General features: G+C 50.4%; 122 protein-coding genes and 2 riboswitches (1 of these 124 cut by a window edge). Of the genes, 103 read left to right on the top strand and 19 right to left on the bottom strand.

Translation table 11 applies throughout. The features are described 5' to 3' along the window. Positions 1-86: the end of a PhzF family phenazine biosynthesis protein gene (locus ACTTK7_RS06040; protein WP_462866621.1), read on the top strand. Its footprint begins 784 nt before the window's first position; 86 of the gene's 870 nt are visible here — the last part of the coding sequence; the start codon falls outside the window, past its left edge; the stop codon is at positions 84-86. Positions 87-90: 4 nt separating this feature from the next. On the opposite strand, the gene ACTTK7_RS06035 is transcribed toward ACTTK7_RS06040, so the two are convergent. Next, the gene (locus ACTTK7_RS06035) at positions 91-666 is read right to left on the bottom strand and encodes a DUF4256 domain-containing protein (protein WP_462866619.1); all 576 of its coding nucleotides are present in this window, start codon (positions 664-666) and stop codon (positions 91-93) included. A 135-nt stretch (positions 667-801) separates the two neighbouring features. Here ACTTK7_RS06035 and ACTTK7_RS06030 point away from each other — a divergent pair, with 135 nt between their 5' ends. After that, positions 802-1560: an SDR family NAD(P)-dependent oxidoreductase gene (locus ACTTK7_RS06030; RefSeq protein ID WP_462866618.1), complete on the top strand. Its 759-nt coding sequence runs from the start codon at positions 802-804 to the stop codon at positions 1558-1560. Between the two features lie 74 nt (positions 1561-1634). Here ACTTK7_RS06030 and ACTTK7_RS06025 read toward each other — a convergent pair whose 3' ends face one another. After that, positions 1635-1766: a hypothetical protein gene (locus ACTTK7_RS06025; protein ID WP_462866616.1), complete on the bottom strand. Its 132-nt coding sequence runs from the start codon at positions 1764-1766 to the stop codon at positions 1635-1637. Between the two features lie 239 nt (positions 1767-2005). On the opposite strand from ACTTK7_RS06025, the gene ACTTK7_RS06020 reads away from it, so the two are divergent. Then, positions 2006-2719 carry a class I SAM-dependent methyltransferase gene (locus tag ACTTK7_RS06020; RefSeq protein WP_462866614.1) on the top strand — a complete coding sequence of 238 codons (714 nt, stop codon included), beginning with the start codon at positions 2006-2008 and terminating at the stop codon, positions 2717-2719. Here the strand turns inward: ACTTK7_RS06020 and ACTTK7_RS06015 are convergent. After that, entirely contained in the window at positions 2716-3483 is a 768-nt protein-coding gene (locus ACTTK7_RS06015; protein ID WP_462866613.1) for a helix-turn-helix domain-containing protein, read from the bottom strand. The two genes, ACTTK7_RS06020 and ACTTK7_RS06015, sit on opposite strands and share 4 nt — an antisense overlap. Positions 3484-3601: 118 nt before the next feature. Here ACTTK7_RS06015 and ACTTK7_RS06010 point away from each other — a divergent pair, with 118 nt between their 5' ends. The 4 genes from ACTTK7_RS06010 (at position 3602) to ACTTK7_RS05995 (ending at position 8074) form a co-directional block, all read left to right on the top strand. After that, positions 3602-5524: a right-handed parallel beta-helix repeat-containing protein gene (locus ACTTK7_RS06010; RefSeq protein ID WP_462866611.1), complete on the top strand. Its 1923-nt coding sequence runs from the start codon at positions 3602-3604 to the stop codon at positions 5522-5524. A 140-nt stretch (positions 5525-5664) separates the two neighbouring features. Next, a complete protein-coding gene (gene hisD / locus ACTTK7_RS06005; RefSeq protein ID WP_462866609.1) occupies positions 5665-6945 on the top strand; it encodes a histidinol dehydrogenase in 1281 nt (426 codons plus the stop codon). A 49-nt stretch (positions 6946-6994) separates the two neighbouring features. Then, positions 6995-7801 carry an SDR family NAD(P)-dependent oxidoreductase gene (locus ACTTK7_RS06000; RefSeq protein ID WP_462866608.1) on the top strand — a complete coding sequence of 269 codons (807 nt, stop codon included), beginning with the start codon at positions 6995-6997 and terminating at the stop codon, positions 7799-7801. 96 nt (positions 7802-7897) lie between these two features. Further along, on the top strand, positions 7898-8074 hold the full coding sequence (locus tag ACTTK7_RS05995) for a CsbD family protein (RefSeq protein ID WP_298786090.1): 177 nt from the start codon (positions 7898-7900) through the stop codon (positions 8072-8074). Positions 8075-8167: 93 nt separating this feature from the next. Here ACTTK7_RS05995 and ACTTK7_RS05990 read toward each other — a convergent pair whose 3' ends face one another. From ACTTK7_RS05990 to ACTTK7_RS05980, 3 genes are read right to left on the bottom strand one after another with little or no spacing between them, the layout of a single operon-like run. After that, a complete protein-coding gene (locus tag ACTTK7_RS05990) occupies positions 8168-9658 on the bottom strand; it encodes a phytoene desaturase family protein (RefSeq protein WP_462866605.1) in 1491 nt (496 codons plus the stop codon). Next, positions 9655-10761, bottom strand: a complete 1107-nt coding sequence (locus ACTTK7_RS05985) for a glycosyltransferase family 2 protein (protein WP_462866604.1) — start codon at positions 10759-10761, stop codon at positions 9655-9657. The genes ACTTK7_RS05990 and ACTTK7_RS05985 overlap by 4 nt, the downstream gene beginning before the upstream one ends. 14 nt (positions 10762-10775) lie before the next feature. Then, positions 10776-11486, bottom strand: coding sequence for a lysophospholipid acyltransferase family protein (locus ACTTK7_RS05980; RefSeq protein ID WP_462866603.1), 711 nt, complete (start codon positions 11484-11486; stop codon positions 10776-10778). A gap of 279 nt (positions 11487-11765) precedes the next feature. Here ACTTK7_RS05980 and ACTTK7_RS05975 point away from each other — a divergent pair, with 279 nt between their 5' ends. Then, entirely contained in the window at positions 11766-12266 is a 501-nt protein-coding gene (locus ACTTK7_RS05975) for a PTS sugar transporter subunit IIA (RefSeq protein ID WP_298786081.1), read from the top strand. Positions 12267-12316: 50 nt separating this feature from the next. Here ACTTK7_RS05975 and uppP read toward each other — a convergent pair whose 3' ends face one another. Then, complete coding sequence (uppP, locus tag ACTTK7_RS05970) at positions 12317-13147, bottom strand: undecaprenyl-diphosphatase UppP (protein ID WP_462866602.1); 831 nt, start codon at positions 13145-13147, stop codon at positions 12317-12319. A gap of 154 nt (positions 13148-13301) precedes the next feature. Here uppP and ACTTK7_RS05965 point away from each other — a divergent pair, with 154 nt between their 5' ends. From ACTTK7_RS05965 to ACTTK7_RS05900, 14 genes are all read left to right on the top strand, one after another. Further along, the gene (locus tag ACTTK7_RS05965) at positions 13302-13841 is read left to right on the top strand and encodes an NUDIX hydrolase (protein ID WP_462866601.1); all 540 of its coding nucleotides are present in this window, start codon (positions 13302-13304) and stop codon (positions 13839-13841) included. A 225-nt stretch (positions 13842-14066) separates the two neighbouring features. Next, on the top strand, positions 14067-14555 hold the full coding sequence (gene fur / locus ACTTK7_RS05960; RefSeq protein WP_462866599.1) for a ferric iron uptake transcriptional regulator: 489 nt from the start codon (positions 14067-14069) through the stop codon (positions 14553-14555). 155 nt (positions 14556-14710) lie between these two features. Beyond that, positions 14711-15598, top strand: coding sequence for a site-specific tyrosine recombinase XerD (xerD, locus tag ACTTK7_RS05955; RefSeq protein ID WP_462866597.1), 888 nt, complete (start codon positions 14711-14713; stop codon positions 15596-15598). Positions 15599-15617: 19 nt separating this feature from the next. Next, complete coding sequence (deoB, locus tag ACTTK7_RS05950; protein WP_462866596.1) at positions 15618-16811, top strand: phosphopentomutase; 1194 nt, start codon at positions 15618-15620, stop codon at positions 16809-16811. A 7-nt stretch (positions 16812-16818) separates the two neighbouring features. Beyond that, positions 16819-17646, top strand: coding sequence for a purine-nucleoside phosphorylase (locus tag ACTTK7_RS05945; protein ID WP_462866652.1), 828 nt, complete (start codon positions 16819-16821; stop codon positions 17644-17646). Further along, entirely contained in the window at positions 17647-18462 is an 816-nt protein-coding gene (locus ACTTK7_RS05940; RefSeq protein ID WP_462866594.1) for a purine-nucleoside phosphorylase, read from the top strand. Positions 18463-18491: 29 nt separating this feature from the next. Further along, positions 18492-19793 carry a pyrimidine-nucleoside phosphorylase gene (locus tag ACTTK7_RS05935; RefSeq protein WP_462866593.1) on the top strand — a complete coding sequence of 434 codons (1302 nt, stop codon included), beginning with the start codon at positions 18492-18494 and terminating at the stop codon, positions 19791-19793. Between the two features lie 93 nt (positions 19794-19886). Continuing rightward, the gene (gene lysA, locus ACTTK7_RS05930) at positions 19887-21212 is read left to right on the top strand and encodes a diaminopimelate decarboxylase (RefSeq protein ID WP_462866592.1); all 1326 of its coding nucleotides are present in this window, start codon (positions 19887-19889) and stop codon (positions 21210-21212) included. Between the two features lie 15 nt (positions 21213-21227). Beyond that, the gene (locus ACTTK7_RS05925) at positions 21228-21665 is read left to right on the top strand and encodes a peptidylprolyl isomerase (protein WP_022792317.1); all 438 of its coding nucleotides are present in this window, start codon (positions 21228-21230) and stop codon (positions 21663-21665) included. 74 nt (positions 21666-21739) lie between these two features. Next, positions 21740-21889, top strand: a riboswitch (FMN riboswitch). A 167-nt stretch (positions 21890-22056) separates the two neighbouring features. Continuing rightward, positions 22057-23139, top strand: a complete 1083-nt coding sequence (gene ribD, locus ACTTK7_RS05920; RefSeq protein WP_462866590.1) for a bifunctional diaminohydroxyphosphoribosylaminopyrimidine deaminase/5-amino-6-(5-phosphoribosylamino)uracil reductase RibD — start codon at positions 22057-22059, stop codon at positions 23137-23139. Between the two features lie 4 nt (positions 23140-23143). Beyond that, the gene (locus ACTTK7_RS05915; protein WP_462866588.1) at positions 23144-23743 is read left to right on the top strand and encodes a riboflavin synthase; all 600 of its coding nucleotides are present in this window, start codon (positions 23144-23146) and stop codon (positions 23741-23743) included. Positions 23744-23773: 30 nt separating this feature from the next. Continuing rightward, a complete protein-coding gene (locus ACTTK7_RS05910) occupies positions 23774-24982 on the top strand; it encodes a bifunctional 3,4-dihydroxy-2-butanone-4-phosphate synthase/GTP cyclohydrolase II (protein WP_322525185.1) in 1209 nt (402 codons plus the stop codon). A gap of 12 nt (positions 24983-24994) precedes the next feature. After that, positions 24995-25468 (top strand): 6,7-dimethyl-8-ribityllumazine synthase, encoded by a 474-nt coding sequence (ribH, locus tag ACTTK7_RS05905; protein ID WP_462866586.1) that lies wholly within the window; start codon positions 24995-24997, stop codon positions 25466-25468. A gap of 219 nt (positions 25469-25687) precedes the next feature. Beyond that, the gene (locus tag ACTTK7_RS05900) at positions 25688-26065 is read left to right on the top strand and encodes a GNAT family N-acetyltransferase (RefSeq protein ID WP_462866585.1); all 378 of its coding nucleotides are present in this window, start codon (positions 25688-25690) and stop codon (positions 26063-26065) included. A 56-nt stretch (positions 26066-26121) separates the two neighbouring features. On the opposite strand, the gene ACTTK7_RS05895 is transcribed toward ACTTK7_RS05900, so the two are convergent. After that, positions 26122-26652, bottom strand: a complete 531-nt coding sequence (locus tag ACTTK7_RS05895; RefSeq protein WP_462866584.1) for a DUF309 domain-containing protein — start codon at positions 26650-26652, stop codon at positions 26122-26124. A gap of 134 nt (positions 26653-26786) precedes the next feature. On the opposite strand from ACTTK7_RS05895, the gene ACTTK7_RS05890 reads away from it, so the two are divergent. Both ACTTK7_RS05890 and scpB read left to right on the top strand, forming a co-directional pair. Further along, entirely contained in the window at positions 26787-27527 is a 741-nt protein-coding gene (locus ACTTK7_RS05890) for a segregation/condensation protein A (RefSeq protein WP_462866582.1), read from the top strand. Further along, positions 27524-28096 carry an SMC-Scp complex subunit ScpB gene (gene scpB / locus ACTTK7_RS05885; RefSeq protein WP_462866581.1) on the top strand — a complete coding sequence of 191 codons (573 nt, stop codon included), beginning with the start codon at positions 27524-27526 and terminating at the stop codon, positions 28094-28096. The genes ACTTK7_RS05890 and scpB overlap by 4 nt, the downstream gene beginning before the upstream one ends. On the opposite strand, the gene ACTTK7_RS05880 is transcribed toward scpB, so the two are convergent. Further along, positions 28081-28608 carry a hypothetical protein gene (locus ACTTK7_RS05880; protein WP_462866580.1) on the bottom strand — a complete coding sequence of 176 codons (528 nt, stop codon included), beginning with the start codon at positions 28606-28608 and terminating at the stop codon, positions 28081-28083. The two genes, scpB and ACTTK7_RS05880, sit on opposite strands and share 16 nt — an antisense overlap. 83 nt (positions 28609-28691) lie before the next feature. Here ACTTK7_RS05880 and ACTTK7_RS05875 point away from each other — a divergent pair, with 83 nt between their 5' ends. The 9 genes from ACTTK7_RS05875 to ACTTK7_RS05835 all read left to right on the top strand — a co-directional run bounded on the left by ACTTK7_RS05875 (position 28692) and on the right by ACTTK7_RS05835 (position 37073). Next, a complete protein-coding gene (locus ACTTK7_RS05875) occupies positions 28692-29405 on the top strand; it encodes a pseudouridine synthase (RefSeq protein ID WP_322525178.1) in 714 nt (237 codons plus the stop codon). A gap of 92 nt (positions 29406-29497) precedes the next feature. Continuing rightward, positions 29498-30217, top strand: coding sequence for a response regulator transcription factor (locus ACTTK7_RS05870; RefSeq protein WP_022792306.1), 720 nt, complete (start codon positions 29498-29500; stop codon positions 30215-30217). Next, positions 30214-31959: an ATP-binding protein gene (locus ACTTK7_RS05865; RefSeq protein WP_462866578.1), complete on the top strand. Its 1746-nt coding sequence runs from the start codon at positions 30214-30216 to the stop codon at positions 31957-31959. Before ACTTK7_RS05870 ends, ACTTK7_RS05865 begins: the two co-directional genes overlap by 4 nt. 20 nt (positions 31960-31979) lie before the next feature. Then, positions 31980-32711, top strand: coding sequence for a class I SAM-dependent methyltransferase (locus tag ACTTK7_RS05860; protein ID WP_462866576.1), 732 nt, complete (start codon positions 31980-31982; stop codon positions 32709-32711). A 22-nt stretch (positions 32712-32733) separates the two neighbouring features. Next, a complete protein-coding gene (locus tag ACTTK7_RS05855) occupies positions 32734-33684 on the top strand; it encodes an ABC transporter substrate-binding protein (protein WP_462866574.1) in 951 nt (316 codons plus the stop codon). Further along, a complete protein-coding gene (locus ACTTK7_RS05850) occupies positions 33665-34711 on the top strand; it encodes a FecCD family ABC transporter permease (RefSeq protein WP_462866572.1) in 1047 nt (348 codons plus the stop codon). The genes ACTTK7_RS05855 and ACTTK7_RS05850 overlap by 20 nt, the downstream gene beginning before the upstream one ends. Beyond that, a complete protein-coding gene (locus tag ACTTK7_RS05845; protein ID WP_462866571.1) occupies positions 34711-36048 on the top strand; it encodes an ABC transporter ATP-binding protein in 1338 nt (445 codons plus the stop codon). The genes ACTTK7_RS05850 and ACTTK7_RS05845 overlap by 1 nt, the downstream gene beginning before the upstream one ends. 6 nt (positions 36049-36054) lie before the next feature. Continuing rightward, positions 36055-36642, top strand: coding sequence for a cob(I)yrinic acid a,c-diamide adenosyltransferase (locus ACTTK7_RS05840; RefSeq protein ID WP_462866569.1), 588 nt, complete (start codon positions 36055-36057; stop codon positions 36640-36642). Continuing rightward, positions 36639-37073 carry a hypothetical protein gene (locus tag ACTTK7_RS05835; RefSeq protein WP_462866568.1) on the top strand — a complete coding sequence of 145 codons (435 nt, stop codon included), beginning with the start codon at positions 36639-36641 and terminating at the stop codon, positions 37071-37073. The genes ACTTK7_RS05840 and ACTTK7_RS05835 overlap by 4 nt, the downstream gene beginning before the upstream one ends. A gap of 72 nt (positions 37074-37145) precedes the next feature. Here the strand turns inward: ACTTK7_RS05835 and serA are convergent, their stop codons facing one another. The 3 genes from serA to ACTTK7_RS05820 all read right to left on the bottom strand — a co-directional run bounded on the left by serA (position 37146) and on the right by ACTTK7_RS05820 (position 39881). Next, positions 37146-38762: a phosphoglycerate dehydrogenase gene (gene serA, locus ACTTK7_RS05830; protein ID WP_462866566.1), complete on the bottom strand. Its 1617-nt coding sequence runs from the start codon at positions 38760-38762 to the stop codon at positions 37146-37148. Between the two features lie 257 nt (positions 38763-39019). Beyond that, a complete protein-coding gene (locus ACTTK7_RS05825) occupies positions 39020-39511 on the bottom strand; it encodes an inorganic diphosphatase (protein WP_022792297.1) in 492 nt (163 codons plus the stop codon). Between the two features lie 121 nt (positions 39512-39632). Continuing rightward, positions 39633-39881 carry a ferredoxin gene (locus ACTTK7_RS05820; protein WP_462866564.1) on the bottom strand — a complete coding sequence of 83 codons (249 nt, stop codon included), beginning with the start codon at positions 39879-39881 and terminating at the stop codon, positions 39633-39635. A gap of 145 nt (positions 39882-40026) precedes the next feature. On the opposite strand from ACTTK7_RS05820, the gene ACTTK7_RS05815 reads away from it, so the two are divergent. The 5 genes from ACTTK7_RS05815 to ACTTK7_RS05795 all read left to right on the top strand — a co-directional run bounded on the left by ACTTK7_RS05815 (position 40027) and on the right by ACTTK7_RS05795 (position 44938). Continuing rightward, positions 40027-41109 carry a YpbB family protein gene (locus ACTTK7_RS05815; protein WP_462866562.1) on the top strand — a complete coding sequence of 361 codons (1083 nt, stop codon included), beginning with the start codon at positions 40027-40029 and terminating at the stop codon, positions 41107-41109. After that, positions 41081-42574, top strand: coding sequence for a RecQ family ATP-dependent DNA helicase (locus ACTTK7_RS05810; protein ID WP_462866560.1), 1494 nt, complete (start codon positions 41081-41083; stop codon positions 42572-42574). The genes ACTTK7_RS05815 and ACTTK7_RS05810 overlap by 29 nt, the downstream gene beginning before the upstream one ends. Beyond that, the gene (locus ACTTK7_RS05805; RefSeq protein WP_462866558.1) at positions 42567-42857 is read left to right on the top strand and encodes a hypothetical protein; all 291 of its coding nucleotides are present in this window, start codon (positions 42567-42569) and stop codon (positions 42855-42857) included. Before ACTTK7_RS05810 ends, ACTTK7_RS05805 begins: the two co-directional genes overlap by 8 nt. A 317-nt stretch (positions 42858-43174) precedes the next feature. Further along, the gene (locus tag ACTTK7_RS05800; RefSeq protein WP_462866557.1) at positions 43175-43939 is read left to right on the top strand and encodes a metallophosphoesterase; all 765 of its coding nucleotides are present in this window, start codon (positions 43175-43177) and stop codon (positions 43937-43939) included. 12 nt (positions 43940-43951) lie between these two features. Then, positions 43952-44938: a YpdA family putative bacillithiol disulfide reductase gene (locus ACTTK7_RS05795; RefSeq protein WP_462866555.1), complete on the top strand. Its 987-nt coding sequence runs from the start codon at positions 43952-43954 to the stop codon at positions 44936-44938. Positions 44939-44971: 33 nt separating this feature from the next. Here the strand turns inward: ACTTK7_RS05795 and ACTTK7_RS05790 are convergent, their stop codons facing one another. Beyond that, positions 44972-45946, bottom strand: coding sequence for an asparaginase (locus ACTTK7_RS05790; protein ID WP_462866553.1), 975 nt, complete (start codon positions 45944-45946; stop codon positions 44972-44974). 103 nt (positions 45947-46049) lie between these two features. Here ACTTK7_RS05790 and prsW point away from each other — a divergent pair, with 103 nt between their 5' ends. The 36 genes from prsW (at position 46050) to ACTTK7_RS05610 (ending at position 79103) form a co-directional block, all read left to right on the top strand. After that, positions 46050-46697: a glutamic-type intramembrane protease PrsW gene (gene prsW / locus ACTTK7_RS05785; RefSeq protein WP_462866551.1), complete on the top strand. Its 648-nt coding sequence runs from the start codon at positions 46050-46052 to the stop codon at positions 46695-46697. 23 nt (positions 46698-46720) lie between these two features. Beyond that, a complete protein-coding gene (locus ACTTK7_RS05780; protein ID WP_462866550.1) occupies positions 46721-46885 on the top strand; it encodes a hypothetical protein in 165 nt (54 codons plus the stop codon). A gap of 58 nt (positions 46886-46943) precedes the next feature. After that, a riboswitch (SAM riboswitch) is annotated at positions 46944-47052 on the top strand. 92 nt (positions 47053-47144) lie between these two features. Further along, positions 47145-48248, top strand: a complete 1104-nt coding sequence (locus ACTTK7_RS05775) for a methionine biosynthesis PLP-dependent protein (RefSeq protein ID WP_462866548.1) — start codon at positions 47145-47147, stop codon at positions 48246-48248. A 26-nt stretch (positions 48249-48274) separates the two neighbouring features. Beyond that, the gene (locus ACTTK7_RS05770) at positions 48275-50116 is read left to right on the top strand and encodes a bifunctional homocysteine S-methyltransferase/methylenetetrahydrofolate reductase (RefSeq protein WP_462866547.1); all 1842 of its coding nucleotides are present in this window, start codon (positions 48275-48277) and stop codon (positions 50114-50116) included. Between the two features lie 47 nt (positions 50117-50163). Next, complete coding sequence (locus ACTTK7_RS05765; protein WP_462866545.1) at positions 50164-50838, top strand: flagellar brake protein; 675 nt, start codon at positions 50164-50166, stop codon at positions 50836-50838. Positions 50839-50997: 159 nt separating this feature from the next. Beyond that, on the top strand, positions 50998-51684 hold the full coding sequence (gene cmk / locus ACTTK7_RS05760) for a (d)CMP kinase (protein ID WP_462866543.1): 687 nt from the start codon (positions 50998-51000) through the stop codon (positions 51682-51684). Then, on the top strand, positions 51674-52279 hold the full coding sequence (locus tag ACTTK7_RS05755; protein WP_462866541.1) for a lysophospholipid acyltransferase family protein: 606 nt from the start codon (positions 51674-51676) through the stop codon (positions 52277-52279). The genes cmk and ACTTK7_RS05755 overlap by 11 nt, the downstream gene beginning before the upstream one ends. A 63-nt stretch (positions 52280-52342) precedes the next feature. Continuing rightward, positions 52343-53497: a 30S ribosomal protein S1 gene (gene rpsA / locus ACTTK7_RS05750; RefSeq protein WP_091611240.1), complete on the top strand. Its 1155-nt coding sequence runs from the start codon at positions 52343-52345 to the stop codon at positions 53495-53497. A 12-nt stretch (positions 53498-53509) separates the two neighbouring features. Continuing rightward, positions 53510-54565 (top strand): type 2 isopentenyl-diphosphate Delta-isomerase, encoded by a 1056-nt coding sequence (fni, locus tag ACTTK7_RS05745; RefSeq protein WP_462866539.1) that lies wholly within the window; start codon positions 53510-53512, stop codon positions 54563-54565. A gap of 144 nt (positions 54566-54709) precedes the next feature. Continuing rightward, positions 54710-56023, top strand: a complete 1314-nt coding sequence (gene der, locus ACTTK7_RS05740; RefSeq protein WP_462866537.1) for a ribosome biogenesis GTPase Der — start codon at positions 54710-54712, stop codon at positions 56021-56023. Between the two features lie 33 nt (positions 56024-56056). Continuing rightward, entirely contained in the window at positions 56057-56713 is a 657-nt protein-coding gene (plsY, locus tag ACTTK7_RS05735) for a glycerol-3-phosphate 1-O-acyltransferase PlsY (protein ID WP_462866535.1), read from the top strand. Positions 56714-56727: 14 nt separating this feature from the next. Further along, positions 56728-57765, top strand: coding sequence for an NAD(P)H-dependent glycerol-3-phosphate dehydrogenase (locus tag ACTTK7_RS05730; RefSeq protein WP_462866533.1), 1038 nt, complete (start codon positions 56728-56730; stop codon positions 57763-57765). A gap of 114 nt (positions 57766-57879) precedes the next feature. Next, positions 57880-58446 (top strand): GTP cyclohydrolase I FolE, encoded by a 567-nt coding sequence (folE, locus tag ACTTK7_RS05725; RefSeq protein WP_322525149.1) that lies wholly within the window; start codon positions 57880-57882, stop codon positions 58444-58446. Between the two features lie 81 nt (positions 58447-58527). After that, entirely contained in the window at positions 58528-58755 is a 228-nt protein-coding gene (mtrB, locus tag ACTTK7_RS05720; RefSeq protein WP_091611224.1) for a trp RNA-binding attenuation protein MtrB, read from the top strand. A gap of 98 nt (positions 58756-58853) precedes the next feature. Beyond that, positions 58854-59612, top strand: a complete 759-nt coding sequence (locus ACTTK7_RS05715) for a heptaprenyl diphosphate synthase component 1 (RefSeq protein ID WP_462866531.1) — start codon at positions 58854-58856, stop codon at positions 59610-59612. Positions 59613-59627: 15 nt separating this feature from the next. Then, positions 59628-60332 (top strand): demethylmenaquinone methyltransferase, encoded by a 705-nt coding sequence (locus tag ACTTK7_RS05710; RefSeq protein WP_462866529.1) that lies wholly within the window; start codon positions 59628-59630, stop codon positions 60330-60332. Positions 60333-60362: 30 nt separating this feature from the next. Continuing rightward, positions 60363-61223: a UbiA-like polyprenyltransferase gene (locus ACTTK7_RS05705; RefSeq protein ID WP_462866528.1), complete on the top strand. Its 861-nt coding sequence runs from the start codon at positions 60363-60365 to the stop codon at positions 61221-61223. Between the two features lie 50 nt (positions 61224-61273). Continuing rightward, a complete protein-coding gene (locus ACTTK7_RS05700) occupies positions 61274-62134 on the top strand; it encodes a menaquinone biosynthesis protein (protein ID WP_462866527.1) in 861 nt (286 codons plus the stop codon). A gap of 11 nt (positions 62135-62145) precedes the next feature. Then, positions 62146-63117 carry a heptaprenyl diphosphate synthase component II gene (hepT, locus tag ACTTK7_RS05695; RefSeq protein ID WP_462866525.1) on the top strand — a complete coding sequence of 324 codons (972 nt, stop codon included), beginning with the start codon at positions 62146-62148 and terminating at the stop codon, positions 63115-63117. Between the two features lie 85 nt (positions 63118-63202). Continuing rightward, the gene (gene ndk / locus ACTTK7_RS05690; RefSeq protein ID WP_462866524.1) at positions 63203-63652 is read left to right on the top strand and encodes a nucleoside-diphosphate kinase; all 450 of its coding nucleotides are present in this window, start codon (positions 63203-63205) and stop codon (positions 63650-63652) included. Positions 63653-63721: 69 nt separating this feature from the next. Further along, complete coding sequence (locus ACTTK7_RS05685; protein ID WP_462866522.1) at positions 63722-63895, top strand: YqaE/Pmp3 family membrane protein; 174 nt, start codon at positions 63722-63724, stop codon at positions 63893-63895. A gap of 182 nt (positions 63896-64077) precedes the next feature. Further along, positions 64078-64893, top strand: a complete 816-nt coding sequence (locus ACTTK7_RS05680) for a CheR family methyltransferase (protein WP_462866521.1) — start codon at positions 64078-64080, stop codon at positions 64891-64893. Between the two features lie 113 nt (positions 64894-65006). Further along, a complete protein-coding gene (gene aroC / locus ACTTK7_RS05675) occupies positions 65007-66179 on the top strand; it encodes a chorismate synthase (protein WP_462866520.1) in 1173 nt (390 codons plus the stop codon). A gap of 3 nt (positions 66180-66182) precedes the next feature. Next, entirely contained in the window at positions 66183-67262 is a 1080-nt protein-coding gene (gene aroB / locus ACTTK7_RS05670) for a 3-dehydroquinate synthase (RefSeq protein ID WP_462866518.1), read from the top strand. A 4-nt stretch (positions 67263-67266) separates the two neighbouring features. Continuing rightward, positions 67267-67656, top strand: a complete 390-nt coding sequence (gene aroH / locus ACTTK7_RS05665) for a chorismate mutase (RefSeq protein ID WP_462866517.1) — start codon at positions 67267-67269, stop codon at positions 67654-67656. Positions 67657-67898: 242 nt separating this feature from the next. After that, positions 67899-69407 (top strand): anthranilate synthase component I, encoded by a 1509-nt coding sequence (gene trpE, locus ACTTK7_RS05660; protein WP_462866515.1) that lies wholly within the window; start codon positions 67899-67901, stop codon positions 69405-69407. After that, positions 69400-70425, top strand: coding sequence for an anthranilate phosphoribosyltransferase (gene trpD, locus ACTTK7_RS05655; protein ID WP_462866514.1), 1026 nt, complete (start codon positions 69400-69402; stop codon positions 70423-70425). The genes trpE and trpD overlap by 8 nt, the downstream gene beginning before the upstream one ends. Next, positions 70418-71200, top strand: coding sequence for an indole-3-glycerol phosphate synthase TrpC (gene trpC / locus ACTTK7_RS05650; protein ID WP_462866513.1), 783 nt, complete (start codon positions 70418-70420; stop codon positions 71198-71200). The genes trpD and trpC overlap by 8 nt, the downstream gene beginning before the upstream one ends. Beyond that, positions 71175-71840, top strand: a complete 666-nt coding sequence (locus tag ACTTK7_RS05645) for a phosphoribosylanthranilate isomerase (protein ID WP_462866512.1) — start codon at positions 71175-71177, stop codon at positions 71838-71840. The genes trpC and ACTTK7_RS05645 overlap by 26 nt, the downstream gene beginning before the upstream one ends. Further along, positions 71818-73020, top strand: a complete 1203-nt coding sequence (gene trpB / locus ACTTK7_RS05640) for a tryptophan synthase subunit beta (RefSeq protein ID WP_462866510.1) — start codon at positions 71818-71820, stop codon at positions 73018-73020. Before ACTTK7_RS05645 ends, trpB begins: the two co-directional genes overlap by 23 nt. After that, positions 73013-73837: a tryptophan synthase subunit alpha gene (gene trpA, locus ACTTK7_RS05635; protein WP_462866508.1), complete on the top strand. Its 825-nt coding sequence runs from the start codon at positions 73013-73015 to the stop codon at positions 73835-73837. Before trpB ends, trpA begins: the two co-directional genes overlap by 8 nt. A 35-nt stretch (positions 73838-73872) precedes the next feature. Further along, positions 73873-74973, top strand: coding sequence for a histidinol-phosphate transaminase (gene hisC / locus ACTTK7_RS05630; RefSeq protein ID WP_462866651.1), 1101 nt, complete (start codon positions 73873-73875; stop codon positions 74971-74973). An 81-nt stretch (positions 74974-75054) separates the two neighbouring features. Beyond that, positions 75055-76155: a prephenate dehydrogenase gene (locus ACTTK7_RS05625; protein WP_462866507.1), complete on the top strand. Its 1101-nt coding sequence runs from the start codon at positions 75055-75057 to the stop codon at positions 76153-76155. A gap of 285 nt (positions 76156-76440) precedes the next feature. Continuing rightward, a complete protein-coding gene (locus ACTTK7_RS05620) occupies positions 76441-77700 on the top strand; it encodes a tetratricopeptide repeat protein (protein WP_462866505.1) in 1260 nt (419 codons plus the stop codon). A 51-nt stretch (positions 77701-77751) separates the two neighbouring features. Beyond that, positions 77752-78354 (top strand): DUF1405 domain-containing protein, encoded by a 603-nt coding sequence (locus ACTTK7_RS05615; RefSeq protein WP_462866503.1) that lies wholly within the window; start codon positions 77752-77754, stop codon positions 78352-78354. Positions 78355-78425: 71 nt separating this feature from the next. Then, the gene (locus tag ACTTK7_RS05610; protein ID WP_322525130.1) at positions 78426-79103 is read left to right on the top strand and encodes a zinc metallopeptidase; all 678 of its coding nucleotides are present in this window, start codon (positions 78426-78428) and stop codon (positions 79101-79103) included. A gap of 77 nt (positions 79104-79180) precedes the next feature. Here the strand turns inward: ACTTK7_RS05610 and ACTTK7_RS05605 are convergent, their stop codons facing one another. Further along, on the bottom strand, positions 79181-80050 hold the full coding sequence (locus ACTTK7_RS05605) for a YitT family protein (RefSeq protein WP_462866502.1): 870 nt from the start codon (positions 80048-80050) through the stop codon (positions 79181-79183). Positions 80051-80177: 127 nt separating this feature from the next. Here ACTTK7_RS05605 and ACTTK7_RS05600 point away from each other — a divergent pair, with 127 nt between their 5' ends. The 17 genes from ACTTK7_RS05600 to ACTTK7_RS05520 all read left to right on the top strand — a co-directional run bounded on the left by ACTTK7_RS05600 (position 80178) and on the right by ACTTK7_RS05520 (position 98646). After that, positions 80178-80519 carry a nucleotide pyrophosphohydrolase gene (locus tag ACTTK7_RS05600; RefSeq protein WP_462866500.1) on the top strand — a complete coding sequence of 114 codons (342 nt, stop codon included), beginning with the start codon at positions 80178-80180 and terminating at the stop codon, positions 80517-80519. Then, the gene (dapB, locus tag ACTTK7_RS05595) at positions 80516-81319 is read left to right on the top strand and encodes a 4-hydroxy-tetrahydrodipicolinate reductase (protein WP_462866498.1); all 804 of its coding nucleotides are present in this window, start codon (positions 80516-80518) and stop codon (positions 81317-81319) included. Before ACTTK7_RS05600 ends, dapB begins: the two co-directional genes overlap by 4 nt. 12 nt (positions 81320-81331) lie before the next feature. After that, positions 81332-81739 (top strand): methylglyoxal synthase, encoded by a 408-nt coding sequence (gene mgsA, locus ACTTK7_RS05590; protein WP_462866497.1) that lies wholly within the window; start codon positions 81332-81334, stop codon positions 81737-81739. 1 nt (position 81740) lies between these two features. Further along, positions 81741-82451, top strand: a complete 711-nt coding sequence (bshB1, locus tag ACTTK7_RS05585; RefSeq protein WP_462866496.1) for a bacillithiol biosynthesis deacetylase BshB1 — start codon at positions 81741-81743, stop codon at positions 82449-82451. Between the two features lie 2 nt (positions 82452-82453). Further along, positions 82454-83581: an N-acetyl-alpha-D-glucosaminyl L-malate synthase BshA gene (gene bshA, locus ACTTK7_RS05580; RefSeq protein ID WP_462866494.1), complete on the top strand. Its 1128-nt coding sequence runs from the start codon at positions 82454-82456 to the stop codon at positions 83579-83581. After that, positions 83581-84738, top strand: coding sequence for a hypothetical protein (locus ACTTK7_RS05575; protein WP_462866492.1), 1158 nt, complete (start codon positions 83581-83583; stop codon positions 84736-84738). The genes bshA and ACTTK7_RS05575 overlap by 1 nt, the downstream gene beginning before the upstream one ends. After that, entirely contained in the window at positions 84731-85714 is a 984-nt protein-coding gene (locus ACTTK7_RS05570) for a biotin--[acetyl-CoA-carboxylase] ligase (RefSeq protein WP_462866491.1), read from the top strand. The genes ACTTK7_RS05575 and ACTTK7_RS05570 overlap by 8 nt, the downstream gene beginning before the upstream one ends. A 21-nt stretch (positions 85715-85735) precedes the next feature. Next, the gene (gene dinG, locus ACTTK7_RS05565) at positions 85736-88540 is read left to right on the top strand and encodes an ATP-dependent DNA helicase DinG (RefSeq protein ID WP_462866490.1); all 2805 of its coding nucleotides are present in this window, start codon (positions 85736-85738) and stop codon (positions 88538-88540) included. Between the two features lie 14 nt (positions 88541-88554). Further along, positions 88555-89862, top strand: a complete 1308-nt coding sequence (locus ACTTK7_RS05560) for an amidohydrolase (protein ID WP_462866488.1) — start codon at positions 88555-88557, stop codon at positions 89860-89862. Positions 89863-89883: 21 nt separating this feature from the next. Further along, positions 89884-90057: a YpmA family protein gene (locus tag ACTTK7_RS05555; protein ID WP_462866487.1), complete on the top strand. Its 174-nt coding sequence runs from the start codon at positions 89884-89886 to the stop codon at positions 90055-90057. A gap of 11 nt (positions 90058-90068) precedes the next feature. After that, positions 90069-90545 (top strand): PepSY domain-containing protein, encoded by a 477-nt coding sequence (locus tag ACTTK7_RS05550; protein WP_462866485.1) that lies wholly within the window; start codon positions 90069-90071, stop codon positions 90543-90545. A gap of 90 nt (positions 90546-90635) precedes the next feature. After that, the gene (locus ACTTK7_RS05545) at positions 90636-91805 is read left to right on the top strand and encodes a pyridoxal phosphate-dependent aminotransferase (protein WP_462866484.1); all 1170 of its coding nucleotides are present in this window, start codon (positions 90636-90638) and stop codon (positions 91803-91805) included. Between the two features lie 38 nt (positions 91806-91843). Next, on the top strand, positions 91844-93133 hold the full coding sequence (asnS, locus tag ACTTK7_RS05540) for an asparagine--tRNA ligase (protein ID WP_462866482.1): 1290 nt from the start codon (positions 91844-91846) through the stop codon (positions 93131-93133). A gap of 78 nt (positions 93134-93211) precedes the next feature. Next, the gene (locus ACTTK7_RS05535; protein ID WP_462866480.1) at positions 93212-93898 is read left to right on the top strand and encodes a DnaD domain-containing protein; all 687 of its coding nucleotides are present in this window, start codon (positions 93212-93214) and stop codon (positions 93896-93898) included. Positions 93899-93908: 10 nt separating this feature from the next. Beyond that, positions 93909-94571 carry an endonuclease III gene (gene nth / locus ACTTK7_RS05530; protein WP_462866478.1) on the top strand — a complete coding sequence of 221 codons (663 nt, stop codon included), beginning with the start codon at positions 93909-93911 and terminating at the stop codon, positions 94569-94571. Further along, on the top strand, positions 94565-95089 hold the full coding sequence (locus tag ACTTK7_RS05525; protein ID WP_462866477.1) for a YpoC family protein: 525 nt from the start codon (positions 94565-94567) through the stop codon (positions 95087-95089). Before nth ends, ACTTK7_RS05525 begins: the two co-directional genes overlap by 7 nt. A 14-nt stretch (positions 95090-95103) precedes the next feature. Continuing rightward, positions 95104-98646, top strand: a complete 3543-nt coding sequence (locus ACTTK7_RS05520; protein WP_462866475.1) for a dynamin family protein — start codon at positions 95104-95106, stop codon at positions 98644-98646. A 36-nt stretch (positions 98647-98682) separates the two neighbouring features. Here ACTTK7_RS05520 and ACTTK7_RS05515 read toward each other — a convergent pair whose 3' ends face one another. Together ACTTK7_RS05515 and recU are read right to left on the bottom strand one after the other, a co-directional pair. Continuing rightward, entirely contained in the window at positions 98683-101223 is a 2541-nt protein-coding gene (locus ACTTK7_RS05515) for a transglycosylase domain-containing protein (RefSeq protein ID WP_462866473.1), read from the bottom strand. Positions 101224-101309: 86 nt separating this feature from the next. Further along, complete coding sequence (gene recU / locus ACTTK7_RS05510) at positions 101310-101912, bottom strand: Holliday junction resolvase RecU (protein WP_462866472.1); 603 nt, start codon at positions 101910-101912, stop codon at positions 101310-101312. A gap of 146 nt (positions 101913-102058) precedes the next feature. Here recU and ACTTK7_RS05505 point away from each other — a divergent pair, with 146 nt between their 5' ends. Genes ACTTK7_RS05505 through ACTTK7_RS05495 form a run of 3 tightly spaced genes read left to right on the top strand, consistent with a single transcriptional unit; the run spans position 102059 to position 103597 of the window. Further along, entirely contained in the window at positions 102059-102325 is a 267-nt protein-coding gene (locus ACTTK7_RS05505) for a DUF370 domain-containing protein (protein ID WP_462866470.1), read from the top strand. Between the two features lie 54 nt (positions 102326-102379). Beyond that, complete coding sequence (locus ACTTK7_RS05500) at positions 102380-102739, top strand: DUF1798 family protein (protein WP_462866469.1); 360 nt, start codon at positions 102380-102382, stop codon at positions 102737-102739. 15 nt (positions 102740-102754) lie between these two features. Then, positions 102755-103597, top strand: coding sequence for a sulfurtransferase (locus tag ACTTK7_RS05495; RefSeq protein ID WP_462866467.1), 843 nt, complete (start codon positions 102755-102757; stop codon positions 103595-103597). Between the two features lie 52 nt (positions 103598-103649). Here ACTTK7_RS05495 and ACTTK7_RS05490 read toward each other — a convergent pair whose 3' ends face one another. Both ACTTK7_RS05490 and ACTTK7_RS05485 read right to left on the bottom strand, forming a co-directional pair. Next, positions 103650-105326 carry an ABC1 kinase family protein gene (locus tag ACTTK7_RS05490; protein ID WP_462866466.1) on the bottom strand — a complete coding sequence of 559 codons (1677 nt, stop codon included), beginning with the start codon at positions 105324-105326 and terminating at the stop codon, positions 103650-103652. A 32-nt stretch (positions 105327-105358) separates the two neighbouring features. After that, positions 105359-105667, bottom strand: coding sequence for a phasin family protein (locus tag ACTTK7_RS05485; protein ID WP_462866464.1), 309 nt, complete (start codon positions 105665-105667; stop codon positions 105359-105361). A 287-nt stretch (positions 105668-105954) separates the two neighbouring features. Between ACTTK7_RS05485 and ilvA the strand changes: the two genes are divergently transcribed. The 5 genes from ilvA (at position 105955) to ACTTK7_RS05460 (ending at position 109391) form a co-directional block, all read left to right on the top strand. Beyond that, the gene (ilvA, locus tag ACTTK7_RS05480; RefSeq protein ID WP_462866463.1) at positions 105955-107202 is read left to right on the top strand and encodes a threonine ammonia-lyase IlvA; all 1248 of its coding nucleotides are present in this window, start codon (positions 105955-105957) and stop codon (positions 107200-107202) included. A gap of 38 nt (positions 107203-107240) precedes the next feature. Then, positions 107241-107987 carry a DUF3891 family protein gene (locus ACTTK7_RS05475; protein ID WP_462866461.1) on the top strand — a complete coding sequence of 249 codons (747 nt, stop codon included), beginning with the start codon at positions 107241-107243 and terminating at the stop codon, positions 107985-107987. Positions 107988-108018: 31 nt separating this feature from the next. Beyond that, positions 108019-108543 (top strand): type 1 glutamine amidotransferase domain-containing protein, encoded by a 525-nt coding sequence (locus ACTTK7_RS05470; RefSeq protein WP_462866459.1) that lies wholly within the window; start codon positions 108019-108021, stop codon positions 108541-108543. 79 nt (positions 108544-108622) lie between these two features. After that, positions 108623-109012: a thioredoxin family protein gene (locus ACTTK7_RS05465; RefSeq protein ID WP_462866457.1), complete on the top strand. Its 390-nt coding sequence runs from the start codon at positions 108623-108625 to the stop codon at positions 109010-109012. Further along, positions 108966-109391 carry a TlpA family protein disulfide reductase gene (locus tag ACTTK7_RS05460; protein ID WP_462866456.1) on the top strand — a complete coding sequence of 142 codons (426 nt, stop codon included), beginning with the start codon at positions 108966-108968 and terminating at the stop codon, positions 109389-109391. The genes ACTTK7_RS05465 and ACTTK7_RS05460 overlap by 47 nt, the downstream gene beginning before the upstream one ends. A 47-nt stretch (positions 109392-109438) precedes the next feature. Here ACTTK7_RS05460 and ACTTK7_RS05455 read toward each other — a convergent pair whose 3' ends face one another. Then, entirely contained in the window at positions 109439-110164 is a 726-nt protein-coding gene (locus ACTTK7_RS05455; protein WP_462866454.1) for a metallophosphoesterase family protein, read from the bottom strand. Between the two features lie 166 nt (positions 110165-110330). On the opposite strand from ACTTK7_RS05455, the gene ACTTK7_RS05450 reads away from it, so the two are divergent. From ACTTK7_RS05450 to ACTTK7_RS05435, 4 genes are read left to right on the top strand one after another with little or no spacing between them, the layout of a single operon-like run. After that, on the top strand, positions 110331-111470 hold the full coding sequence (locus ACTTK7_RS05450; RefSeq protein WP_462866453.1) for a conserved virulence factor C family protein: 1140 nt from the start codon (positions 110331-110333) through the stop codon (positions 111468-111470). Positions 111471-111494: 24 nt separating this feature from the next. After that, entirely contained in the window at positions 111495-111704 is a 210-nt protein-coding gene (locus ACTTK7_RS05445; RefSeq protein WP_462866452.1) for a hypothetical protein, read from the top strand. Beyond that, positions 111701-112222 carry a PH domain-containing protein gene (locus ACTTK7_RS05440; protein ID WP_462866450.1) on the top strand — a complete coding sequence of 174 codons (522 nt, stop codon included), beginning with the start codon at positions 111701-111703 and terminating at the stop codon, positions 112220-112222. The genes ACTTK7_RS05445 and ACTTK7_RS05440 overlap by 4 nt, the downstream gene beginning before the upstream one ends. Then, a complete protein-coding gene (locus ACTTK7_RS05435; protein ID WP_462866449.1) occupies positions 112206-113702 on the top strand; it encodes a PH domain-containing protein in 1497 nt (498 codons plus the stop codon). The genes ACTTK7_RS05440 and ACTTK7_RS05435 overlap by 17 nt, the downstream gene beginning before the upstream one ends. Positions 113703-113770 lie beyond the last annotated feature (68 nt).

Below are 113770 nucleotides of genomic sequence, written 5' to 3'. Positions count from 1 at the left end.
CGAGCATGATTGAATCGGAAACGTTTGTACAAGATCATCAAATTGTAAACACCCGGATCAAAGGAAGCGCCGAAGAATTGAAATAGTGTTTTATACTTTCAGTATGCCCCGGAAGCCTCTCGCGGCGTAATAAGATTCGGCACCGTTATGGTAGACGAACGTGCGGCCGTACCGGTGGTCGCCAAACAAAGCGCCGCCCCGTTTTCTTATAGACACGGGCGTCTGAATCCAGCTTGACGTTTTCATATCAACTGTTTCCAGCTGCTGAAGAGTGTGGTACTGCTCTTCAGTTAAAAGGTCGATACCCATAGCCTGAGCCATGTCGACAGCAGTTGTTTCAGGCTTATGCTTCTTTCTTGAGTCCAGTGCTTCGCGGTCATAGCAGACGCTTCGGCGACCTTTAGGGCTTTCGGTCGAGCAGTCACAGAAAAAATATTTATTCTCTTCACGGCCATAGCCAATCACGTCCGGTTTTCCGCCGGTCGCTTCCATTTCGTTCAATGACCACAGTTTTTCGTCGTCTGGCTCAAGCTTTTCCAAGACAGAAGCCCATACTAACTCTTTATGGCGGTGCATGTGCTGTTCGAAACGGTCTTCGAGTGCTGCCAGAATAGATTTCTTTTGTTCGGGAGACAGCTTTTGAATAGAGCTATTCTTTTCATCCATTAAGAACCCCTCCTTAAGACTTTATGGATTTGTATAAATTATACCATCCCAAGGGGTATTGATTACCTGCCACGCATAATGGGTATTTATACGAGAGAAAACGGATGAGTCTGAATCATTGAAGGAGGAACTAGATTGGCACGCTTACAAAACAAAGTTGCAATTGTGACCGGGGCAGCCGGCGGGATTGGCCTCGGCACCGCCAGACTGTTTGCAGAAGAGGGGGCGAAGGTTATAGCAGCCGACGTTCAGATCGACCTGCTGCAGGAGGAAGTAAAGAAAATACAGGACGAGGGGGCAGACATTACTGCCTTCGAGCTGGATACCACCTCAGAGGAAAATTGGAAAAAGGCGGTTCAACAAGCGGTGGATACCTACGGGCAGGTGGATATTCTGGTAAATAATGCAGGCATCCACTATCCGAGCAAAATTCTCGAAACCTCCCTGGAGGAATGGAATCAAGTCATGAACGTGGATTCGACCGGGTACTTTCTCGGAATGCGCGAGGTAATTCCGGAAATGCAGAAGGTGGGTCAGGGATCGATAATTAATATAGCTTCGATGGCCGCCTTAACCGGGTCCGGAGCGGCTGGCGGCAATGGCACAGCCTACAGTGCAGCCAAAGGGGCGATACGTTCGATGACGAAGCACGTGGCTGCGCACTTTGCCGAAGAAAGCATTCGGGCAAACAGCATTCATCCCGGCCCGATCCGGACGCCAATCATGGGCGAGCGACAGAAAACCATTTCAGAGGATAATCAGGACGTTGTGCCTCTTCCGCCCCACCACGGGGAAGCGGTGGACATTGCCTACGCCGCCCTGTACTATGCTTCCGAAGAATCCCGGTTTGTAACCGGGGACGAGATGGTCGTTGACGGAGGATCGTTAGCGTAACCTCCACCCTCGTTTCGTTTATAAATAAAAAAGAAAATGCTCTGCGTGCTTAGACACGCAGAGCATTTTTGTCGTTATTCATCTTCGTTGTTTGGAATTTCTTCCGGCATGCCGTCGGACTCTTCGTCATCCCCGCAGGCTGCAAGAAAGCTTGAAGAGGTAACCATAAGAAGAGTAACCATGATAATTTTAAGCCGCTGTTTCATTAAAATTTACTCCTTTCCTCAACTCATAAGCACTTCTAAACTCCGAAAAATTTTGTTAATCATATTACCGATACCCTGTAAACGAATATATGTAACACTATTAACCTTCCTGAAAATCATGTTGTATGTGATTATCGCAAGTGCTCTTAGACGCAGAATCTAAAATATGTAAATAGCTTACCTTGGGGACAGACTTGTGCTACCGTGAGGGTAATCTTTTTTATTTGAGGTGAGCAGAGTTGAGTGGAGAGAAGAAAACGAAGCTTGAGTTGGATCGTATTATTTTTATCGGACGCACATTTGATGAATATCTGGATATGTTTGCACTTTCCAAAGCAAGGATTCAGGGAAGCCGCATTCTTGATTGCCTGGCCGGGGCCTGTTCGTTTACGGCCGTGGCAAACAGGCTGGGAGCAGAGGTAACAGCCTGTGATATTGCGTATGATCACCGTGGTGAAGATCTGAATCAAAAAGGCCTTCAGGATATTGAGCACGCGGCTGCACATATAACGAAAGCCAAAGATAATTATGAATGGAATTACATAAGCAGTATAGAGGATTTGAAAAACAGACGTACACAGGCGCTGCACGACTGTTCGGAAGATATGCGTAATTCAGGCGGGCGGTATGTTCCAGCGGTACTGCCGGTGCTTCCCTTTGAGGACGGCGCCTTCGACCTGATTTTGTCCGCCCATTTTCTGTTTATGTATGCCGACCACCTGAGCTATGAATTTCACATCGACACACTCACAGAATTACTGAGAGTAGCAAAAGAGGAAGTGCGCATTTTTCCGTTGGTGGATCTGAAGGGCGACCGGTACGAACACCTGGACACAGTGATTGAATATTTAGCAACGAAAGGTTATGTGGTGGAAGAGGTCTTTGTTTCGTATGAATTTCAACGGAAGGCGAATTCATTTCTCCGGATCACGAAATCCTCCACCGGTAATTAAGTCTGTTGGGATGAAAGCTCCCGAAATTTGCGGGGCGAATCGCGGACAAATGCCTGGAAGTTCCGGTTAAATGAGCGGAGGCTGCTGTAGCCGCAGTCTGCAGCAATTTCCCCAATCGGCTGCTGACTGCTTTTCAGTAAATAACAGGCACGCGATATCCGGTAATAGTTTAAGTACTCGGTAAATGTCATGCCTGCCATTTGAACAAACAGCTTGGACAGGTAGGGATAGTCATACTGCAAATGTTCAGCCACCGCTTTTAATGTACATTCGGCGGCGTAATTATTATCCACATACAAAAGTATTTGATGAAGTATTTTCGTTTTCGCTGAATATTGGACGGGCTTGAAATCGGTGTTTTCTTCTAAAGTACTGCATATGCCATACAAAAAGCTTTTCTGTCTGTAGACGGAACCCCGGGGCGGCAGCTGTACGTCCGGCGAAAGAGAGAACGCGTTATTTACAGGGATAAAGCCTTTATAATCCATAAAAAAACGGCCGATCAATTCAGGAGAAAAAATAATAATGGTAATAGCGGAATGCCCGACCGTGGTAAATTCATGCATCTGATTATTAAAAATAAAGGCCGCGTGATTTTGCTGCAGAAGATACTCTTTCTGATCAATGGTTACCCGCACCTGTCCTTCATGGACAATGATCAGTTCATAGGCACGGTGAAAGTGAAGCGGAAAGCTGAAATTAGTTAAGGTAATACTTTGAAATGATTCCTGTTCTTCGACTCCGTGAGGCTCAAAAAAGACCAAAGCCGTATCCCCCTTTCAGAAACACTAATATTGTCTTATATTATACTATTTTTTGAATAGAAGCATAAGCAGCTGCCCGCCTATAATAAAAATAGATTGATAGAAGGGGGAAAGCTTCATGGCATTTGAATATCACGTAGCAAAAAACGGATCTGACAAAAACGAAGGCACACTAGAAAATCCTTTTTTAACAATTAATAAAGCAGCTTCACTGGCCGCCGCGGGACACACCGTAGTGGTGCATGAAGGTGAATATAGAGAATGGGTGAAGCCGCGAAATGGAGGCCGTAGTGAGAACCGGAGAATTACATATACCGCTGCTCCCGGAGAAAAAGCAGTGATTAAAGGTTCGGAACAAATTGACTACTGGGAACAGGTGGAGGGAACGGTCTGGAAGGCAGTGGTTCCAAACACATTATTTGGCGACTACAACCCGTTTACTGAAAAAATATTCGGGGACTGGGTCGTCCATAACCCGGGCAGGCATCTGGGCGATGTATATTTAAACGGAATGTCTTTTTACGAAGCAGAAACCTTTACGGAAGTGCTGAATCCCGAAAAACAGACTGAGGTTTTGGACCACTGGACAAAAACGACTGTTCCTGTCCTTCACCCGGAGCAGACAACGTACCGTTGGTATGCGGAAGCAGACAGCAGCCACACAACAATTTTCGCCAATTTTCAAGAAGCTGATCCGAATAAAGAGCTGGTGGAAATAAACGTTCGGAAAGCCTGCTTTTACCCGGAATTGACGGGGCTCAACTATATCACGGTGCAGGGGTTTGAAATGGCCCAAGCAGCAACGCCGTGGACCCCTCCGACAGCGGATCAGCCGGGATTGATCGGCCCGAACTGGAGCAAGGGATGGGTTATTGAAAACAACGTGATTCACGATTCCAAATGCAGTGCGATCAGTATTGGAAAGGAAGCATCCACCGGGGACAACTACCGGACGAAAAGAAAGGACAAACCGGGCTATCAGTACCAGCTGGAATCTGTGTTTCTGGCCCGGCAGATTGGCTGGAGCAAGGAGCGCATCGGCTCTCACATTATCCGCGACAACACCATTTATGATTGCGGCCAGAACGCGGTGGTCGGTCATCTGGGCTGCGTGTTCAGCGAGATCTATCATAACCACATTTATAACATTGCGTTAAAGCGGGAGTTTTTTGGCCATGAGATTGCGGGGATTAAACTGCACGCAGCAATTGATGTCCAAATTCACAGCAACCGTATCCATGACTGCTCGCTTGGGGTGTGGCTCGACTGGCAGACCCAGGGTACAAGAGTAAGTAAAAACCTATTTTATAGGAACAGCCGCGATCTTTTTGTAGAAGTGAGCAGCGGGCCGTATGTGGTGGACCATAACATTTTAACAGCAGACTATGCCCTGGATAATCATGCGCAGGGCGGAGCTTACGTCAATAATCTGATTGCGGGCAAAATGGTGCACAAGAAGATGCTGGACCGGGCCACACCGTATCACGTGCCCCACAGCACGGAGGTATCAGGATTTGCGCCTGTGTACGGCGGGGATGACCGTTTTTATAATAACCTGTTTGTAGGAAAATCAGATTTGGCTGATGTGGGCACATCCCATTTTAACGGATACACGGGGTCACTTGAGGAGTATATCGAAAAGGTGGATCAGGTAGGTGGGGACCATGAAGCGTTCCACAGCATAGAGCAGCCGGTCTATATTAATCATAATGCTTACTTTAATGGAGCCGTTCCGTTTGAAGGAGAGCAGGAGGCATTAACTAAAAACGCTTTTGAGCCTCAGCTTATGATAATTGAAAAAGGGGATGAGGTGTACCTTTCCTGTGAACTGCCTGATGAATTTGAACAAATGCGCGGGGAGGTAAAGCATACAGGAAACCTGGAGCGCGCGCGTATCGTGGATGCGGATTTTGAAAACCCGGACGGAAGCGGGCTCCGGATAGACAATGACTTCCTAGGAAAGCAAAAAGCCAAAACGGACGTGCCGGGACCAATTGGGCAGCTGCAGGCTGGTAAAAGTGAAATAAAGGTGTGGGGTTAATTTTTAATGATACGGTGCCTGTTTATGGTAAACAGGTGCCGTATTTTTTATGAGGGGACGCCAGGTTATTTAATAAAGCGTTTACAAAATTGTTGGTTTGTTTTATGTTGAATACGTATTCAAAAAAAGGAGGATGCTTGATGGCCACTTATTTGAAACGAGGAAAAAGCGATCAGGAAAATCAGGAGGCGGATACAAAGGTTCAGCAGGCGGTGCAGGGGATCATTCATGACGTAGAGCAGCGGGGAGATAAAGCGGTCCGGGAGCTCTCGGAAAAATTCGACAAATGGTCGCCGGAAACGTTCCGACTGTCGCCGGAAACCATTCAGCAGGTGATCGATGAACTGCCGCAGCAGGTGATTGATGATATTACCTTTGCCCAGTCGCAAATTCAAAATTTTGCCCGGCATCAGCGGGAGTCCATCCGGGATATTGAAGTGGAAACGCGGCCCGGCGTGATTTTAGGACATAAAAATATCCCGGTGAACAGTGTGGGCTGCTTTGTTCCGGGCGGACGCTATCCAATGGTGGCTTCTTCCCACATGAGTATTGTCACAGCGAAGGTAGCCGGGGTCGAAAGAGTGATCGCCTGCACGCCTCCGACTAACGGGGAAATACCGGCAGCCACGGTGGCAGCCATGCATATGGCCGGAGCGGATGAAATCTATCTGCTGGGAGGAGTCCAGGCAATGACTGCGATGGCTGTCGGCACGGAGACAATTCAGCCGGTGGATATGATCGTCGGTCCAGGCAACGCTTTTGTAGCGGAAGCAAAGCGGCAGCTGTACGGCAGAGTGGGCATTGACTTATTTGCAGGCCCGACCGAAACGCTCGTGATTGCTGATGAAACAGCCGATGTCGAAATGGTAGCCACCGATATTCTCGGTCAGGCAGAGCACGGGCCCACATCCCCGGGGGCCCTCATTACAACGTCCCAATTGCTTGCCGAGTCTTTGGAGGAGGAAATTGCCCGTCAGTTAAAAACCCTCCCGACAGCGGAAGTCGCAGAGCAGGCGTGGCAGGATAATGGTTCTATCATCGTCGTGGAAAATGTGGAGGAAGCTGTTCAGGAGGCGGACAAGCTCGCCTATGAACACGTAGAAGTCCTCACCAGGGATCCGGATTACTTTCTGGAAAACATGACAAACTACGGAGCACTCTTTCTTGGGCCGGAAACGAATGTCGCCTACGGGGATAAAGTAATTGGAACCAACCATACACTCCCGACCAAGCAGGCGGCAAAATATACGGGCGGTTTATGGGTAGGCAAGTTTTTAAAAAACTGTACGTATCAGCGCGTGACAAAAAAAGCCAGTGTTGAAATAGGCAGATACGCCGAACGGCTGTGTGAGCTCGAAGGCTTCGAGGGACATAAGGCCCAGGCGTCACTACGTGTGCAAAGATACAGCACGACTGACTGAACACCGGCGCGATATTGAGCCGCTTATTATGTAAATAGTTGATAAAAGCTTGCCTGTTAATGTATACGTATTCATAAAAGGAGGGAAAGCCATCAGCCCTAATCTGTTTTCTTTAGAAGGAAAAACGATGGTCGTTACAGGCGCTAACAAAGGCATTGGAAAAGAAATAGCGGTCATGCTGGCTGAGGCCGGTGCCCGTGTGGCTCTGGTAGCCAGGGAGGAGCAGGCTTTACAGGAAACAGCCCGGATAATTCAGGAGAAAGGTCAACCGGCCGAGCCGTTCCCATTTGATTTAACTGAAATAAAACATTTGGATGAACTGTTTGAGGGCATTTATAAACGGTTCGGCCGGATCGACGTACTTCTGAACAATGCCGGGACGAATATCCCGGCTCCGGCGAAAGAAGTAACGGAGGAGCAGTGGGACCGCATCCATGACATTAATTTAAAAAGCGTCTTTTTTGCCTGTCAGGCAGCGGGCAGGTGGATGCGTAAAGCAGGACAGGGCAAAATCATCAATATGTCCTCCCAGATGGCTTTTGTGGGGTATTACAACCGCGCTGCCTACAGCTCGAGCAAGGGAGGCGTTACACAGTTGACAAAATCCCTGGCTATTGAGTGGGCTTCTGACGGCATCAACGTTAATGCTTTAGCTCCGACCTTTATTGAAACTCCAATGACAGAAAAAATGTTTGAGGATACAAAATTTAAAAAGGAAGTGCTTGCCAGAATTCCGCTTGGCAGGCTGGCCTGTCCCGAGGATCTGTTCGGAGCGGTCGCTTTTCTCAGCTCGGCTTCCTCCGATATGGTAACCGGACAGACGATCGTCGTCGATGGCGGCTGGACGGTCTGGTGAAAAACTGCAAATAATACACAAATCGAAACTCTGCCGTTTGACGACGGCTGCTGAAGGGAACTCCTGCTGTAGACAGACATCATGGAGGGATCACAGATGAGCAGTAAAAAGGGTTTTGGTGACAAACTAAAAGGAAACGCGAACAAGGTTAAGGGAGAAGCAAAAGACCGGATGGGAAGCGCGACAAACAATTCAAAAATGCAGCGTGAAGGAAAGAAAGATAAGCTTAAAGGCGTTGCCCAGGATAAAAAAGGCGATTTTAAAAATAAATAATCATCATCCTTCTAATGAAAACAGCCCCGCTCACGATAAAAGCGGGGCTGTTTGTATGTGCCGGTGATATGGAAAGGCAGAAGGCTGTTTCGGTCATCTATTTCCCCAGAAGTCGAGCAGAATGCCATTATCCTTAAGCAGGGCGGAGGCAGCCAGAACGCCGCTGGTGGTTACCATTGGCGAACCGCCGCCGGGGTGGGTGGAGCCGCCGGCAAAATAAACATTCTTCAAATCCTGGGAGCGGTTGAAGGGCCGCAGAAACGCATCCTTCCGACGGTTGGAGGCAAGACCGTAAATGGAGCCTTTGTATGCGCCAAATGTCTCTTCGAGATAAGACGGACCCAGTACTTGCTCTTCCACAATATGCGGACGCAGAAAAAGGTCAAATTCCTCCAGCTTGTCGTATACCAGGTTTTTGTAGGACTGTTTTTCTTCCTCTGTCATAGCGCCTCCGGGAAGTGCCGGGGCATTAATTAGAATAAACAGATTGTCGCCATCCGGGGACTGGCCGTGGTCGCTGTACGAAGAGTTGCTGATATAAACGGTCGGATCATCCGGAAACAATCCATGCTTAAGCTGTTCAAATTCTTCAGGATAATCCGCAGAAAAATACACCTGATGATGCTTCAACTGCGACAGGCGGGTGTTCAGCCCGGCCATGATTACAAACGCGGAAATCGATGGCTCAGGATTCTTTGGAACTGTTCGGTCTTGCTGAGCGGAGGCCGGGAAAAGCAGCGGATACTGGCTGAGAAGGTCACCGTTTAGTACCACGCTGTCCACCTCCAGAGAGCCCGAGGCCGCATAAACAGTTTGAGCATGTCCATTGTGTTTGGAGACGTGGTGCACAGGATCATTGAACGAAAAGGTGACACCAAGCTCTCTGGCCGTTTCATAAAACACATCGGCAATTTTCACATTTCCGCCCGGAGTATAGTATACGCCATCAGCAAGCTCAAGGTGGGCAATCAGCGCAAACGTTGCCGGGGTATCGTACGGAGAAGAACCGATATAGGTCGCATAACGGTCGAACGCCTGCTGTACATCCGGATGCTTAAAGAACCGGCGGTGGAAAGCATGCATGGTAGTAGCCGGACGCACTTTGCGAAGAGCAAGGGCAAGCCCCGGGGAAAGGTAATCCAACGGTGACTCAAAGGTGCGCTGCAGAAAATTTGCCGTGGCGAGCTTGTAAAGCCGCTTGACCTCCCGAAGGTAGTCATCGTACCGTGAGGCGTCTGCTTCCGAAAGGCGGGCAATAGCCCGTTTTGTTTCGGCGGCGTCTGAAGAAACCTCGAGCGTGCTGCCGTCAGGGAAATAATTACGGGTGTGCTCCGGCAGCTGCCTGAACGGAAGGAGATTTTCGGGCTCCCTGCCGGCAAAAGCAAGCACGCGGCGAAATATATCCGGCATCGTAATGGTGTTGGGTCCGTAATCAAATGCGTGGGTTCCAAGCTGGAACAGGCGGAGCTTTCCTCCAGCCCGTTCGTTTTTTTCATATACAGTAACATTCTGGCCGGTTTTGGCGAGCACGATGGCAGCGCTTAAGCCGCCGAGCCCGGCACCGATAACAGCAGTAGTGGTCATTGGTAGGTCCGCCCTTTCCAAGAGTAGCCTTTTTTCGTTTTATCCAAATAAATCGAGTACAGCAGCACAGCGATCATGACCCCCGAAGAAAGAGGCTGAACAAGTACCGTCCACCACGGGTGGGAAGCTTTTATGGTAATGCCGGTGCGAAGCACAGCTGTCAGCACATATGGAATGGCCAGCTGCCACTCGGCTAGAACAACGGCAGCGAGCAGAAGAAAGGCCGGCACGATAAAAAAAAGCGTATGCACAGCAATGACTGCCACAGCAATGACTGCTGAGCGGCCGATCCCCGGGAAAATATTTTTACTGAAGCCAAGCCACGCTTCCCTGCTCGACTTGTACATATAGCAGGTAACGGCCGAGCCCGGAGAAACAAGCAGTGTTTTTAAACCCTGTGATTTTATATTTTGGGCAAGCGCCATATCATCAACGAGTGCCTGTTTAACAGCGGCATGTCCACCTGCCTGGTCATAGGCCGGCCGGCTGAAAAATAAAAAAGCTCCGTGCGCTGCAGTAAAAGCCCTCCAGGTGGTGCGGTTGGCAACTGGAACAGGAAGATGGGCATACACGACAAAATGCTGCATATACACAAGCAGCCGGCCCCAGAAGCCCTCTGTTTTGAAATGAGGAAATCCGGTAACCAGGCCGGCGTCATGCTTCTGAAGAGCGCCCTCTGCCCATCGAAGGGCATCCGCGTGCACTCGTACGTCAGCATCAATAAAGCACAAATACTGTCCGGAAGCTTCCCGGGAAAGCTGATGACAGGCATGCACCTTGCCGTTCCAGCCTTCCGGAAGCGCAGTCCCTTCAATGTAACGTGCATTGGGCCAAGAGCGGACAGCAACCTGGAGGAGCATTTTTGTGCGGTCCGTGGAATGGTCATCGAGAAAGATGAATTCTGTTTTTAGATCGTCGGCCTGGCGGAGGCTCCGCACAAGCGCCGGCACGTTTCGTTCTTCATTGCGAAGCGGTACAAGCACGCTGATTAAGCCCGGGCGCTTTGGAAAAGAAAAAGAGGCGAGAGAAGGCAGAGTCCACACATTAATGAACGTAAATATCGTCCAGGCACTGAGGATACATACGAGAATCCATAGAAACATGGCGGGCGTCCTTTCTATTTTTTCTGCCGGAGGCCGGTCCACCAGCTGCTCATTGTCTGCGAACCTCTCAAAACAGTAGTGTAGTTGTCCAGGTGCTCGTACGCGATGTCTTCACGCATCTCGTCCCACTGATGCTGCAGATGGCGCTCAAGTGCATCCTGGGCTGCCGCTCTTGAAGCGAGGTTTTCCGGTGTCCGCGGGAGCGGTGGGCCAATATTGATAAAAATTTCAGGCTTTTGATGATGCAAAAATGTGTAGTGCATCGTAACCGGTACAAATGGAACGTCCACCCTGGGAAGAAGGTAGGAAATGCCGGGCTGAAGGGTGATCGGAAAATGATCGGCGTGGATTTCCGCCCCCTGCGGGAACAGCCAAACGTGATGGCCGTTTACGAGCTTCTCTTCTGTATAGCGGAGGGCATGGATAACGTCCCGGCGGCTGCTGCGGTCCACCGAATAGGCCCCGAGCCTGCGGAAGAAAGGAAATTCACGCAGTCCTTCTTCGTCCATCATGACGTAGCCGGGATGGCGGAACCAGTATTTATTTAAAAAGTAGATTAAAAGGCCGTCCCACCAGTTGCTGTGATTGACATAAAAAAGCGCAGCATCATCGGTGTAGATGCTGTTGTTGTGCATATGTACGGCAGAAAAATGCTTTTGGATCAAGCGCCGGTCATACAAATAAAACAACTTTTCAAAAAGCGGCTGCTTATTTTCCGTAATCATCTGCGCACCTCCTACGTTTGACTGTATGTATGGAAATCAGGTTTAAATTGCTGCAAAAAGAAGGTATATACAATTAGAATAGAGTCCTATTCCTTCTTCCTGCTCATTTAAAACGTATTGTACAAGCGTTCAAAAAAGAGCGTTTCGTCTGCATTATGTAGCTTGTAATGATAAAAATGTTCCGGAAGGTTTGTGCGCAGGCGTGAAGTTCGTTACACTTACTAAAGCATCCGCACAGCTTGAACGCAGTTGTGACTATATAAAAAGGAAGTGAATGATATGTTAAAAAAATTATTTGGAAAAGAGCAAAAGCCTGTAGACGTTACAATAAAATCACCAGTCAGCGGAGCATTCGTTGATATTACAGAAGTGCCGGATCCAACATTTTCAGAAAAAATGATGGGAGAAGGATTTGCGGTGGATCCATCGGAAGGAATTATTCTTTCCCCGGTCAAAGGGAAGGTAGAGCAAATCTTTCCCACGAAACACGCCATCGGTATTCGTTCCGAAGAAGGCCTGGATGTATTAATTCATATCGGTCTTGAAACGGTGTCTCTTGACGGAGAAGGCTTTACATGCAAAGTATCCGAGGGAGACAGCGTCGAAGAGGGGGAGCTGCTGATGGAATTTGATATGGATGTGATCAGTGAAAAAGCTGCCAGCAAAATCACACCGGTCGTATTCACGGAAGGCGATCAGGTGGAAAACATTCAGATGAACAGTGAGAACCGCCTGAAAGCGGGAGAAACGGTGGTAGCGACAGTCACTGTAAAAAAATAATGAAATACAAAATCCAGCCGGCCCCGGCTGGATTTTTATGTTATAAATCGTTATTCAACTACTGTACTTCCTGGATCGAGAAATAAAATAGTCACAAGCGCGAGTAGAAAGCAGTAGATCGCAAAGTAGGTGAGCTTTCCTTTATTCAGGAAGTTTATCAGCCAGACGATGCCAAGCCATGAAGTGATCAGTGAGGCAATGAATGCAGCAACAAGCGATACTGCCCCAATAGAAGCGAGGCTGCCATCTGTAATATCACCGAGGGCGAGCACTGTTGATCCTAAAATGACAGGGATCGACAGCAGAAATGAAAAACGGACCGACGTCTCCCGGTCCAGGCCGGAAAACAATGCGGCAATCAGCGTGCTTCCGGATCTTGAAATACCTGGAATGACAGCCACCGTCTGTGCGAGGCCAACAATGACCGCATCAAGCGTCGTCATTTCATTAACTGTACGGCTGCCAATGGTATAGGCCCGCTCGATAATGATGAGAAAAATGCCGGTAAGGGTGAGCGATATAGCGATCATCACCGGCGTTTTCAGGGCGCTGCCAAGCGAATCTTCAAGGAAGACACCAAGAATGCCGGTAATAACGGTGGCAAGTACTATGTACAAACAAAGGAAAAATTCAGGGCGGTCCTCCCGGCGCCGTTTGGCAATGTACCGGAAAAATACCTGAATCAGATGAAGAATGTCTTTGCGGAAATAAAACATGACGGCTACGATTGATCCCAGATGCAGGAAAATTTCAAATGAGAGTCCGGGGATCGAATGGCCGAGGAGAAATTCTGCAATGATGATATGGGCGGTACTTGAAATCGGCAGGAATTCTGCAATTCCCTGGACGATTCCCAGAAAAATAGCTTCAAAAATATTCATGGGTCCAACTCCTCCATCAGATTACTTGGATAGTGTAGCAAATCTGGTGATAATTAGGAAGAGTGAAAATAAGCAAATGACTATTCTCACAGACAGTAAAAGACTGGTAAACTAAAACGAATGAATCATATTCGATGCAGAAAGGACGTTGACGATGGATTTTACAGAAAAAACAACGACTAAGAAAACAATATTCGAAGGGAAAATCGTCGATTTATCAGTGCATGACGTAACGCTTCCGGACGGGCGGAGCAGCAAACGGGAAGTGATTAATCACAGCGGGGCGGTTGCGGTGGTAGCGGTCACGCCGGAAGAAAAAATAGTTATGGTGAAGCAGTACCGGAAGCCGCTAGAAAAGCCGCTGGTGGAAATACCGGCCGGAAAACTCGAGGGCACTGACAGTCCCGAACAAACAGCGGCCAGGGAATTAAAGGAAGAAACCGGATACACTGCAGGGCGCCTGCAGAAAATTGCTTCATTTTACACCTCCCCCGGATTTGCAGACGAAATTGTTCATCTGTATGAGGCGTTCGAACTGGAGGCCGGAGAACCGGAAACCGAAGAGGATGAATTTATTGAACTGATGGAAGTAAGTGTGAAGGAAGCAGATGAATTGATCCAGAGAGAAGAAATCCATGACGCTAAAACCATGTATGCGGTGCAGTATGTAAAAACCATTCTCGGTCAGCGGTAATTGAGATTGAATATCGTCATTTATCTGTCACATAGGGGATTCATTGATAATCAACGTCTGAATGACTGAAATTGCGGGACAAATAAGGCCTATATGCAAATTTCATGCCAATTTATTTATAATGATTTTAAACTGAGAATGGTTATCGGTTTTATATTGACAGGCTTATTTAAAATTATTATAATAAGCTTATTACCCTTGAAGGAATAAGGGAGGTAGCGATAATTGGAAAATCGGGTAGAACGTATTAAAAAACAGCTGCATGAACAGAGCTACAAGCTGACCCCGCAAAGGGAAGCGACCGTACAGGTGCTTTTGGAAAATGAAGAAGATCATTTAAGTGCAGAGGATGTGTACCTTCTGGTGAAGGAAAAAGCGCCGGAAATTGGTCTTGCCACCGTGTACAGAACACTGGAATTACTTAATGAACTTGAAGTTGTGGACAAAATCAACTTCGGTGACGGAGTTTCACGGTATGACCTTCGAAAAGAAGGAGCCAGCCACTCTCATCACCATCTCGTCTGCATTGAATGCGGAACGGTTGATGAAATTCAGGAGGACCTGCTTGCAGAGGTCGAAAAGATTGTAGAAAAAGACTATCAGTTTAAAGTAAAAGATCATCGTTTAACATTCCACGGTGTCTGCCACCGCTGTCAGGCGAAGGCAAAAAAGAACAAAGAAAGTGCGGAGGCTGCTTCGCTGCACACGAATTAACATATGTACGGGCATCGTCTTTTGACAAAAAGCGGTGCTTTTTTTATTGTACAGCATAATGAAAGCGGTATATTTACTGGCGCATTCGCCCTTCCCTACTAATAAGCGACTATGCTATTCTTAGAAGGGAAGATTGGGAAGCAGGAGGCGGTCGTATGACCACGGAGGTACTGGACTTTATACATTATTGCCAAGTTGAAAAAGGCCTCTCCAAAAACACGATTCAGTCGTATCAAAGAGACCTGGAACACTATAGAAGATTTATGCAGCTCCGGGAGAAGAAATCGTGGGCGGACACTGAGCGTGCGGACATTGTGGATTTTTTGTATGCCCAAAAAGAAGCCGGACGCTCTACAGCTACGCTGGCGCGTTTTTTGTCATCGGTCCGGGCGTTCCACCAGTTTCTTCTGCGTGAGCAGGTAGTGAAAAAGGATCCTGCGGAATTGATTGAAATTCCCAAAGGAGAAAAAAAGCTTCCGACCGTGCTGTCCACTCAGGAAGTGGAGCGGCTTTTGACGGCAGCCGGAGGAACGACGGCCTTTGCAAAACGGAATCAGGCGATGCTTGAATGCATGTACGCTACGGGTCTGCGTGTTACAGAGCTGTGTGAATTGAAAATTTCTGATGTGCATCTGCAGATGGGATTTATCCGCTGTATTGGCAAAGGAAACAAAGAGCGGATTGTGCCACTTGGGAAAGTGGCCTCTGAGGCGATTGATACGTACATACATCACGGGCGCAGTACCCTGATGAAAAACAAGCGACACGACCTGTTATTCGTTAATCATCACGGCAATCCGCTTTCGAGGCAGGGGTTTTGGAAAATATTAAAAGCAACAGCAGGCAAAGCAGGGATAGAAAAAGCATTAACACCGCACACCCTGAGGCATTCCTTCGCCACCCATCTGCTTGAAAACGGGGCAGATCTGCGGGCGGTCCAGGAGATGCTCGGACACGCCGATATTTCCACCACCCAGATTTACACCCATGTATCCAACCATAAATTAAAAGATGTATACCTGCAGGCTCATCCGAGAGCCTAGCAGAAAAGGAGAGAGCGTAATGGAAAACTACAAGTATCCACGCATTTTTTTAGTTGTTATGGATTCCGTCGGTATCGGCGAAGCTCCTGACGCTGAAGAATACGGGGACAAAGGGGCCGACACGCTCGGCCATATCGCCCAGCATATGAATGGAATCAAAATTCCGAACCTTGAACGGCTCGGTCTTGGAAACATCCGGGAAATCCCGGGCGTGGAAGCGTCAGCGTCGCCAGCAGCCTCGTACGGTTATATGGAAGAGATGTCACGAAGCAAAGATACGATGACCGGCCACTGGGAAATCATGGGCCTCTATATTGACGAGCCTTTCCGCACTTTTCCGGATGGCTTTCCGGATGAGCTTTTGCAGCAGCTCGAACAGGAAACAGGCCGGGGCGTTCTCGGAAACAAAGTAGCTTCAGGTACCGAGATCATTGAAGAGCTCGGCGAAGAGCACCAAAAAACCGGAAAGCTGATTGTCTACACCTCGGCGGATTCAGTGCTTCAAATCGCCGCCCATGAGGATGAGGTGCCGATTGAAGAACTGTATGATATCTGCGAAAAAGCGCGGGCGATGACGTATGAAGCACCGTATATGATTGGCCGTGTGATCGCACGTCCGTTCATCGGAGCTCCCGGAAACTATGAACGTACATCCAACCGCCACGATTATGCGCTCAAGCCGTTTGGCCGTACGGTCATGAATGACCTCGAAGATGCCGGCCTTGACAGCATTGCCATCGGAAAAATCAGCGATATATATGACGGCGAAGGGGTGACGGAGTCGATCCGTACCTCCTCCAACATGGATGGCATGGACCGTGTCACAGAAACGGCGCAGAAATCCTTTACGGGTCTCAGCTTTTTGAATCTGGTGGACTTTGACGCCAAGTTCGGCCACCGCCGTGATCCGCAGGGTTACGGAGAGGCGCTCGAGGAATTTGACGCCAGGCTTCCGGAGCTGCTGGAAGCGATGGAGGAGAATGACCTTCTGCTTATTACTGCCGATCACGGAAACGATCCCGTGCATCACGGCACTGACCACACCCGTGAAATCGTGCCGCTGCTTGCCTACAGCAAAAGCACCTGCTCTGCTCCACTGGGCACCCGGAAAACATTTGCCGATATCGGTGCCACGGTAGCGGATAATTTCCGTCTATCCATGCCGAAGTACGGCACAAGCTTTTTACAGCAATTAAAAAGGAAGGGTGAATAACTTGAGTATCCAGCAGCAAACCAAAGAAGCAGTTCAATACATTCAGTCCAACATCTCCGCTGTACCGACGACCGGGCTCGTGCTCGGGTCCGGTCTGGGGGTGCTGGCCGATGAGATTAAAAACCCAGTCGTTCTAAAATATGAAGACATCCCGGGCTTTCCCGTTTCCACGGTGGAGGGCCACGCGGGCCAGCTTGTATTCGGTGAGCTTGAGGGTATGCAGGTGGCAGCGATGCAGGGACGTTTTCATTACTATGAAGGCTACTCCCTCCAGGAAGTGACGTTTCCAATACGGGTAATGAATGCACTCGGAGTGAAGCGGCTTCTTGTTACCAACGCTGCTGGCGGCGTGAATCATGACTTTGAACCGGGTGATTTAATGATTATTGATGATCACATCAACTGGCTTGGCGCTAACCCGCTTATTGGGGAAAACGATGCAGAGCTTGGACCCCGGTTTCCGGATATGAGCTCAGCGTATTCGAAAGGGCTCGCCAAAATTGCTGACGAGGCGGCGCTGTCGCTGAATATTCGAATTCAGCGCGGCACTTACATGGCAAACACCGGCCCGGCCTATGAAACTCCAGCAGAGGTCCGCATGGCACGGGTGCTGGGAGCGGACGCCGTTGGTATGTCCACAGTACCGGAAGTAATTGTTGCCGTTCATGGAGGCATGGAAGTCCTTGGCATTTCCTGCATTTCAAACCTGGCAGCTGGAATGCTTGACCAGCCGTTAAGCCATGATGAAGTCATGGATACGACTTCAAAGGTCCAGGAGGACTTCTTGAAATTAATGAAAGAAACCCTTCGCCGGATCGCACAGGAGGATGCCTGAATGAATGCTGTAAAAATAGAGGAAGCAAAGGATTATATCCAGTCGAAATACAGTGCAGCGCCTGAGGTCGGCATGATTCTTGGCTCCGGACTCGGCGATCTGGCTGACGATATTGAAGCAGCCACTGTAATCCCGTATGAAGATATTCCACATTTCCCTGTCTCGACAGTGGAAGGCCATGCCGGGCGTCTTGTGCTCGGCGAGCTCGAAGGAAAAACAGTTGTAGCGATGCAGGGCCGCTTTCATTACTATGAAGGCTATTCGATGCAGGAGGTGACATTCCCGGTCCGGGTGATGAAAGCGCTCGGCGCCGAGTTTTTATTTGTCACCAATGCGTGCGGAGGAATGCAGTCGTCGTTTCGGCCGGGAGACTTAATGGTGATTGAAGATCACATAAACTTTACCGGCACCAACCCGCTGATCGGCCGGAACGACAGCGATCTCGGACCGCGTTTTCCGGATATGAGTCAGGCGTACGATCCAGTGCTCCGCGGTAAAGCGTTCCAGGCCGCTGAAACGCTTGAAATTGACTTGAAGCGCGGCGTCTACGGCGGCATCGGCGGTCCAAACTTTCTGAGCCGGGCAGAATTAATCCTGCTTCGGAACGTCGGCGCTGATGTAGTGGGCATGTCCACGGTGCCGGAGGTAATTGTGGCCCAGCATGCCGGGCTGCGCGTGCTCGGTGTTTCATGTATTACTGATATGGCTGTCGGCGAAGAAATCGTCAGCATATCCCACGAGGAAGTGATGGAAACGGCAGCCAAAACCAAACCGATTTTTATCTCTTTAATGAAAGAAATCGTCAAAAATACGTAATCAACAGCAATTTGTAAAGGGGCCATACTATGAGAATGGTGGATATTATTGCAAAAAAGCGCGATGGAAAAGAACTGAATGAAGAAGAAATCCGCTGGTTTGTGGAATCTTACAGCAGCGGCGAGATACCGGATTACCAGGCATCGGCATTTGCGATGGCGATTTACTTTCAGGATATGACCCAGAAGGAATCTGCCGCGCTCACCTACGCGATGGCAGAGTCCGGCGATCAGCTCGACCTGTCGGCAATCGAAGGGATCAAAGTGGACAAGCACTCCACCGGAGGCGTCGGCGACAAAACGACGCTGATCATCGGACCGATTGTAGCAGCATGTGGCGTTCCTGTAGCGAAAATGTCCGGGCGCGGACTCGGGCACACCGGAGGTACGATTGATAAGCTGGAGAGCTTCCGTGGGTTTGAAACAGAGATTCCAAAGGAAGAGTTCGTCAGTCTTGTCAATGAGCATAAAATTGCTGTCGCAGGCCAAAGCGGCAACCTCACCCCTGCAGACAAAAAGCTTTACGCGCTCCGGGACGTGACGGCAACCGTAAACTCCATTCCGCTGATTGCAAGCTCGGTGATGAGTAAAAAAATCGCAGCCGGCGCAGATGCGATCGTGCTTGATGTAAAGGCGGGCTCAGGCGCCTTTATGAAAGAAGTGGAGGAAGCCAAGCGTCTGGCGGAAGCGATGGTGGAAATCGGTCAGTCGCTCGATCGTAAAACGATGGCAATCATTTCCAATATGGATCAGCCGCTCGGCCGGACTGTCGGGAACGCGCTCGAAGTAAAAGAAGCAATTGAAACGCTTCAGGGCAACGGGCCGGAGGATCTGCACGAGCTGAGCGTCACGCTTTCCTCCTATATGCTTGTTGCAGGCGGCAAAGCTGATACGCTTGAGCAGGCGGAAAAAATGGTGCTTCAGGTGATTGAAAACGGGGACGCGCTTGAAAAAATGAAAGCATTTGTGAAAAATCAGCACGGTGACGCCTCCGCTGTGGATCACCCGGAGAGTCTTGCTGCTGCTGAGCACCGGGTAGAAGTGAAGGCGGAAGCCTCCGGCTACGTGCACGGTATTGAAGCCGAAGAAATCGGCGTCAGTGCAATGCTTCTCGGAGCCGGACGGGCCACCAAGGATGACGAGCTTGATTACAGTGTGGGGATCGAACTGACGAAAAAAATCGGTGACGCTGTACAAAAAGGCGATACAATTGCTGTCATGCACGTAAACGCCCAGGACAGCGCTGAGAGCGCCAGGAAAATTTCTGAAGCCTTTACGATTGCAGAAGCTGCGGTGGAAAAACCAGTCCTCATTTATGAAACCGTGCAGTAATTGCACGGTTTCTTTACTTGCATAAAGCTTTTGTCTTTTTCGGAAGCGTGCTAAAATAAACGAACGAGGAGGAGCAACGAAGGAGAGAATAATATGCAGCTTCATGGAACGCACCATATAAATGAACACGGCCACCTGGAGATTGGCGGGGTGGATACCGTTAACATAAAGCAGGAGTACGGAAGCCCGGTTTACGTCTACGACGTCGCTTTGATGCGGGAGCGTGCCCGGGGGTTTCAGCAGGCTTTTGAAGATAACGGGATGACGTATCAGGTGGCCTACGCGAGCAAAGCCTTCAGCTGCGTTGCAATGTCACAGCTGGCGAAGGAAATGGGGCTCAGTCTGGATGTGGTTTCCGGGGGTGAGCTGATGACGGCATCAAAAGCCGGTTTTCCGATGGAAAAGGTTCATTTTCACGGTAACAATAAAAGCGAAGCAGAAATCGCTCTTGCCATTGAGCTTGGCATCGGCTGTTTTGTGATTGATAATTTTCATGAGATTCAATTGATTGAGCAGCAGGCGGCCAGGCAGCAGACGCAGGTGGAAGCGTTGATCCGGACGACGCCGGGCATCGAGGCGCACACCCATGAATACATTTCCACCGGGCAGGAGGATTCAAAGTTTGGCTTTGACCTGACGTCCGGCCAGGCAGATCAGGCTATTTACCGTCTGCAGCAGAGTCCGTCCATCAACATTAAAGGCGTGCATTGTCATATCGGTTCGCAGATTTTTGAAACGAGCGGATTCACCATGGCTATCAAAAAACTGTTTGATCAGTTTGTGCACTGGCAGGAGCATCTGCAGTTCACGCCGGATGTGCTGAACTGCGGCGGCGGCTTTGGGATCCGCTATGTGGAAGGGGACGAGCCGCTCGCCCCGGAGCAGTACGTGCAGGATATGATTCAGTCGGTCAAACAGGAGGCGCTCCGGACCGGCATGGATGTACCGGAGATCTGGATTGAGCCTGGAAGGTCCATCAGCGGCGATGCCGGCACGACGTTATATGACGTAGGATCGAAAAAAGATATTCCCGGTGTCCGCCGGTACATTTCCGTGGATGGCGGAATGTCCGACAACATCCGCCCGGCATTGTATCAGGCAGAGTATGAAGGCATTCTTGCCAACCGGGGCCATGAAAAAGCCGATGATACGTTTTCGGTCGCCGGCAAGCTTTGTGAAAGCGGTGATATGCTGATTTGGAATCTGCCGCTTCCGGAAGTGAAAACCAATGATACGCTGGCGGTTTTCTGTACAGGAGCCTATGGGTACTCCATGGCCAACAATTACAACCGTCTCCCGCGCCCGCCGGTCGTTTTCGCCGAAGACGGGGAATCGCACCTGGTCGTTCGCGGGGAGACGTACGAGGACATTCTTCAGTATGACCTGTCCTATGAGCCGGCAAAGGCAAAAACAAAATAAAAGGGGTAGAGAGAGATGAAAAAAGGTAAAATCGCATTTGAAAACGGAGAAACAGTAACATTGGAATTTTTCCCGGAGGACGCACCGGGTACAGTGAAAAACTTTGAAAGCCTGGCAAATGACGGCTTCTATGACGGTCTTACGTTCCACCGCGTAATCCCGGGTTTTGTTGCCCAGGGTGGATGCCCGAATAACCGCGGAGACGGCGGCCCGGGGTACACGATCCCGTGTGAAACAGAAGGGAACCCGCGCACCCACGAAAGAGGCTATCTGTCGATGGCGCACGCCGGAAAAGACACCGGCGGCAGCCAGTTCTTTATTCTATTTGACCAGCAGCCGCACCTGAACGGCGTGCATACGGTATTTGGCCGTGTGACAGATAACATGGACCAGGTGGACCGTATTCAGGCGCAGGATGTTATGAAGGAAGTGCGGGTCTGGGACGAAGCATAAGCTGAATCTTTTGACGGATATATGAGAACGTAATAAAATGTATTTTAACTTCATACGGTACGTTGATTGCGATCAACATCCTTCGGGGTCGGGTGCAAGTCCCAACCGACGGTGATAAAGCGAATGCTTTTCAGTCCGTGACCCGGTAAGCGCTGCTGGCGTGGACGGTGGATTCAGTGCAACTCTGAAGCCGACAGTAACAGTCTGGATGGGAGAAGGAAAACCGTATTCGAAAAAATTCTGTTTTTCTGTCAGCAGGCGTAATGCCGCAGAAGAGAACTGGAATATTATTTTGGATACGTATGTATAAAAGCCCCCGAATGAACATTCGGGGGCTTTTTTTATTTCTGTAATCAATAGCAGCAAGTAAAAATAAAGGAGGTCCGGCCATATGGATCATACCTGGATGCACACAGCACTCGAACTGGCACGCTCGACGGAAGGGCAGACTTACCCGAATCCAATGGTCGGTGCCGTCGTCGTTAAAGATGGGAGAATCGTCGGGATGGGAGCGCATCTTCGCTCCGGGCAAGCACATGCAGAAGTCCATGCGCTCGCGATGGCAGGGGACGAAGCTGAAGGAGCATCGATTTACGTCACTCTTGAGCCCTGCAGTCATTACGGCCGTACTCCGCCATGTGCCAAACAGATTATTGAAGCAGGCATTGTAAAAGTAGTGGTGGCAGCGTCAGACCCGAATCCGCTTGTAGCAGGGAAAGGCATACAGATGATGGAAGAAGCAGGTCTTGAAGTGGTGACGGGAGTCAGGCAGGAAGAAGCGGCTTACTTAAACCGGAAATTTTTTCATTTTATTAAAACTGGCCAACCATACGTGACGGCTAAAACAGCTTCTTCCCTTGACGGAAAGACTGCTACGGCCACGGGCGAAAGCCAGTGGATTACCGGAAAAGAGGCCCGGGAGGATGTTCACCGGGAAAGGCGCCGGTGTGACGGCATATTAGTCGGAATCGGAACTGTGCTGAGCGATGATCCGTCCCTTACGGCCCGTGTTCCGGAAACGGGAGTGACGCCGGTACGGATCGTGCTGGACAGTGAACTCCGAATGCCGGAAAACAGCCGGATGCTGAAGGACTCCTCAGCTCCGGTCTACGTTTTGACGAACGGGCCGGCTGATGCTGAGAGGCAGCGCCGCCTGGAAGAAGCGGGAGCTGAAGTAATTCCAGTCGCCTCCGGCATGAAAAATATTTCCGCGGTGCTGGATGTGCTCGGTGAAAAGAAAATCGTTTCATTGTTTGTGGAGGGAGGGGCCGGTGTTCTCGGCTCCTTCCTGGAAGCCGAAGTGATTCAGGAATATTTAATGTATGTAGCGCCGATAGTGATTGGCGGAGAAAATGCACCCGGAGTCTATCAGGGAAATGGTATTTCGACGCTTCAGGAGGCCCGGGCGTTTTCATTGATAAAAGAAGAAACATTCGGGCAGGACCGAAAATATACAATGCAGGCCGGGGAGTGAAAGCATGTTTACAGGAATTGTAGAAGCGACAGGAACAGTATCAAAAATGACGCATCAGGAAAATTTAATTCAGCTTGAGCTTGAGAGTGATCTGGATACGGAAAGTATTCACATTGGCGACAGCATCGCGGTAAATGGCATCTGCCTCACGGCAACGGCTAAAAACGGCCGGTGCGTCTACGTAGACGTGATGGCTGAAACGCTCAAGCATACGAGTCTGAAATATATGGAAGAAGGCACACGCGTAAACCTTGAGCTTGCGATGCAGGCCGGAGGACGGTTTGGCGGGCACTTTGTCCAGGGACATGTAGATGCTACAGGAACCATTGCTTCCATTGAAGAGGAAGAAAATATGATTTACGTGCACGTACAGACGCCGAAGGAGCAGCTCCGCTACATGACCAATAAAGGCTCCGTCACGGTCGATGGCATCAGCCTGACAATTTTCGGAGTGGACGACGAAAAAGAAACCTTTACTCTTTCGATTATTCCGCATACGTGGCAGGTTACCAACCTGGCAGATAAACAGGCTGGTGATCTGGTCAATATTGAATGTGACATGCTTGCCAAATATACAGAACGTCTGTTAACTGTAGATAAATAAAACCTTTGCAAAGAAAGTAGGAACGATACCATGGAGGAACGACGCTGGTTTGACCCCATTGAAGAAGCGTTAGATGAACTGAGAAACGGGCAGGTGGTGATCGTCTGTGATGACGAAGACCGGGAAAACGAAGGAGATTTCGTCGCCCTGTCGGAAAACATTGATGCCCAGACAATTAATTTTATGATTACGTATGGCCGCGGTCTCGTCTGCACGCCGATTACAGAAGAGCAGGCCGGGCGTCTGCAGCTTCAGCCGATGGCTGATCAAAACACTGATCCGCACGGTACTGCTTTTACGGTGAGCGTCGACCATGTGTCGTCCAAAACCGGTATCAGTGCCTCCGAGCGGGCGCTGACGATCCAGCATCTTGCCAATCAGACCGCAGAACCGGGAGATTTTCAGCGTCCGGGCCATGTGTTTCCACTTATTGCAAAAGAAGGCGGGGTCCTGCAGCGGGCCGGTCATACGGAGGCTGCGATTGACCTTGCGCGCCTGTCCGGAAAAACAGCGTCAGGAACGATTTGTGAAATTACACGAGAAGACGGGGAAATGGCCCGGGTGCCGGAGCTGCGCGAAATCGCTGACCGGTTCGGGTTAAAAATGGTAACGATTAAAGACTTAATCAGCTACCGCCGCCACCGCGAAAAACTGGTGAAGCGGGAGGCGGATACGAGCCTTCCGACCGAATTTGGTGATTTCCGGGCACTTGGTTTTACTTCCTCCATTGATGGGAAAGAAATGATGGCGCTTGTAAAAGGGGAGATCGATCCGGAGGAAGAAACACTGGTCCGAGTTCATTCGGAATGTCTGACTGGGGACGTCTTCGGTTCCAAGCGTTGTGACTGCGGACCGCAGCTGCAGGCAGCGCTGATGCAGATTGAAAAAGAAGGCAAAGGTGTACTGCTTTATATGCGCCAGGAAGGACGCGGCATTGGGCTGATCAATAAGCTAAAAGCTTATGAGCTTCAGGAGGCGGGCTATGATACGGTGGAAGCAAACAAAAAGCTCGGTTTCCCGGACGATCTGCGTGAATACGGGATCGGTGCCCAGGTGCTCCGCGACATTGGTGTAGGAAAAATGAAGCTGCTCACCAACAATCCGAGGAAAATAACGGGTATCTCCGGCTACGGCCTTGAAGTGACACAGCGGATTGCGATACAGCTGCCGCTGCAGGAGGAAAATGAGAAATATATGCGTACGAAGTTTCAAAAATTGGGACACATGCTTCATTTTTAGGAGGAAAATAGAATGACAACTACTATTGAGGGCAACGTAAACGGCAGTGGACAAAAAATTGCGATCGTTATAGCACGTTTTAACGAATTTATTAACAAACAGCTGCTCGAAGGAGCGGAAAGCACGCTGATACGCAGCGGGCTGAAGGAAGAAGATATAGATGTTATCTGGGTGCCCGGGGCATTTGAAATTCCTTTTGCCGCCCAGCAGGCAGCAAAAACGAAAAAATACGATGCGATTGTGGCTATTGGCACCGTTATCCGCGGCGCTACTCCACATTTTGACTATGTATGCAGCGAATCCGCTAAAGGAGTCGCAAATGTATCCCTTCAGGAAGAGCTTCCGGTCATTAACGGCATCATCACGGTGGAATCCATTGAACAGGCGATTGAACGGGCCGGCACAAAAGCTGGAAATAAAGGATCCGAGGCAGCTATGGGTGCCGTGGAAATGGCCAGTCTTGCAAAAAAAATCCGCATGGAGTAAAATAAATCACACGGTTTAAAGCCTTGTGATTTTGGTTTGAGTGATTACACGTGCATGAGCGGTGATGAGCGGCTTTCAGTTATATTTACCTATATTCCTCTTGCATTTCTGTCCAAAAGCGTGTATGGTCAATGGTGAATTTGGATACTGGTTTGCGTAAATAATGGAAATGAAGACAAATTTGTCTGAAATTCTGATCACAATGAGGGATAATTGGTTATGTTGATTAAGTATAAACAATCCTATAAAAAAATAGCGATGGGGCTTCTTTCGTACATGCCGGAAGAAAAAGATGTAAAAAAGCTCCAGGAAACGGTCCAAAAGTATGAAGAAACAGATGACTGGCAGCTGTTTATGTGGAAGGAAGACGATGATATTGTCGGAGTCGTCGGTCTGCGTTACACCGAAAACGGAGAAGCAGAGCTTCGCCATGTATGCGTGAATCCATCCTACCGGGATGAAGGCATCGGTAAAAAAATGGTGCAGGCGGTCAGAGGCCGTCTCGACCGGGATCTGGTTGCAAGCAAGGAAACGGTCCAGTTCCTGCAGGTGTGCGATGAGCATCAAAAAGATATTCTGGAAAATGAAGTGAACTAATACCCACCCGCCGGTGAACGGCGGGTTTTTTAATGGAAATACGAAGAATACCCGGATTACAGACCTCCGCTCCGGCGCTGCTTGTTCCGGATGCGGAGCTGTTTGTCTCGTTCATGAACGATATCGGTGCGGTCACGGAGCACGTGCTTGTGGACGAGGTCCGTGTCTTCAAGCGGAGAGGCCTGCAGCCAGGGCATTTCTTTTTGTTCACACACACGAATGCACTGGGCTTCCAGTTCGGGATCCATTATCGGCAGGTTCATGTCCCGGAACGGCTCTCCGAGGTGTTCGAGCTGTTCCCGGGTAGCCTGCAGCAGCCTCTCGGCGTCGAGACCAAGCGCCTGCAGGCGCTTGGGGAGCGGCCCGAGAATCACGCCGGCGTTTTTCAGGCACTTGGAAGCACCAGTAAGATTTCCCCGCCGCTCGTGGTACAGACCAACAGCGATCTGAATCAGACCGGGCCATACAGGATCACGCTCTCCGGAAGGAGCTTCTTTCCAGTGGTCCTCAAGTATTTCGTGGCATTCAAAGTAATCGCGGGTGCTGTGAAATTCGACAAGAAACAGAATGTAGGCGTCTGGATACATACAGTGGTTTCTCCTTTCAAAAATCATTGATAGAACTGATTGTATCAAAAACATACGGGGAAAACGCATGCCCTGCTTACAGCGGATATGATATACTTGCAACAGCACTCAACAAGTGATGAAGGATGGGAACTATGTCCGAGCAGTATAAAGTGAAAATTGATCAATTTGAAGGGCCGCTTGATGTGCTGCTTCATTTTGTTCAGCAGGCGGAGATGGATATTCAGGATATTCCGCTCGCTGCCATTACGGATCAGTATTTGCAATACGTACGGACCATGCAGGAGCTTGAGCTTGATGTGGCGGGGGAGTATCTCGTGATGGCTGCTACGCTTTTGCAGATCAAAAGCCAGACCCTGCTGCCTGTGACAGCTGATGAAGAGGCCTGGATTGAGGAAGAAGACCCGAAAGAACAGCTGATCGAGCAGCTTGAAGAATACAAGCGCTATAAAGAAGCAGCCGGGAAACTGCAGCAAAAAGAACAGCAGCAGCAGCAGGTGTACAAAAAACCGCTCAGCGAATGGAGCACCGGGGAAGAAAAGGAAGAAAGTCTTCCAGAGGGGCTGACGGTGTATGACATGGTGGCAGCGTTTCAGAAGATGAAAGAACGGGCAAAAAACGCCCATCCCCCGCAGGCCACTGTCCGGGCGGATGAATATTCGGTGGAAGACCGGATGACAGAGGTGATGGGAGAAGTCGAACGGCTTGATGCCTGTTCATTTTACCAGCTGTTTGAAGAAACGAGAACGAGACCGCAGATGGTGGTCACATTTCTTGCTCTGCTCGAACTGATGAAACAAAAGCAAATTCGCTGCGAGCAGGCGCACAATTTTGATGATATAACGATTCAACTGGCAGAAAAGGTGAAGGTATGAAACGGGAAAAAACGATAGAGGGGACGCTGGAATCCCTGCTGTATATTAGCGGAGATGAAGGCCTGGAGGCAGAACAGGCTGCCAGAGCGCTCGGTATAGAAACGGAAACGGCCCGCGAACACTTAATCTCCTTAAAGGATGCCTGGTCTGAGCGGGAAGGCGGCCTGCAGATAACCCAGGCGGAAAATACATTTTTCTTCGCGACAGTACCCGGGGCAGCGGAAGCGATTGAACAGTACAGTGAGCAGCAGAACCGGCAGACGCTAAGCCAGGCAGCCCTGGAGACACTTGCCATTATTGCGTACAATCAGCCGGTGCTGCGGGCGGACATCGATCAGGTGCGCGGAGTAAAATCGGACCGGGCGCTGCAGACCCTGCTCACCAAAGGACTCGTCAAAGAATTTGAGCGTACCCAGAAGCCGGGGAGGCCGATGTCTTTTGTAACGTCCACCCGCTTTTTAGAGTATTTTGGACTTGAAACCCTGGAAGAACTGCCGCCGCTCGAAGATGAAGAACAGCCGGAACAGGCGGATCTGTTTTTCCGGGAACTGTATCAAGATGAAGAATAAGTGAAAAGCGCTGATAAGCGCTCTGCTTCCTGGTACAGTGACTTAGTGGCGGCGTGGACAGTTTCCCAACTGTCAGCGCCGTTTTGTGCGTTTGATACAAATACGGTTTTCCAGCTGTTTGTACTGGTTTTCCAGTACGAATCAAGGTATATGCGGTAGCGCTGGAAAAATTGCCGCAGCTCGTCTGCTTCGCGGGACGGAAAGGCAGTGTGAAGCTGGTCTTCCGAAAAATGCAGAGCGTGCTCGGACTCCCGGACAGCCCGGGGGTGGGGCGCATTGAACTGCCGGAACAAAGCATCTTTCACTGTCATGAACCGGATGTAGATGTCCTGCTCGACGGAGGCAGCATAAGCCTGTGCCCGGGCGGTTTCTGCCTCGGTCTCGAGTCGGTTTACGCGCAGTTCCACTTCCCGCAGCTGTCTGGATGTACGGTGGGTGCGGACAGCGTACCAGGCGGTTATCCCGGTAAGAAGCAGCAGAACTGCATAAAGAATCAGAAAATGAAATGTCATGTGGAACGCTCCTTTCTCCGTATTGTAGCGGAAGCAGGACGAAAATAAAATAAGCAGAAAAAACTGTATGAGGAGGCCTATCTATGGAAAGATTACAAAAAGTGATTGCCCAGGCCGGCATCACTTCAAGAAGAAAAGCAGAAGACTATATTACGGACGGCCGGGTGAAGGTGAACGGCAAAACAGTCAAAGAGCTAGGCAGTAAAGTCGGTATCAATGACCAGGTGGAAGTGGACGGCATTCCGCTCACGAAGGAAGAACCGGTCTATTATTTACTATACAAGCCGAAGCAGGTTATTTCCGCGGTAGCGGATGATAAAAACCGCAAAGTGGTCACCGATTTCTTCCCCGAAGTTAAGGCACGTATTTTCCCCGTCGGCCGGCTGGATTACGACACTTCCGGGCTGCTGCTTTTAACGAATGACGGCGAATTCGCCAATAAAATGATGCACCCAAAAAGCAATGTAAAAAAGACGTATATCGCGAAGGTGACAGGCAAACCGTCCGCAGAAAAGCTGCAGCTTCTCCGCCACGGCATTGAGCTTGACGGGGTAAAAACGGCTCCTGCGAAAGTGAACGTTAAGTCCGCCAATAAAAAAGGCAACAGCTCGATTATTGAAATTGTGATCCATGAAGGAAGAAACCATCAGATCCGACGTATGTTCGAAAAGATCGGACACCCGGTGGAAAAGCTTAAGCGCGAGCAGTACGCTATGCTCGATCTGCTCGGAATGAATCCAGGGGAGACCCGGCCGCTGAAGCCAAAAGAAGTTAAACAGCTCAAGGATCTCGCCTAAAAGTTCATTAATGTTTCAGACCTGCCGCTTGGAATCTCGGTCTGGCGGCGGGTAAAATGAATGCATAAGCTTTTTAGACAGGAGAGGATTTCATGGACCAGCAGACAACAATATTAGTCGTAGACGATGAAGCCCGGATCCGCCGGCTTATCCGGATGTATTTAGAGCGCGAAGATTTTTTAATTGAAGAGGCGGAAAATGGAGAAGACGCTCTTGCGATGGCCCTGGAAAAGGATTACGACGTTATCCTGCTTGATTTAATGCTTCCCGGCATGGACGGCGAAGAAGTATGTGAACAACTGCGTGAAACGAAAGCGACGCCGGTCATTATGCTGACAGCTAAAGGAGAGGAATCCAACAGAGTACAGGGATTTGAGGTAGGGGCTGATGACTACATCGTCAAGCCGTTCAGCCCGCGCGAGGTAACGCTGCGCGTAAAAGCGCTGCTCCGGCGTTCATCGTCCACTAAATACATGAAGCCGGAAGCATCTGCCAATGAAGTACTCGTTTTCCCGCATTTAACGATTGATAACGATGCCCACCGGGTAACAGTGGACAATAAAATCATCGGGCTGACGCCGAAGGAGTACGAGCTGCTGCTGTATCTGGCCCAGTCGCCGGATAAGGTATTCTCCCGGGAGCAGCTGTTGAAGGACGTATGGAAATACGATTTCTTCGGGGATCTCCGGACGGTGGACACGCACGTAAAGCGACTGCGTGAAAAGCTTAATAAGGTTTCTGAAGACGCTGCAGACATGATCTCAACAGTTTGGGGCGTCGGTTATAAATTCGAGGTGGAGCAAAAGCAATGATCTGGCGCAGCGTCGTCGGAAAGCTCTGGCTGACTATACTGGGACTGTTAACGGTAGTCCTGTTAATTCTTACTATCCTGCTGCTCCAGTTTTTCGAGCAGTTTAATATTTCGGAAGCAGAAAACCAGTTAACCAACAATGCTGAGATCATTGCTACATCGCTGCAGGAAGAAAATACCCTGGAGAGCTCGCAGTCGGTCATTGATCAAATTGCCGGTACGTACAATTCGGAAGTGATGGTGTTTATCGATGGAGACCTTTGGTACGGCTCTGGGGGCGGGGACGGTCTGGCAGCCTCTGATGTTCAGAATAGTAATGAACTCGGCCGGGTGGCCGAAGAACGGGAGCAGGTTACGGTTCACGACACCTTTTCCATGGATGGCGGCGAAGACGAGATATTTGCTGTCGGGGAGCCGTTTACGACAAATGCCGGCCGTGAAGGGGAAGTGTATGTGTATCAGTCGCTCTCGGTCATTGAAGAGACCACCGGGGAAACAAAGCAGATAATCCTGCTCTCAGCCGGTATTGCAATTATTTTAACTACCGTTTTTGCTTTTTTTCTGAGTACCCGTATTACAGCACCGCTCCGGAAAATGCGTGAGCTTGCCCTCAATGTGCTGAAGGGGGATTTCGACTCCAAAGTGCCTGTAGTCAGCAACGATGAGATTGGTCAGCTTGGCAACGCATTTAACCGGATGCGCCGGGAGCTGTCGCATAATCTCACAGCGTTAAATCAGGAAAAAGAACAGCTGAGCCGCATTCTCCAAAGCATGGCTGATGGGGTGATTACCTTTGACCGGGGAGGGACGATGGTGCTGACGAATCCCCCGGCGGAATACTTCATCCGCTTGAACCAGCTCGAGGATAAACAGGAAGCGAGCTCGCTTCCGGCGGAAGTTACCAGCCTGTTTGAAAAAGCAGTGGAAACAGAAATGGAACAGCTTGATGAGTTTGAGGTGCAGGGGCGCAGCTTTGCGGTGCTGGTCACCCCGCTTTATGGCAATGAAGACGTACGCGGGGCGGTAGCCGTAGTCAGGGATATGACGGAAGAACGGCGGCACGATAAACTGCGTAAGGACTTTATCGCTAACGTATCCCACGAGCTGCGGACACCAATCAGCATGCTCCAGGGGTACAGTGAGGCCATCGTGGATGATATTGCAGCGACGGAGGAAGAAAAGAAAGAGATCGGGCGCATCATTTATGATGAATCGCTGCGCATGGGGCGTCTGGTGAATGAACTGCTTGATCTTGCCCGGATGGAAGCCGGCTACCTGAAGCTCGAAAAAGAGGAGGAGGAAGTAACATCCTTCTTTCAGCGGGTGGAACGGAAATTCCAGGGCCTGGCTGATGAATCTGAGGTGCAGCTTGATCTGGATCTTCATGCCCCGGAACCATACGCCTATATTGATGTTGACCGGGTAGAGCAGATTCTGACAAACCTGGTCCACAATGCGATTCGTCATACTGAAGCAGGGGGAGTCATTACCATCAGGGCTGTAAACGGGGAGTCGCTGCATATGGAAGTCAGCGATACAGGCAGCGGAATCTCGAAAGAGGACCTGCCGTATGTATTTGAACGTTTTTATAAAGCAGACAAAGCAAGAACGCGGGGCAAGGGAGGCACCGGGCTCGGACTTGCCATAGTTAAAAATATTGTCGACGCCCATCACGGAGCTATTGCAGCAGAAAGTGAGCCGGGAGAAGGGACGACGTTTTATATTGATCTGCCGAATAAGTAAAGCCAGAGGAGCGGTTCAGCATGAAAGCTTGGTATGAAGAGCACTTTCAGGAAGACTATTTGCGGGTGTACGATCACCGCGACGAAACGAAGGCGGCCAGTGAATTAAATACGATTATGGAAAAAGTCCCGTTGACTCCGGGCGCCAAGGCTATTGATCTTTGCTGTGGAAACGGGCGTCATGCCCGCTGGCTGGCGAGAAAAGGGGTGGATGTTACCGGCATCGATCTTTCGCCGGCACTGCTGAAAAAAGCAATTGAATTGACGAACGGATTGGCGGTGCAATACCAGCGGGGTGATATTCGCAACGTGCATATCCGGAAAGAATACGATCTGGCTTTTAATTTGTTTACAAGCTTTGGCTACTTTCCGGACGATGAGGAAAATGAGTTAATATTCCAGCAGGCAGCCTCTGCGTTAAAGCCGGGTGGATGGTTTGTTTTTGATTATTTGAACCCCGAGTATATTAAACAGCATATTGTTCCCCGGGATGAAACGGTGAAGGATGGACTGAAAATTTATCAGGAGCGGAGCATTCAGGATGAATTTGTCGTAAAACGCATCAGCATCGTAGAAGGAGATTCCACCAGAAGATACATGGAAAAAGTGAAAATGTATCAGGAAAGCCAGCTTCGCAGCATGATGGAAGCGCACGGCCTGAAGATACATGCTTTTTACGGCGATTACGATGCTTCTCCTTTTCAACTCGAAACTTCCCCAAGGCAGATATTTATCGCCCAGCTTGCAGAATAATAAGCAGGAAGGAAGAACATGGATGAAATTCAAAGCACTGATGATGATAATACCGGCAGCAGGGGCGCTTGCTGCCTGCAGCACTGATGAAGAAAGCGGGAGTCAGAGCGGAGACGGGGAGAGCGGTAATGAAAATACGGAAGCGATTGAAGTTACGGACGCTTCCGGGAAGACAGTCACGCTCGACGAGGTGCCCGAAGAAATTGTCAGTCTGATACCGAGCAATACAGAAATAGTGTATGAGCTGGGAGCGATCGACCGGGTCGAAGCAAGAACCGATGCGGATACATATCCGGAGGAGGTTACAGACATCGAAAGCGTCGGTTCAGGCCTCGAACCAAATATTGAAGAGATTATTTCCATGGAGCCGGACGTGGTGCTTGGCCACGCCTCCTCCGGCATTGAAGACTCTCTTTCCCAGGTGGAGGAAGCGGGCATTCCGGTAGTCACCGTGCCGGATGCGCAGTCGTTTGAAGCTGTATATGAGAGCATCGAATTGATTGGGAGCACTATCGGAGAAGAAGAGGAAGCCACGGAAGTTATCGATGGAATGAAAGAAGATGTCTCAGAAGTAAAGAAGGCGACCGAAGAAGCAGAGGCTGACCGGCAGGTGTATGTGGAAGTAGGGGCCTCCCCTGATCTGTATACCGCAGGAAGCGGCACGTTTATTGATGAAATGCTTGATGCTGTGCATGCAGGGAACGCTGCCGGCGAATTGGAGGGATGGTCGATGGTGAGCGAAGAAGAAATCATTGACGCTTCCCCGGACATCATTTTAACGACGTACCCGACAGAAAAGGAGCCGCTTGAAACGATTGCTTCAAGAGAAGGCTGGGAGACTCTTCCTGCAGTGGAAAATGAAGAAGTATACGCATTGAGCAGCGATAAAGTGAGCCGTCCGGGTCCGCGTCTTACTGAAGGGCTTAAGGAAATGGCAGAAAGAATTCATCCGGATGCGATGGCTGAAAGCTAATTACACCAGTGCTTATCTTCTGATGCTCGCAGCGTTTACCGGGGTGCTGCTGCTCGCTGTTTCCGCCGGGAGTGTAGCGGTGCCTTTGTCTGTAAGCATCAAAGCGGTAGTGAGCCAGTTTTTTCCGTTTCTTCCTGTCTCTCTTGAAACAGAGAGCGGTGCTGCGGCGATTATTCAGGAGGTGCGGCTGCCGCGGGTACTCCTGGCGTCCGCAGTAGGAGGGGCGCTGGGGCTGGCCGGAGCTGTTTTTCAGGGACTGCTTCGAAACCCGCTTGCCGATCCTTATACGCTCGGCGTTTCCTCGGGATCTTCGCTCGGGGCGGTGGCCGTATTGTATTTCGGATGGCAGATACCCCTGCTCGGCGGATTTACCCTGCCGGTAGTCAGCATCGTCTGCGGTTTTTTAACGCTTGCTGTCCTGCTTCTTTTTGTTTACTCTGTGGAACGGACTGTGCGCACCGAAACGATGATTCTTGCAGGTATTATCATCACCGCATTTCTCAGCGCATTTATGTCGCTGTTGATTGCGTTCAGCGGAGAAGAACTCCGGCAGATTATTCAGTGGCTGCTTGGCAGCGTGAGCCGCAGAGGATGGGATTATTTTCAGCTGATCGTTCCGTTTCTGCTCGCAGGAGTGCTGCTTCTGCTTCCGCATGCGCGAGCGCTCAACGCGTTTGCGTTTGGGGAGGACAGTGCTTCCTCAGTAGGGGTGAATGTACCGAGGGTAAGGCTGCTGCTTTTAATCGGCGCATCCGTACTGACAGGAGGAGCGGTCGCTGTTTCAGGCACCATTGGGTTTGTAGGGCTCGTGATTCCGCATATGATCCGGCTTTTGTGGGGGCCGGATCATAAACATCTGCTGCCGCTGTCTTTTGGCGGCGGAGCAGTGTTTTTAATGCTTGCGGATTTGGTTGCACGCACGGCGGCGGCTCCGGCAGAGGTGCCAGTCGGGGTGATTACGGCACTGGCCGGAGCGCCTGTATTTGCTCTGCTTTTATTTTATCAGCGAAGAAGGCGGTGGCAGTAATGGCGGAAATCCAGGTCGAAAACGTAACTGCCGGCTACGGGAAAAGCAGTACGGTCGTTGACCGGATCTCCTTTAACGTTGAGGCCGGGGAGATGATCGGCATCGTTGGCCCGAACGGCAGTGGAAAGTCTACACTGCTTCGTGTGATGGCCGGTCTGCATGAGGCATCGTCCGGAAGCATCCGCTATAAAAACAAACCTCTGAGCTCGTTCACTTCTTCGGAACGGGCTAAGACTGTCGCCTACCTGCCGCAGTTTGACGAACTGACAGCGGCCTATTCGGCGCGCCAGGTCGTAGAGGTGGGAAGGTATGCCTATCAAAAGGGCCTGTGGCCGGCAGCAAGCAATAAAGAAGATGAACGAGTCATTCAAAACGCGATGCAGCAGATGCACGTATGGTCCAAAAGATTTCATTCGTTTCACGCTTTAAGCGGTGGCGAAAAACAGCGGGTACTGCTTGCAAGACTGCTTGCGCAGGAACCGGAATGTCTGCTGCTCGATGAGCCGACTAACCACCTGGACATACACTATCGCATTGAATTGTTAAACTATATTCGCAGCTGGGCTTCGGAGCAAAAACGGGCCGTGGTAGTCGTAATGCACGATATTCAGGCGGCTGCTCTATACTGCGACCGGGTGCTGATGCTCTCAGGGGGCCGAACGGAAGCGTTTGATGAACCAGCGGCTGTTTTTACCGAAAAACGGCTGGCGGAAGTGTACCAGGCCGATATTTATGTCAGCCTGCAGCATGAAATAAAAGCACCAGCCGTGCACTGGAGGCCGCCACAGCCGGAAGGTAATGGCCCGGACGCACCGCTGTCATGGTCGGAAACAGCGTATCAAACCGAAGCAGTTTCGCGTACAGCTTTAAACGTGTACGCCCCTTCGTTAAAAAAACTGGTTTATGGATCGGTGCTTTCAGTGGATAAAACTAAAGGTGCTGTACATATTTTCACTGACGAAAGCCGGAAGCAGCCGGCCCATACCATCCAATGCTCCCCGGGGATGCGGGTATGGAGAAAAAGCGCAGGCAGCCGGGAGGCTGTTTTTGGATCCGGGAAGTCATGCTTTTTGTGGATCCACATGGCCGAAGGCTGGCCGGCCCAGGAGATTTCATCTTTACAGCTGTACATTCAAAGAAAGGCCCTCGAATGGATGCATGACCGCGGGTCTACCGGGCTTTCCCGCGGGACGCCCGGAGAGATTATGGTGACAGCACCGGTGAAAAAGAATGAAGTATTCCCGGAAGAACAGTTACATTGGCACTACCTTCACATCGGAGAATTGATAAAATCATTGTTAGATGAATACAATTCGGCTTCCGGACAGAAAGGGTGAAAAAACATGAAGCTGTATACGAAAAAGGGAGACCGCGGAGACACCTCCGTGGTGGGCGGAAAAAGAAACAAAGGCGATGCGAGAATTGAAGCGTTTGGAAGCTTTGAAGAAGTAAACGCATTGATTGGCAGGGCGCGGCTGATGGCGGCGGAGGAAAAAAGCGGGTCAGATCTGCAGCAGGATCTTGAGCGTATTCAGCATGAATTATTTGACTGTGGCAGTGATACAGCTGACATCCGTCCGGAAGCCGTAAAGAAGGTCACAGCTGCGACTGTGGAATGGCTCGAGCAACGGATTGACCAATACACGGAGGAGGCCCCGGCGCTGAAGAAATTTATTCTTCCCGGAGGCACACCGCTGTCGGCAGAGCTTCATCTTGCCCGTACCGTCTGCCGGCGGGCAGAACGGGAGCTTGTACGCGCAGGCGAAACGGAAGACGTCCCAGCCCCGGTGCTTATGTATATGAACCGTCTGTCGGATTATCTGTTCAGCGCCGCGAGGATTGCGAACAGCCGCACGGGGACAGCGGACGTTGAATACGAACGAAGCGCAGAAGTATTTACGACTGAGCAGGAGAGGGAAAACAAAAAATGAAGCAGCTTCCGGCACAGACTATTCAGACACAGCTGAATGGGGAGGATGTTTTCATTGACGTCGGGCTGCTCCGCTGGCTGAATGAGCAGAGCGGGCCAGTAGCACGGGACAACTGGCTGCTTTCTGCATGTTTGTTTTTTCTGACCCGCCTAAGGGTGCATGGACGTATCCGGCTTGATGAGGACGGGCATATCCACCGGCGCTTCTGGAAAGTCATGGAGAAATCGCTGAAATTGGAGAAGCACGGTAAGCATATCAAAACGAAACATATTTTTATCTACTGCTTTTTGGAGCAGCTGGCCATGCAGAAGCAGTGGATTCAAAAGGACGGGGATTATGCATTTATTACCCGGAGCGGCGGTGCTTTTTTGAACGAAAGCCGGGAAAAGCAGCTTAACGAGCTGCTTGGCTATTTGTGGCCGAAATCATAAGGGAAGAATTCTTTCTCAATGGAATAAACATATAAAAAGACGCGCCCGCGGGCACGTCTTTTTATATTATTGCTACAGTTCAATCGTATCGGCAAGAGAAATTTCTTCAATGGATGTTAAATCCTTTACCACATCCTGGTTGGCTTCACGGTCAACGGCGAGCATCATGATAGCTTCCCCGCCTTCCTCGCGGCGTCCCACCTGCATGGTGGCAATGTTGATCTGGTGCTTTCCGAGAATTTGTCCCATCTTACCGATAACCCCCGGCTTATCCGTATGCTGGATATAAATAAGGTGGCCGGTCGGATAAAAGTCGACATTAAAGTCATTGATACGTACAATGCGCGGGCCGTATTCCTTCACATATGTGCCATACAGCGCAAACGAACGGCCTTCGCCTTCGACGGTCGCCTGAATCAGGTTGGAGTAGCCAAGCGACTGGGAGCCGAACTGCTCTCCGTAGTCAATGCCCCGTTCCTTGGCGATCGTGGAAGCATTCACATCATTGACCGGTGCGTCGATGCGGCTCTGGAGAAAGCCGGCGAGAAGGGAGCGGGTCAGAATAGATGTTTCAAGGTCAGTGACATTTCCGCTGTAGCGCACGTTCAGCTCCTGAACAGGCGTTTTTACGCTCTGGGACATGATATTACCCATGCGGCGGGCAAATTCATAGTACGGGCGTATCGCTTCAAACTTTTCTTTCGACATAGTCGGGAGATTAATAGAATTTAGGGCAGGGAGTCCCTGCAGAAACTGAAGCACTTCGTCTGAAACCTGGGAAGCAACGTTTAACTGGGCTTCTTTTGTTGAAGCCGCAATGTGCGGCGTGCTGACGACCTGATCAAATGCGACGAGTGGATTTTCATTCGCCGGCTCCTCTTCGTAAACATCGAGAGCCGCGCCTGCCACATGGCCGCTTTCAAGATAATGAACGAGGGCGTCCTCATCAATAATACCACCGCGGGCGCAGTTTAACAGCATAACCCCGGGCTTTGTTTTGCCAAGGTTCTCGTGGCCAAGCATGCCCTTTGTATCTTTGGTGAGCGGTGTATGAACGGTGATTACGTCCGCCTCCCCGAGCAGCTCTTCAAAGCCCCGGAGATCTACGCCCATTTCGTTTGCCCGTTCTTTTGTCAAAAATGGGTCATATACGATGACGCTCATTTCAAAGCTCTGGGCCCGTTTGGACAGCTCCGAACCGATACGGCCAAAGCCTACAATGCCAAGCGTCTTTCCGCGAAGCTCTGTACCCTGGAAGCCCTTACGGTTCCATTCACCGGATTTTAATGAAGCGTTCGCCTGTGGGATTTTACGGGCGAGCGAAGCCATCATTGCAAATGTGTGCTCGGCCGTGGAGATGGTATTGCCGTCCGGGGCGTTAATGACCACAATCCCTCTTTTTGTGGCGGCATCAATGTCAATATTATCGACTCCGACGCCGGCACGGGCTACAATGCGGAGGTTCGGCATGGAATCCATTACTTCCGCTGTGACAGTCGTACCGCTGCGGACGAGCAGGGCATCAAATGAATCGAGTCCTTCTGCATCATCAACGTGCTGTTGCACGCACTGTACCTGATCGCTCCCAAGCAGCGGCGACAGGCCCTCGCTGCTCATCGAATCGGATACAAGTACACGAAACGTCTGATTGCCGGTCATTGTTTCTTCTTCGTTCATAGTTTTCTGCATGTTACTCCACTCCCTTGTTCGTTCATTCACAAAAAGTCCGTTGACGTTTTGTGCTTTAAATGCCCAAATGTATTTCTCTGGAGGACAAATGTCTACGCGTAGTTGGAAAGAACTTTATCATACTCCAGTACAGGTGTCAATTTACCTGACGCCGCTGAACATACGAAAAGAGACTGGTATTCAGCCTCTTCGGTTTCGCGCATGTATAAAAAACCGGCGGCAGCAGAAAAATATTCCGCTGCCGGCCCGTCTGATAATTACTGGTTATTATAACGGTCGATGGATTCCTGTACAAGCTTAGCTGCTTCTGCTTCGTTTTCCCAGCCGCCGATTTTAGTCGTTTTCTTTTCAAGCTCTTTGTACGTCTGGAAAAAGTGGGAGATTTCGTCGAGCTTGTGCTGCGGCACGTCGTCAAGCGTGGTTACTCCTTCAAAACGTGGATCCTCCGTTGGTACAGCCAGCAGCTTCTGGTCCTCGTCCCCATCATCGATCATGTTTAAATAGCCGATGACCCGGGCGTCGATGACGCAGCCTGGAAATGTTGGATTGGTAACGAGTACAAGTACGTCAAGCGGGTCTCCGTCGAGCGCAAGCGTGTCGTCGATGTAGCCGTATTCCGCTGGATAAAACATCGGGGAGAAAAGCACGCGGTCGAGTTTAAAGACCCCTTTATCTTTATCAAATTCGTATTTGTTCTGGCTGCCTGTCGGAATTTCAATGAGCACTTCCACTTCTTTGTTTTCTGCCAAGGCAATCTCCTCCTTCAATATGTATAGTAAACATCTCCTGCATTATAGCAGGAATGAAACACGGAAGAAAGGCAGGGAACAGAATCTGTAAAAAACCCCCAGCAGCCTGGGGGCACGGTGCTTATTCGAATTTAAACGGGTCACCGCCGAACGGTTCCTCCGCGACTTTGATGGAATCGGTCGGGCAGCCTTCATAAGCGTCGATCATATCTTCTTCAAGGTCGTCCGGAATGCTCTCTGTGCCCTGGTTATCATCGACGATGTTTTCGGCCAGGCCTTCCTCATCGTAATCGAAAATATCGGGAGCTGCTGCCCCGCAGGCACCGCAGGCGATACATGTATCTTTATCAACAATGGTGTATTTCGCCATCTGTGTCCCTCCATGTGATCGAATATCTATAAACTTAGGCCCTTGAGTGAAGAGCGTCGTAAGGTCTATTCCATATTGTATTTCTTCATGATAAACTTTTCAACAGATATGAAATGCCCCGCACAGCCTAACGTGTGGCATTTTGATGAACGAATGGAAAGGAAGAGGCGTATTGCTGTTTCAAGAGGCGATGATCCTGATAGCATTAAAAAGACTCCGCGGAGAACGTACAGACGCTTCTGCCTACCACCTTTTGTCTGGAAAGCGCTCCTCCCAGACGATCACGGATGCCAAATGGTTTCAATCAAAGGACCTGTTCGGGGCGCTGCCCAGGCTTGATAAGCCAAAGTTTGAACACATTACCGCCTCTTTTTATCAACGCGGCTGGCTAAAGGCCGGAGGAGTACCGGGCGCAGAGGCTTCCGCTGCCATTGAGTCTTGGGAGAAATTCCTGGAAGAAGCAGGCTTTGACGGATGGGCGTACCGCGACACGGGACGGCAGTTTTGGAGAAGGATTGCTTTATTGATTCAGACGCTCTCCCACCTGTATCAGCAGAAAAAACAGTTTGTTCCTATTATTCAGGACGTGGCAGCACAGGAGTGGGTAAAACAAAAGCTGGCGGCCTGGGGACCGGAAAGATACACTGCCATGAACAGGCTTTATGAAGAAATAGAGAGCAGCCTGCATGAACTGAAGGAGATACAGGCATTCATATTTGTATACAAGCTGACGGGAGCGGAAACTCTCGGTAAAACAACAGAGCAGATAGCGCGCATCCAGGGGATGGAAAGTGCCGAAATTGAGTATTTGTTTCAGGGCACGGTGCACACCTTAATAAAAGAAGCGGAGAGCCGGCCGGGCACCGTTCTTTATGAATGCCTGGATGCCGGAGGAAATCCTCAGCTTACTGTCACCGCCGAAAAGACGCTTGATTTTATAAACAGAGGCCTGTCGCTCGAGGAGATCGCCCGTGCCCGCCGTTTAAAGGAAAGTACCATTGAAGACCATTTTGTGGAAATTGCCGGCGAGGTCGAAGGGTTTTCCATTGACCATCTGGTTCCGCTAAAGCAGCAGGAAGCCATACGCCGGGTGGCTGCTTCTCTTGACACGTTTAAGCTGAAGGCGCTGAAAGAACAGCTGGGCGGGGATGTGACATATTTTGCGATCCGGCTTGCACTGGCAAAAGGAGGGGGAAAAGGTGAGCGAAAAAACAGAAGCGCTGAATAAATACTTTGGCTTTCCTTCTCTGCACGAGTACCAGGAGCCGATCGTGGATGCGCTGCTTGCAGATACGGATACTCTGGCTGTCCTGCCGACTGGAAGCGGCAAGTCCATCTGCTTTCAGCTGCCCGCTTTAATGAAGAGCGGCCTGACAATTGTCGTTTCTCCGCTTCTGTCCTTAATGGATAATCAGCTCCAGGAGCTGTGGGCGAAGCGTATTAAAGCAGCTGCCGCCTACAACAGCTTTATGAGCCCGGAGGAGAAATCCCGGGTGCTCAGCCGGCTTTCGTCATTGAAGCTTTTGTATATTTCTCCAGAAGCTCTCTCCCTGCCGTTTATTGTAGAGCGGCTGAAGAGTGTAAAAGTTTCAATGATGGTAGTGGATGAGGCTCACTGTATTTCCCAGTGGGGGCATGAGTTCCGGACGGATTATCTGAAAATCGGACCGGTTCGGCAAGCACTGGGACGTCCATGTATGGCAGCTTTTACGGCAACAGCGACTCCGGAAGTGCAGCTGGATATTAAAAAACAGCTGCAGATGAAAGCGCCGGAAGAATTCATTCATTCGGTGGATCGCGCAAATATTGCTCTGTTTGTCCAACGGTGCATGAATGAGCGGGAAAAGAAAAAAGGGATGGTCGATCTCGTTCAGAAAGCTCCCGGTCCCGGCCTGGTTTACGTATCGAGCCGGAAAAAATGCGATGAGCTTAAAGCGCTGCTCCAGGAAAAAACCTCCCACCGGGTGGAGGCTTACCACGGCGGACTTGAAAATGAGGCCAGGCTAATGATCCAGCAGCAGTTTTTACACGGCGACCTGGACGTCATAGTGTGCACAAATTCCTTCGGCATGGGGCTGAATAAAGCTAACGTCGAATTTGTTCTTCATTATCATTTTCCAAAAGATGCAGAATCATATATTCAGGAAATCGGAAGAGCTGGAAGGGATGGAAGACAGGCATGGGCAGCTGTGCTCTACCTGGAGGAAGACATCATTATTCCGCAGATGCTGATGGAAGCAGAGCTCCCCCCTGTGAATGAACTCGGCTCCGCATTGGGTGCGGCAGCCCAAAGCAGCCGGGGAGAAATAACAGATGACCTGATAAACAGAATGGGATGGACAGAAACTGCCGCCCGCTTTCTTACGTACTATCTTGAAAAGTATCCGGGGAAATCAAAGGCAGAGCTTCTGGAAGAATTGGAAAAGCAGGTGCAGCAGCGATCGTTTGAAAAGCAGAAAAAGCTGAAGGTTATGATACAATGGTTAGAAAATAACGAAGCCTGCCGTAGACGTTTATTGCTGCAGGTTTTTGGGGAAGCTTTAATGAAACGTCCCGAACCCTGCTGCGATATGTGCGGGCACAGGCTTCCTTTTCGTGAGCATCAGGGAGCGGAGAAAGAAAAAGAAACAGCCCCGTGGGAAATACGACTGCAGGAGCTGTTTTTCGGAAGGGAGAGAGCGAAGCATGAATAAAACACGTATGGAAAGGCGAAACGCCGGTACGGAGGAAAATGCAAAGCATCCGGACGCAGACCGGAGCCGCCTCAGCCGCCGTCGTGGTGGTGCAGGTGGGGATACTTCGGATGAAGAGGAGCACCAGGAGGCTTTAAGGCGTTCACGCTACTCCGGAAAAGAGGAGGAACCGGAAGAAGAAGAGAGTCCAATGCTGACTCTTCCCCATACGCTGTTGGCCGCGTTTATATTGATTGTCATTACCGCCCTGGCATCCCCGTTCATCATAAGTATGTTTCAGTAGAAATGAACGCGGCAGACGTTTCTGTCAGCGGTGAAGATAAAAGAAGGCCGACAAAACAGGCAATCACGCCAGCAATCATTAATACAAACGGCCAGGTGAGCGGTTTTTTTCTGAATAAAAAATATAAAAGCAAAAAAAAGCCTCCTCCAAATAAAGCGGCTCCTGCTAAAAAGACAATAAGATCCATCGTTTAAATACCTTCTTTCCGGTCAATTTTTCCCTTACATAAGTATAGCGGAGATAAACGGTATGCGTATACTCGTTTTTAAATTGTCCGGAAACGTTCAAATTTTATAAAGGAAAAGAGGGGTTCCATCTTGAAAAAATGGCTGCTGGCTCCTCTTCTTTTTTCTGTGCTGTGTGCCGGCAGAGTCCTGCAGGAAACATGGCAGAATAAAGTAAGAACTCATGAGCTTGAATATAAAAATCTGCCGCCGGAGGTGGAGGGCTGCTCCATTTTTTTCATCACCGATATTCACCGCCGGCGGGTGTCGCCTGCATTGTTCCGGCAGCTTGAACGGGAGCCTGATCTGGTTATCATTGGCGGCGACCTGACCGAGCTGGGTGTACCGGCTGAACGTGTCAGACAGAATCTCCGCCTGCTCCGCAGTCATGCTCCGGTCGTGTTTGTCTGGGGGAACCACGATCTGCAGGTGGGCCGCAGATGGCTGAGGCCGCTTCTCCATCAGGAGGGGATTGAAATTCTTGAAAAACATGCATACAAGTTAAAGGAAAGTAATTTTACGATCGCTTCCTTCGGAGAGGAACGCTTTTACGAATCCTACCGTAATCCGGCACTTATGCCGGAGGCAGACCTGCTTATTGCCCACAATCCGGAAGCTTATTACCGGTACGGCCCTTTTTCCGAACGGGCCGCTTATATGCTTACCGGACACACCCATGGCGGTCAAATCCGGCTGTTCGGCTGGGGGCCGAAATTAAAGGGAGGCTGGTACAGTGAAAAACACCAGGCTTTGTTTATCAGCAACGGCTACGGCACGACCAGCATACCGATGCGTCACAATGCCCCGGCGGAAACGCACCTGTTTGTGCTGACAAACAGTCATTCCAACTGTGAATAAAGGAGTATGAATATGAATGAACAAGTAATTATTATTGGGGGCGGACCCTGCGGTCTGGCGGCAGCGATCGCATTAAAGCGCAGGGGAATTGATGCAGCCATTATCGAAAAGAAAAATATTGTCCACAGCATTTATGAGTACCCTGTACACCAGACGTTTTTCAGCTCTGCGGATAAACTTGAAATCGGCGGCCATCCTTTTCCGGTTGTAGACCGGAAGCCCCGGCGCCAGGAGGCTTTAGTTTATTACCGCAAAGTAGCGGAAGCGGAAAAACTGCGTATTTATAATTACGAAGAGGTGCAGACGATCCTGGAAACGGAGGATGGTTATCTGGTGCAAACTGAAACGCTGCAGGGCTGGACCCGGGAGTGGGAAGCTCCTCATGTTATTATAGCCACCGGCTACTATGATAATCCAAATCATATGGGCGTGCCTGGAGAAACCCTGCCGCATGTAAAGCATTACTTTGAAGAAGCCCATCCTCATTTTAATCAGAAAATCGTTATCATCGGCGGAAGAAACTCAGCTGTAGATGCGGCTCTTGCCCTTGAGCAGGTGAACGCTCAGGTGACGGTTCTCTACCGGGGAGAGGAGTATTCCAAAAGCATTAAGCCGTGGATCCTCCCTGATTTTCAGGCGATGGTCCGGCGCGGCGCAGCCCGAATGGAATTTGAATCAGACGTCGTGCGTATTGAGCCCGACCAGGTCATTTATGAACAGGGGGGCACCTCCCATTCCGTGCCGGCTGATTTTGTTTTCGCCATGACCGGCTATCATCCGTCGAGAGCTTTTTTCCGCCAGCTCGGTATTGCTGTGGATGAACAGTCGGGCCGTCCGTCCTTTGATGAGGAAACGATGGAAACAAACCGGGAAAACGTTTATATTGCGGGAGTTATAGCCGCAGGGGATGAAGCGAATGAGATATTTATCGAAAACGGGCGCTTTCATGGAGAAAAAATAGCGGAAAATATAGCACGAAAAAAAGCCACTTCGTTTTAATAAACTGGTGGCTTTTTTAGTGTACAGGGTATGCTACTCAATGTTTTCAAAGCAGTCGCGGATAGCTTGGAGCGGCCGTTTTTCATCGAGGGCAGCGAGCAGCTTCAGGCGCGCCTTCTGGCCGTTCAGCCCGTTTGTAAAGATAACGCCCTTTTGCTTCAGCTGGTAGCCGCCTCCTTCATAGCTGTAGGTAGCCTGGACGACACCGCTGTGGCAGCGGGAGACGAGGACCACGGGCACCTGTTTGGCGATCGAATCCTCAAGGAGCGGCACGATGGTTGGAGGAATGTTGCCCTGGCCGAATGCTTCAACAATAATACCGTCAAGCGGCTGGTCGAGCAGCGGGGAAAGCAAAGCAGCATCCATGCCGGCTGCCATTTTTAAAAGGAGAACCTTCTTATTCATATTGACCGGCGAAAAATGCTCGCGACTTGCCGGGTAGTGATGGATAAATATTTCGTTGTTCGTCACAAAGCCAAGCGGACCGTATTGAGGACTCTGAAATGTGGCAATGTTGGACGAATGGGTTTTTGTCACGTTTTTTGCAGAATGGATCTCTTCGTTTAAAACGACGAGAACGCCGATACCCCGCGCTTTCTCGCTTGCGGCAGTACGGACAGCCGCCAGGAAATTCTGGGGGCCGTCAGCGCTGATTTCATTGCTTGAACGCATGGCGCCTGTCACTACCACCGGCAGGTCTTTGTCATGAAAAAGATCGAGCGCATAGGCAGTTTCTTCCAGGGTGTCGGTGCCGTGCGTAATAACGACACCGTCATATGTATCCCCGGAAAGCTTTTCAAGCATGTGCTCGTGTAAAGAAAGCATGTGCTCCGGAGTAATGTGGGGAGACGGGAGGTGCAGGAAATCGCTCGTAACAATTTCAGCGATTTGATTGGCGATGCGGCTCCAGTGGCTTAAAGGGTTGTGAAGCCCCGGCTCCACACCGCTTTCCTCCGTCTGGGTCATGGCGATCGTGCCGCCTGTGTGGATAACTAGTATTTTTTTCATTTCAATTCCTCCTCGTCGGCCGGGCTGTGGCTGGCTTGATTCTTTTACGAATTTGAACATAGCATGATACGATACGTTTAACAAGAGAGGGTGAGAACGAAAGGTGATCGCACTGATTATGGCGGCTTTGGCACCGGCTGTTGCTTTACTGATATATTTCACATTAAAACGCCGGGCGGACGTGGAACGGAGGCTGCCGGTCATCCGTGCGTTTGTCATAGGGGTGCTGATTGTATTCCCGGTGCTTGTGATCGAACATGCGCTTGAAACAGAAGGGGTAAGCATGCCGCTTTTTGCGGCGCAGTATACCCAGGCTGCCCTGCTTGAGGAAGGCATCAAGTTTTTCCTCCTGTATACGTTTGTGCTTCGATTTGCCCCGATTAAAAATACTTACGACGGCGTTATTTACGGGCTGTCCCTGTCGCTTGGCTTCGCTTCGCTTGAAAATATCCTGTACTTAATTGCAAACGGCATTGAAACGGCTGTCACGAGGGCCCTGCTGCCGGTAACGGTGCACGCGCTCCTGGGTGTGATTATGGGTTACTATGCGGTATCAGCGAAGCGCGCCTCCCGTTACGGCAGGCGCATCTTCTCTTTTTTTCTTGCTCTTGCGATTCCGCTTATCTTCCACGGGCTGTACGACTATATATTAAGTGCTTCTTTAGGCAACATTCTGTATTATCTTATTCCGTTCATGCTATTTTTGTGGTGGTTTGCGTTGTCGAAAGCAAATAAAGCCAATGCGAAATAACAACTCGAAAGGACGAAGCTACTATGTCAGAAGACCGCCGTTACCGCGTTGTTATCCGCTGTCCAAAATGCGGGGAAAAGTACATTCTCCGCGGCAGAAAGAACAAGGCCGGGGAGATGAAAACGGGTTTTCGCCGCTGCGTCTGCGGCAATGAAAACCAGCTGCATGTTGATATTGCACCGGAATAAAAAGGTTACTTGCAATATCGATTCGTTTCATGTACTTTGGAAAGTAATCATATAACGTTTCTTATCAAGAGAGATGGAGGGATCGGCCCTTGGAAGTCTCAGCAACCAGCCGCAGGTGATGCGGTCAGGTGCTAACTCCTGCAAGCTCTGTGCTTGCGAGATGAGAGGAAGTATTGCATGCCAAGGTCTTCTTCTGTCTAAGGAAGAAGGCCTTTTCGTACATTTAATGCATTAATTTTAAAGAAATGAGGGCTGTGACATGTCAAAGCAACTGCAGATAGAAACCATCCTGGCACAACTGGGTAATAATTCCGACCCGCGGACCGGAGCGATCAATCCTCCTGTTTATTTTTCCACAGCGTATAAGCATACGGGCATTGGAGAATCCACAGGGTACGATTATTCCCGGACAGCCAACCCGACGAGAGACCTGCTTGAAAACGGTATCGCCGCGCTTGAAGGAGGTAAACACGGGTTTGCCCTCAGCTCGGGGATGGCTGCGATCCAGACGCTGTTTGCGATATTTGAAACCGGTGATGAAGTGATTGCAACAAGCGACATTTACGGCGGGACGTACCGTCTGTTCGAAGAAGGGTGGCGGCACTGGGGCGTCACGGTTACATACGGTGACCCTAGGGATCTCGAAGCATTTGAGCAGCTGATAACAGATAAAACAAAGGCGCTGTTTATTGAGACGCCGACGAACCCGCTGATGCACGAAGCGGATCTGAAGGAGCTTTCGCTGCTTGCGAAAAAGCACGGTGCCTGGCTTATCGTGGACAATACGTTTTATACCCCGGTGCTTCAGCGTCCAATAGAGGAAGGTGCTGACATTGTGGTTCACTCGGCTTCGAAATATTTAGGCGGCCACAATGATTTGATTGCCGGACTGATTGTATCCAACGTAGACGAGCTTTCTGAAAAAATTGGGGCACTTCAAAACGGTATGGGAACAATTTTAAGCCCGTTTGATTCCTGGCTGCTCATGCGCGGGATGAAAACCTTGAATCTCCGCATGAAGCAGCATACAGAAAACGGCAAAGCAATCGCAGAGTATCTCAGCGGTCACGAAAAGATAACAGACGTACTTTATTCGGGGCGGGGAGGCATGCTTTCCTTCCGTCTTGAAAACGAAGAGTGGGTGGATTCATTTTTACGAAACATTAAAATTATCACATTCGCAGAAAGTCTGGGCGGAGTCGAAAGCTTTATTACGTACCCCGCCACGCAGACGCATGCAGATATGCCGGAAGCAGTACGGGTCCATAACGGTGTGGATAACCGCCTGCTCCGCTTCAGTATCGGCATAGAGAATAAGGACGATTTAATTGAAGATCTCGAACAGGCGCTCAGAGCGCTGTAACTCATAGGCAGGAGAGGGGCAAAGCTATGAACGTACTCGAAAAACTCGATTCCTCGATTTTGATCGGCGATGGGGCCATGGGCACATATCTTTACCAGAAGGGCTATAAGGGCTCGTTCGAAGCTATGAATTTGACGGACCCTGAGGCGGTGGAGCATGCTCACCGGGAATATGCAGAAGCCGGGGCGGATATTCTGCAGACAAACACCTACGCAGCGAACCGGGTGAAGCTTGAAGGCTACGGCCTTGAAGATAAAGTACAGGATATTAACCGGGCCGGCGTGCGGCTGGCGAGGAATGCTTCCGGCGGATCGGCGTATGTATTTGCTACAGTCGGAGGGATAAAAGGCGTTCAGGTGAGCGAACATTCAGATGAGTTTCTGAGTCAGGCGCTGCAGGAACAGGTGAATGTCTTTTTGGCTGAACCGGTGGATGGTCTGCTGCTCGAAACGTTTTACGATCTCCCCGAGCTTCTGCAGATTGTCCGTTACATCCGCAGTAAAGATGAAGAGATTCCTGTAATTGCCCAGGTGGCGCTTGGGGATGTCGGCGTCATGCACGGGGGAGTGCAGATCAGTGAAGCCTTCAGCCGGCTCGAGGATGCCGGCGCTTCAGTGGTGGGACTCAACTGCCGGATGGGTCCGTATCATATATTGAAATCGCTTGAGCAGGCGGAATTAACCGGACGGGCCTATTATTCCGCTTATCCCAACGCCAGTCTTCCAAACTGGTATGACGGTCGTTACGTGTACCAGTCCAACCCTGAGTACTTTTATAAGCAGGCTTTCCGTTTTAAAGAACAGGGCATCCGTCTGATAGGCGGCTGCTGCGGCACGACGCCTGAGCATGTCCGCATGATAGCGGAAGCCGTTAAACACGACGTTCCGCAGAAGACGAAGCGCCCGGTAAAGGTGGAGGCCCCGGCGGCTGAGGCGACAGCCGATAAGGAACCGTTTGTGCCTCTCCATGAAAAAGTAAAAACTGAAAAAACGGTCATCGTGGAGCTTGACCCACCGAAAAAACTGAAAACAGGAAAATTTATACGCGGCTCCCAGGCGCTCCATGACGCAGGAGCGGATGCAGTTACGCTTGCCGATAATTCCCTGGCATCCCCCAGGATTGACAATCTCGCAATGGGAGCGATGCTCAAGCAACAGACCTCTGCCAGACCGCTTCTGCATATCGCCTGCCGGGACCGGAACCTGATCGGCCTGCAGTCCCACCTGCTGGGGCTTCATACAATAGGCGTGCGGGATCTGTTGGCGATTACCGGCGATCCTTCGAAGGTTGGGGATTTTCCAGGAGCGAAGTCTGTATATGACGCGAACTCCGTATCCCTTATTTCCCTGATACGGGAAATGAACGAAGGTCGGCTGTTTTCCGGGAAGTCCCTTGGAGAAAAGACGAATTTCTCCATAGGGGGAGCGTTTAACCCGAATGTGCTTCATATCGATAAAGCTGTGAAAAGGCTGGAAAAGAAAGTGAATGCCGGGGCGCATTATTTTATGAGCCAGCCGGTGTATGATATTGAACGGATTGAGACAATTCATGAAGCGGTCAGGGGACTAGGGGCGCCCGTGTTTATCGGCATCATGCCTCTTGTGAGCGCCGGAAATGCAGAGTTTCTTCATAACGAGGTGCCAGGCATTCAATTGACGGAGGACACGCGAAAACGGATGGCGGCCTGCGGGGAGGATGCTGAAGCAGCCCAGCGGGAAGGTATCGCTATCGCAAAAGAACTGATTGATGAAACGCTCCGCTATTTTAACGGCGTTTATTTAATTACGCCGTTTCTGCGCTATGAAATCACAGCCGAGCTGACAAAATATGTGCGGGAGCAGGCTGGTGCCGGTGCAGCAGAAATTTAACACTTTTTCTTTTTATCCGATATATATAGTAAAAGGGGTTTTAGCTATTGTACGAGATTGGAAGCGTTTGGCACCTGCATGAAAACATAAAAACGAAAGAGCCACATGACAACGATACCCAATATAAATCCCAGCTGCTTGATGCAGATGAACATACGTTCACGATTGCTATGCCTGCAGAAAAAGAGACTGGTAAAATTATTTCCTTTCAGGCAGGCAGAGCAGTCCATGTATGGTTTGTCGGGGAGGACAGTGCTGTTTATTCGTTTCGTTCTAAAGTGCTTTCCCGTCAAAAAGGGCACATACCAGCCCTGATCATTGAACGGCCTGTGAAAAAGGAATGGCAGCGAATGCAGCGCAGAAACTATGTGCGCGTGGAAACAAGCGTCAATACAGCTGTGCACGGCCATTACCGCCCGTTCACCACGGTGACGGTAAATGTGAGCGGCGGTGGATGCATGATCGTCGTGCCGCCAAAAGCAAAGCTGCTTGAAGATGAACAGGTGCAGATCACGCTCGCTTTCCCAATGGAGGACGGGGCGATGCATTACCTGCATTGCACTGCTGCGGTTAGAAGAGTACTGGAAAAAGAAGAGCGCCGGCCGAAGCGGGCAAGCATGGAGTTTTTGGAGCTGGCCGAAAAAGAGCGGCAGGCAGTAATCCGGTACTGCTTTGAACGGCAACGCTCCCAAGCGAAACATGAAAAACGAATCGGAAGCTAGTATGTTAGACCGCTGAAGCGGTCTTTTTCTTTTTGTAAAGTACCGGGAAATGAAAAGATCGGCAGGTGCCATATATGCAAACGGGACGAAATATGTTAGTTTTGAAAATGATGAGCAGATGCTACATGTTCAACAATCTAATGGGCGGGGTGCAGGAGGATGAGGAAAATCAATATTGCGATTGACGGACCGGCCGGTGCTGGAAAAAGCACTGTATCGAAAGGATGTGCCGTGCAGCTTGATTATACATACATCGATACAGGAGCAATGTACCGGGCGCTGTCGTTAAAGGCGCTGCGCACAGGCACGCCCCTGGACGACGGGGGAAAAATGACGGAACTGTTAAAGGCCGCCAGCATCCGTCTTGTCGGTAACCCGAAGGTGAGCGAAGTATACCTCGACGGGGAAGACGTGTCTGAAGCTATCCGTACAAGCGAGGTGGACAGTGTTGTATCTCTGACCGCAGCCCACCTTGGTGTACGTGAGGAAATGGCTCTGAAGCAGCGCCGGCTTGCGGCAGAAAAAGGGGCGGTGCTCGATGGCCGGGATATCGGCACTACCATTCTTCCGGATGCGGAATTAAAAATATTCCTGGTTGCTTCAGCAGAAGAGCGTGCACTTCGAAGGTACAAGGAGGTGCAGGAGCGTGGCACCCCGGCGGATTACGATGAAATTTATGAAGCGATCATTCACCGGGACGAGTTCGATAAAGCCAGGGAGCATTCACCGCTAAAAAAAGCAGAGGATGCTGTGGAGATTGATACGACTGCTCTTACCATCCCGGAAGTTATCACCAGGATCACAGCGCTCGCAGAAGAGAAGGTGAATCAGTCTCATGATGTATAATATCGTAAAGTATTCTGCTTACTTTCTTGCGGCTATTTTTATGCGTGTCCGGGTGACCGGAAGAGAGAACGTGCCGAAGGAAGGGCCGGTTCTGATCTGTTCGAATCATATCAGCAACTTTGATCCGCCGCTGCTTGCCACTCATATTCGCAGAAAAGTGCACTTTATGGCTAAAAGCGAATTGTTTAATAAAAAAATTCTGGGTTTTATTATGTATTTTGTCGGAGCTTTTCCCGTCCGCAGAGGCGTGGTAGACCGAAAGTCATTAAAACAGGGAATTCAATTTTTAAACGAGGGACAGGTTTTATGTCTTTTTCCTGAGGGTACTAGGAGTAAAAGCGGGGAAATAGGAAAAGGATTAACCGGCGCCGGTTTTTTTGCTCTCCGTTCAGACGCAGCAGTGGTTCCGGTTGCTATCAGCGGCCGTTACGGGCTGTTCAGGCGTGTGAATGTAGTGATAGGCCGGCCGGTGCCCATGCAGGACCTTCGGACGAATAAAGCAAAAGCTGAAGAAGCGACCGAAGTAATCATGGAAGAAATTAAAGCCGTTCATCACCAGGCAAAGACAGGCACCAGCCAGCTGCAGTCCGGTTAATACTTTAAAATCCCCAAAAACCCCATAGACAGGATTTAAGGACACTGAAGGAGGCAATGGTCAATGGCAGATGAAATGAACAACGAACTTGAAGGTATGAAAGAGTTTAACGTGGGAGATATCATTACTGCCACAGTAACAAAGGTAGAGGAAAAACAGGCGTACGCGGATGCCGGTTATAAAGTAGATGCGGTAATTCCGATCAGCGAACTATCAAGCCTGCACGTAGAAAAAGTAGACGATGTGCTCAAGGAAGGAGATCAGCTCGAATTCAAAGTAACAAAAATGGAAGATGATGAGCTGGTTCTCTCCCGCCGGGCAGCACTTGCTGATAAATCCTGGGGCGAGCTTCAGGAAAAGTATGAATCCGGCGATGTTATTGAAGCCCAGGTGGCTGAAATTGTCAAAGGCGGGCTTGTGGTCGATCTAGGCGTGCGTGGCTTTATCCCGGCTTCGCTCGTGGAAAGATATTATGTGGAAGATTTTTCAGATTATCAGGGAAAAACATTAAGACTAAAAATTGCAGAAATAGATCCGGAAGAAAACAAGCTGATTTTATCTCAGCGTGCCGTTCTGGACGAGGAGGCCGAAGTGAAAAAGAAAGAAGTGCTTGAAAACTTGAATGTAGGAGATACGGTGAAAGGAACAGTGCAGCGCCTGACTAACTTTGGCGCATTTGTGGATGTCGGCGGTGTCGACGGTCTTGTCCACATTTCGCAGATGGCTCATCACCGTGTAGAATCACCAGGAGAAATCGTCAATGAAGGCGATGAGATCGAAGTAAAAATCTTAGCTGTGGATCCGGACAGCGAAAGAGTTTCTCTGTCGATTAAAGATACGCTTCCTGGACCATGGACGACTATTGAAGGACAAATCGAAGCCGGGGATGTTATTGATGGTCAGGTGAAACGACTGGTCAGCTTCGGCGCATTTGTTGAAGTGGCTCCCGGAGTGGAAGGTCTTGTCCACATTTCCCAAATCGCGAACCGTCATATCGGAACGCCGGGAGAGGTGCTTGAAGAAGGGCAGGCAGTTACAGCAAAAGTACTTGATATTAACCCTGCCGAGCATCGTATTTCCTTAAGCATCAGAGAACTTGAAAATCCTGAAACCAGTGATTCGAAGGTTCAAAGCGAATACGAAGCACCGGAAGAAGATCACGCAGGCTTCTCCCTTGGAGATATGGTCGGCGATCAGTTGAAAAAATATAAAAAGTAAGGAGATTTGCTTGTGTCGCGGGCTAGGCGGAAACAAGATCACATTGAATATGCTTTATCCACAGGTTTTTCAGCCGAAAGCAGTTTAGATGACATTCAATTTGTCCATCAAAGTCTGCCTGACTCAGCTTCTCTTTATACAGATGCATCAGTAGAAATCGGCGGACTTTCGTTAAGTTCGCCGATTCTTATTAATGCAATGACGGGTGGAGGCGGCGAAGAAACAGCCGCTGTTAACGCGTCACTGGCAGAAGCTGCAGCAGCAACTGGTGTTGCTATGGCAGTCGGATCTCAAACATCGGCCATCAAAAATGAGCAGGAATCCTATACATACAAAATCGTACGGAAAAAAAATCCTGACGGTATTATTTTTGCCAATACAGGAAGTGAAGTAAGCGTGGAGCAGGCTGCCCAGGCGGTTGAAATGATTCAGGCTGATGCTCTTCAGATTCATTTGAATGTCATTCAGGAGCTTGTTATGCCTGAAGGGGACAGGGATTTTCAGGGAGCCCTGGACCGGATTGGGCGTATCGCTAATGAGCTTTCTGTTCCGGTAATTGTAAAAGAAGTAGGTTTTGGCATTTCTTTTGAAACGGCAGCCAAGCTGCGCAGCTCCGGAGTAGCCATTATTGACGCGGGCGGCAGTGGAGGGACGAATTTTTCCATAATTGAAAACAAAAGACGGGATCGTCCATTTGCTTTTTTCGATCAATGGGGTATCCCGACAGCGGCTGCCATCGCCGAAACCGTACACGCCTGGCATCCTGGCAGTGTTATTGGCTCAGGAGGTGTAAGGCACGGCCTGGACGTCGCAAGGATTATTGCACTTGGAGGCAGTGCCGGCGGAATGGCTGGCGCCGTCCTGCGGGAAGCGAAGGACAGCGGAGCAGAGGGCGCTGCTTCTTTTCTCCGGCAGATACAGGAGGAATTGAAAACAGTAATGACAGCGGTTGGGGCACAAAACATTAATGAACTTCAGAAGGCTCCCATTGTTCTGCGCGGAGAAACGGCCCACTGGCTGAAAGAGCGCGGCATTGACACTTCTTTATACAGCCGGCGTTCGATATAAATTAAGTAAAAGCAACCAGGCGCATTTTACGTGCCTGGTTTTTTCCTTGCTTTACCCGCCGGATACAAATTTGGGGGAGAGGAACGGATCTGTTTCATGTTATGATAATGAAGATAGATTTAGAGACAGAAAGGAATCAAAATGATGGTAAAACCTACAGTCGCCATTGTCGGCAGGCCAAATGTCGGCAAATCAACAATATTTAACCGTATTATCGGAGAACGAATGGCTATCGTCGAAGACGAGCCGGGTATTACAAGAGACAGGCTTTACGGGGAAGGTGAATGGCTGCATCGCTTCTTTCACGTGATTGACACCGGAGGCATCGAACTAAACGATGAACCGCTGCTCACTCAAATTCGGGAGCAGGCTAAGCTTGCTATCGATGAGGCAGACGTCATTATTTTTATCGTGAACGGGCGCGACGGCATTACGGCTTCAGATGAAGAAGTCGCAGATATTCTGCTTCGGTCCAAAAAACCGGTCATCACGGCCGTTAATAAAATAGACAACTATGAAATGCGGGAGCAGATGTATGAGTTCTACTCCCTTGGACTCGGAGAAGTATTTCCAATTTCCGGCTCGCACGGACTCGGCCTTGGTGATCTGCTTGATGAAGTACTCGAACGGTTTCCCGTGGAGGATGAAGAAGAAAAGGATGATGACACGATTCATATGGCAGTCATCGGCCAGCCGAACGTGGGGAAATCCTCTCTCGTGAACGCAGTACTAGGAGAAGAACGCGTCATTGTGAGCGAAATTCCCGGTACGACGAGGGATGCGGTGGACACGGAGTTCGAAAAAGACGAACAGAAATACAGCATCATTGATACGGCGGGTATGCGCCGGCGGGGAAAAGTGTATGAAAAAGCAGAAAAATACAGTGTTCTCCGTGCGATGCGTGCCATGGAACGGGCCGATGTGGCTGTTGTCGTTCTCGACGGTGAAGCGGGCATCCGGGAGCAGGACAAAAAAGTAGCAGGCTACGCGCACGACTCCGGCCGGGCTATCGTTATTGTAGTTAACAAATGGGATGTAGTGGAAAAAGACGACAAAACGATGCACCGGTTCACCGAAGAAATCCGGGAGGAGTTCCAGTTCCTGGACTACGCACCGATCGTTTTCCTGTCTGCCAAAACGAAGCGGAGAATACAGAATCTGCTTCCGGTAGTACGTCAGGTGGCTGAAAATCATCACGTACGGGTACCTACCAACGTGTTAAATGAAGTTATTATGGATGCGGTAATTATGAACCCGACGCCCACCCATAGTAACAAACGCCTGCGTATTAATTTTGCAACACAGGTCGCCTCGGGCCCTCCGGTTATTGTGTTGTTTGTAAATGATCCGGAGCTTCTGCACTTTTCATATCGCAGGTATTTGGAAAACAAATGCCGCGAAGCTTTCTCGTTTGAAGGCACACCGCTTCGAATCGTGGCCAGAAAGAAAAACGAATAGCAGACGGAAATGGTTTGGTAAGGGGAGAGTGCAATGGGAGTAATTCTTGCAGTTGTGATTGGCTATCTAATCGGCTCAGTTAGTTTTAGTTATCTATTTGTACAGCGTATAAAAAAGGTGGACGTCCGTTCTGTTGGAAGCGGCAATGCCGGTGCTACCAACACCCGCCGGGTCCTGGGCACGAAATGGGCAGTGGTAGTGCTGCTTTTGGACGTGCTGAAGGGGATGATGGCGGTCTGGATCGGCTTCTTTTTTCAGTGGGCAGCCTCGGGCCTGCTGCCAGGGTTTTTGTCGTTAAGCCAGGTGGACGGCCTGGCCCCTGCTCTTGGCGGTCTTGCCGCTGTGCTTGGGCATAACTGGCCGGTCTATTTCGGCTTCCGCGGCGGCAAAGGCGTGGCCACGGCCATCGGGGTTATCAGCGTACTTGTCTTTTTTCCGGCAATTTATGTCGGAATTATAGCGATTGCAGCTATTGCAGTTACCGGTTACGTGTCTCTTGGTTCTCTATTGTTTGCTGTTTTAACCCCGGTTGCGGTTTTCTATACCCAGTCGACCAACGGACATCCGGAGACCTATTTGTATTTAACCGTTTTTCTCGGCCTTCTTTCGATATGGAAGCACCGTACAAATATCGTCCGCCTGCTGCGTGGCAATGAAAGCTCATTGTATAAAAAGAGCAGTGAAGGATAAAAGGAGTTAAAAGCATGAAGAAACAGGCAACTGTTATCGGAGCAGGGAGCTGGGGAACAGCCCTGGCTTCTGTGTTAGGACAAAATCAGCATGAGGTGCGTCTTTGGTGCCGCAGAGAAGCGCTGGCTGAAGAAATTAACACCACACACAGAAATGAAGGCTATTTAAAAGGGATCGTACTGCCGGAAAATATAGTGGCTACAACGGACATAAAGGAAGCAGCAGCAGAGGCTTCCTTTATTGTTCTTGCAGTCCCAAGCGGAGCCGTCAGAAAAATCGCCCGGGATTTAATGCCGTATCTTCAGCAGGACACTATTGTCGTGCACGCGGCTAAAGGTATTGAGCCTGAATCGTTTTTAAGGGTATCGCAAATTCTCGAAGAAGAGTGGTCGGGTCTTTCTTTTCAGGGAATGGCAATGCTTTCAGGACCAAGCCACGCAGAAGAAGTGGCAGAGCAGCAGCCGACCACTGTCGCAGTGTCCGGCACATCTGAAAACGTACAGACCCGTGTCCAGGAGTTGTTTATGAACCAGGCTTTCCGTGTATACACCAACGATGATTTTCTCGGTGTCGAGCTTGGTGGGGCCCTGAAAAACATTATTGCCCTCGGTATTGGTCTTACCTCAGGACTTGGATACGGTGATAACGCAAAAGCTGCCTTAATGACAAGAGGGCTGGCGGAAATCACCCGGCTCGGCACGCATCTGGGTGCATCTCCGCTTACTTTTACCGGCCTTTCGGGTCTTGGGGATTTGATCGTTACATGTACAAGTGAACACAGCCGGAACTGGCGGGCTGGAAATCAAATCGGCTCAGGTAAAAGCCTCGAAGACGTTCTGGAGCAGATGGGGATGGTTGTTGAAGGCGTGCGCACTACTGAAGCTGTATATCACTGGTCCCGTTCGCTTGGAGTGGAGATGCCAATTACAGAAGGGCTGTACAAAGTACTGTTTGAACACGTTCCGCCGGAAAAAATGGCGAAATCCCTGATGGAGCGTGGGAAGAAAAATGAGAAAGAGCACTCCATCATGCTGCTTGATGATCATAATTAATGCGCCGGTTACGTTTAAAGGCGCCCCTTTTGCTTTCTAAAGGGGCTTGTGCTAAAATTTTTCAAGATAAACAGCAGCGGCTGAAGGCAGCAGAAGTTGATTGGAGGACTTACGGTGGCTAATTTCGATCACGAAAAAATAAAAGAAGGTGTCAGGCTGATTCTTGAAGGAGTTGGTGAAGATGCCGGCCGTGAAGGCCTGCTTGACACTCCGGACAGAGTAGCCCGTTTATATCAGGAGGTTTTTGCCGGGCTGCACGAATCAGCAGACGAGCATTTAAAAACCGTATTTGGGGAAGATCACGAGGAACTGGTGCTGGTAAAAGACATACCGTTTTTTTCGATGTGCGAGCATCACTTAGTTCCTTTTTTCGGTAAGGCTCACGTAGCCTACATCCCGAAAGGCGGAATGGTGACAGGTCTCAGCAAGCTGGCCCGGACCGTAGAAACGATTGCCAAGCGTCCGCAGCTTCAGGAACGTATCACCTATACTATCGCAAACGAAATTGTTTCGACGCTTGAACCTCACGGAGTGATGGTCGTGCTTGAAGCAGAACATATGTGTATGACCATGCGAGGCGTGAAGAAACCCGGATCTATGACGGTAACCTCCGCAGTGAGAGGAACATTTGAAGGAGATCAGGCGGCAAGGAGCGAGGTTCTGTCGCTTATCAAACACTGATCCCCAGCAGATAAAAACGAGGCGCCTGCAGAGAGCGGGCGCTTTACCATGGGAACAAAACGAAAACAGGGAGGGTCTTATATGCAGAATGGAGATGATTTTATCGTCATCCGTGCAGAGGAAGACGGTGTCAACGTCATGGGCTTGACCCGCGGCAAGGACACCCGTTTTCATCACTTGGAGAAATTAGACGGCGGAGAAGTGCTCATCGCCCAGTTCACCGAACATACGTCTGCGATCAAGGTGCGCGGCAATGCGGTTATACAAACGAGCTACGGCGAAATGAAGGCAGGCAGCGGGGAAGATTAACGTAATCTTTCTTGGAAACAAAGAGGCTGTGCTATAATTGGAGAGCGTAGAACGCAAGAAATGAAATCACCAGCATTTAAGGGGTTGGGGGAAGCGGCATGAACAACTACTGGACACCATGTGCAGAGGAAATAAAAAAAGAGTTTCAGCGCCTGACCCAGCACTCGTATATTGAGGAGAAAATCGGGCTGCCGGAAGCGCACGAAGAGACGATCCACCTTCTGCTTGAGGCGTTAAGAGAAGCCAAAGTGCCCCGGGAACGGATGGTGGAACAGATTGCAGCTGTACTGCTCGTTCAATCGGCGTTTAAGGCTCATGAACAGATTCAGCTGCATAACGACGGCGATGACAAAAAAATAAGGCAGCTGACGATTCTGAACGGGGACTTGATGAGCAGTCTTTACTACCGTCTGCTCAGTACTGCCTTTCATCAGGAAATCCTTCTTGTTTTTACATCAGCAATCCGAAGAATGAATGAAGCGAAAATGAAGCTGCATTTTGGCGAGTGCCGTGACCATACCGATATGCTTCAAACACTTAGAACGAGTGAAGCGGGCATTGTGGAAGCGGTCATCCATTTTTACGGACGCCCGCATCTCGCAGTGGCTTCCTCGTCTATTTTTGCCTTGAAAAGGCTGCTTCATGAATGGGAATGGTTTGGCCGTACCGAAGAATTTTCAGCCTGTGCCGCCCAGGTGCAGTACTGGGGTGGCCAATCGCAGAGCGCACAGCAAATATTAAAACAATTAATCGATCAAGAACACAGCTTTTTTCATCAGCAGGTTGAAAAAGACGAACAGCTCTCTGATACGCTGCAATCGTTAATGGATGAATGGATAGCTGTAGGTATTGAGTAAAAAGGGGTTTCAATGATGGCTACCCAAAAAGAAAATAAAGTGTATCAGGTATTCCAGTCTATTTCAGGCAACTACGATCATATGAACAGCGTAATCAGCTTCCGGCTGCATAAACGCTGGCGTAAAAAAACCATGAATCAGATGAACGTCCGCCGCGGCTCAAAAGCGCTCGATTTATGCTGCGGTACGGCAGACTGGACGATTCAGCTTGGTAAAGCAACAGGAAAAAGCGGCAGTGCCACCGGCATCGACTTCAGTGAAAAAATGCTTGAAGTCGGCCGGGAAAAAGTGCACCGGGAACAGCTCGGAAACATCGACTTAATACATGGCAATGTAAACAGCCTCCCGTTTCCGGATAACTCGTTTGATTACGTAACAATAGGCTTCGGCCTCCGGAACGTATCCGATTATCTGCGGGTGCTTAAGGAAATGCAGCGGGTGCTGAAGCCTGGCGGTACCGCTGTATGCCTGGAAACGTCCTGGCCGGAAAACAGCGTCGTAGAAAAATTTTATTCCTTTTATTTTCAATCGGTCATGCCGGTGATAGGAAAAGTATTGATTAACCGGTACGACGAATACCGCTGGCTCCAGGAGTCGACGATGGCCTTTCCGTCGAAGGAAACGCTTGGGGTAATGTTCATGGAAGCAGGATTCAGCCAGGTGCAGATTTCTCCTTTTTCTGCCGGTACAGTCTGCGCCCATATTGCCCGTAAGAAATGATAAGATGACAGTGATAAGGAAGTTGAACCAATGAGTAAAATTAAAACTATTTTAGAAATGATAAAATTTGAGCATACCGTATTTGCCCTCCCATTTGCTTTTTTGGGAGCGGCGCTCGGCGGCCTGATGATCAACGGCTCCTGGCCCTCCATTGCTGACTGGATCTGGATTACACTGGCAATGTTTGGTGCCCGCAGCGCTGCAATGACATTGAACCGCCTGATCGATGCAGAAATAGATGCCCGCAATCCGCGAACGGAAACACGAGCCATTCCTGCAGGAGAGGTTTCACGAGGTCAAGCCATTTTGTTTGTGCTTGGATCTTTTTTTATTTTATTTGTCGCTGCGTTTCAGTTAAATATGCTGGCAGTTTACCTTCTGCCAATTCCAGTATTCTTTATGACGCTGTATTCCTACACGAAGCGCTTCACCTGGCTCTGCCACGTGTTTTTAGGAGTAACCATTGGCATCGCTCCGCTCGGTGGATGGGTAGGAGTGACCGGTACGCTTCAGCCGGAGGCATTTTTGCTTTTTACGGCGGTGGCGATGTGGATTGGCGGATTTGATATTATTTATGCGACTCAGGATGCAGAGTATGATAAGCGCGTCGGGCTGAATTCCATCCCTGCCCGCTTCGGAATTGCAAAAGCTCTTTACATCTCCCGGGGTTTTCATCTCGTCAGTCTGATTTCCCTTCTGGCACTGTACCTGCTTTCGCCGCTCAGCTGGTTTTATCTTGTGGGAGTTGCCGCAGCCGCTGCAATCATGATCTACGAGCATTCGCTGGTGAAGCCCTACGATCTTTCAAAGGTCGGGGTCGCCTTTTTTCCGATGAATGGGATTATCAGTATGGTGATATTAGTATTTACCCTTGGAGATATTTTAATGTAAAAATACGTACAACTGCGTAAGGAAGATGTATACGATTTGGAGAGATGGTTATGTCCATAACAATGGGAGAAATCGCTTATACGAATGCAAAACCGTTTTTTTATTATCTTGACCGGCAAAAGCTCGAGCAGCAGGGGGTACGGTTCGAACAGGACGTACCCGCTTCACTGAACCGAAAGCTCGAAGAACAAAAGCTGAGCGGAAGTGCTGTATCCTCGTTTGCTTTTGGCTCCAGTACGCGTGCTCTTTCGCTTCTGCCTTCTCTTTGTGTAGCTTCTGCCGGCAAAGTACGATCCATTTTGTTCTACTCCCGTTATCCTCTTGATGAACTTACGGGAAAGCGGATTGCTTTGACATCGACAAGTGCGACAAGCGTTCATCTGCTGAAAATTATTCTGCAGGAATTCTATCAGGTGACAGAGGCGGATTATCAAACGCAGGCACCGGACCCGGTGAAAATGAAAGAGGAGAACGACGCTTACCTGTTAATTGGCGATGATGCCATCAAGGCTTCCTGGGAGGAAAGTGACTGGTTCCGTTACGATCTCGGTGAGTTATGGAATGCTCATACCGGTCTGCCGATGGTTTACGCTGTATTTGCCGTTCAAAACGAGTCGTTCCATCAGGCCGGAAGCATGTGGGCCAACCTCTATCAGGATTTTTTACAAAGCCGCCGCACAGCACAGCAGGACGATTTTGCCGGAATGGCCAGTGATTACAGTCATCGGCTCGGAGGCAGCAGTGCGTATTGGCAGGAGTACTTCCGGGGGCTTCATTTTACGCTTGGGGCCAGGGAGCAGGAAGGCCTGCTTTATTATTACCATCTCGCTTATAAGTATGGATATTTAAATGAAGCAGTTGAAAGTTTAGATATTTTGCAGCCGGGAGACGAGGTGCATTATTTATTTTGAAGGTGAATAAGATGAAGCTGATGGATCTGTACAGAGATTTAAAACCGGATATTAAAGTGATCGAAAAAACGCTTGAAGAAGCGGTGGATTCGAAACACGCCGTCCTGACTGAAGCGTCAAATCACTTATTAAAAGCTGGAGGTAAACGTATCCGGCCGGTTTTAGTGCTGCTAAGTGCGAAATTTGGAAATTATGATATTGAGCATATCAAACATGCTGCTGCTTCGCTTGAACTGATACACATGGCCTCCCTCGTCCATGACGATGTGATAGATGATGCCGAGCTTCGCCGGGGTGAGTCTACAGTCAAGGCGGCATGGGATAACAAAGTAGCGATGTATACCGGTGATTATATCTTCGGAAGTGCTGTTGAGCGTGCAGCCTACTACCGGGAGCCTGTTATCAACCGGATTATCTCAAAGACGCTGATCGAAATATGCGTCGGCGAGATCGAGCAGATCCGGGACCAGTACAACTGGGAGCAGCCGCTGCGGACGTACCTGCGCAGAATCCGGAGGAAAACCGCAGTTTTGATTGCGGCCGGCTGTGAACTCGGCGCTGCAAGCGCCGGAGCGTCAAAAAAGACGCAGCGCCAGCTTTACCGGTACGGCTATCATCTTGGTATGTCCTATCAGATTATCGATGATATTCTCGACTTTACCGGAAGCGAAAAAGAGCTTGGAAAGCCTGCCGGTGGCGACCTGAGACAGGGAAATGTAACGTTGCCCGCGCTGTATGCTATGCATCAGAACCCGCAGCTGCAGGAAAACATTAATGCAGCCATTCAGGAAGAAGCCGTGGAAGAAAAGCAGGTCACCCGCATTCTTTCGGAAATCAGCAATTCCGGTGGCATCGAATATGCAAAAACAATGAGTGAACGGTATCTCGAGAAAGCCTATGAAGCTATTGCTACTTTGCCGGACATAGAGGCAAAGGACTCTTTAAAGGACATTGCTGCCTATATTGGCGGCAGAAAATATTGATTCTTCCCGTCTAGGCGGTAATTGCTAACGCTTTCAACTTTTGCTATACTAATTTTGGTAAATAGTAATGGATGGGGGAAGAAATATGACGAGTGAACGCACGTTTGTAATGGTGAAGCCGGATGGAGTCCAGCGTGGACTGGTTGGCAGAATTGTTCAGCGTTTTGAAGAAAAAGGACTGAAAATCGCTGCCGGTAAATTTATGCACATTTCACCTGAATTGGCCCAAAAGCATTACGAAGAACATAAAGAAAAACCTTTTTTCAATGATCTGGTCGGTTTTATTACGTCGGGCCCCGTGTTTGCCTTAGTGCTCGAAGGCCAGGACGCCATACATATTTCCCGGCTGCTGATCGGAAAAACTGATCCAAAAGAAGCGCCGGCAGGAACGATCCGCGGCGATTATGGCCATGTGAAGGAGAAAAACGTTATCCACGGCTCAGATTCCCTCGAGAGCGCAGATCGGGAGATTGGTTTGTTTTTTGAACCGGAGGAAGTGCTCGACTATGAACGTTCCATTGATGCCTGGCTGTAAAATAAGATTAAGCTGGTGCGCTTTTGGGAATACACTCTTATAGACAATTCAAGATAAGGGTGATAACTAATGATGTATTTACTTGCAATACTTTTGCCGCCGGTAGCGGTGCTGCTCGTAGGTCGTCCGTTTCAGGCATTTATCAATTTCCTGCTGCTCCTGCTTTTCTGGGTGCCGGCATCCATTCACGCCTGCTTCGTTGTGGCGGATGCCAAAGCGGAAAAACGGGCGAAAAGATATTAATCTAAAGCGTGTCCCTTCAGGGGGCCGTTTTTTTTATAATTAGCCAGGACAGGCCTTCAGCCTGTTAATCAAGTGAAAATTCCCCTTCTGCTGGTCGATATAATGGAAAAGATCTTTAGGCGGAACCTGAAGAAGCAAGGCCGCCGTGATATAATAATACTACTCAGCAAAGTGGGGATACGATGACAGGCAGACAGCATGCAGCAGTGGAAAATCCAATGAATGATGATTACGGTCTATTCGTGCAAAAGATGAAGAGCCTGACCGGCCTGGACCTGCACTTATACAAAGAGGCGCAGATGAAGCGGCGGCTGTTTTCCTTTTTACAGAAAAAAGGTTTTCGTTCGTTTACAGATTTATTTGACCGGGGGCTTCAAAAAGACGAAGCGCTTTTGAAGGAAATACTTGAGCGGATGACTATCAATGTTTCCGAGTTTTTTCGTAATCCGTCCCGGTGGGAGATGCTGCAGGCATCGGTTCTTCCCGAAATACTTAACAAACGCAGCAATCTGCACATATGGTCTGCAGCGTGTTCTACCGGTGAAGAACCATACTCGCTCTGGATGATGATGAAGGAAGCATTTCCTGGAGTCTCCTTTTCCATTACGGCGACAGATATTGACACCAGTATTCTTGAAAAGGCGCAGATGGGTATCTATTCAAGCCGGGCCATAGAAAACGTGTCACCGGCGTATCTGCAGAAATATTTTGAAGCGAGTCCGCCGGCCTACCAGTTTGACACAAAAGCGGCTGCCCGGGATATTCGCTTTAAAAAGCAGAATCTGCTTGCGGACAAACCGGTGGGGGATGTAGATGTTATCATTTGCAGAAATGTGATGATCTATTTTACAGAGGAAGCTAAGGATTATATTTACCAGCAGTTTTACAGTGCGCTGCGCCCGGGGGGCGTTCTGTTTGTCGGAAGCACGGAGCAGATGTTTCATCCGGAAAAGTATAAGTTTGAGCCGGCCGGAACTTTTTTTTACCGAAAAAGCTAAGCTTTTCAGGAAGATGAAATAAGGCAGTTTCACTAAATAGAGGATTATGTTATCATTTACTGCATAAAAGCACTAAAGAGATACGTATGGAGCAAAGGGGAGAGAAGACGCATATGAGATTTTTAACCGCAGGAGAATCACACGGGCCGCAGCAGACAACGATTGTTGAGGGAGTCCCGGCGCAGATGGAGCTTCTTGAAGAAGATATCAACCAGGAGCTCGCCAGACGCCAGGGCGGATATGGCCGTGGCCGCAGAATGCAGATTGAAAAAGATAAAGTGAAGTTTTTAAGCGGGGTCCGGCACGGAAAAACGACCGGAGCGCCGATTACGATGGTCGTCGAAAATGACGATTTCGTGCACTGGGAAAAGATTATGGGCACTGAACCGCTCTCCGAAGAGGAAGCGGAAAAAGTGAAGCGGAAAATTACACGTCCCCGTCCCGGGCATGCAGATCTGAACGGGGCTATTAAATACGGGCACCGTGACATGAGAAACGTGCTCGAGCGTTCCTCGGCAAGAGAAACAACTGCGCGGGTAATGGCAGGGGCACTGGCGAAAAAAATTCTCAAAACCTTCGGAATAGAAGTAGGCGGCCAGGTTCTTAGGATAGGCGGTATCCATTCAGCAGAGACGTCTTATTCCTCCATGCAGGAGCTTCAGGAAAAATCAGAAGCCTCTCCGGTCCGCTGTCTCGATCCGGAGGCGGAAAAACAAATGATGGAAGCGATCGACAAGGCGAAGGCGGATGGTGATTCCATTGGCGGCGTCGTACAGACCGTGGTGGAAGGACTGCCAGTGGGACTGGGCAGTCACGTGCAGTATGATCACAAGCTTGACGGCAAAATCGTCGGAGCGGTTGCGAGCATTAACGCTTTTAAAGGGGCTGAAGTAGGTATCGGCTTTGAAGCAGCAAACCGGCCGGGAAGCCAGGTCCATGATGAAATCGTCTGGGACGAAAAGAACGGCTATTACCGGAGCACCAACAATCTTGGTGGATTTGAAGGCGGGATGACCAACGGAATGCCGGTGGTTATCCAGGGCGTGATGAAGCCGATCCCGACCCTCTATAAGCCATTGCAAAGCGTAGATATTGATTCCAAGGAACCGTTTAAAGCGAGCATTGAGCGCTCGGACAGCTGTGCAGTGCCTGCTGCTTCGGTTGTAATGGAAAACGTGGTGGCGTTTGAAGTAGCCGTTTCCTTTTTGGATATGTTCGGTACAGATAATGTGGACCGTATCCGCCGGAACTTTGAAGAGTATGTACAGGAAGCCAGGGATTTTTAACTAATGGAAACAGTTCAGATACAGGCGGAGAAAAGAAGCTACCCGGTAATAATCGGGGAAGGGCTGCGCTATCAGCTTGCAGATCTTTTAAAGGAAACTACGGCAGGCAAGAGCCGCTTCCTCCTCGTCGTGGACAAGGCTGTGGACGCTCTCTACCGGGAAGAAACAGAAAGCCAGCTCGCGCGTCTCCTGCCCGTAAGCACCTATGTGATGCCTTCAGGGGAGCAGTCCAAATCGGTGGAGGAGCTTTCCCTGCTGTGGGAATTCGCAGCTGAAAACGAAATGGACAGAAAGTCGGTCTTTGTGGCGCTCGGCGGCGGAGTGGCCGGTGATTTGACCGGCTTTGCGGCGGCCGGATACATGCGGGGTGTGGATTATATTCAACTGCCGACCACTCTTCTTGCCCAGGACAGCAGCGTAGGTGGAAAGACAGGCATTAACCTGAAAGCAGGCAAAAATCTGGCCGGCGCTTTCCATCCGCCTCTGGCTGTCATATATGATACCGCGACGCTGCATAGCCTGCCCGACGCAGAGTGGCGCTCCGGCTTTGCCGAAATGATCAAGCACGCCTACCTTGACGGGGAGCCCTTTTTACAGGATTTAAAAGCCCGCGTACAGAGCGTGGAGGACATGAAGTCACCGGAGGTTGCTTCGTGGATTAAACGGTCGATTGAAGTTAAAGCACGTATTGTCGAAGAAGACGAACGCGAGCAGGGGGTGCGGGCATTTTTAAATCTTGGGCACACCCTTGGCCACGCCCTGGAGAAAGAAATGGGCTACGGACGCATCACTCACGGAGAAGGAGTGGCCGCCGGCCTGTGGTTTGCTCTTGCGTTAAGTAATAACGAGAGCGCAGGCGACTGGGAGCTGGAGAAGGAAAAAGCATGGCTCGAATCGCTGGGCTATCCGGTGGACGCCCCGTACGGGCTTTCGACCGACACATTAGTGGAATCGATGAAAAGAGATAAAAAAGCCTCCCACGGGGATATCCATTACGTGCTGCTTGAGAGGCCGGGAAAACCGCTGACAGCAAAAGTGGAAGAAAATACGATCAGGCAGCTGCTCGATCGCCATTACAAATAGGCAGGTGACAACAGTGATACGAGGTGTACGGGGAGCAACAACGGTGAAACAAAACCGCGCAGAAGAAATCTGGGAGGAAACCGGCCGGGTACTTGAAGAGATGATTGCGGAAAATCACATTACCGCAGACCAGGTCTCGCATATTTGGTTTACGGTCACTTCTGATCTTAACGCTGCTTTTCCGGCAAAAGCAGCGAGGGAGATTCCTGGCTGGGAGTTTGTGCCGGTAATGTGTGCCCAGGAAATCCCGGTGCCCGGGAGCCTGGAGCGGTGCATCCGCGTAATGATGACTGCGGACGTGAATGTACCTGCAAAAGATGTGAAGCATATCTTTTTGAATGAAGCGGTGGCGCTTCGACCGGACCTGGGTTTGACAAAGCAAAAGGATTCCTAGTAGGATAAGTATAAGCTTAGAGCATCGAAAGTTAAGGTATAGATGAGCGCTGCCATCGGAGGCAGCATAGAGAGTTAGAAGAGCAGAGGCAGAATAGCAGAGAATAGAAGATACCTGACAATACATTTAACCAAAAAATCCTGCGAAGCTATAGGCAGGGTTCTCTTCTATCATGCCTCTCTGTCCGCAGAGAGGTTTTTCTCGTGTTCTGGCATGCTTTTCCGATCAAAGGAGGAAAAACCGTGACCAAAACAACGAAGCAAGCATTCACTGACGAGTGTGCGATCCACCGCACCATTCCCTATATGGAGCATTACTTTTCCGACACCCTCACCCCCATCGATGTGTTTCGCCACTTTCAGGAAGATGCGGTATATCTGCTTGAAAGTAAAGACGAAGCCTCTCCTTGGTCCCGTTACTCGTTTGTCGGGCTTCATCCCTCCTACCGGATTGTAGAGCAGGGAGGGGAGTTTCGTCTCGAGAAAACGGACGGCACCCTCATACTTACAGCTTCTGATCTGGAGGCCTGCATGCAGCAGGCGACAGACTATATTGATCCTTCGCTCCCTGAGGTGGATCTCCCGTTTAAAGGAGGTGCAGTCGGCGCTCTCTCGTACGATGCTGTGGAATTGTTCGAGCCAAAGCTTGCGCCGGAGAACGCACCGGAATCACGTATACACTTTGTGTACTGCCGCACGATTATGGCGCTCGATCAGACGAATAAAGAGCTCACGATCATCTATTACGATGAACATACAGATAAAGAGCCTGAGAAACGTTTTGACGAAGCAAAGGCAACGGTGGGAAAGCTTCAAAAGAGTTTGCAGAACGGAAATTCCGGCTCTGCCATGTACCCGCCGCTTGAAAAAAATACAGCCGTGGACTTCAGCCGGGTCCGCTCCAATTATTCGAAGGAAGATTTCATGGATGCGGTGGAGAAAATTAAAGAATATATTGTAGCCGGAGATGTATTTCAGACAGTGCTGTCCCAGCGCTTTGAGCTTCCGACAACGGTGAGTGGCTTCGACCTTTACCGGGTACTCCGCATGATCAACCCGTCGCCGTATTTGTTTTATCTGCGTCTTGGGGAAACAGAAGTGGTGGGAAGCTCTCCGGAACGACTCGTGCAGGTGCTCGACGGCCACGTGGAAATTCATCCGATTGCCGGAACCCGCAAGCGGGGAAAGACTGACACAGAAGATAAAGCACTCGAAGAAGAGCTGCTTGCCGATGAAAAAGAGCGGGCGGAACACTTTATGCTCGTTGACCTGGCCAGAAATGATGTTGGCCGGATTGCTTCCTACGGCACGGTGGAAACGCCGGTGCTGCTTGAAACAGTCCGTTTCTCACACGTCATGCATATTATTTCCAAAGTGACAGGAAGACTTTCTCCATTTGTTTCCCCGGTGGCGGCTCTTCAGTCCGCTTTCCCGGCCGGAACCGTTTCCGGAGCGCCGAAAATCCGTGCGATGGAAATTTTAAAGGAACTCGAGCCGACAAGGCGTGGGATGTATGCCGGGGCTGTCTGCTATATGGGCTTTGACGGCAACATTGACTCCTGCATTGCCATCCGGACGATGCTTGTGGAAAATCAGACGGCAAAGGTCCAGGCCGGAGCCGGTATCGTGGCCGATTCGGATCCGGCATCGGAATATGAAGAAACGCAAAATAAAGCAGCCGCTCTTCTCCGTACAGTAGCCGCTGCCGAAGCAATGTTCACCGACGAGAAGGGAGAGAATATTCATGCTTAAGGCACTGTTGAATAAATGCATTGAGGGGCATACACTAAAAGAACAGGAAGCAGAACAGGCAATGGACTTTATTATGCAGGGAGAGGCGACACCGAGCCAGATTGCCGGTCTTATTTCCATTATGCGGTTCCGGGGCGAAACCGTGGAAGAGCTGACCGGATTTGTCCGCAGTATGCGCCGTCACGCCCTTTCGTTAGAGCATGAGGAGCCTTCTCTTCTCGATACGTGCGGCACCGGCGGCGACGTAAGTTCAACGTACAATATTTCCACTGCCTCTGCGATCGCGTTAAGCGGAGCGGGGATTAAAGTAGCCAAGCACGGCAACCGCTCGGTGTCATCCAAAAGCGGGAGCGCTGATGTGCTTGAAACATTGCAGGTGCCGGTACAGTCAGGACCTGATGAGGCGGTAAAAGCTCTTCAGGAAAAAGGACTGGCCTTTCTGTTTGCCCCGCTGTACCACGTAGCGATGAAGCATGCCGTCACCCCGAGAAAAGAACTGGGTTTTCGTACAATCTTTAACGTGCTCGGTCCGTTAACAAATCCGGCAAACGCTGATATTCAGGTGGTCGGTGTGTTTGACCGGGAATACGGGGAGAAAATGGCCTACGTACTGAAAAACCTGGGTGCAAGCAGGGCTTTATTTGTTACCGGCAGAGACGGACTTGATGAAATGACGATTTCAGACAGTACGTACATTACAGAGCTTCGGAACGGTGAAATTACGAAATATGAAATTACACCGGAAGAAGCAGGGCTGACGAGAGCTCCCGTCGAAGAGGTGCAGGTGGAAACAGCAGAAGAAAGCGCGTTGCTGATCGAAAATATTTTTAACGGCTCAGAAACCGGAGCTGCAAAAGACATTTTACTATTAAACATGGGCGCTGCATTTTACGCTGCCGGCCGGACAGAGACAATCGCAGACGGCGTGCAGCTTGCGGAGGAAGTCATCCGCGGAGGCAAAGCCGAACAGCAGCTGCAGCGCCTGCGGGGAAATGAGGTTAATTCAACGTATGCTTGAAAAAATACTGCAAACTAAACAGGAAGAACTCTCCCATATTACGGTTGGCGAGCGTCCGGACGTACCTTTTTATTCGCTGAAAAAAGCACTGCAGCAGGATCCGCCAAACGTACAGATTATTGCGGAAGTCAAAAAGGCTTCGCCCTCCAAAGGGCTGATACGGAGTGATTTTGATCCAGAAGCCATCGCTCTTGGCTACGAACGGGGAGGTGCCGCCGCCCTGTCGGTGCTGACGGATGAAACGTATTTCCAGGGGAGCGGCAGCTATCTGACAGCGGTCAAAAAAATCTCCTCTCTGCCTGTACTGCGTAAGGATTTTATTATCGATGGCAGACAGGTGGAGGAAAGTGCGGCGATGGGTGCAGATGCTATTTTACTGATCGCAGAAGCCCTTGCCCCGGAAAAGCTGCACGAATTATACCAGCAGGCCTACTTGCTCGGGATGGAGGTGCTTGTGGAAGCACATTCGCCCGAAAAGCTGCACGAACTTCTCCATCAGTTTACGCCGGAAATTATCGGTATCAACAACCGTGATCTTTATACGTTCCATACAGAACTCGGGCAGACAGGAAAAGCAGCTTCGTTCATACCGGAGGGCAGTGTGCTCGTGAGCGAAAGCGGCATCCGTACAAACGAAGACCTCGATTATGTACAGCTGCTCGGGGCAGAAGCGGCGCTTGTCGGAGAATCCCTGATGAGACAGCCGGATGTACGCGAAGCATTACTAAAGCTGCGGGGAGTGAGTGACCATGCCTCCACAGACGCCGATGTTTAAAATGTGCGGCCTGCATTCCGAAAATGATGTGCGGCTCGCAGCTTCTTCCTCTGCCGCCTTTGCAGGGTTCGTATTTGCCCCGGGGAAACGGGAGGTGGAGCCGGGAGCCGTTCGCGAGTGGCTGCAGGCTTATCCGCTGCACGGTAAAAAGGTAACAGCCCTGTTTGTGAATGCCCCGGTGCGAGAAGTGATTGCGACCGTTGAAGAAATACAGGCGGATGTGATTCAGCTGCACGGCGAGGAACCGCCGGAAGAAGCGGCGGTGATCCGCCACCGTACAGGGAAGGATGTGTGGAAAGCCCTGCCGCACGGTGAATACACTCATCAGCAGATCGATGCCTATGCGGATTACGTTGATGGCTTCATCATCGACGCCAAAGTTGATGGCCGGTTCGGAGGCTCCGGCGAATCCTTCGCCTGGGAGCACGTGCCCGGCTATATTAAAGCTGGAAAAGCCCACCGTCTTCCGTTATTTATTGCAGGAGGAGTTCGTCCGGAAAATGTTGAAGACCTGCTTGCGTATCATCCGGCGGGTATTGATATTTCCAGCGGACTCGAAAAAGACGGAGTAAAGGATGCGGGCTTATTAGAACAATTAGAGAAGAGGTTGAATAGCTATGCAGCAGATATATCCCGATGAACACGGACGGTACGGGGACTATGGCGGAAAGTATGTGCCGGAAACGCTCATGTATGCACTGGAGGAACTTGAAGAGGCATTTAATGCAGCCTGGGAGGATGAATCCTTTCACGAGGAGTACCAGGACATTCTGCGTGAATATGCCGGCCGGGAAACCCCGCTGACGTTTGCGGGGCACCTGACGGAGCATCTGGGCGGAGCAGAAATTTATTTAAAACGGGAGGATCTGCTTCATACCGGTGCCCATAAATTAAATAATGCCATCGGCCAGGTGCTTCTGGCCAGACGGATGGGGAAATCAAAGATTGTTGCAGAAACAGGCGCCGGCCAGCACGGTGTGGCGACTGCGACTGTCTGTGCTAAATTTGGGCTGGAGTGCAAGGTGTTTATGGGCGAAGAGGATATGGAGCGGCAGGAACTGAATGTCTTCCGGATGGAACTGCTGGGAGCGGAAGTGCTGCCGGCCTCGTCTGGAAACAAAACCTTAAAGGACGCCACCAATGAAGCGATCCGCTATTGGGTAACAAACGTGGAAGATACGTTTTATCTGATCGGGTCGGTCGTTGGCCCGCATCCCTATCCAATGATTGTCCGGAACTATCAGCGGATTATTGGGGATGAAACCAAACGGCAGATGCAGACGCGGTGCGGGGCTCTTCCGGATGCGATTGCAGCATGCGTGGGAGGCGGAAGCAATGCGATCGGCATGTTTTATCCGTTTCTTGAAGACGACGTAAAGCTATACGGTGCGGAGGCTGCCGGTATGGGCGTTCATACAGCTATGCATGCAGCAACGATTTCGAAAGGCACCCGCGGGGTGATTCACGGGTCGCTGACGTATTTAATCCAGGATGAAAATGGACAGATTATTGAGCCGTATTCCATTTCCGCCGGGCTGGATTATCCGGGCATTGGACCAGAGCACGCCCATTTGGCTGAAAGCGGCCGCGTGGAATACACGGGTGTGACAGACGAAGAAGCCCTGGAAGCACTTTCGCTCTTAACAAAGAAAGAAGGTATTCTTCCGGCGATTGAAACCTCCCATGCCCTTTATTTGGCGTTTGAAAAAGCCAAACAGATGGACAAAGGTGAACGAATTGTTATCTGTCTTTCGGGTCGTGGAGATAAAGACGTAGAAACGATCCGCCGTCGTATGGAAGGGGAGAGCAGTGATGAATAAAGCAACAAATGTGCTGACAGTGGAAGAGGCGGCAGCGCAGGCTCCGTACCCTCTGTTTGTGCCATTTATCATGGCAGGGGACCCGCATGAAGAAGCGACGATTTCGATTGCTCTTTCGCTTCAGGAGGCAGGCGCCCACATTTTAGAGCTCGGCATCCCGTATTCTGATCCACTGGCTGACGGTCCTCTGCTGCAGCGCTCAGCCCAGCGCGCCCTTAAAGGTGGTATGAGCCTGAAGGGGGCTCTGCGCATGATCCGGACGATGAGAGAACGTGGACTGACAATTCCAGTGGTCGTGTTTTCCTATGTGAACCCGGTGCTGCGCATGGGAGAAGAGACGTTTGTCAAAGAAGCGGCATCTGCCGGGGCAAACGGGGTGCTGATTCCAGACCTTCCTATGGAAGAGAGCAGTTTTATCAGTGAGCTTGCCAGGGGGAAGGGACTGTCGGTCATTTCACTCGTGGCACCGACATCTGCCCACCGCATTGAAAAAATTGCCTCCCAGGCCCAGGGCTTTCTGTACTGCGTTTCAAGTCTTGGCGTAACTGGTACGAGGGATGCCTTCCCGGATGAAGCCTATGCGTTTATCCGCAAAGTGAAAGAAGCAAGCACGGTGCCGGTTGCTGTCGGCTTTGGCATATCCAACCGCCGGCAGGTGGAGCTGCTTGACGGTGTGAGCGACGGCGTTGTCGTCGGCAGTGCGATTATGAAAATTGTCGAACAGCAGCAGGAGGCACTCGTTTCAGCTGAAAAAACAGAGCGCGAGCAGGCGCTGAACGAAATTAAAACCTTTGTCTCCACACTAATTTCGTCGTAAGATAGTAATCAGCATACAAAGACGAGGTGACAATGTTGTATATTAAAAAACAAATCAAAGGCATGACGCCTTACCAGCCGGGTAAACCAATTGAAGAAGTGAAACGGGAGCTTGGACTGACTACCGTCCATAAAATGGCTTCCAATGAAAATCCATACGGTGCTCCGCCGCAGGCCAAACAGGCAATCGAGGAAGCAGCCACCGATCCGGAAATTTATCCGGATGGGTATGCAGCTGAGCTGCGTCAGGCAGTGGCCGAAGAGCTGAATGTTGGAGAAAAACAGCTGCTGTTTGGAGCCGGGTCCGATGAAGTCATTTTAATGCTCTGCCGTGCCATGCTTGGCCCGGATACAAATACCGTCATGGCAGTGCCGTCGTTTTCGCAGTACAAGCATAATGCAGCCATTGAAGGAGCAGAAATCCGTGAAATTCCGGCAGTGGACGGAGAACATCAGCTGGAAGCGATGCTTGAAGCGATTGATGAACAGACACGTATTGTCTGGGTATGTAATCCGAACAATCCGTCCGGCGCCTATATTAATGATGAAGCGTTTGTGGCATTCCTTGACCGGGTGCCGGAAAACGTACTGGTGGTTTCGGATGAGGCCTACATTGAATATGTGACCGCAAACGATTATCCGGATACGCTGAAGCTGCTGCAGGAGTACCCGAACCTTCTTCTTTTGCGTACCTTTTCAAAAGCTTACGGCCTGGCATCGCTCCGGGTTGGCTACGGCGTGAGCCACGAGGAACTGATTCAGTCCCTGGATCCGGTCCGGCCCCCGTTCAACGTTACAGCTGTGGCCCAGCGGGCGGCAACGGCTGCCTTGAAGGACCGCGCCTTTATTGAAAAGTGCCGGGAGAAAAATAAAACTGAACTCGATAAAATGACATCTTTCTGCGAAGAGCAGGGACTGGACTATGTGCCTTCCCAGACCAATTTTCTGCTGATTCATACAGGAGTCGCGGGAAGCGTTGTTTTTGACGAAATGCTGAAAAAGGGAATCATCATCCGCTCAGGAGAAGCCCTCGGCTATCCGGAATCGATCCGTGTAACGATAGGGACCGAAGAGCAGAATGAGGCTTTCCGCGAGACGCTGAGTGGAGTGCTTGAACATCAGCAGGCCAGGCTTTAGCGGACAACACCTGGAATCCGGCTCCGCTCGGGGCCGGGTGTTTTTATGTATGGAAACAAAGAGAGGCCTGGAGGGAAACAGATGCAGAAAAAAGCAGCAGTTATCGGGCTGGGACTGATCGGAGGGTCAATTGCCCTCGCCATCAAACAGGAACATCCCGGTGTTTATATTACAGGAACAGATGTAGATGAAGCCCAGACAAAGCTTGCGGTATCCTTGAGTGTTATTGACGAGGCAGTCCCGGACCTGGAGAAGGCTGTAAAGGAAGCAGACCTGGTGGTGCTTGCCACTCCGGTGGCCACTACGGAGAAATTGCTTGTGCAGCTCGCCGGAATGCCTTTAAAGCCCGGGGCCATCATTACCGATGTTGGAAGCACAAAAACATCGATCTGTGAGCAGGCAGACGTTCTTTCAGGAAAGAACGTTCATTTTATCGGCGGCCATCCAATGGCCGGATCACATAAAAGCGGTGTCCATGCCGCCCGGGTCCGTCTGTTTGAAAATGCCTACTACGTGCTGGTGCCAAACGGCCCTGGTTCTTCTGAAAAAATTGGTGAAATCAAAGATTGGCTTCAGGGCACGCAGGCAAAGTTTATAGAGCTGTCCTACGGGCAGCATGATCTGCTGACGGGCGTAATCAGTCATTTTCCGCATATCGTAGCATCGGCACTCGTGCATCAGGTGAAGGGGATGGAGGACGAACAGGCCTGGGTGACAAAGCTTGCAGCCGGCGGGTTCCGGGATATTACGAGAATCGCTTCAGCCAGTCCGGAAATGTGGACCGATATTCTGCTGAAAAATAATGACGTGATGCGGCAGCTGATGGAGGACTGGAAGCAGCAGATGAGTGCCATTGAACAAATGCTTGCTGCGGGGGATAAAGAGCAGATATACCAGTTTTTTGAGCATGCAAAATCCTATCGTGACGGCCTGCCTGCGAAAAAGCAGGGAGCCATACCGTCCATTTATGATCTGTTTGTCGATGTGCCGGACCACCCCGGCGTTATCTCGGACGTAACCGGCATTCTTGGACGTACCGGCATCAGTATTATCAATATACGTATTCTTGAAACGAGAGAGGACATCATGGGTGTGCTGCAGCTGACATTCCGTACGGAAGAAGATCGGCGGGCCGGCATGCAGCAGCTCGAAAAGCACGATTATGAATCCTACATCGGTTAACGTAAAAAAGAATAGAAAAATAGGGGAGAAGCATTGACAACGCTTACAATTACGTTATACTAATATTAGCGTATGGTTTCTCTCCACTCCTATCCATACTCTTTATCTTAAAACTAGCCGATGTGGCGGCACACCTGATGAGTAGACATCAGGTGTTTTTTTTGTTTTTGTAAACGTTATCAAAATCGGCTGGGGGGAAGGTTTCCTGTTCGTCACAGCGGGCAATGTTTGCTATAATTACACAGTACTAAACGAGATTTACCTGGAAGAAAGGTTGTTGACGGCGTGAATTTAGAAACGATCCTCGAAACGATAAGAAACGGCGATACGGAAAAAGGGCTCGAAGAGATGGAGAAATACAGCCATTCTGCGAACGATCAGGAAAAATACGATATAGTGGAAATGTATCAGGAGCTGGGCCGCTCAGATAAGGCACAGCCGCTGATTGAAGATCTGCTTGGCCGCTATCCTGATGAGGGCGCACTGCTGACGACAGCAGCCGAGAATGCGATTGATATGGACGATGAAGATGAGGCTATTGAATGGCTGCTCGAGGTGAAGGAGTCAGACGAAGAATATCTGCGGGCGCAGCTGCTGCTGGCTGATTTGTACCAGATGCAGGGGCTCGATGAAGTAGCGGAGCAAAAGCTGCTCGATGCCCTGAAGCAGAGTCCTGAAGAGCCGGTGCTGCTCGCCGCCGTTGGTGATTATTATTTATCCCGGGGTGACTACGCTAAAAGCATTCCTTATTTAAAGCAGGCTGAAGGCGCCGGTTTTAAATTCCCGGATGGCAGCCTGAGCCTTCGTCTCGCTGAAGCATACAGCGTGACCGGTTCGTTTGAGGATGCGCTGAGCTACTACGAGGCTGGACTGAAAGAACATACGGAGCTCCATGCCCTGTTTGGATATGGCTATACAGCGCTTCAGGTCAGCGATTATCAGCTGGCTGCAGAGAAATTCGAAGAGCTGCGCAACATGGATAAAGACTTTGTGGCACTTTATCCATATCTCGTGCGAAGCTACGAAGGGCTCGAAGACCATGAAAAAGCCCTGGAGGCAGCAAAGGCTGGTATTAAAGAAGATGAATACAATGAAAATTTATATACCGAGGCCGGAAAGCTGTATATGGCGCTTGGCAATGAAGAAGAGGGAGAAAAACATCTCAAGGAGGCACTTGCTTTAAATCCGGCCCATCTTGAAGCAGCGAATGCCCTTCTCAGCATGTGGATGGAGCAGGAAGAGCCGGGGGCGATGATTGACCTTATTGATCATTTATACGAAATGGGAGAGCCGGATGTGCGCTTTCAGTGGTACTATGCCCGCGCTAAAAACCTCCAGGACGAACCCGTCGAAGCGAAAGAAAAATACGAAGAAGTGTACAGCGTATATCAGGAAAACGAGGTATTCCTCGAAGAGTACGGGCGTCTGCTGCTTGAACTCGGCTACCGGGAGAATGCACTGAAGCACCTGGAACAGGCTTCAGCCCTGCAGCCGGACAACACAGAGCTTCAGCTTTTGCTTGAGGACCTTCGCATGAGCGAATAAAGACACGAGCCTCGTGTCTTTTCCTACATATAAAACGAGGCGGATGATACAGTGAAACAGCTACTTGGATGGTTTGGAACGCCTTACGTGTTAATTCCTCTTTTTATTATTAATGCGCTAGGCACCATTTACGGCTACATTTGGTACGGTCAGCAGTTGCAGCAGACGCCGGCTGTGTTTCTGCCCTTCGTCCCGGACAGTCCAACAGCAAGCCTGGTTTTTACAATCGTTATCGGGATGTACATTATCGGCAGGAGGAGTGGACTGGCGGAAGCGTTCGCTTTTATAACGCTTGTAAAGTACGGGCTTTGGGCTGTGGGAATGAACGTGTTTTCCGGCGTGGCCGGAGAGGCGCTCAGCTGGCAGCACTACATGCTTATTGCGTCTCACGCCGGCATGGCACTGCAGGCTTTTTTGTATCTGCCGTACTACCGGGTGAAGCTTTGGCATATAGGAGCAGTAGCGGTATGGACATTACATAATGATGTGATCGACTATGTTTTTGGAATGTATCCCTGGGTCTCATCGTCGCTTGAGCCGTACATTTCCCTGATCGGCTACGGGACGTTCTGGCTGAGTATTATTTCTGCGGGGGTTCTGCTCTGGTGGAGACTCACCCCTGGCCGGACAGAGCTTCAGCTCATGGAAGAATAGGGCAAAATCTTTGACATTATACCCCCGTCTGCATACAATATAAGTATATATAAATGGAGGGATGAGAAAAAATGGGAATGCTTCTGTTGTATTTAGCAGCGCTTATCCTCATTCCGCTTTGGGCACAGTCCAAAGTGAAAAAAGCATACAAAAAATATTCGAATGTAAGCAATTCATCCGGGATGACAGGTGCCTCCGTGGCAAAGAAAATCCTGGAGGAAAACGGCATCTATAACGTGCGCGTAGAGCCGACTAAAGGAAAATTAACGGATCATTATGATCCTTCGAAAAAAGTCGTCCGCTTGTCGGAGGATAACTATTACAATTCGACAGTAGCTGCTCAGGCGATCGCTTCCCACGAGGTGGGGCACGCGATTCAGGATGCGGAAAACTATGCGTTTTTACGATTCCGTTCCTCCCTGGCTCCAGTGGCTTCGACTGGCTCCAACCTTTCCTTCTTTTTAATTCTTGCCGGTATTTTACTGCAGTCGACCGGCATGTTTCTGGCGGGCATCGTGTTTTTCTCGGCCGCTGTTCTGTTCCAGGTGGTCACCCTTCCGGTGGAATTCAATGCGAGCAGCCGCGCCATGAATCAGATCGTTGCCACTGGTATCATCAGCAACAACGAAGAGCGGGAAACGAAAAAAGTGCTCGATGCTGCTGCATTAACGTACGTTGCAGCCGCTCTGGTAGCCGTGCTGGAACTGGGACGTTTTATCGCCATGTTTCTCATGACGAGCGAAGAATAGCAAAAAACACCTGCCCGGTCACCGGTGCAGGTGTTTTTTATGTGCTTCGGCTGATGAAAATCCATAGCTGAGACGCCTTACTGCAGCGGGTTTTTGTTTTCATCGAGGGTGAACCCCTCGCCGATAACATCCTGGACATCGTTAACCGTAACAAAGGCATGCGGGTCGACCCGTTCCACAAGGTGCTTCAGGCGCATCAGCTCGTTTTTGCCAACGACGCAGTAGAGAATCTCTTTATCCTGGCGGGTGAAGCTGCCCTTACCGTTTAGTATAGTCGCTCCGCGGTTCATCTCCTGCAGAATGGCGTCAGCTACTTCCGGAGCCTGGTCGGAAATGATCATAGCGGCTTTTCCGGAGTACGCTCCCTGCTGAATGAAGTCAATGACGCGGGCAGCCACGAACACAAACACGAGTGTGTACATCGCTTCCCGGTAGTTTAAATACAAAAGGGAAGCGGTTATTACAACAGCATCAAACATAAACAGCGAGCGTCCCATTGTCCAGCCGAATACGTTACTCGCAAGCTTGGCGATAATGTCAGCTCCTCCGGTGGTTCCGCCGTACCGGAAAACAATGCCGAGGCCCGAGCCGACAAAAACGCCGGCGAACAGGGCCACAAGAACAAGATCATCCTGAAGCGGCAGATGGAGAAGCTCGACCTCCTGGAAGAGCCATAAAAATAAGCTGACTGCCGCCGTGCTTATTAACGTATAGACGAAGACGTGCCGGCCGAGCAGACGCCAGCCCAGAATCAGGACGGGAATGTTCAGAACGAGGTTGCTGAAGGCAGGGTTGATATTGAATAAATTATAAAGAATTAGGGTAATACCAGTAAAGCCGCCGTCCGCTAGCTGGTTTTGCATGTTAAAATAGACAAGTCCAAAACTCATAATAGCAGAGCCGAGCACGACAAAAAAGATATTGCGGGTATGTATCCAAATGTTCATGATGGTTCCTCCTCTCCGGCCGGAAAGCTTATATCAACCGTTACATTATAGTAAAGCCCGGGGCAGGAGGCAATCTATGTTTGTCAAACCGAATGGATTTTTATACGATTGAAAGGAGGACGTCGGAATGGCCGGGGAACCAATGACGATGAAAGAAATGCAGGAGAAAGTGGATGCCTTCATCGGCCAGTTTGAAGAAGGGTATTTCAGTCCGCTCGCCATGCTTGCAAGAATGACCGAAGAAACGGGAGAGCTTGCCAGAGAAATTAATCACTATTACGGTGAAAAGCCGAAGAAAGAAAGCGAAGAGCATAAATCACTGGAAAAGGAAATGGGTGATCTGCTGTTTGTGCTCATCTGCTTTGCCAATTCGCTTGATATTGATTTGGATGAAGCGTTCCGTATCGTAATGGAAAAGTTTGAAACAAGAGACCAGGATAGATGGACGAAAAAGGAGAATGACAAATGACTGAATTAATCCGCGTTATCGTTGCCGGACCGAGAGGAAATATGGGTAAGGAAGCTGTACATATGATTGAAGCAGCGGAGCACCTGCAGCTCGCCGCTGTGGTGGACCATAAATACGAAGGCTCGCTGTTGTCGGAAATCGAAGGCATGCCAAAATCCGGGGCCCGCGTCTATACGGACGTTGACCAGTGCCTCGGCGAAGTCGAAGCAGAAGTGTTTGTAGATCTGACCACGCCGGAAATTGGAAAGGTACATACAGAAAAAGCACTCGACTACGGTCTTGCACCAGTCGTTGGTACTACCGGCTTTACCGATGAGGATCTCGACCGCCTGCGTCAGAAAGCAAAAGAGCAGCAGCGGGGAGTGCTTATTGTACCAAACTTTGCTATCGGCGCTGTTCTGATGATGAAAATGTCGCAAATGGCTGCAGCCTACTTCCCGGATGTTGAAATTACTGAATTGCACCATGACCGAAAGCTTGACGCCCCGTCCGGCACCGCGGTGAAAACAGCAAAGCTGATTCAGGAAAACCGCACTAAAAAAACGCAGGGGCACCCGGAGGAAAAAGAAACGATGCCGGGGGCGCGCGGAGCAGAGCTCGACGGCATGAGGATTCACAGTACGCGCCTTCCGGGTCTCGTGGCACATCAGCAGGTGATGTTTGGCGGCGAAGGCCAGACGCTTACGATCCGGCACGATTCGATCAACCGGGCGTCATTTATGCCAGGGGTCAAATTTGCGATTGAGCAGGTAGTCACGATGAAGGAACTCGTGTACGGCCTCGAAAACATTCTGGAGTAAAGGGGAACTTTTATGAATATCGCACTGATTGCCCATGATAAGAAAAAAGATGATCTGATCCGGTTTGCCGAAGCGTACAGGCATATCCTCGAGCGTCACACCCTTTCAGCAACAGGAACGACCGGGGGGAGACTGAATGAAGAGGTAGGCCTGAACGTCAAACAGTACCAGTCCGGGCCGCTGGGCGGCGATCAGCAGATCGGGGCAAAGATTGCAGTACAGCAGGTGGATTTGGTGCTTTTTTTCCGGGACCCATTGACCGCGCAGCCGCATGAGCCTGATATCACCGCGCTTATGAGGCTCGCCGACGTGCACGGGGTGCCGCTTGCAACGAATATGGCCGCAGCTGAAGTGCTGATTAAAGGGCTTGAACACGGATTGTTTGCCTTCCGGGATATTTTAAAGGAGTCCACAGATTAATATGACACATAAACGAACACTGTTAACCGTCGGGGCCCACCCTGATGATATCGAAATCGGAATGGGCGGGACGGTAGCGCTTCACAGTAAAACCGACAATGTCTATATGCTTTCCCTGACAGAGGGAGATCTTTCCTCCAACGGTACCGTGGAAATAAGACAGCAGGAAGCAGAGCAGGCAGCAGATATCCTCGGTGCAGGACGGCTCCAGCTTACCTGGAGGGACCGTATGCTTACTGCAGTAACCCAGGAAGAGTACACCCAGCTTGTGCAGCTGATCCGCCGCATCCAGCCGGACACGATTTTTGCCCCGTACTACATCGACCGGCATCCGGATCACGGTGATGCCGGAAGTATTGTTAAGCGGGCCGTCTTTGATGCCGGGGTCAAGCTGTACCCTGGTGTGGACGAAAATGCCCACAAAGTGCCAAACATGTACTACTATATGATCAACGGCTACCACCGGCCTTCCTTTTATGTGGACATCACCCCAGCCGCCGGCGATAAAGAAGCGGCATTAAAGGCGTATAAAAGCCAGTTTAACCCAGGGGAAGAGGCTGTAAGCACACCGCTTACAGACGGGTACCTCGAAACGATACAGGCAAGAGATCGACTATTCGGCAAAGAAACGGGAGTGACTTACGCGGAAGGGTTTATCGCCGAAACTCCGATGCTTTTTCAACAGGTGCCCAAAAGACAAGGAAGTGACTAAGCGTGAAAATTGGAATAACGTGCTACCCGACGGTGGGAGGATCGGGAGTGATCGCGACGGAGCTTGGCAAGCTGCTTGCTGAGCGGGGCCATGAAATTCATTTCATCACCTCGGCGATCCCTTACCGGTTAACCGAAACCTCACCGAATATTTATTACCATGAAGTCTCAGTAAACCAATACGAAGTGTTCCAGTACCCGCCGTACTCATTAACGCTTGCAAGCAAAATGGCGGAAGTTGTCAACCGGGAGGAGCTCGATGTCCTGCACGTGCATTACGCCGTGCCTCACGCTGTCTGTGCGATTTTAGCGAGAGACATGACCGATCATCCTGTAAAAGTAGTAACAACGCTTCACGGCACAGATATCACTGTGCTTGGCCATGACTCTTCGCTTCGTGATATTATCCGCTACGCCATTCAGCGCTCGGATGAAGTGACAGCAGTATCGGACGCTCTGGTGGAGCAGACCAGGCAGATGCTTGAAGTCGACCGCGATATTCATACAATTTACAATTTCGTGGACGAACGGGTGTATGGGCCTAAAACGGACAAAAAGGATTTAAAAAAAGCATATAACATCGAAGAGGACGAAAAGGTGCTTCTGCACGTCTCCAATTTCCGGCCGGTGAAACGGGTCGTAGACGTCGTGCGGACCTTTGCTGCAGTGCAGGCAGAGGTTTCCTGTAAGCTGGTCATGCTTGGGGATGGACCGGACCGGGAAAAGGCTTGGGCGGAGACAAAAAGGCTCGGCGTCGATCAGGACGTGCTGTTTTTAGGTAACCAGCGGGAGGTAGCCGACTATTTGCACGTTGCCGATCTGATGCTGCTGCTTTCGGAAAAAGAAAGCTTCGGCCTGGCTGCGCTTGAAGCGATGGCCTGCGGTGTACCGGTCATTGGCACAGATGTCGGAGGCATTCCCGAGGTGGTCTTTCATAATGAAACCGGCTATGTGGTGCCGCTCGGGGCAGTGGAACTGGCTGCCCAGCAGGCGGTCGGACTGCTGACGGATCCGGATAGAATGAAAAGATTTAAACAGCGCTCGCTCGACGTGGTGGAAGAATATTTCTCCTCCTCACGCATCGTGGCCCAATATGAAGAAGTGTACCGTCGGACCGTGGAGGGCAGGTAATGAACGGGCAGCAGACGTGGCAGGAGGCGCTGCTTGTTATTAAAATGTTACAGCGAAACTGCATTACTGCCTATATTGTAGGCGGAGCCGTACGTGACCGGTTGATGAACCGGGCGCCGAGCGATATAGACATAGCAGCGGCTGCGACGACTGAAGAGCTTTTGGTTGTTTTTCCAGACGCTGCGAAGCCGTCGGAGAAATTTGGGACGCTGCTTGTGAAGAGCGGAAAAAGTATCGTGGAAGTTACTCCGTTCCGGGAAGGAGCGGAAACAATCGAAGAGGATCTGCAGCAGCGGGATTTCACATGCAACGCGATGGCTGCAGATGCAGACGGTACGGTGATCGACCCGTTTAACGGGCGGAAGGATATCCGGAGGCAGGTGCTTCGGACGCCGGCATCAGCTGAATGCGCCTTTTCCCTCGACCCGCTCCGGGTGATACGGGCGTTCCGTTTTAGGGCGGTTCTCGGTTTTTCGCTGGATCCGGAAGCTGAGCGGGCAGCGGAAGCAGCTGCAGCAGAGCTTGCGCATACCGCCGTGGAACGAATACGCGATGAAATAACCAAGCTGCTTGAAGGACACAATCGCCTGAGTGCCCTCGAAAGCATGCGAGAGCTGCGTTTGTTTTCTTATTTTCCGGAACCGGTCCGGACCACTTCTCCATTTTTTCACCACTCCACGCTTATACAGTTTCCTGCGGGCACGAACGTTTCATGGGCGGCGCTGCTGTACGCCCTGTACGGACGAAAAAGCCTGGACATGCTGAATGGGTGGCGGTTTTCCAATCAGGGACAAAAGCAGTGCCGCTGGCTGCTGGAACACGTCGATGCTCCAGCCTCTCCGGAGACGTGGCTGCAGTGGCTGTATTATTTCGGTCCCAAGCAGGTGGCTGACCTGGAGAAGCTCAAACAGTGGAAATATTTTACTTACCGGGGGCATTCCTGCGCAGAATGGAGAAAGAAATGGGAGGCTCTTCCGATTCATTCGAGGCAGGACCTGGCCCTCCCGCCGAAGAAAATCGCGTCGATGCCGGCTTACGAAGGTACGGCGAGAATCGGGCATGCGATCGCCTTTTTAGAGCAGGCGGTCGTGAATGAAAAGGTAGAAAACAGTGAACAAAAGCTGATAGCCTATTTGGAGGAAATGAACGATGAATAAAAACCGATTGCTGCAGCTGCTGATGGACCACCGGAGCCGTCCGGTCTCTGGGCAGGAGATCAGCGACGAACTGCAGGTGTCCCGTACTGCTGTTTGGAAGCAGATCGAAGAGCTGCGGAAAAATGGATATGAAATTGAAGCGGCCTCCCGGCGCGGTTATCGGCTGGTGCGTTTTCCCGACCGGGTCGGCACAGAAGAAATTATGCTTCATCTTACAACTGAACGTCTCGGCCGTTCGATTATTTATAACGATACTGTAACCTCCACCCAGGAAATTGTGAGAGAGCAGGCTGAAAAAGGAGCCGGGGAAGGACTTATTGCTGTTGCGAATGAACAGGTACAGGGCCGGGGAAGGCTCGGACGCACATGGCAGAGCAGTCCGGAACAGGGCATCTGGATGAGTCTCCTGCTCCGCCCGCAGGTGCCTCCCCGCTACGCTCCACAGCTCACCCTGCTGTCGGCGGTGGCTCTTGCCGAGGCGCTTGACAGCTATCTTCCGGATCCGACTGCGATTAAATGGCCGAACGATATCCGTATTCATAAAAGGAAGCTGGCAGGTATACTGACGGAAATGCAGGCAGACATGGATGAGGTACAGACAGTCATTGTCGGTATGGGTATTAATGTAAACCAGGCGGACGAAGATTTTACCGGAGAGCTTGCGGATAAAGCCGCTTCCATCCGGCAGTATGCAGGAGTCCGGCAGAGCCGTCCCCAGATTATTGCATCTATCTTAAAAAGCTATGAGTCCTGGTATAATGAATACTTAACGAATGGATTCGGTGCAGTCAAAGCTGCCTGGTCCCAAAAAACAGATACGCTGGGGAGCTTTATTCAGGTGGAAACGTCCCGACAGACAGTGGAGGGCACAGCTCTTTGTATAACGGAAGAGGGAGCCCTGCAGGTGCAAAGAACAGATGGAAGCATACAGACGGTGCACAGCGGCGAAATTCTGGACGGTCCCCCGTCGGAATAGCGGAAGAAAGGAGGCAGGCAGATGGGACAAAAATATGTAGTCATAGATGTAGAAACAACCGGCACCTCTCCAAGAAAAGGAGCAAAAATTATTGAAATCGGCGCAGTGCTTATGGAGGACGAAGAAGTGCTCGACACTCTTTCCACCTTTATTCAGCCGCATATGCCGATCCCTCCTTTTATCCAGCAGTTCACCGGTATCAGGGAGCAGGACGTGGAGCATGCCCCGGAGTTTTATGAGGTGGCTCCCACGTTAACCGCCTGGCTTGAGAACGCTGCCTTTGTCGGTCATAATGTGCAGTTTGATCTGGCATTTATCAATGCAGGCATGCAGGAAGCCGGATTTCCGCTTTTTCAGGGACCAGTCGTGGACACAGTAGAGTGTGCGAGACTTGCTTATCCGGAAGCGCCGGGCTTTCGGCTGTCCCAGATTACTTCTTGGCTGGATCTTGACCATGACCGTCCGCACAGGGCGGACAGCGATGCCCTTGTCACCGCAGAGCTTTGGATATCCATCCGTAAAAAACTGGCTGTGCTTCCGAAGGACGTGCTTCACCGCCTGGACCGGCTGGCTGCCTTTTTGCACAGTGACCTTCACCGGTATATTGAGCGCTGTATTGCAAAGGCCCCGCAGCAGCTGCCATATGATTTAGAGGAAAACCACGGCATAGTGTTCCGCAAAGAGCTTCCGGCAGAAAAGCCGGAGCAGAGGGATGTATCACTGCAGGAGGTCCTAAGCGGAAGTCATGCTAAAAGCCGGGGGTGGGACCGTTTTGAAGAGCGTCCGGGCCAGCTGGAGATAGCAGAAATGGTCTATGCCTCGTTTGAGGAACGCTCCCACGCCGTTATAGAAGCGGGCACCGGTCTTGGGAAAACACTCGCCTATCTGCTTCCAGCCGTAAAATATCACCGTACATACAATCAAAAAATATTAATTTCCACGCAGACGCTTACACTGCAGGAGCAGCTGATGAATGAGGACCTCCCACTCCTTGAGCGGTTGATCGACGACCAGGTTTCTGTGGCTGTTTTAAAAGGCCGCGGCAACTACATTTCTTTGCAGCGACTTGAAAAATGGCTGCAGCACCGCCAGTTTTCGCTTGAAGAAGCACTCGGCCTCGGTCAGGTGTTGATATGGCTGACACAAACCCGGCACGGGGATCTTGATGAAATTAATATGGCCGGCGGCCGCAGAAACGCTCTCTGGGAAAGCCTCCGCCAGAATCATTATCAGGATGAGCACGCTCAAAGAGGGTGGGAGGCTTACTGTTTTTATGCACGCGCCCGCCGTAAAGCCGAATATGCTGATATCGTCGTCACCAATCATGCGATGCTTTTGAGCGATATGTACCGGGGAAAAAATTTATTTTCCTCCTATCCGTGCGTGATCATTGATGAAGCGCATCATCTGCCGGAAACGGCGGGAAAATATGCAGGCAGATCCGTTCACTATACAAAAGCAAACCGGCTGCTCCGCAGGTTCGGCCTGGATACAAAACAGAGCGTCGTGCGGCCGCTTATCTGGTTTGGGGAAGAAGCCGGCATCGTTTTTGAGCCGGGCTGGTACCAGGAACGAGAAGACAATCATGCGGTGCTGATGTATGAATGCGACGAGCTCTTTCGTCTGCTTACACGGTGGTGCCGCACGGCTTCCGGACGGCGGCGGTCGGAAGTGGGCCGGTACAGCCAGCGCTTCACACCCGGAGGAGAATCCGGCCCCGTGTGGGAGCAGGTGGAAGAAGCCGGACGCCGTTTCCTCACGCTTCTGGAACAGGAATTTAAGGCGTGGGAAACGTTCGAACAAGCATGGGAGATGCAGCCGTCTGCCAAAAACTTTGTAAATGAACTTGCCGAACTAAACTCTTACATGGAGCAGCTGGACAGCCTGGGGGACAATTTGTTCCATCTGCTGTTTGAACGGGAAGCCGAGCATGTTTACTGGGTGGAAGCCGAGCAGAGCGGGGCCAAAAATGCTGCGTACATTTACGCCCGGCCGGTGGAGGTGGCCTCGGAGCTGAGTGAACAGCTGTTTATGAAAAAAGCAAGCGTCGTACTTACCTCCGGGTCTCTCGCAGTCAACGGTTCATTTGAATACATGAAATCAAAAATGGGGCTGGATGATTTTCTGCCAAGAACAAGCCTGATTAATTCCCCCTATCATTATGCTTCCCAGACGCAGCTGCTCGTTCCAAAGGACATTTCCGGTGTGAATGATAAACACGCTGATTTTGCACAGGAAGCAGCTGAATATATTTTTCATGCCGTCAACATTACGGAAGGAAAAACGATGGTTCTGTTTACGTCCTTTAACATGCTTAAGCAGGTGTATCACCAGCTGAAGGAATGGACTGAAGAATCGACGCTTAGCGTCATTGGACAGGGAATTACGAGCGGCACCCACGCCAAGCTGACCAAGCTGTTTCAGCAGCAGGACAATGCGCTTTTACTTGGCACCAATGCTTTCTGGGAGGGCGTCGACATACCCGGTGAGAAGCTGCAGCACGTGATCATTGTGCGTCTGCCCTTCTCTCCGCCCACAGACCCTGTATACGAAGCGGTGTCGGACAAAATGCAGCGAGAAGGAAAGCGGTCGTTTTACGCAGAGGCCTTGCCGCACGCTGTTCTGCGATTTAAGCAGGGCTTTGGCCGGCTGATCCGTCATTCCGAGGACCGGGGTGTGGTAACAGTACTCGATAAGCGGATTATGGAGGCTTCCTACGGTCCGTCGTTTATTGATTCAATTCCCCGGACAAATACGTATTATGAACCGATGGATGCGGTGCTCGACCGTATCGCTGACTTTTTTGAAGAAGCAAAAAAACGATAATAAGGAGTGTGGAGATGGAACACTTTGTAATCGAACACGTTTACCCGGTCCCAGAGGCACGGGGCGTTCGGGCAGTTAAAAGCTATATTGAAGTCAAGGACGGTAAGATTGTTAAAGTAGAGCCGGGAGACTATCCGGAGAGAGAGAACGGTGTCAGTATTGTGGACGGGCGTGGCAAGTGGCTCAGCCCTGGCCTTTATAACACCCACGGCCATACGCCGATGACGATGATGCGTGGCGTTTCGGACGATGTAGTGCTCCAGGAATGGCTGAACAACCATGTATGGCCGCGGGAGCGCCTGTTCAGCAACGAGACAGCGAAGGCTGGTACAGGTCTTGCTCTTGCAGAGATGATCCGAACCGGAACGACCGGGTTTCTTGATATGTATCACATGGGCATGCAGAACACGTATGAGCTCGTAAAAAGCTCCGGCATCAAATCGATAATTTCCAAGGGCATGATGAGTATTGGAACGCCGGAGGAGCAGAGCGAAAAGCTGGAAGCAGCGGCCCGCGACTTAAAGGAATGGGAGCAGGACACAAGCGGCCGGATGACTGGCATGCTTTTCCCGCACGCCCCGTATACGTGCACCCCGGATTTTTTGGAAAAGGTCGTCGATTCCGGCCACCAATACGATCTGCCGCTTGGCATTCACCTTGAGGAAACGGCTAAAGAAGTGACTGATTACCAGCGTGACTACGGGATGACACCGGCTAAAAAGCTGAAAGAGATCGGATTTTACACACGTCCGGCGATGCTTACGCATGTCGTGCATGCGACAGATGAAGACCTTGACGACATGAGCGTACCGGAAGTGACCATCTCCTACAATCCAATGAGCAATGCCAAGCTCGGATCGGGCATCGCCCGCATTCCCGAAATGCTTAAGCGTGGTCTGCGGATTACGATCGGCACGGACAGCGCTGTGTCAAACAACAACCTCGATATGTTTGAGGAGCTTCGCCTGGGCGCTTTAATGCAGAAGGTCGCCTTTCAGGATCCGAGTTCGATTGAAACGGAAGCGGTCTGGAAGATGGCAACTGAAAACGGGGCCGCCTCGATGGGATTTGGCGACAGCGGCAGGCTGGAACCAGGGGCTGCCGCGGACTTTATTCTGCTCGATAGCGAATCATTTGCGCTTCAGCCATACGATAATATTTTATCGCATCTGGTGTACGCAGCTTCCGGGCGGGACGTGACGGACAGCTTTGTGAACGGCAGACAGCTGATGAAAGACGGCGAACTTCTGACGCTCGATGAAGAAAAAATTAACGCCGAAGCCAACCGCCATTACCGCAAATTAAATGAAGCGTACTTATAGTACGCCAGGTGAGGTGAAACGATGGGAAACGAACAGCTTGAAGTCGTCGCGTCGATTAAAATCGAAGCGTCGTCCGATCTGTATAAAATTGTTGATACACTGAATCGCACGTTAAAGCAGGAGGAGTTAATGTTCGGCCTTTCTCTTGATAAGGAAAACGAAGAGCAGATGGTGTTTACCATTTACCGCACATAGGGGGATATGTCGTGAAAAACTGGATCACGCTTGCGGCTTTTTCAATTGTCTTTCTGGTCGTTCTGGGGCTTGTGACCGGTTACTTTCAGGCCCGTGGACCGCTCGCTGACGACAGAGAGCGGGCAGAAGCACTGGCGCTTGAAGAAAACAACGTCGCCGAAGTACAGAATACATTTATATATAACGGCAAACAGCCGGTAAAAACAGCACGCGTCGAAACCAACGACGGCAGCAGGGACTGGCTGTTTTTCCACGACGGGGAACTGCTCGAACGCCTGGCGGCTGCTGATACGCTGAGCATTCAGGAGGCTGAGGAGCGTATAGTGGAAGTAGAGGGTATTGACGCCGTGCGGACAGTGACTCCCGGCTACGAAGACAACCGCCCGGTATATGAAGGAAAATACCGGACAGAAAACCAGCAGCATTATGTGTACATTGATATGGAAACAGGAGAATTTGTGAAAAGCTTCAGCCTCGACCGCGGTTAAGCGGCGGAAACCACGCTTGAACTCCTTTTCGCTTTTCTTTACACTAACTATGGATAGATTGAGCACGGAAACTATTGAGGAGGAAAGAGTATGGAATTGTCCCAACGAGTGAAAGAAATTACCCCTTCGTCAACCCTGGCGATTACCGCCAAAGCCAATGAACTAAAGGCAGCCGGTCAGGATGTTATCGGCCTCGGCGCCGGCGAGCCGGATTTTAATACTCCACAGTACGTCATCGATGCGGCTGTTCGCTCTATGCAGGAAGGAAAAACAAAATACACTCCTTCCGGCGGTCTGCCGGAACTAAAGGATGCGGTTATTCAAAAGTTTAAGCAGGACCAGGGGCTGGAGTATACCCGCGATGAAATCATCGTCGGTACTGGAGCCAAGCACATTTTGTTCACGCTGTTTCAAACCATTCTCGATCCGGAGGATGAAGTAATTATTCCGACGCCCTACTGGGTCAGCTACCCGGAGCAGGTAAAGCTTGCCGGCGGACGCCCGGTATTTGTGAAGGGCAGGGAGGAAAACCAGTTTAAGATTCTTCCGGAGCAGCTGCGCGGGGCGGTAACGAACAAAACGAAGGCCGTCATCATTAACTCCCCGAGCAATCCGACCGGTACCATGTACAGCCGGGAGGAGCTGCAGGCGCTCGGCGAAGCCGCCAGGGCAGAAGATCTGCTGATTGTTTCCGACGAAATTTATGAAAAGCTGATTTATGGGGACAAGCAGCACACATCCATCGCAGAGCTTTCCCCGGAGTTAAAGGAGCAGACCATTGTCGTCAACGGCGTCTCCAAATCCCATTCAATGACTGGGTGGAGAATCGGCTACGCAGCTGGCAACCGTGCTATTGTGAAGGCAATGACGAGCCTAGCGAGCCATTCAACGTCCAACCCGACAACGAACGCCCAGTACGGAGCTATCGCTGCCTATACAAAGGATGACGGTGCTGTAGAAACGATGCGGCAGGCATTCAGCGAACGGCTGAACACTATTTATGACAAGCTCGTTTCGATTCCGGGAATCACCTGCGTGAAGCCGGAAGGTGCCTTCTACCTTTTCCCTAACGTCGAGGAGGCTGCTGCTTCGTATAAAGATGTGGATGAATGGGTAAAGGCACTGCTCGAGGAGGAAAATGTGGCGGTTGTTCCGGGCAGCGGATTTGGTTCTCCGCAAAACGTCCGGCTCTCCTACGCTACTTCTCTGGATCAGCTTGAAGAAGCGGTGGCGAGAATCCGCCGTTTCACAGAAAAATAATTCGATCAGCATAAACAGGACGAACCGGAGGGACTAACGTGAAAGTAACCATTGAACGCTTGAATCAATATATCGGCCGGGAGGTAAGATTTGGCGCCTGGCTGGCCAATAAGCGGTCGAGCGGCAAAATTGCCTTTTTACAGCTGCGGGACGGCACCGGCTTTGTGCAGGGCGTCATTGTAAAAAATGATGTCAGCGAAGAGCTGTTCACCCAGGCCAAGAATCTTCCGCAGGAAAGCTCGCTGTATGTGGACGGGACAGTGAAGGAGGATGACCGTTCGCCGACAGGGGTGGAACTTCAGGTAACTGGGTTTGAGGTTATCCAGGAAGCGGAGCCTTACCCGATCACCCCGAAAGAGCACGGCACAGAATTTTTAATGGACCACCGTCATCTGTGGATGCGCTCGCGTAAGCAGCACGCGCTTTTGCGCATACGCGATGAAATTATTCAGGCGACCTACGCTTTTTTCCGGGAGAATCAGTTTATTAAGGTGGATCCGCCGATTCTGACCGGGAGCTCGGCAGAGGGAACGACATCTCTTTTTCATACGAAATACTTTGATGAGGATGCGTACCTGTCCCAGTCCGGTCAGCTGTATATGGAAGCAGCGGCCCTCGCTTTTCAGCGTGTGTTTTCATTTGGTCCGACATTTCGGGCGGAAAAATCAAAAACCCGCCGGCACTTGATTGAGTTTTGGATGATTGAGCCGGAAATGGCTTTCTGCGACCATAATGAAAGCCTCGAAATCCAGGAGCAGTACGTTTCCCATGTCGTGCAGGCGGTGCTTGCCAACTGCCGCCAGGAGCTTACTGTGCTTGAGCGCGATACCTCCAAGCTCGAATCCATTCAGGCACCGTTTCCGCGCATTACGTACGATAAAGCAGTCGAAATGCTGCAGGAGGCGGGCTATGAAGTGAGCTGGGGCGAGGATTTCGGAGCGCCGCACGAAACGTATATAGCAGAGCAGTTTGAAAAACCGGTATTTATTACGAATTACCCGCTCGAAATCAAAGCTTTTTACATGAAGCCCGACCCGGACTATCCGGAAACCGCACTCTGTGCCGATCTGATTGCTCCGGAAGGCTACGGCGAGATTATCGGTGGGAGTCAGCGCATTGATGACCCGCAGCTTATGAAGCAGCGGTACGAAGAACACAATCTATCGGAAGAAGCCTACGGCTGGTATCTGGACTTAAGAAAATACGGCACCGTGCCGCACTCCGGATTCGGTCTCGGTCTGGAACGGACGGTCGGCTGGATTGCCGGCACCGAACACGTCCGGGAAACGATACCGTTTCCGCGTTTGTTAAACAGGCTGTATCCATAAGAGAAAAAGCCCCCGTCCCGGGGGTTTTCCTTTATGCACTTTGCCGACAGCCGGCCGGGTGAAAGGGAGGACAAACAGATGAACAAAGATAAAGAAATAGAAGCGCTCATGCACGGCCACCTCTCCATTCCAGTAATTATTCTGGACAAATACGAGCAGGTTGGGCTGAATGAAACAGAAGCAATGATGCTTTTGCATATATACCGTTTTGGCCAGAACAGCGTGCCGCTTCCAACACCGAAAGAGCTGGCTGAAAAAATGAGTATGGATGAAAATGAATGCGCAGGCTGCCTTCGGTCGATGATTAAACGGAATCTGCTGCAGATTGATGAATCTGAACGCGATGAAATCCGGCAGGAAGCATACTCCCTCTATCCCTTTTTCCGCCAGGCCCTTACAGCGGAGGTGTCATCCGGGCAGGGGGATCAGATTGAAGAGCAGCATCTGTTTCAAAACATTGAGCAGGAATTTTCCCGCCCGCTTTCCCCAATGGAGTGGGAAACGATTAACGTCTGGCTCGATCAGGATCATTACTCGCCGGATATGATCCAGATCGCGCTGAAAGAAGCGGTCATGAATCAAAAATTCAGCCTTCGCTACATGGACCGGATGCTGCACGAATGGAAGCGCAAAGGCATTCAGACCAAAGAAGATGCTAAAGCGCAGACCGAACAGTTTAAACAAAAAGGCGGGCGGCGCACACAGGCGGCCCAGTCAGAAAAGCTGCCAGAATATCCTAATATTAACTGGCTGGATGAAGAATAGAGGAGAAAAGATGGCATTAACGAATAAAGATTTACAGGTTGTGATTGAACGGATCGAGCACATGTTTCCGGAAGCAGAGTGTGAACTGAATCACCGCAATCCCTTTGAACTGCTGGTAGCAGTTGTGCTTTCTGCCCAGGCAACTGATGCCCTGGTGAATAAAGTAACTCCTGGTTTGTTTGAACAGTACAGGTCCCCGGAAGACTTTGCTGAGGCACCGCTTGAGGACATTGAACAGGCTATTCGTTCGATTGGACTTTACCGCAATAAAGCGAAAAATTTAAAAAAGCTTTCGGCGTCTCTGCTCGAACGCCATGACGGGCACGTGCCAAAAACGCAGGAAGAGCTGGTCGAGCTTGCCGGTGTCGGCAGAAAAACGGCGAATGTGGTAGCGTCAGTAGCATTCGGGGTGCCGGCCATTGCGGTGGATACGCATGTTGAGCGGGTGTCCAAGCGTTTAGGCATATGCAGATGGAAAGACAGCGTCACCCAGGTGGAGCAGACGCTGATGAAGCGGCTGCCAAAAGAAAAATGGTCCCAGATGCATCACCAGCTTATTTTTTTCGGCCGCTATCACTGCAAGTCCCAGTCCCCCCAGTGTCCGTCCTGTCCGGTGCTTGACTACTGCAGGGAAGGGCAGAAACGGATGCGGAAAGAAGGTGCAGCATGGTAAACATACAAATTCCATTGTCATTTCAGCACAAAATTTTTTATACTGTAACGCAGATTGAAGAAGATGAAAAAACAGATCGAAAGACGGCGGCTCTGCGCCACCCGTTCTGGTATGAGATTGCCTATGAAAACGGCATCGCCGGCACGCCTCCGTGGCAGGAAAATATTAATCGGCACATTAAAGAATTTATGCAGTGGTGGGAAGAGCATTTGCCTTTTTTGGATGAATGCTGGGACGAAAGAGACAAGGAAAAGGCCGCTCCGTATATGAGACTCGGGCTCGCCCACTGGCTGTGCACGCTGTTTTGGATGAACGAACGGCCGGTGCCTTCTGCAGAGCCGGAAGAATTGATCACAGAAAGCAAAAAGCTTGCCCATAAGCCAATCAACGTAGAGGAAAGGCTCGGCTTTCTGCTTGAGTATCCGAATTATTTTCATTCCTACCTGCAGCTGAAGGAGCTGTATACAGAAGTGAAGAAAAAAGAAGCGCTGGCAAAACGATCCCGAAATCACGAATGATAAAGGAGTAAAATATGGCTAATACGAGCGGTTGGGAACAACAATGGCTGCAGATAGACATGCATTTGGATCCGGCAGAAACCGCGATGCTTGAAGACGTGCAGGAAAAAATTGAACATCCGTATTTTGAAGTTGCGTTTTGCGGGCATTTTTCGGCCGGCAAATCGACCGTATTAAATGGCCTGCTGCAAAACGATCTGCTGCCCGCGAGTCCGATTCCAACAAGTGCCAATATTATATCGATTGAAAACGGGGAGCTTGGGCTCGAGGTTGAAACGAGTGAAGGCCAAACGAAAACCTGGGAAGCCGATATTCCGTGGGGACAGGTGCAAAAGTGGGGCAGGGACGGGGCGGATATCCGCTCGATCCGCATGCAGGCCCCGCTGCCGTTTTTAGGAACTTACAGCCGGATGGTGGATACGCCGGGGGTGGACTCGACGGATCCGCTGCACCAGGCAGTGACGATGGAAAGACTGCTGTCAACCGATGCTGTTATTTACGTGACGGATTACAACCATGCCCAGTCGGAAACAAACATCCGGTTTTTACAGCAGCTGACAGCGGAAGGCAAGCCGATTATTTTTGTTGTCAATCAGATGGACAAACACCGGGAAGAAGAAATCACGCTGCGGTCCTACCGCAATCAGATTGCCGCTACGCTTGAACGAAACCAGGTACACGTACTTGCCACGTATTATATTTCGATGCGCGATGAAAAGCACCCGGATAATGAACTGCAGACATTCTCCTCTCATGTGCGCAGCCTTTTGTACCACGGCAGCGAACTGCTCGAAAGAAGTGAGGAACGGATGCGCCAGACTGTGCTGTCACGAATCCGTGACAGGCTGCGGGAGGAACAGCAGACAGCCCTCGAAGACTGGCAGGAGCGGGCGGAGCATGCCGGCGTGCCTGCCCGGCTGATTGACGAAAACGCTCAACCGGACAGTGAAGAAAGATGGAGCAGCTGGTTCAGGGAATGGAAGCGAACGCTCGATCAGGCTCATTTGTTTCCGGCATCTACTGTGGATAAAGCCAGGGACTGGCTTGAAAGCTGGCAGCCGGGCTTCAAAGCAGGATCTCTGTTTAATAAAAAACGAAAAACGGAAGAAGCCCGCAAGGAACGAGCGGATGCGCTGCTTGCAGATATAAATGAAAACATTAAAGCGTCTTTGACGTTTCACGTGCGTGAACTGCTGCAGCCGGAAAAACAGGATGCTTCTTCCCACAGTGCCGGTTATATTGACCTGGTACAAAATATTGACGTTCAGCTTGAACGCGCCGATCTGGAGGCCTTTATTCCGGAAGGTGAAACCGGGAGGCAGTATGTGTTTCAAGTGACCGACCAGCTGGCCGGCGTAATTACCCGGCGGTTCAAGGATCAGGCAGAGCCGCTGCTTGAAGAAAAAGAGCGCGTGCTTACCTCAGCCGCTGGCCCGGCTTTGACAGAAGCAGAGCAGACGAAATTAAATGAAATTCAGAATGGCTGGAAAGAGGAAAAGGAACGCCTGGAGCAGGAAATCGCCCAGGTGGAGCGTCAGATGGAAAGCGTATCTGCCCGGCGGGAATGGGAACAGGAAATCCGGCAAATGATGAATGAAGAGGCACCGTCCGATGTTGCGGAGATTTCTATTTCCAGGGAGGATGAAGCGGTGGAAGAGCAGGAGATTGCTTCTTTCGGGCAAAAGGAGCTTCCTTCGTACAGTGAAGAAATCCAGATGGTGGAAGCCTTCGCCGCTGATTCTTCCGAATCCTCGTTAATCGAAGAGGAAAAGAAGCATCTAAAGCGTTTATGCGGGAATCTGCACAACCAGGAGCTTCACGTTTCGGTCTTTGGTGCTTTCAGTGCCGGAAAGTCGAGCTTTATCAACGCGCTTCTCGGTGCTCCGGCACTTCCTGTATCGCCGCATCCGACCACGGCAGCCGTAAATATTGTGCGTGCCCCGGAGAAGGACTACACACACGGTACGGTTATTCTGCAGCTGAAGGATGAAGCGTTTCTTGATGAAGAAATCCAGGCCGTATCGAAAGAACTTGGAGAGGTGTACACACTTGCCTCTATTCAGAAATGGAGAAAGCCGAACCGTACCCGGGACGCACGGATGGAAACATACAGCCAGTATATGTTCACGCTGCAGGAAAGCATTAAAAAACACCATTCCTCGCTCGGTGAGACTCGCACGATTGGAATGGAGGACTGGGGCTCCTGGGTGGCGGATGAGCAGAAGGCGTGTCTTGTCAAACAGGTGACGCTTTATTACGAGAGCTACTGGACGAACCGGGGGCTCGTATTAACCGATACGCCGGGCGTGAATTCGATCCACGGACGCCACACCAATGTCGCATTTGATCATCTGCGCCAGTCGGACGCCATTTTTTATGTCACGTACTTTAATCATGCGTTCTCGGATGCCGATGAACGTTTCATCCAGCAGCTTTCCCGGGCGAATGAAGAATTTGAACAAAATAAGCTGTACTTTCTGATCAATGCCGCAGATCTGGCGAGAGATGAGAACGAGCGCCGCCAGGTCGTTAACCATGTGCGCGGCCAGCTCCGGCAGAATGGGTTTGACGAGCCGTTTCTGCTTCCAGTTTCAAGCCAGCGCGGACTGCAGGAAAAGCAGCAGGGCAGAGAAGACGACATGTTTTCAGCCTTTGAAAACTATTTATCCGGACAAATCTGGCAGGAACTCCTTGTCGTGCAGCAGCAGTATGTTGTCGAACAGGCGCTGAATTTAAAAGAACAGATCGGGCGGGCACTGCAGGTGCAAAAGCATGACGCGAAAAGCGTTGCTGCCGAAGCAGAGCGGCTTAAACAAAAGCTCGGGCAGTATGAAGAAGTGCCGGAACGCTTTCATATGGAACGGCTGCGAAAAGAACTCGTTTCAGACACTGAAGAACGGCTGATTCATGTGCGCAAGCGTCTGTATTTATTCTATCAGGACTACTTTAATAAAGTGGTGAATCCAGTTACTATAGACGGATCCTCACGAAAAGAACAGCGCAGGCAGCTGACAGGACGACTAACGGAAATTAAGGAAGAAATACTGGTGCAGGCAGGGCAGGAGAGAGAAACGGCGTTCATCCGTCTGGAGGAATTAATGAAGCGGCAGCTGAAGCAGGAGACCGAAGAACAGTACAGGGAGGTTCAGGCGGACTTTCCGATGTTTCAGGTTCCTGACGCCGGCCGCTCCTTTATTCCAAAGCCGGAAAAGACGCTTGACTTAGAGGTGGATGCTAAAGCATTTGAAGCTTACTTCCGCTCGGCAAAGGACTTCTTTGTTCATCAGGAAATAAAAACCCTGAAAGAGGCATATGGGGAAAATGTCCAAAGCGCTGCTGCGGAGATAACGAAAGAAGTGGCACAGGAGCTTGAAGAAAAAATAGAGGACGGTGTTAAAGCGGCGTCTGATTATATTTATGTCGAGCACAAGCAGGCGCTCGACAAAGAATTCGACCGGCTGTCTACGTGGTACGACAAGGACTATTATTCCGTACTGCAGTCAGAATGGGAGAAGCTTGCCCCGTTAACGAAAAAAGAGGACCACGTTCAGGTATAACAAAAACCGCACGGCCGAAAAGGCGTGCGGTTTTTGTTATTCGTTTGTTTCGGATTCCTGTTCCGGTGCAGAGGTGCTGTCTTCCGTATCAGCAGGCTCTTCTTCATCTGGAGTCTCTGTTTCCGGCTCTGTATCCCCGGAGCCCTCATCTTCGGTATTCTCACCGCTGTCGCTTGCTCCGCCGGTGTCTGACTCGGATTCTGCAGGCTCCTCTCCGCTGGTATCTGTTTCTTCTTCACGGCCTTCTTCGGAGGCGCCGGAATCTTCCTCCGCCGGAGCCTCTTCGGTTCCGTTATTTTCTTCCGTGTTTTGCTCTGTGCTCTCTTCCGGTGTTTCTTCTGTATTTTCTTCATTTTCATCCGTTTCTTCAGCTGGTTCCTCTACCGGTTCGGACTCATTCTGATTGTCGTTTGTTTCCTCAGAGCCGCTGTCGCCGGAAGATTCTTCGCTGTCCGATTCCCCGCTGTCATCCGATCCGTTGTCAGAGGATGGTTCAGTGACTTGGGCGTCCACTTCGCCTTCTACAAACAGCTCTGTAATCGTGTCTGCGTCGGGGGTGTTTGATGTAGCCCGCTCCCCGGTCTCTTCATTGAGCCGTACTGATACTACAGACTCGGGCTGTTCAAAATCGGGAGTGTCAATGCCGCTGCTGACCTGCTGCATTACCTCACGGAAAACATCTTTGGCAGCATCCGTCTGTCCGTCTACAAGATAATTATTTTCCGAGCGGGTTTCGAAGCCGGCCCAGACAGAAGCCGTATAGTTCGTAGTGTAGCCGTTGAACCATACATCCGGAACGCCTCCATCAGGGATATTGAGCGTGTTCATTTCGTTTTCGGTGAAATTGGTGGTCCCGGTTTTACCGGCGAGCGGAAGACCGTCAATCTGGGCACCGGTGCCGGTACCGTTGGAGACGACGTCTTTAAGCATATCTGTAATCATATAGGCCGTGTAGTCTTCCATTGCCTGCTCCTGCTCTGGTTCAAAGTCAATCGTTCGTCCATCCGGAAATTCAATCCGCCGGATCGAATGGGGCTCGTTATAAACCCCTTCGTTTCCGAAAGCGGCGTAGGCACCGGCCATCTGCTCAGAGGAAACCCCCTGCTCAAGACCGCCGAGAGCTGACCCGTAGTAGACGTCCTCGAGGCCGAGGCCCAGCCCGTTTGCAAACGATTTGGCGTTATCAAGGCCGACTTCCTCAAGCGTCTTTACTGCTGGGACATTCAGGGAGTCTGTCAGCGCTTCGCGCATGCTGACGCTGCCCCGGTAGTCACGAGTATAGTTTCGCACCTCAGTGTCTGTGTCCGGGTACTGGTATTCTTCATCTTCGATCTGATGGTACGTGGACCACTGCATGTTTTCAATGGCCGGTCCATAATCCAGGACGGGCTTAATAGTTGATCCCGGCTGATTAGGGTCGGTAGCAAAGTTATAGCTCATAGCCGTATCAGGGCTCTGGCGGTTTCCGACAATGGCTTTTACTGCTCCTGTCTGAGTATCAAGCAGCGTAAACCCAATTTGAAACTCTTCGTTGTCGGGAAAACTGTCGAGCGTTCCCTGACTTTGAATGAGCTCTTCAGCCTGCTCCTGGGCCTGGGTGTCAAGTGTCGTGTATACCTTCAGCCCGGCTGTATAGACGTCTGATGGCTCAATGCCGTCAAATTCTTCCAGTTCGTTTTGCACGTAGGACATAAACGAATCATAGGCCACTCCGTTTTCCGGCGGCTGGTAGTTAAGCTGCTCGTCCACCGGAGTGCTGGAAGCCTCTTCGGCTTCTTCATCCGTAATGTATCCCTGTTCATTCATCATGGAAATAATCTGATTTCTGCGGTCTTCGGCGTTTTGCGGGTTTTGAACCGGGTCATAGTACGATGGCCGGCGCGGGATGGCTGCAAGAAGAGCAGCGTCTGCGATAGTGAGCTCGCCTGGATCCTCTTTACCAAAATAGGTCTGTCCGGCCTGGGTGATGCCGTAGGCTCCCTGATTGAAATAGATCAGGTTAACGTACATTTCGAGAATTTCATCCTTACTGTACTGCTGTTCAAGCTTAATGGCCAGGTACTGCTCCTGGACTTTACGTGATATGTTTTTATCCGGTGAAAGAAACGCATTTTTCACCACCTGCTGGGTGATCGTGCTTGCTCCCTGTGAGCCGAAGCCGTCAGTCACGTTTGCCCATATCGCACCGAAAATCCGCTGTACGTCTATACCGAAATGACTGTAAAAACGCTCGTCCTCCACAGCGATAAATGCTTCCTTTGCATAGTCGGGCATTTCTTCTATGTCGGCAAGTTCACGGTTGCTGCTGTTTTGCAGCTGGGCAATTTCTTCACCGTTCTGGTCATACACAGTAGCCGCTTCTGATAATACCATCGCCTCCGCATCTAGTTCCGGGGCCTGATTAATCATATAAGCGACAATGATGACGCCGGCAGTCATGAAGACAAGCATGAGCGAAAGCGCCCAGATGATGAATGTCTGCCAGAGCGGTCGTTTGCGGTTTTTCTTTTGTTTCTTTTTAGGATTTTTCTGATCGGCTGTCCGTTTCTCCTGGCGGGACCGGTAATTGTCGCTCATTGACGTTCGTCCTTTCGTTGTACATAGCGTCTAGTTCTGTATACCCAGGCATTAGACGTTCAATTTTTTGTTTTGTTACAGGGTGCTCAAGGAAAATAAACATGCCGTACAACCTTTAAGTAGTCAAGTCTTGGATGAAGTCCGAGCGAAATTGGATGACCGTTTGCCTGGATATCCTGGTAGGGAATAGATTTCCGCTTTGTCTGGCCGTAATACCAGTGAAGAAAATAAGAAGCGTCATATAAATACGTTTCTCCGTGTACGGCAAAACGAAGAAGTACAAATGCGATGCCGTCCTGCTTTTGGACCTTGTGCATATGATCTGCCTGGTGATCATGAAAATTCTGCAGGGGAAAAGCGGTTTTGTTGCGCGTTTCTTTTGCTTCAAAATCAATATAGCGCCCGGCAAATACACCATTGTAGTCTGTGGTGGAGGCCTGCTTAAAGTAGGCTTCGGTGATGCGCGCAGCGCTTCGTTTCGGGTAATGAACATCGACAATCTGGACGGGTGTCGGTTTTTTATGTATGATGCCGATGTCGTGTGCAATGTAGTATTCATTGGACTCATTAATGTCTTCTTCAAGCGTCATGCCGCGGTTGGCAAAACTTTTTTCCGCAGGCGGGCCCTGGCGGGAGGAAGCATTTTTTTTCGGACGGTATACTTTTCCGTTTGGGTAGCGGTAAGCCATGAGAATCTTCCTTTGCTAAAATTTACTGCCTGCTGTTATTTTACCATAATTTCAGCCGGATATTACGTGTGTCGTGCTTAGAATGATAGACAAAGCCTCGGTTATTCGTGTTAGGATAGAAAAGAACGAGAAAGGAAGGGGATAGCATGAGCGATACACCGATTAATATCGGATTTGGCAATATGGTGATGGCAGAACGGGTAATTTCAATTGTGAGCTCTGATTCTGCCCCGACAAAACGTTTGATCCAGGAGGCACGCGAAAGAAAAATGCTCATCGACGTGACGAATGGACGGAAAACCAGAAGCATTATCCTGTCGGACAGCGATCACGTGCTTCTGTCGGCCATTCAGCCGGAAACAGTAGCGCAGCGGGTGAGCAACCAGCAGGATCAGGAAGAAGGCACATCCTAAAATATTCGCTTTCCTGTAAAGGGAAGCGTTCTTTGTATCAAAGGGGGTTTTTCGATGCCCGGGCTTTTCGAAAGCTGTGACCAGATGAAACGGCGCATGGATGAAGCAGAGCAGATTTTTTACGAAGTACAGGAACGGGAGGACCGCCCTGATTTTTATGAGGAGGTAAAACCGTTTGTCGACAAGGTAAAAGGGGAAGCAGAAGTATGGAAAGAGGAAGCTTCTGCCTGGGTGCAGACGACAAGCTACCCGTACCTGCACGAATCCCAGATGGAAGACACATATGATAATATCATGAATGCCTCTCTCCAGGCCTACCAGCGGACAACGAAGGAAAAGCAGTTCAAGGAAACGCTGCAGGCCGTAGAGTTTATTCTAAACAGCATTCAAACACAGTTAACACAGGAATCCTAGAAAGGGGAGAGTATGTTGAGCTTTCTAATTTCTTCTGAATGGCTGGATAATCACCGCCGCGATGAGCATGTCAGGGTGGTGGACTGCCGGTTTGAACTAAAGGATGCAGCAGCGGGGCATGAAGCTTATGTTAAAGATCATATTCCAGGAGCTGTCTTTATCGATGTGGAAAAGCATTTATCCGCCCAGGCAGGGACCCACGGGGGACGTCACCCGCTGCCGGATATGGACTTTTTCGCTCAGGTTCTCTCAGAGCGGGGCATAGACATGCAGACGACCGTTGTAGCTTATGATGATCAGGGAGGTATGGGGGCAGCTAGATTTTGGTGGCTGATGCAGTATGCGGGTCATACGAATACATATGTCCTCGACCGTTCCTATTCCCACTGGGTGGAGGAAGGGTTTCCAATCACAGATGAGATCCCGACACCGCTTATGAAGCAGATGATCATCGACCGCGAGCCGAATCAGCTGGTTCATCTTGAAGAAATAAAGCAGCAGCTGCGCAATGAACATGTAGCGCTGGTGGATGCGAGAAGCTACGAGCGCTACGCCGGGGAAAACGAAGAAGTGGACGCTGTTTCCGGGCACATTCCTGGTGCTTATCATTATTTCTGGAGGGATGTACTTCGCGAAGACGGTACATGGAAGTCGCAGAGTGAGCTGCGTGAGCACTTTCAGGAGCTCGAGGGTTTTGATGAAGTTATTTCTTACTGCGGCTCCGGTATTACGGCCTGCGTCAATGTGCTCGGCATGAGAGAAGCCGGACTCGAGCAGGTGCGTCTTTATAACGGGAGCTGGAGCGACTGGATTTCCTATCCCGACCTTCCGATCGAAAAAGAGCCAAACAGGTTATAAGGGAACACAAAAGCTGCCGGCAGAAGCCGGCAGCTTTGCTTTGCACCGGGGGTCAAAACCGGCCGGAGCGAAAAATGGCATACAGCAGCCAGATGAAAAGAAAGAACGCTACAATAAAGCTGATTTCGATCACAGGGAGCTGGACGAGAATTGAATTATTATCCCCGAATGTGGAGCCGACGATCAGGCCCACCATTACAATGCTGAAGGCGAGAAGTATGACGCTGAAGCTTAGACGATTACCGATACGGTCAAGCTTGTTCATTAAAATATTAATACGGGGCATGCGTATATCGACCCCGAGCTCGTCGTCATTGATTTTTTTTAGTGCGGAACGAATCTCCTTCGGCAGCTCGCGGATATAGCCGAACTGCTCTTTTCCCTCACGGAACACGTCCTCGATCCGGTCCCGCGGGTTCAGGCGTTCTTTAACAAGCATTCTGCCGTACGGCTCGGCAATTTCTACAATGCTTAAGTCCGGGTCGAGCTCGGTGGCGATGGATTCAATGGTAATAATGGCTTTAGCAAGCATCGTAAACTCTTTATGGATGCTGATGCCGTAGCGGTGTGAGGTGGAAAACACGTCATTGATGGCTGCACCGATTTCAATTTCCTTAAATGGCGTTTCGTAATATTTGGATAAAAGGTAGTCCACATCTTCTTCAAAAATTTCTGTCTCCATATCTTCGGGAAAGTCGGCCATTTCATAGATAGCTGCTGCTACGTCTCGGGTGTTGCGTCTTGTCATAGCGATAACATAGTTAACGAACTGCCTGCGCATGCTTTTGCTTAAGCGGCCGACCTGGCCGAAATCAATGTAGGCGACGACGTTTCCTTCTTTAAAAAGCAGGTTCCCCGGATGGGGGTCACTGTGAAAAAACCCGGTGCGGAGCACCTGATGTAAAAAGGAATCGACCAGATGGTGGGCAAGCTTCTTTTTATCAAATTCGACGGTGGAGTAATTAAGCTCGGAAAGCTTATGGCCATCAATATATTCGATGGTCAGCACGCGGCGCGACGACCATGTTTCATACACTTCAGGCACCTGGACAAAATCAAAATGCTGAAGGGTCCGGGCCATTTTTTCCACATTGCGGGCTTCGGTAAAGTAATCAAATTCATCCCGTATTGCAGAGACGTATTCCTCTACAATATCCTGAAGCTGGTAAAACTGAGCCCATTGAAACCGCTGGGTGAGAAGCCGGGCCAGATCCCGCAGAATATCGATGTCCTGTTCGATAATCTCTTTAATGTGCGGGCGGCTGATTTTCACGACAACATCCCGGCCGTCATGAAGGACTGCTTTATGTACCTGGCCGATGGAAGCTGCGGCCATAGGAGTTTCATCAAAATAGGAGTAGATCCTGCCGAGAGGCTCATGAAGATCGTGCTCAATTACCGATTTGGCCGTTTTATACGGAAACGGAGGCACGTGGTCCTGCAGCTTTGCAAGTTCATCAACAATGGACGGGGGAAAGATGTCCCTCCGGGTGCTTACAAGCTGCCCGAGTTTGATGAACGCAGGGCCGAGCTCCTCTACGACAAGCCGAAGACGGACCCCGGTGGACTGCGTGTTCCAGTCGTTAGGATCCGACATAATCCGCTTAGGAAGAGAAAGAATATGAAAAAGTCCCACTTCCTGCAAAATATATCCGAAGCCGTGTTTCGCAAGCGTAGTAGCAATCTTTCGGTATCGATTTGCGTGCCGGATACTTTTTGTTATAGCCATGAAGCGTTCCTTCCTTTAATTAAAATTGGCGGTTATTGGTCGTCTGGTCTGTGCATCGCCTTTTCAATGGCATCGAGCTTCTGTTCGAGACGGGCAATATCACGCTTGGTGGCGATGCCCATGCTTTCCGCCCGGTTTTCAAAGGAGTTTTTCGCCTGGCTGTTCCAGGAATCGCTCTGGGCCGTCCCCCGTTGAATCATTTCCTCTTTCCATTCGTCTGCTTCCCGCGGTGTGATTTTCCCCTTGGTCACCAGATCATCAAGGTATGTTTGTATTTTCTCCCGTCCGTATGAAGCCGCACCGAGCCCGAGAAAAAATCCTTTTTTCAGCATGTCGTTCATGAAAAACCCCCCCTTTATAGTTTGTGAAAAAGTGTTCTGCAGATATTATACCAAAGAATAGGTTGGATAAAGAACTGCCGGGATTATCATTTATGTACCCTTTGCGCAAAGCAGGAAAACGCACGGCTTTTCAGTGTGTATATTCATGTTATAATAGTAAGGGTTTGAACGGGATCAAAAAGCGGCGGAGAATATCTCCGCCGCTTTCGAGCATTTACATTAATCATGTTAACCGGGCATTCACACTTGAAGTGGACGCACGCTAAGTAGAAAGGAACGTTGCTTGTATGGGGAATATACACATTGAAGACATTATCATCGCAAATCAAACGCTCAAAGACGTGGTCACGCATACCCCATTGCAGAAAAACCAGGTGCTTTCTGAACGTTACGGGGCCAATATCTATTTAAAACGGGAGGACCTCCAGGTGGTGCGCTCATTTAAAATCCGCGGAGCGTACTATATGATGAGCAGCATTCCGAAGGATAAGCTTGAAAACGGCGTGGTATGTGCAAGCGCCGGAAATCATGCCCAGGGCGTGGCCTATTCCTGCCAGGCGCTGAAAGTGAAAGGTCATATTTTTATGCCGAACACGACTCCGCGCCAGAAAATTTCGCAGGTGAAGTTATTTGGAAAGGAATACGTGGAAGTAGTACTTACAGGCGACACGTTTGACGATGCCTATTACGAAGCGAACGCTTACGGCGAAGCACACGATATGGAATTTGTGCATCCGTTTAACAACGAAAAAGTGATCGCCGGTCAGGGCACAGTTGGCATGGAAATTATGAACGATATCGAAGAGCCGATCGATTATTTGTTTTCCTGCATCGGTGGAGGCGGACTCGTTTCCGGCGTCGGCACGTATGTGAACTCGATTTCCCCTTTCACAAAGATTATCGGATGCGAGCCGGCCGGAGCTCCAGGTATGAAAGCCTCCATCGAAAATCAAGGTGTCGTCTCTCTCGATTACATTGACAAGTTTGTTGACGGGGCTGCTGTGAAGCGGGTCGGGGAGCTGACATATGACGTTTGTAAGGATCTGCTTGACAGCATCACGCTCGTGCCGGAGGGCAAGATATGCACGACTATCCTGGAGCTGTACAATGAAAATGCCGTTGTAGCTGAACCGGCGGGAGCCTTATCAATTGCGGCTCTTGATTTTCACAAAGAAGAAATTAAAGGAAAAACGGTCGTTTGCATTGTCAGCGGAGGAAACAATGATATCGGCCGCATGGAAGAAATGAGGGAAAAATCATTGATCTATGAAGGACTGCAGCATTACTTCATTGTGAATTTTCCGCAGCGTGCCGGTGCCCTCCGGGAATTCCTGCATGATGTACTCGGACCGGACGATGACATTACCCGCTTTGAATACAACAAGAAAAACAATAAATCCAACGGACCGGCGCTTGTCGGCATTGAAGTAACCTATCCGTCGGACTACGATAAGCTGTTAACGAGAATGAAAGACCGGGGCATCAAATATACAGAAATCAATAAAGAAGAAACGCTGTTTAATTTCCTTATCTAATTAAGACGGTTCATACGGGCAGAAAGGGAGCGGATACAATGATCAGCGAGAATCGGAACGGCTGGGTGGAAGTGATGATGCAGCAGGAGCATGCGGCTCTTTCCGGAGAGTGCATGAAGTATTGGCACCATACGACATTTAAAGAACAGGAATCCTGGTCATCGGCGCTTCAGGCTACGGCCCGCCACGATGATGCCTGGAAAACACTTGATGAAGAGCCGGTACTTGATGAAAACGGATGGCCGGTTTCCTTTGTGCATTATCCGGTCCCGCCGAAGCTCGGCGCCTACCGCAACACCATTAACGCCCTCGAAGAGGAGAACCCGTACCAGGCGTATTTGATCAGCAGCCACTACGGCTCGTTTTTTAAAGAATCCGAGGTGCCGGAGGAAATTGCATTTATGCAGGAGGAAATCGCCCGCCAGCAGCGGCTGATTGTCGGCTACCAGTGGAATTTTCTGATGGCAGCTGAACATTTTCATCTGCTTCAGTTTTTTGACGATCTCTCCCTCTATATATGCATGAATACGCCGGGAGCGTCTAAAGAAGAGGAAGTTCCCTGGTTCCGGGACGGCTTCCGCCAGACGTTCGCCTCGCTTGATCACGAATCGATCCATGCTCATTGGGAAGATGACGAGACGATAGCTCTGCAGCCGTTTCCATTCACGGAATCCTTCACCGTAGAGGTAAAGCGGCGCTGTGTGCAGCAGCCGCTTGAGGCGCCGCAGGAGCTGTGGGACGTGAAGCCGGATAGCCGCCGGGTCACGTTAAAGCCTGCCGAATAACTATCAGAAGCAAGATAAAGGAGGAGTCATAATGACACTGCAGGGAAAAAGAATTATTGCATTTGTCGAAGACGATTTTGAAGATTTGGAGCTGTGGGTGCCGGTCATGCGTCTGCGAGAAGAAGGCGCTGAAGTACTGCTTACCGGTAAAGAAAACGGCACATCGTATACAGGAAAACACGGGGTGCCGGCCGTTTCAGAAGCAGCACTTGCCGATGTGGACCCGGCAGATTATGACGGGGTGCTGGTCCCTGGAGGATGGGCGCCGGATAAACTCCGCCGTTACAGCGAAGTGCTCGCTATCGTCCGGCATATGGACGAGCATAAAAAAATTATCGGTGAAATCTGCCACGCCGGGTGGGTGCTTTCCTCCGCAGGCATTCTGCAGGGCGTTCACGTAACGAGCACTCCCGGTATTAAAGACGATATGACCAACGCCGGGGCCGTATGGTCGGACGAGCCGGTCGTCGTAGACGGCCATATCGTTTCAAGCCAGCGTCCGCCGGATATTCCAGCCTATAATCAGGCGCTTGTCGAAGCTTTTCGTACGCAGTAAAAAGAAGAGACCGAAACAGCCGGCTGTGTCTAAAGGATGCAGCCGTTTGCGGTCCTGATACAAAGCGGGTGAAACAAAATTGGAACGAATAACGAACAACCAGCTTGAACAGATGCTCGAAGCGGGGGAAGGGCGTCAGGTGGTTTTGTTTACTTCGCCGACGTGCGGTACGTGCCAGCTGGCAAAGCGTATGCTTGCCCCAATAGAAAAATTGTATGCCGGCGCTTCTTTTCTGGAAGTGGATATCAATACTGCCCCTGTACAGGCCCGGCAGCTCGAAATTCAGAGTGTCCCGTGTTTAATCGTATTTGACAGCGGGGAGCAAAAAGAGCGGCTGTATAAAATGCAGTCGGGATCGTATTTACTTGAGCAGCTCCACCCGTATTTAAAAAAAGATTTAACAGAAAAAAAGGAGGATTCCTATGCAGGCCCCGCAGTTTCAACTCAAAGAAATGTCGAGTGGCGTTGAATGGTCGCTTGAACAGCTGAAAGGAAAACCGGTGCTGTTGACGTTCTGGGCGTCCTGGTGCCCGGATTCTTCTGCGGACCTCTTGCAGAAGAACCGGTTTTATGAACAAATGAATGAAGACAGTCCACTGCAGTTTGTTACGATTAATGTGACCGGCCGTGAACGGCGGGAAGAGGATCCTAAAACGTACGTGGAAAACAACAATTATCGTTTCCCGGTGCTTCAGGACGAAGGTGTGGATACGTACAGACGCTATAAATGTGAAGGCGTACCGAGTACGTTTATTATTGATGAACAGGGCGAGATTGTGGCGCAATACGGAGATAAAGCATCGTTTATTGATATTATGCAGAGCCTGCAGAAGGTTAACAGCATATAAAAAGGCCCGCCGGGGACGGCGGGTTTTTTGTATATATTGGACAAACGTTATTTTGGCGGGCGGCCAGACGAAATAATGCGTTTTACCTGGTCGCTGTTCGGATAATCGTTAGCGTCAAATTGTGCTAAAACTTCATCCGTATCATAAGGCACCCGGCGGATTTCCGGAATTATTTCCCCGTCTTCGATGGTCAGAAGAACATATGACGGTGTCGGATCCCCGTCGAACGGAAGGCCGATACTTCCCGTATTGATTACCCATTTAGCTCCAATTTTTCGAATAGATGGAGTGTGCACGTGCCCGTACACGTAAATGTCTGCTTCCTGCTTCTGGAAAAACGATTCTTCGAAAACGGAAGCATCGCTATCGACCGGAACCGGGGGAAACAGGCTTCCAGGCACGGCGTGAAAGGCGAACAAACGGAAGCCATCGTATTCATCGAGAAATGATTCCGGAAGCTCTTCTAAGTATTTAACATCATTAGTAGAGAGCCGCTCGAGGGCCCAGTCCCTCTCCTGGTTCATGATCGAGCGTTTGGCCTCGGGAACTTCTCCTTCCCGGACGCCGCGGACAATCCATTCGTCGGCATTTCCCTTTAATACTTTTGCAGGCAGGGACTGGACGGTTTCGATCGAATTTTTTGGCTCTGGGCCGCGAAAAGCAAGGTCCCCGAGCATATACATATGGTCTACCGATAAAGCGTGCAGGTCGTTTAAAACAGCTTTTAATGCACGGGCGTTACCGTGTACGTCTGAAAGAAGTGCGATTTGCAACGTAATAACCTCCTCATGAGCTTTTGAAACAGTGTTTATTACAGTGTATCAGAACAGTGGGTTTGTTTGGAATGTAAATGCACAAGCCGGTTGGCAGGAGAGGCTTCTCCTGTGCTATAATCAGACGTGCAAATTGGGACGTTATTTTAAAGGAGAGAGATTGACCATGCATATTACATCCATTGAGCCAACACCGAGTCCTCATACGATGAAGCTGAATGTTAACGAAACGCTGCCCGCCGGAACGACAGGCAATTATAAACCGGAGAATAAAGAAGAAGCTCCGGCGCCGATCCAGCAGCTGCTGGAGATCGAAGGCATTAAAGGTGTGTATCATGTTGCCGACTTTATGGCCCTCGAGCGCCATCCAAAAGCCGACTGGGAGCAGCTGCTGCCCCAGGTGCGTCAGGCGTTCGGCGAAAAGGTAGAGCAGCCGGAGGAAGAGCCGGAAGAGCCGCAGGAGGCGTTCGGGGAAGTACAGGCGCAGGTTCAGATGTTTAAAAACATTCCGATGCAGATAAAGCTGCTTTCCGGCGACGAGGAAAAACGCCAGGGCCTGCCGGAGCGTTTTCAGACCGCTGCGTTTGAAGCCCAGCTTGAAGACGATAACATTGTGATGCAGCGCAAATGGGAGGATTACGGGGTCCGTTACGGCCAGGATCTCGAACAGATCGGCAGTGAAATGGCCGAAGAAATTGCTGCGGCCTACCCGGAGGAGCGGTTGAAACGGCTGGTACGGATTGCGAATACTCCAGAAGCAGAAAACACGGAGCCAAAGTTTAAAAAAGTAACGATGGATATGATGCAGGAGCCGGACTGGAAACAGCGCTATGCAGCCTTTGACCAGATGGATCCTTCCATGGAAGACCTCCCGGTTATACAAAAGGGACTTGCAGATGAAAAGCCGGCCATCCGCCGGCTGGCGGTCGTGTATTTAGGGATGCTTGAAGATCCCCAGGTGCTGCCGGATCTGCAGAAGGCGATGCAGGATCCGTCTGTCACCGTGCGAAGAACAGCAGCAGATACGTATTCCGATCTGGGGGATCCTGCGGGCATCCCGGACATGATTGAAGCGCTGAAGGACAAAAACAAGCTGGTGCGCTGGCGTGCGGCAATGTTTTTATATGAAGTCGGTGACACCTCGGCCGTCGAGGCGTTAAAGGAAGCCAACGGGGACCCGGAATTTGAAGTGGATCTGCAGATTAAGCTCGCGCTGAAACGAATTGAAGGCGGGAAAGAAGCAAAAGGCTCCATCTGGAAGCAGATGAGTGAGAAAATGGAGCAGGAGCGAAAGCCCAGGCCGTAAATGAAAAGGAAGGGAGCCTGAACGATGACGAAAGCAGAAGTACGACAGCAGCTTGAAGAACGAAACATGGAGGAAGTGCTCGAGCTGATTGAAGACGCAGAAAATGGTGATTTGAAAGAGCTTGAGCTTGCCGCTTCTCTCGGCCTTCTTCGCGATGAAAAACTGAACGATGCAGTGCTGAAAGTGCTGCAGGATGAAGGAGTTAAGATTATTTACGTGGAGGATGAGGAATGAATGAAGGCATGCATGAGGAGGAAAACGTAACAAGACCGGCGCCGTCGCAGCGCATATCTGAAGATGCGCTGACGGTCTGGCGCTTCAAGGGGATGATTGAAATGGCCGTTGTTTCTTTCATCCCTTTTGCTTTACTTGTGCTTGCCTTCTGGTTCGGGTGGCCCGAATGGGTACGGTGGGCCCTTGGCGCGATTCTGGGCTTTTTAGTTTTTTTTTCTGCCTGGTACGCATGGGTGCTGCCGAAATGGCAATGGCAGCGCTGGCGCTACGAAGTGTATGAAACAGAGGTGGAGCTTCAGTACGGTGTGATTATCTCTAAACACGTATTGATCCCAATGGTGCGCATTCAGCACGTGGATACAGCGCAGGGGCCGATATACAAGCGTTACGCGCTTTCCACCGTGACTATTTCCACCGCAGCCGGCATGCATGAGATTCCAGCGCTTAAAGAAGAGACGGCGCCGGAGCTGCGCAACCGGATCGCCTTTTTGGCGGGAACGGATGATGACGATGAATGAATGGAGACGGATGCACCCGGCGGCCATTGTCACCGTCTTTTTTCGGCAGCTGAAGGATTTTCTTTTTCCGCTTATTATTACGTTTTTTGCTGGAGGCACAGCTTCCGGGCCGCTTCCAGTCAACTGGATCTTTTTGCTTTTAGTGCTGTTCATCGTCATCAGCAGCATCATGAAATGGGTCTTTTTTCGTTACCGTTTGATTGAGCGGGAGCTTCAGATCCATTACGGTATTTTTGTCAAAAAAGAACGATTCATCCGCAGCCAGCGTGTTCAATCGGTAGATATCACTGCTGGTATCATTCAGAGGATGTTCGGCCTTGTCCGTCTTAATATTGAAACAGCAGGCGGAGGCGCAGAGGCGGAAGCTTCGATTCAGGCGATCCGCCGGGGAGAGGCAGATACTATTCAGACGGCTCTGATTCAAAAATCCTCTCATACAGCTGAGGAAGAATCGGAAGATTTTTCGGGGGACGGCGTATCCGCGGAGCCGGCAGAACCTTCGTTTTCCTGGAAGGTGCCGATGCGTACCATTTTCATGGCTGGGCTCACCTCCGGCCGGGCGGGTATTATTTTTGCGGCTCTTGCCGGTCTGTATTCCCAGGTGGGGAATTTTCTTCCTGATGCGTGGGTCGAGCAGTCGATTGGCGTGTTGATCGAGCTCAGCTACTGGTTTATTATCGGAGGCCTGTTAGTGACAGCACTCCTCAGCTGGCTCGTTTCGTCGGCATGGACGCTTGTGCAGCATGGAAATTTCGAAGTGAACCGCACCGGAAATGATCTTGAGATCACGTGGGGGCTTCTCGAACGAAAGCAGATTACGCTTCAAATGCACCGGATAACGTGTATTCGTTTCATCAGTAACCCGGTCAGGCAGGCGCTCGGCATGTGGGCGGTTTATATAGACAGTGCCGGCGGAAGCACCGAACGGGGACAGAATTCGATCATGCTGCTGCCGCTGATTCACCAGAAGCAGCTACATACCTTTATGGAGCAGATTGATGATACGGCTTTGATTCCGGAAAAGGTAAACAAACTGCCAAAACGGGCGGCAAGAAGATATATGTTCCGGGCGTCGGTATTTTGGTGGCTGGTATTTATTCCGACGGCCATCTGGGTGCCGTATGGCTGGGCAGCCGCAGCAGTGCCGCTGTTTTTCACCTGGTGGGGCTGGATATGCTATAAAGGCTCCGGCATGAAGGTGGAAGATAAGCAGCTGATTGTCCGGGAAAGAGCATGGAGTGCCATTTATAATTTTGTACCTAAACGACGGATTCAATATTTGGAAAACACGCAGTCCTTTTTCCAGCGGAGACGGAGGCTGTATACGATCTCGGCTTCGGTTATCAGCAGCGTCACCGGACGGACCGTTTATTTAAGGGACGTGGATGAAAAGGACGAAGCTGCTTATTTTTCCTGGTATCAGAAAACATGGGATCATGACTCCAAAACACAAAAAAAGGCTTTTGAACCGATGAACTGATCCCCGTCAAGTAGACAATGAAAATAAGTAAAACTCTTAAGCGGCTTGATTCCGGTATTCTATCGGGG

It is taken from the genome of Marinococcus tarijensis, from assembly GCF_054971385.1.
This window is presented reverse-complemented; position numbering and strand designations above follow the sequence as displayed.

Coding starts and splice junctions, on each gene's coding strand:
- ACTTK7_RS06035 (WP_462866619.1), bottom strand. CDS start 666: ATGGATGAAAAGAATAGCTCTATTCAAAAGCTGTCTCCCGAACAAAAG.
- ACTTK7_RS06025 (WP_462866616.1), bottom strand. CDS start 1,766: ATGAAACAGCGGCTTAAAATTATCATGGTTACTCTTCTTATGGTTACC.
- ACTTK7_RS06010 (WP_462866611.1), top strand. CDS start 3,602: ATGGCATTTGAATATCACGTAGCAAAAAACGGATCTGACAAAAACGAA.
- hisD (WP_462866609.1), top strand. CDS start 5,665: ATGGCCACTTATTTGAAACGAGGAAAAAGCGATCAGGAAAATCAGGAG.
- ACTTK7_RS05995 (WP_298786090.1), top strand. CDS start 7,898: ATGAGCAGTAAAAAGGGTTTTGGTGACAAACTAAAAGGAAACGCGAAC.
- ACTTK7_RS05990 (WP_462866605.1), bottom strand. CDS start 9,658: ATGACCACTACTGCTGTTATCGGTGCCGGGCTCGGCGGCTTAAGCGCT.
- ACTTK7_RS05985 (WP_462866604.1), bottom strand. CDS start 10,761: ATGTTTCTATGGATTCTCGTATGTATCCTCAGTGCCTGGACGATATTT.
- ACTTK7_RS05980 (WP_462866603.1), bottom strand. CDS start 11,486: ATGATTACGGAAAATAAGCAGCCGCTTTTTGAAAAGTTGTTTTATTTG.
- ACTTK7_RS05975 (WP_298786081.1), top strand. CDS start 11,766: ATGTTAAAAAAATTATTTGGAAAAGAGCAAAAGCCTGTAGACGTTACA.
- uppP (WP_462866602.1), bottom strand. CDS start 13,147: ATGAATATTTTTGAAGCTATTTTTCTGGGAATCGTCCAGGGAATTGCA.
- ACTTK7_RS05965 (WP_462866601.1), top strand. CDS start 13,302: ATGGATTTTACAGAAAAAACAACGACTAAGAAAACAATATTCGAAGGG.
- xerD (WP_462866597.1), top strand. CDS start 14,711: ATGACCACGGAGGTACTGGACTTTATACATTATTGCCAAGTTGAAAAA.
- deoB (WP_462866596.1), top strand. CDS start 15,618: ATGGAAAACTACAAGTATCCACGCATTTTTTTAGTTGTTATGGATTCC.
- ACTTK7_RS05940 (WP_462866594.1), top strand. CDS start 17,647: ATGAATGCTGTAAAAATAGAGGAAGCAAAGGATTATATCCAGTCGAAA.
- ACTTK7_RS05935 (WP_462866593.1), top strand. CDS start 18,492: ATGAGAATGGTGGATATTATTGCAAAAAAGCGCGATGGAAAAGAACTG.
- lysA (WP_462866592.1), top strand. CDS start 19,887: ATGCAGCTTCATGGAACGCACCATATAAATGAACACGGCCACCTGGAG.
- ACTTK7_RS05925 (WP_022792317.1), top strand. CDS start 21,228: ATGAAAAAAGGTAAAATCGCATTTGAAAACGGAGAAACAGTAACATTG.
- ribD (WP_462866590.1), top strand. CDS start 22,057: ATGGATCATACCTGGATGCACACAGCACTCGAACTGGCACGCTCGACG.
- ACTTK7_RS05915 (WP_462866588.1), top strand. CDS start 23,144: ATGTTTACAGGAATTGTAGAAGCGACAGGAACAGTATCAAAAATGACG.
- ACTTK7_RS05910 (WP_322525185.1), top strand. CDS start 23,774: ATGGAGGAACGACGCTGGTTTGACCCCATTGAAGAAGCGTTAGATGAA.
- ribH (WP_462866586.1), top strand. CDS start 24,995: ATGACAACTACTATTGAGGGCAACGTAAACGGCAGTGGACAAAAAATT.
- ACTTK7_RS05900 (WP_462866585.1), top strand. CDS start 25,688: ATGTTGATTAAGTATAAACAATCCTATAAAAAAATAGCGATGGGGCTT.
- ACTTK7_RS05895 (WP_462866584.1), bottom strand. CDS start 26,652: ATGTATCCAGACGCCTACATTCTGTTTCTTGTCGAATTTCACAGCACC.
- ACTTK7_RS05890 (WP_462866582.1), top strand. CDS start 26,787: ATGTCCGAGCAGTATAAAGTGAAAATTGATCAATTTGAAGGGCCGCTT.
- scpB (WP_462866581.1), top strand. CDS start 27,524: ATGAAACGGGAAAAAACGATAGAGGGGACGCTGGAATCCCTGCTGTAT.
- ACTTK7_RS05880 (WP_462866580.1), bottom strand. CDS start 28,608: ATGACATTTCATTTTCTGATTCTTTATGCAGTTCTGCTGCTTCTTACC.
- ACTTK7_RS05875 (WP_322525178.1), top strand. CDS start 28,692: ATGGAAAGATTACAAAAAGTGATTGCCCAGGCCGGCATCACTTCAAGA.
- ACTTK7_RS05870 (WP_022792306.1), top strand. CDS start 29,498: ATGGACCAGCAGACAACAATATTAGTCGTAGACGATGAAGCCCGGATC.
- ACTTK7_RS05865 (WP_462866578.1), top strand. CDS start 30,214: ATGATCTGGCGCAGCGTCGTCGGAAAGCTCTGGCTGACTATACTGGGA.
- ACTTK7_RS05860 (WP_462866576.1), top strand. CDS start 31,980: ATGAAAGCTTGGTATGAAGAGCACTTTCAGGAAGACTATTTGCGGGTG.
- ACTTK7_RS05855 (WP_462866574.1), top strand. CDS start 32,734: ATGAAATTCAAAGCACTGATGATGATAATACCGGCAGCAGGGGCGCTT.
- ACTTK7_RS05850 (WP_462866572.1), top strand. CDS start 33,665: ATGCGATGGCTGAAAGCTAATTACACCAGTGCTTATCTTCTGATGCTC.
- ACTTK7_RS05845 (WP_462866571.1), top strand. CDS start 34,711: ATGGCGGAAATCCAGGTCGAAAACGTAACTGCCGGCTACGGGAAAAGC.
- ACTTK7_RS05840 (WP_462866569.1), top strand. CDS start 36,055: ATGAAGCTGTATACGAAAAAGGGAGACCGCGGAGACACCTCCGTGGTG.
- ACTTK7_RS05835 (WP_462866568.1), top strand. CDS start 36,639: ATGAAGCAGCTTCCGGCACAGACTATTCAGACACAGCTGAATGGGGAG.
- serA (WP_462866566.1), bottom strand. CDS start 38,762: ATGCAGAAAACTATGAACGAAGAAGAAACAATGACCGGCAATCAGACG.
- ACTTK7_RS05820 (WP_462866564.1), bottom strand. CDS start 39,881: ATGGCGAAATACACCATTGTTGATAAAGATACATGTATCGCCTGCGGT.
- ACTTK7_RS05815 (WP_462866562.1), top strand. CDS start 40,027: ATGAACGAATGGAAAGGAAGAGGCGTATTGCTGTTTCAAGAGGCGATG.
- ACTTK7_RS05805 (WP_462866558.1), top strand. CDS start 42,567: ATGAATAAAACACGTATGGAAAGGCGAAACGCCGGTACGGAGGAAAAT.
- ACTTK7_RS05795 (WP_462866555.1), top strand. CDS start 43,952: ATGAATGAACAAGTAATTATTATTGGGGGCGGACCCTGCGGTCTGGCG.
- ACTTK7_RS05790 (WP_462866553.1), bottom strand. CDS start 45,946: ATGAAAAAAATACTAGTTATCCACACAGGCGGCACGATCGCCATGACC.
- ACTTK7_RS05780 (WP_462866550.1), top strand. CDS start 46,721: ATGTCAGAAGACCGCCGTTACCGCGTTGTTATCCGCTGTCCAAAATGC.
- ACTTK7_RS05775 (WP_462866548.1), top strand. CDS start 47,145: ATGTCAAAGCAACTGCAGATAGAAACCATCCTGGCACAACTGGGTAAT.
- ACTTK7_RS05770 (WP_462866547.1), top strand. CDS start 48,275: ATGAACGTACTCGAAAAACTCGATTCCTCGATTTTGATCGGCGATGGG.
- cmk (WP_462866543.1), top strand. CDS start 50,998: ATGAGGAAAATCAATATTGCGATTGACGGACCGGCCGGTGCTGGAAAA.
- ACTTK7_RS05755 (WP_462866541.1), top strand. CDS start 51,674: ATGATGTATAATATCGTAAAGTATTCTGCTTACTTTCTTGCGGCTATT.
- rpsA (WP_091611240.1), top strand. CDS start 52,343: ATGGCAGATGAAATGAACAACGAACTTGAAGGTATGAAAGAGTTTAAC.
- der (WP_462866537.1), top strand. CDS start 54,710: ATGGTAAAACCTACAGTCGCCATTGTCGGCAGGCCAAATGTCGGCAAA.
- plsY (WP_462866535.1), top strand. CDS start 56,057: ATGGGAGTAATTCTTGCAGTTGTGATTGGCTATCTAATCGGCTCAGTT.
- ACTTK7_RS05730 (WP_462866533.1), top strand. CDS start 56,728: ATGAAGAAACAGGCAACTGTTATCGGAGCAGGGAGCTGGGGAACAGCC.
- mtrB (WP_091611224.1), top strand. CDS start 58,528: ATGCAGAATGGAGATGATTTTATCGTCATCCGTGCAGAGGAAGACGGT.
- ACTTK7_RS05715 (WP_462866531.1), top strand. CDS start 58,854: ATGAACAACTACTGGACACCATGTGCAGAGGAAATAAAAAAAGAGTTT.
- ACTTK7_RS05710 (WP_462866529.1), top strand. CDS start 59,628: ATGGCTACCCAAAAAGAAAATAAAGTGTATCAGGTATTCCAGTCTATT.
- ACTTK7_RS05705 (WP_462866528.1), top strand. CDS start 60,363: ATGAGTAAAATTAAAACTATTTTAGAAATGATAAAATTTGAGCATACC.
- ACTTK7_RS05700 (WP_462866527.1), top strand. CDS start 61,274: ATGTCCATAACAATGGGAGAAATCGCTTATACGAATGCAAAACCGTTT.
- hepT (WP_462866525.1), top strand. CDS start 62,146: ATGAAGCTGATGGATCTGTACAGAGATTTAAAACCGGATATTAAAGTG.
- ndk (WP_462866524.1), top strand. CDS start 63,203: ATGACGAGTGAACGCACGTTTGTAATGGTGAAGCCGGATGGAGTCCAG.
- ACTTK7_RS05685 (WP_462866522.1), top strand. CDS start 63,722: ATGATGTATTTACTTGCAATACTTTTGCCGCCGGTAGCGGTGCTGCTC.
- ACTTK7_RS05680 (WP_462866521.1), top strand. CDS start 64,078: ATGACAGGCAGACAGCATGCAGCAGTGGAAAATCCAATGAATGATGAT.
- aroC (WP_462866520.1), top strand. CDS start 65,007: ATGAGATTTTTAACCGCAGGAGAATCACACGGGCCGCAGCAGACAACG.
- aroB (WP_462866518.1), top strand. CDS start 66,183: ATGGAAACAGTTCAGATACAGGCGGAGAAAAGAAGCTACCCGGTAATA.
- trpD (WP_462866514.1), top strand. CDS start 69,400: ATGCTTAAGGCACTGTTGAATAAATGCATTGAGGGGCATACACTAAAA.
- trpC (WP_462866513.1), top strand. CDS start 70,418: ATGCTTGAAAAAATACTGCAAACTAAACAGGAAGAACTCTCCCATATT.
- ACTTK7_RS05645 (WP_462866512.1), top strand. CDS start 71,175: ATGCCTCCACAGACGCCGATGTTTAAAATGTGCGGCCTGCATTCCGAA.
- trpB (WP_462866510.1), top strand. CDS start 71,818: ATGCAGCAGATATATCCCGATGAACACGGACGGTACGGGGACTATGGC.
- trpA (WP_462866508.1), top strand. CDS start 73,013: ATGAATAAAGCAACAAATGTGCTGACAGTGGAAGAGGCGGCAGCGCAG.
- ACTTK7_RS05625 (WP_462866507.1), top strand. CDS start 75,055: ATGCAGAAAAAAGCAGCAGTTATCGGGCTGGGACTGATCGGAGGGTCA.
- ACTTK7_RS05610 (WP_322525130.1), top strand. CDS start 78,426: ATGGGAATGCTTCTGTTGTATTTAGCAGCGCTTATCCTCATTCCGCTT.
- ACTTK7_RS05605 (WP_462866502.1), bottom strand. CDS start 80,050: ATGAACATTTGGATACATACCCGCAATATCTTTTTTGTCGTGCTCGGC.
- ACTTK7_RS05600 (WP_462866500.1), top strand. CDS start 80,178: ATGGCCGGGGAACCAATGACGATGAAAGAAATGCAGGAGAAAGTGGAT.
- dapB (WP_462866498.1), top strand. CDS start 80,516: ATGACTGAATTAATCCGCGTTATCGTTGCCGGACCGAGAGGAAATATG.
- mgsA (WP_462866497.1), top strand. CDS start 81,332: ATGAATATCGCACTGATTGCCCATGATAAGAAAAAAGATGATCTGATC.
- bshB1 (WP_462866496.1), top strand. CDS start 81,741: ATGACACATAAACGAACACTGTTAACCGTCGGGGCCCACCCTGATGAT.
- ACTTK7_RS05575 (WP_462866492.1), top strand. CDS start 83,581: ATGAACGGGCAGCAGACGTGGCAGGAGGCGCTGCTTGTTATTAAAATG.
- ACTTK7_RS05570 (WP_462866491.1), top strand. CDS start 84,731: ATGAATAAAAACCGATTGCTGCAGCTGCTGATGGACCACCGGAGCCGT.
- dinG (WP_462866490.1), top strand. CDS start 85,736: ATGGGACAAAAATATGTAGTCATAGATGTAGAAACAACCGGCACCTCT.
- ACTTK7_RS05560 (WP_462866488.1), top strand. CDS start 88,555: ATGGAACACTTTGTAATCGAACACGTTTACCCGGTCCCAGAGGCACGG.
- ACTTK7_RS05555 (WP_462866487.1), top strand. CDS start 89,884: ATGGGAAACGAACAGCTTGAAGTCGTCGCGTCGATTAAAATCGAAGCG.
- ACTTK7_RS05545 (WP_462866484.1), top strand. CDS start 90,636: ATGGAATTGTCCCAACGAGTGAAAGAAATTACCCCTTCGTCAACCCTG.
- ACTTK7_RS05535 (WP_462866480.1), top strand. CDS start 93,212: ATGAACAAAGATAAAGAAATAGAAGCGCTCATGCACGGCCACCTCTCC.
- nth (WP_462866478.1), top strand. CDS start 93,909: ATGGCATTAACGAATAAAGATTTACAGGTTGTGATTGAACGGATCGAG.
- ACTTK7_RS05525 (WP_462866477.1), top strand. CDS start 94,565: ATGGTAAACATACAAATTCCATTGTCATTTCAGCACAAAATTTTTTAT.
- ACTTK7_RS05520 (WP_462866475.1), top strand. CDS start 95,104: ATGGCTAATACGAGCGGTTGGGAACAACAATGGCTGCAGATAGACATG.
- ACTTK7_RS05515 (WP_462866473.1), bottom strand. CDS start 101,223: ATGAGCGACAATTACCGGTCCCGCCAGGAGAAACGGACAGCCGATCAG.
- recU (WP_462866472.1), bottom strand. CDS start 101,912: ATGGCTTACCGCTACCCAAACGGAAAAGTATACCGTCCGAAAAAAAAT.
- ACTTK7_RS05505 (WP_462866470.1), top strand. CDS start 102,059: ATGAGCGATACACCGATTAATATCGGATTTGGCAATATGGTGATGGCA.
- ACTTK7_RS05500 (WP_462866469.1), top strand. CDS start 102,380: ATGCCCGGGCTTTTCGAAAGCTGTGACCAGATGAAACGGCGCATGGAT.
- ACTTK7_RS05490 (WP_462866466.1), bottom strand. CDS start 105,326: ATGGCTATAACAAAAAGTATCCGGCACGCAAATCGATACCGAAAGATT.
- ACTTK7_RS05485 (WP_462866464.1), bottom strand. CDS start 105,667: ATGAACGACATGCTGAAAAAAGGATTTTTTCTCGGGCTCGGTGCGGCT.
- ilvA (WP_462866463.1), top strand. CDS start 105,955: ATGGGGAATATACACATTGAAGACATTATCATCGCAAATCAAACGCTC.
- ACTTK7_RS05475 (WP_462866461.1), top strand. CDS start 107,241: ATGATCAGCGAGAATCGGAACGGCTGGGTGGAAGTGATGATGCAGCAG.
- ACTTK7_RS05470 (WP_462866459.1), top strand. CDS start 108,019: ATGACACTGCAGGGAAAAAGAATTATTGCATTTGTCGAAGACGATTTT.
- ACTTK7_RS05460 (WP_462866456.1), top strand. CDS start 108,966: ATGCAGGCCCCGCAGTTTCAACTCAAAGAAATGTCGAGTGGCGTTGAA.
- ACTTK7_RS05450 (WP_462866453.1), top strand. CDS start 110,331: ATGCATATTACATCCATTGAGCCAACACCGAGTCCTCATACGATGAAG.
- ACTTK7_RS05445 (WP_462866452.1), top strand. CDS start 111,495: ATGACGAAAGCAGAAGTACGACAGCAGCTTGAAGAACGAAACATGGAG.
- ACTTK7_RS05440 (WP_462866450.1), top strand. CDS start 111,701: ATGAATGAAGGCATGCATGAGGAGGAAAACGTAACAAGACCGGCGCCG.
- ACTTK7_RS05435 (WP_462866449.1), top strand. CDS start 112,206: ATGATGACGATGAATGAATGGAGACGGATGCACCCGGCGGCCATTGTC.